Origin of the sequence: Corynebacterium spheniscorum (assembly GCF_900113445.1) — a bacterium.
Classification (GTDB): Bacteria; Actinomycetota; Actinomycetes; order Mycobacteriales; family Mycobacteriaceae; genus Corynebacterium; species Corynebacterium spheniscorum.
In genome coordinates this window covers 1-102,393 of sequence record NZ_FOPJ01000009.1, presented here as the reverse complement: position 1 = coordinate 102,393, position 102,393 = coordinate 1, and the positions used below count along the sequence as shown (strand labels likewise).

Sequence of the window (102,393 nt, the reverse complement as noted above, 5' to 3'; positions counted from 1 at the left end):
TTGTCTTGGGTACGGAAAGCTAAAAACCGGTTGATCATCGCGGTGGTTTCTTCCCCGAAGCCTTTGATGCGGGCTTTTTTATGCTGTTTTATAAACTCCCGTAACTCTGCTAGGGAGGGGAGGAGTTGGTTGGGGTGGGTGGGGGTGAAGAAGTCCACCAGGAGGTGGTCGAAGTCGGGGAGGAGTTCATCGGGAACATCTTGGAGGTTCCTAAAAATCGCCGCCAAATATTCTAGGTCGAGGTGTCCTAGGTGGAGGAGTTGTTTTTCTAGGTTCGGCAGGATCCACATGACGCCTACGCCTTTGAAGGCTTGTTCTACTTTGTAGGTGGTTTTGCCTAGTCGGGCGGCGAGTCGGGTAATGGAGGTTTCGTAGTTGTCGGTGCCTTTGGGGAGGACCTTTTTTAAGGTGGAGTAGATTTCCTTGTTGATCCGCACAGTCATGTGGCACACGGGATCATCCGGGTGGGTGTTAGCCCAAAAAGGTGTGTCAATCACCTTAAGCTGGGTGCAGGTATCTGCCATGATGATCCCCCGAAAAACTACTAGTAAGTGCGATCTTTTTAATCGCATATCTGTCTTGCTGTGTCCTCCATGTTAATAGCACACACCAGGGTTGTCTAGGGGTGTAACCAAACTATTTTCCACCCCACCCCCACAATTACCCCTGCTACGGTAAACCGGCTGGTGAACACTACTTTCCAGGGCGCTACACATGCTCAATTATGGCGCTAATCAAGCGTCCCACAATGCCTTTCATGCTAATCGAACACCATCTTCCACCTACCCCGCTGAATCGCTACTATCAGCGATAACCCATCCGTGCTCGAAAACCCCCTATGCGTCCAACGCAGCCCCCAGTCCGCGCACCCACTGCCCTATCCCCACGCACGCTTGAGTAGGCATCCCAAGCCTCTTGCAGACAACACAACCCCCGGCCCCGCATCAAGAGCCTCCGAAACACATCCTCAGCAGACAGATCAACTACCCTCCCCCAAGCAGCCCAGGCGTCCCCAGCCACCGCACCCAGTCACCGCACCGAGCCACCGCACCCAGCAACCGCCCTACGCCCACCAGCGACCCACCAGACCCCACAAGACCGCACCCCAGGCCCCACAACGCCGAAGCTACGCTAGCTCTACGATCTCCATATAGTCGTCGCTCCACAGATCCTCGGTACCATCCGGCAGCACAATCACGCGCTCCGGCTCCAAGGCACGCACAGCACCCGGATCGTGCGTCACCAGCACCACCGCACCGGTGTAAGTCCGCAGGGCCTCCAGTACCTGCTCACGCGAGATCGGATCAAGGTTATTCGTCGGCTCATCCAGCAACAGCACATTTGCCCGCGAGCTCACCAGCCCAGCCAAAGCCAAGCGGGTCTTCTCACCACCAGACAAGGTGCCGGCCGGCTGCTCTAACTGATCACCACTGAACATGAAGGCACCTAAGAGGCCACGTAGGTCCTGCTCACCAGCATCGGGGCAAGCCTCCAGCGTGTTCTCCCATACCGACTTATCAGGATCAATCGTGTCGTGTTCCTGCGCGAAGTAACCGATCTTCAAGCCATGGCCACTGACAATGCCGCCCTCGCCATCGGTTCGTTCCACACCGGCGAGCAACTTCAATAACGTGGTTTTACCCGCACCGTTAAAACCCAAGACCACCACGCGCGAACCCTTATCAATCGCTAGGTCCACACCTGCAAATACTTCCAAGGAGCCATACATTTTCGTCAGCCCCTTGGCATTCAACGGAGTCTTGCCGCAGGGAGCCGGTTCTGGGAAGGTAATATGCGCCACACGGTCCGATTGACGCACCTCGTCCAAGTTTCCCAGCATGCGTTCGGCACGTGCCGCCATCTGTTTCGCGGCCTTAGCCTTGGTTGCTTTCGCACCCAACTTGTCGGCTTGGGTTTTCAGCGCACTGGCTTTCTTCTCGGCGTTAGCGCGCTCGCGGCGACGCCGAGCCTCATCCGTAGCACGTGCATCCACGTACTTGTCATAGCCCATGTTGTACACATCAGCTTCGGCGCGCACCGCATCCAAGAACCAGATCTTGTTGCACACGGCTTTAAGCAATTCCACGTCGTGTGAGATCATAATGAGCCCGCCATCGTGCTTCGCCAAGAAGCCTCGCAGCCACGTAATTGAGTCCGCATCCAAGTGGTTCGTCGGCTCATCCAGTAGCAGGGTCGTCTTGGACTTCCCGGAACCATTAGTGGCGGCAAAAAGAATCTGGGCCAACTCCACGCGGCGACGCTGACCACCAGACAGAGTCTTTAAGGGCTGATCTAAGATCCGTGCCGGAAGGCCCAGGTTATCGCAGATCTGGGCGCATTCTGCGTCAGCTTCATAGCCACCTAATTGGTGGTAGCGCTCTTCTAAGCGCGAGTATTTCCGAATCGCCGCATCCCTGCGGTTGTCATCGCTTTCCATGATCTCCTGTTGGCGTTCCATGGAGGTGCGAATCTGATCCAACCCGCGAGCAGATAACACACGGTCACGAGCAGTGATGTCGATATTGCCTTCGCGGGAATCCTGCGGCAGGTACCCCATCTCACCGCTGCGGATTACGGTGCCACCATAGGGTTCGGTCTCACCGGACAAAATCCGCATCGTGGTGGTTTTCCCGGCCCCATTTCGGCCGACCAAACCGATGCGGTCACCGGGTTGCACCCTTAGGTGCTGCCCGGGGGCAGTAAGCAGAGTTCGGGCGCCGACGCGGACCTCAAGATCATTGGTGACAATCACGCCGGCAAAGTCTATCAGCGTAACCTCTTATTCCATGAGCCGCTCTCCCCGACGCCACGCTCGCCTGACCAACAAGCAAAGGCCGAAACAAAGCTCGAAGATCATCCATGTCCTCGGGTTGGGCCCTGCCGGTCGACTTTTCGCTTATCGAGCTCAACAGCGCGGCTTCCAGGTCCATGGCTGGGATCCCACGGGAGGTTCCACACCCAGCACCATGGGATGTTGGCGCGAACAATTGCCGGACTGGTTTCCGCCAGAACTGATCAGCTCATGCACCCGTCCATGGCTCATTAATAGTCAAGGCCGCAGGCGCCAACTCAACCGTGAGTACGTGATGCTCTCCCCTAAGCTGCGTAACTTCGGAGCCTTCCCCACTACCCGCACCGCTACCTGCCCCAGCGAACTCTCCGCAGCCGACACCCTCATTATCGATACCCGCCCACCACAGCACCCGCTTCCGGTCCGCCAGGTCGCCAGCGGCATCATCCTCCCCGAGGATGCACTCCCGCCACAGGAACGCTTCGCAGTACTCATGGACTTTCGCCCCATCCCTGGCCCGACTCCCACCTTCCATTACCGTATTCCTCTCGGGGACGGCACCTGGCTACTCGAAGAAACTATCCTCGCCATCCCCGAGCCACTCCCTATAGACCTCCACCAGCAGCTCACCGACATGCTGCACACCCGCCTGCAGCGCCTAGGAATCGACTCCGCCAAAGCTATTGCTACGGACCAAGTGAACTTCCCCCTCGGGCCCACCCACATCCCCACCGATCCCCCCGGCACCCTCAGCTTCGGTGCCCGCGGTGGCTACCTGCACCCAGCCACGGGATACAGCATCGGCATGTCCCTCGCCGCCATCGACCGCACCCTCGACGCCACCCCGCAAAACGTACATCTCAAGCTCCTGCACTTCCTACGCCGCTGCGGGCTTGATGTGCTTCTTTCTCTTAACCCCACCCCTTTCCGGGTATTCTTCGACACCTTCTTCGATCTACCCGAACGCCATATTTTCGGCTATCTGCACGGCAATGTAGCCGCCACAACCGCCAGTATGCTGCGGTTTATCACCAAACTTGCGGCTCAACCCCGCAACCGCATAAAACGTGAAATTCTCTACACCACGCTTTCTTTAGGCGCCTATTCCCCGTGCACATAACCCCTCAGCGCTACCATATTCCGGTCAACATACATACCCCAAACCTCAGCTTTACCTTTCGCGCGCGTCGCATCACCCAGTTCAGCCCAAACTTCCCATGCGCGGCGTCCTCTAGGTGTCCTCAAGCCCGCAGGCCACCCAAGCCCGCAGGCCACCCAAGCCCGCAGCGCACCCGGACTAAAAACACACGCAGAAAGACCCCCGGTGTCTACCCCAAACAACACTCCCCACAACGCCCTAAACAACGCAACAACAACCACAGCAACTAAAGAACAACCCCAACTCCGCCGCAGCCTCCACGCCCGCCACCTCAATATGATCGCCATCGGCGGCGCAATCGGCACCGGCCTCTTCGTGGCCTCCGGCGCCACCATTTCCCAAGCCGGCCCCGGCGGCGCCCTCCTCGCCTACGCCCTCATCGGCATTATGGTCTGGTTGGTCATGCAATCCCTCGGCGAAATGGCCGCCTACCTCCCCGTCGCCGGCTCCTTCCAGGAATACGGCACCCGCTTCGTCTCCCCCTCCTTTGGCTTCGCCATGGGCTGGAATTATTGGTTCAACTGGGCCATCACCGTCGCCGCCGAACTCGTGGCCGCCGCCCTGGTCATGAAGTACTGGCTCCCCGGCGTGCCTTCAATCGTCTGGTCGGCACTCTTCCTCGCCCTCCTCTTTGGTCTCAACGCGCTGAGCTCCCGCGCCTATGGCGAAGGCGAATTCTGGTTCGCCGCCATCAAGGTCACCACCGTGCTGGTCTTCCTGGTCATCGGCATCGCTATGATCTTCGGCATCATGGGCGGCCAGTCCCCCGGCTTCGAGAATTGGACCAAGGGCGACGCCCCCTTCGTCAATGGCACCTCTGGTCTCTTCATGGTCTTCATCGCCGCCTCCTACGCCTTCCAGGGCACCGAGCTCGTCGGTGTCGCCGCCGGCGAAGCCGAGAACCCCGAGAAAACCATCCCCCGCGCCATCCGCACCATCTTCTGGCGCATCATGCTCTTCTACATCGGTGCCATCGCCGTCATCGGCTTCCTCATTTCCTACACCGACCCGAACCTGCTCAACGCCTCGGAAACCAATATCGCCATCTCGCCTTTCACCTTGGTTTTCCACCGCGCCGGCATCGCCTCCGCCGCCGCGATCATGAATGCCGTCATCCTCACCTCGGTGCTCTCCGCCGGCAACTCTGGTCTCTTCGCCTCCACCCGCATGCTCTTCGCGCTCGCCCGCCAAGGCCACGCCCCACGATTCTTCGGCAAGCTATCGAGTCACCACGTCCCCATGCGAGCCCTGGTCGCCACCACCTGCATCGGCATGTTCGGCTTCATCACCTCCCTCGTGGGAGATGGCGCCGCCTATGAATTCCTCCTCACGCTCTCCGCGCTCGCCGGCTTCATCACCTGGATGGGCATCTCTTGGAGCCACTACCGTTTCCGCAAAGCCCTCGCCGCCCAAGGCGTCTCGCTCGATTCCCTGCCCTACCGCTCCAGCTTCTTCCCCGCCGGCGCGGTCATCGCCCTCGTGCTCTGCGTCGTCGTGGTCATCGGTCAAGCCTATGAGCCGGTCACTTCCGGTGAAGGACTCTTCTCCGTCCTCGCCCCCTACCTGGGCATTCCCTGCTTCTTCGCGCTCTGGTTCGGCCACAAACTCAAAACTGGTTCCCGGACTATTGACCCCGCCGAGGCCGATCTGTCCCGCGATATGGCTCGCCTCAAAGATATTTAACTAAAAAAGCACGCCTCCCGAGATCCGGTGCCTGGGGGTTCCAGGCATTGATCACGCGGAGGCGTGCGTGCAGCTTTGCCGCACCTGCTTCGTTTTATACCGAGAATCCGAGAGCTCGAAGCTGCTCGCGCCCATCTTCAGTAATCATGTGCGGCCCCCATGGCGGATTCCACACCCAATTGATGCGTAAGGAACTCGCCGTTCCGCTTCCCACCACAGCCATTTCAGCTTGCTCTTCCAGCACATCGGTCAGTGGGCAAGCCGGAGAAGTCAGGGTCATATTCACAACCGCATCCTTCTCATTTTCAATCCACACGTCGTAGACCAAGCCTAGGTCCACCACATTGATGCCTAGTTCTGGGTCAATCACATCGTGCATATATTCCCGCACATCAAATGCGAGGGATTCTTGCTCAGGGGTTTGTTCGGGACGATCCGGTACTTTGCCGAAGTTCGAGGAGCTATTCTCAGACATCTTGGCCTTTCTTCTCTAGGGCGTCCGCGGTGGCCGCCTGGAATGCTTTCCAGCCTAGAAGAGCACACTTGACTCGTGCCGGGAATTTCGCCACCCCGCTAAAAGCAGCACCATCACCAATGATCTCTTCATCACCTGGTTTGGTGCCGCGCGAGGTAATCATCTCCTCGAAGTTTTCCAACTTCTTCATCGCCTCATCCAGTGGCAGACCAATAATCTCTTCTGCCATCACCGAGGTCGAGGCCTGGGAGATGGAACACCCTTCAGCGTCATAGGAGACATCTTCCACGGTGCGGCCATCTTCAGAAAGGCGGACGCGCAGCGTTAATTCATCCCCGCAGCTGGGGTTAACGTGGTGTACTTCAGCTTCATAGGGGTCACGCAGCCCCGCATAGCGCGGGTTCTTATAGTGATCCAGGATCACTTCCTGGTACATGGACTCCAGGCTCATCAGCTCACCCCAAAAAAGGTTTTAGCCGCTTCAATCGCATCAATCAGTCGATCGACTTCTTCACGGGTGTTGTACAGGTAAAAGGATGCTCGCGCGGTGGATTGCGCAGACATCGAGCGATGCACTGGCCACGCACAGTGGTGGCCAACACGAATACAGACACCATGGGAGTCTAGGACCTGCCCCAAGTCATGCGGGTGAATACCATCCACCACGAAACTAATCGCCGCCCCACGGTTCACCGCTTCCGTGGGCCCCACAATCCGCAGGCCACCCACAGCCTTCATCTTTTCCAAGGCATAGGCGGTCAACTCATGCTCATGTGCCGCAATCGCATCCATCCCAATGGATTCCAAGAACTTCACCGCGGCACCCAAACCAACCACCTGGCTAGTCATCTGAGTGCCGGCCTCAAAGCGCTGCGGCGGTGCGGCGAAGGTGGTGTTTTCCATAGTCACCACTTCAATCATGGAACCACCAGTAATAAACGGTGGCAGCGCGCGCAATAACTCATAGCGTCCGTAGAGGGCGCCAACTCCGGTGGGCCCGCACATCTTATGCGCAGAAAAGGCAGCGAAGTCCACTCCCAGCGCATGGAAATCCACCGGCATATGCGGTACCGATTGGCAGGCATCCAAGACCGTCAAGGCCCCCACCGCACGGGCGCGCTTCGCCATCTCTGCCACATCAGTCACAGCGCCAGTCACATTCGATTGGTGCGTGAACGCCAGGACCTTGACGCTGTCATCCAGCTCCAAGGAATCCATATCCACGCGTCCATCCTCAGTGGCCTTAAACCACTTCAAGGTGGCGCCAGTACGTCGGCACAGCTCCTGCCAAGGCACCAGGTTGGCATGATGTTCCAGCTCGGTGACAACCACAGTGTCACCTTCACCAACCTGCCACTTCCCAGCGCGATCATCACCTAGGACATAAGCAACCAGGTTCAGCGCTTCGGTGGCGTTCTTGGTGAAGCTCAGCTCATCAACATCCGCGCCAACGAATGCGGCAATATCCTCCCGAGCCTGCTCATAAGCATCAGTGGCTTCTTCCGCCAGCTCATAAGCACCGCGATGCACCGGGGCGAAGGTATTCAGAACGAAGTTCTCCTCAGCCCGCCAGACTTTTTCGGGGCGCTGTGAAGTCGCACCGGAGTCCAGGTACACCAGGTCCTGGCCATCGCGCACCTTCCGCGAGAGAATCGGGAACTCTGCGCGGATGGCGGCGACATCGTAGCTGGGAGTAGACATCACAGGAATTGGTCGTAGCCGTCAGCTTCGAGCTTGTCAGCGAGCTCCGGGCCACCGGTGGTGACGATCTTGCCATCAGCGAAGACGTGCACCTTATCGGGGCGGACATAGTTCAAAATGCGCTTGTAGTGCGTAATCATCAGCACACCACCATTGGTCTCAGCCTGGTAGTTGTTGATGCCTTCACTGACAATACGCAGCGCGTCAACGTCCAAACCGGAGTCAGTTTCATCCATGATGGCGAACTTGGGGCGCAGCAGGTCCAGCTGCAGCACCTCATGGCGCTTCTTCTCGCCACCGGAGAAACCTTCATTCACGGAACGCTCGGAGAAGGAAGCATCAATGTGCAGACGTTCGCGGGCTCCGCGGACTTCCTTGACCCATTCGCGCAGCTTCGGGGCTTCCCCGCGCACCGCGGTAGCAGCAGAACGCAGGAAGTTAGACATGGAGACACCCGGGATTTCCGTCGGGTACTGCATGGCCAGGAAGAGACCAGCGCGGGCGCGTTCATCAACTTCCATCTCCAAAATATTTTCGCCATCGAGCAGGACTTCGCCTTCGGTGACTTCATAACGCGGGTGCCCACCCAGGGTGTAGGCCAAGGTGGACTTGCCGGAACCATTGGGTCCCATAATGGCGTGGATTTCCCCGGAATTGAGGGTCAGGTTCACGCCCTTGAGGATCGGCTTGGGTTCGGTGTTGCCATCAGAGGGCACCACCTGGGCGTGCAGGTTCTTGATTTCTAAAGTGCTCATGAGCAGGGTTCTTTCAGTTGGGTGATGAAAACAGTGCTTAGATACCGACGGTTTCTAGCTCGCGGGCCACTCGGGACTCGAGTTCCTCGCGCAGCGATTCCACCGGTAGCTTATTGATGACCTCGGAGAAAAATCCGCGCACAATCAGGCGGCGGGCTTCCTTCTCCGGGATACCGCGGGCCATGAGGTAGAAGAGGTGCTCATCATCGAAACGGCCGACGGTGGCGGCGTGGCCGGCACCAACAATTTCACCGGTTTCGATTTCCAGGTTCGGCACCGCATCAGCGCGGGCACCTTCGGAAAGCACCAGGTTGCGGTTCACCTCATAGGTGTCAGTGCCTTGAGCATTAGCGCGAATCAGCACATCACCCACCCAGGCGGTGCGGGTATCCGGCAGCTTGGAGTCCTTATCGGCCTGCAGGGCACCCTTGTACATGACATTGGAGCGGCAATTCGGTACCGCGTGGTCCACCAACAAGCGCTGCTCGAAGTATTGGCCATCATCAGCAAAGTAGACGCCCAATAGTTCTGCGTCAGCACCTGGAGCGGTAAACACTACCCGGGGAATCAAGCGCACAGTGTTGCCACCGAATACGGCGGCGGTTTGGCGCAGCACCGCATCACGGCCGAGCTCAGCCCACTGGTTAGAAAGATGCACGGCATCGTCGTCCCAGTTGGCATCAGTGATCAGCGTCAGGCGGGCATTATCGCCCACCTTCACCTCAACATTGTCGGCGTGCGTGCCAGAACCGGTGTAGTGCAGCAGCACAGTGGCATCAGCGCCGGCTTCTACGTCGATGTGGATGGCACCAAAGCTGGTCACATCCAAGCCCTTGCCCTTGACCTGCACGACAATGGCCTCTTCGGCCACGCAGTTCTTGGGCACGGTGATCACTGCGGCCTCTTCCATGGAGGTCCAGGCCTGAGCGCCCACGCGGTCCACCGGGGCACCAGCAGATCCTAGGCGCGGATCGCTTGCCGGCACGATCTCAGAGGTCACGCCTTCTGGCACCGTGATCTCAATATCTTGAGTGGTGGCCGGGGCGAAGCTGCCATCATGCAGGCCACGCAGGCGACGCAGCGAAACGAAGCGCCACACTTCATCACGGCCGCGCGGGACATCAAATTCATTGACATCACCGGAGGTAAAGATATCGCCCTTGTTGTTATGCGGCGTGGCGTTTTTAACGAGTTCGGCCATTTAGCCCACCGATCCTTCCATCTGCAATTCGATGAGCCGGTTGAGCTCAAGGGCATATTCCATCGGCAATTCCTTGGCGATCGGCTCAACGAAGCCACGCACAATCATGGCCATAGCTTCATCTTCAGCGATACCGCGGCTCATCAAGTAGAAGAGTTGTTCCTCAGATACCTGCGACACCGTGGCCTCGTGGCCTAAGGACACGTGGTCATTCCGGATGTCGTTATAGGGGTAGGTATCCGAGCGCGAAATATTGTCCACCAGCAGCGCATCGCACTCCACATTGGAGGTGCAGTGGTGCGAGCTAGCGGTGACCTGCACCAGGCCACGATAAGCTGCGCGGCCACCGGAACGAGCCACCGACTTGGAAACAATATTGGAGGAGGTGTGCGGGGCCATGTGCACCATCTTGGCGCCGGTGTCCTGGTATTGGCCTTCACCAGCGAAAGCCACCGAGAGCACCTCGCCACGGGCATAAGGACCGGTCATCCACACGGCCGGATACTTCATGGTCACCTTGGAGCCGATATTGCCATCGACCCATTCCATGGTGGCGCCCTCTTCGCAGCGGGTGCGCTTGGTGACCAGGTTATAAACGTTATTCGACCAGTTTTGGATGGTGGTGTAGCGGCAGCGGCCGCCCTTCTTCACAATAATTTCGACAACTGCGGAGTGCAGCGAGTCAGATTTATAGATCGGCGCAGTGCAACCTTCCACATAGTGAACATAAGCGTCCTCATCCACGATGATGAGGGTGCGCTCAAACTGCCCCATGTTTTCGGTATTAATGCGGAAATAAGCCTGCAGCGGAATATCCACATGCACGCCCTTGGGGACGTACACGAAGGAACCGCCGGACCACACTGCGGAGTTCAGTGCCGAGAACTTATTATCGCCAGCCGGGATAACGGTGCCGAAGTATTCCTTAAAGAGCTCCGGGCATTCCTTCAGCGCGGTATCGGTATCTAAGAAGATCACGCCCTGGCTTTCCAGGTCCTCGCGGATCTGGTGGTACACAACTTCGGACTCATATTGTGCGGCCACACCAGCAACCAGGCGCTGCTTTTCAGCCTCCGGGATGCCTAGCTTGTCGTAGGTATTGCGAATATCTTCGGGCAATTCCTCCCAGCTGGTGGCTTGTTCCTCGGTGGAACGCACGAAGTATTTAATATTGTCGAAATCGATGCCGGAGAGATCAGCACCCCAGGTGGGCAAGGGTTTCTTCTCAAAGATCTCGAGGGCCTTGAGGCGTTGCTCAAGCATCCACTCGGGTTCATCTTTCTTGGCGGAAATATCCCGCACAACATCTGCGTCCAAGCCGCGCCTGGCTGCCGCACCGGCGGCGTCAGAGTCATGCCAGCCATAGTTATAAGGCCCGATTGAGGAGATAATCTCCTCATCACTTTGCGGGTTGGCCGCAGGGGCGGGGGCGGGACTAACTGGGTTGTTCTGCATCGCCTGGGTCAAGATCCGCTCCTTTCTGAAGGAGAGTGGTGAATGGGTGTCAGTGGAATATTGGTTGTGCACACGCCATGGCCTTCCACAATGGTCGCCAGCGCCTGCACATGTCGTCCGAGTGCCTCGGCAATAAATTCGCGTTCGGCTTCGCAAATTTCCGGGAACTCCGCGGCAACATGCGAAATCGGACAGTGGTGTTGGCACAACTGAATGCCGTGGCCAACATGGCTCACCGTGGTGGCATAACCGTGTTGACCGAGTTGTTCCGCTAAGGCCCGGGCTGTGGCCTCCACCGCATCAGGATCCGTGGCATCAATATCTTCAGCGATATCGCCCAAGATTTCCCTAATGCGGCGGCGAGCGAAGGTCCTCACTGCCTCGTCCCCTCCAGCTTCCCGGAGAGAACTCAGCGCCAAGGCGGCGAGGTTGTCGTAGTCGTGACCAAAGCGATTCCGGCCCGCGTCAGTGAGCCGAAAAGCTTTCGCGGGGCGACCACGCGAGCCGCGGTGGCGGTGGGTAACCACTTCCGCTAGCCCGTCGTCGACGAGAATGTCCAGGTGGCGTCTCACGCCGGCGGCGGAAAGCCCCAGCCCGGCACCTAGGTCGGAGGCGGTAAGCGGACCATCGTGAAGCAAACGCAGCATAATTTCCTGCCGCGTATTCCCAAAGGTATCCATACCGCACACCTCCCTTCATGCTTAATGGCCGAAGACATCCACCTTTTGATAGCGAGGACGTCGCCGGCCTTGTGGGCTTTAGACAACAACAGTGTGCTCTAATTCTGTCGCGCTGTCCAACACTACCGCTTTCGCCCCCATTTATTGACACTCGCTAGGCCCAAGAAAAAGGAAATGTGGCAGGCGTCATACTCGCAGGCCATGGCGGCGAAGCAAGCCACGTAGAATAGCGCTCGTGACTCGCCGCCTTCCCCTGCCCCAGATCGGGACCGCAGGTTCTCGCTCCGCTGCACTGCACAGCGAATCACCACTCATTGGTGCCATCTCCGGGCTGCACACCTCCCCCACCATCCGGCTTTCCGCCCAAGAACTCACACGCTTTGCCATCCTGCGTTGGCTCGGCACCCTCGGCTGCCTGCTCTTAAGCTTCGGTGCCCTCGGTGCCGGCGCCCTCCCGGTGGTCGATAACCCCTGGAATAGCTTCCCCGGCGGTTCACTACTCTCCCGAATGCTCCAAACCTCCTCCATGATGGTGCTCATCGGGGTGGGATTAGTGGTCGTCGCCTGGGCACTCATGGGCCCCTTCGTCGCCATTATCCCGCGCGCCCGCGCCAGCGTTGACCTCGGCATGCTGCGGCGCACCTATATCGCCTGGGTGCTCCCCATCATTCTCACCGCCCCGCTTTTCACTCAAGATATTTACTCCTACCTCGCCCAAGGCTCCATCGTCGCCCACGGCTTAGACCCCTATTCCGCCGGCCCCGTCGATCTCCTCGGCCCCGATAATCACCTCGCACGCTCGGTCCCCTTCATCTGGTCACACTCCCCCTCCCCCTATGGTCCCGTCGCCATGTGGCTCGCGGCGCTCATCTCGCGCGTCACCGCCGATTCCATCCTCCTCGGCGTCATCGCCCACCGCATCCTCAGCGTCATCGGCATCGCCGCTGCCGGCTGGGGCGTCGTCGTCCTCGCCCGCCGCTGCCACGTCAACCCCGCCTCCGCACTCTGGCTCGGCATCCTCAATCCGCTCACCATCATGCACCTCATCGGCGGCATCCATAATGAAGCCATTTTATTAGGCCTCATGTTGCCCGGCCTGGAGTTAGGTTTCCGCGCGGTAGATAAATGGTCACTTGCTTCCCCCGAGATCGAGGGCTCCGGCATGCTGCGCCTTCAGGCCGCAGGTTTATGGGTTTGCTGCACCTTCTTAATTGCCGGCGCGGGAATGGTGAAAGTAACCGGGTTCATTGCCCTCGGATTCGTCGGCATGGCCGTCGCCCGGCTCATGGCCCAACGCCTCCCCGGGCCGGCCGCCGTGATTCTCTCTGCCCTTGCCCATGCCCTCATGCTGGTCCTGGCTGTGGTGCTGGTTACCTGGCTCACCGGCATTGGCCTGGGTTGGATCACCGGCCAAGGCGGCGCAGTCAGTGTGCGTTCCTGGTTATCACTGAGTACCGCCACCGGGGTTATCGCCGGCTGGTTCGGCATGATCCTTGGACTTGGAGACCACACCGAAGCCATCCTCTACTTCACCCGCGGAGCCGGGGTTGCTGTTGCCGGGGCCTTCATCATCCGCATGCTGCTAGCCACCTTCCGCGGGGTGATCCACCCCGTTGGTGCCTACGGTGTCGGCACCTTCATCCTCGTCATCCTCTTCCCCGTGGTGCAACCCTGGTACATGCTCTGGGCCATCGTCCCGCTCGCCGCCTGGGCCAACCGAATGTTTTTCCGCACCGCAGTAGTCGCCTACTCCGCGGTCTTCAGCTTCCTCGTTCTCCCCCGTGGCCTGGGCTTACCCCCGCTTACCGTCTTTACTATCTACAGCGGTTTCGTCATCGCCAGCGCCATTATTTTGGCGAGTTTGTGGTGGATGTTGAAACGTCGCGGAATCATTGGCCTACACTGAGTCGCTGTGACTGCTGTTTCTTCGCCCCGCACCCCAGACGCCCCGCCGGCCATCGAGCTGCGCGGCGTCCACAAGCGCTATGGCACAACAACTGCAGTCGATGACCTTAACCTCAGCGTTCCTACCGGTGGCGTCTTCGCACTCCTTGGCCCCAACGGTGCCGGCAAAACCACCACCATTGAAATCTGCGAGGGCTTCATTAAAGCCGATCGCGGTGAGACCCGCGTCCTCGGTTTAAACCCCCGCACCCAAACCGAGGAGCTGCGCCCTCGCATCGGCGTGATGCTCCAAGGCGGCGGCGGCTACTCCGGCATCCAAGTCCGCGAGCTGCTCACCTTAACCGCCGGCTATAACGCGTACCCCCTGGACCCAGAGTGGCTATTGGAGACCCTGGGGCTGAGCAATGTCGCCAAAACCCCTTATCGCCGTCTTTCCGGTGGCCAACAACAACGCCTCTCCTTAGCCTTAGCGCTGGTGGGCCGCCCCGAATTGATCTTCCTGGATGAACCCACCGCCGGCATGGACGCCCAATCACGGCTCATGGTCTGGGACCTCATCCGCGCCCTCAAACGCGATGGCGTCACCGTGGTGCTCACCACGCACCTCATGGATGAGGTCGAAGCCCTCGCGGACCGCGTGGCCATTATCGACCACGGCCAATTAGTTGCCGAAGGCACCCCAGCAGAGGTCACCGCGCTTGCCGGCCAAAGCTCCAGGGAATTATGCATCGAGTTCACCACTCCGATTAATGGGCCACAGTTCAGTGCCGAAGTTAATGAGAAGGTGAGCATCGCTGAGGATGGCTTGAGCTTGCGCATTACTCACGCCACCCCGGAGTTAATTGCGGCAGCCGCCCAAGCTGCTGCCAAGCAAAATGTGCTGATCAGCTCCCTGCATACCGGCAGGCACAATCTAGAAGCCGCTTTCTTGGATATCACCGGCCGAAACCTGCGCAGCTAAAGGAAAAGATATTGAGCACCTTCGCACCTGGAACCTTCAGCCCGCAGCCTTCCCGCGCACCCCGCGGGAAGATGATGGCCGCCCAAGGCCGCATCGAAACCCTGCTTTTCCTCCGTCACGGCGAACAGCAACTCCTCAGTCTGGTCATCCCCGTGGTGATGCTGGTGGTGCTTGGCCGCCTCAATGTCACCGCCATCGATGAAGTCGTACCCGTCATGCTCGCCATTGCGGCCATGAGTTCTGGCTTTACCGGTCAGGCTATCGCGGTGGCCTTTGATCGCCGCTATGGGGCGCTCAAACGCACTGGTGCTTCCGGGGTGCCCGCCGGGGTGATTATCGCCGGCAAGATCATTGCGGTGCTCATGATGGCGCTTATCCAATTGGTGGTCATCACCATCGTGGCCATGCTCTTGGGCTGGCGCCCAGAGATCATGCAGTTGATCGTGGCACTACCGGTGCTGCTCCTTGGGGTGGGTGCTTTTACCTCCATGGGCTTACTCATGGGCGGAAGCCTGAGCGCCGAATTAGTGCTCGGATTAGCCAACCTGATTTGGGTGGTGCTCTCCGCGGTGGTGGGTGTGGTGCTCCTCCAAGGTGATCTTGCTCATGCCACCTGGTCCGCGATTGTGCCCTCTGTGGCGCTAGCAAGTGGCATTGCGGATTCCTTTGAAGGTGGAGTGCCGCTGCTGCAATGCGGGATCCTGGTGCTGTGGTGGGTGGCTGCCGCGCTGGCCGCCAAACGTTGGTTCCGCTTCGCGGGTTAGGTTGAGCTTCCCACCAGTTCGCAGGGCTCATGGTTAAACTGAGCAACGTGAACACCACAACTGTCGATTCCCCCTCCACGCGCTTTACCCTAAGAACCCAACGGGTACTGGCGATGCTGCTGCTCATTGCCCAAGGCGGCATTACCGTCACCGGCTCTATTGTCCGCGTGACCGGTTCCGGCCTGGGCTGTGAAACCTGGCCCAATTGCCACGAAGGATCCCTGGTACCGGTCGCTGGTGCTGCCCCCGCCATGCAACAAGCCATCGAGTTCGGCAACCGCCTGCTCACCTTCGTGTTGGTCGCTGTGGCAGCGGCGGTCTTAGTGGCCATGTACAAGGCACATCGTCGCACTGAGCTCAAGGCCTACGCCTGGGCCTCGGTGGCCGGCATTGTGGTCCAAGCCGTGATCGGTGGTATCTCGGTGCACCTGGACCTGCGCTGGTGGGCGGTGGCTTTGCACTTCCTGCCCTCCATGGTGCTGGTGTGGATCGCTGCCCTGCTCTATATTCGCCTCAGCCAACCCGATGATGCCCCACGAGTACGGATGTTCAGCCCCATTATCCGGGTGCTTACGGTCATCGCTGCGCTGATGCTGACGGTGGTGCTTTCGACAGGCACCATGACTACTGGCGCGGGCGTGCACTCTGGTGACTCCGGGGTGGGCATGGAAGGCCGCTTGGAGGTAGATATTGCGCTGATGGCGCATATCCACGCCTATTGCATGTATGCCTACCTGGCCCTCACGGTGATCATTATGTTGCTGCTCATCCGCAATGAGGGCCCACGTGATGCCCGCCGTTGCGGCTGGGTACTGGTGGCCATGTTGGTGATCCAGGCTGGTATTGGTATTGCGCAATACCGCTTGGGTGTGCCGCGCTGGACGGTGCCGATCCACATTGGCATGTCCTCGGTGGTGGTGGCCTTTAGTGCCTTCCTTTACTCCTATGGGGTAAAGCGAGTGCCCGGCTATGACCCGGAATTGGTGAAGAACTAAAATAATAACGTCCGGTTCCCGTACCCTGGGGTGTATGAAAGCGATCTACATCTCAGAAACCGGTGGACCGGACGTTTTGCACTATCGCGAAGATGTTGAGGCCCCGAGCTCACAGGATCCCGATGACATCCTGGTGCACGTCGAGGTAGCCGGCGTCAACTACATCGATACCTACTATCGCGAAGGTATCTACCACGAAACCCTCCCCTTCATTCCCGGCCAAGAAGGTACCGGGCGGGTCCTTAAGGACCCCAAGGGGGAGATTGCAGAAGGCACCCTGGTGGCCTGGTGCTCGGCACTGGGATCCTATGCGGAGCAAGTGATTGTCCCACGGGATCGCCTGGTGGCAGTACCGGAGGGGGTGCACCCGCATGTGGCGGCCAGCATGCTGCTGCAGGGTATTACTGCGCACTACCTCACCGATGGGGTGGCGGAGCTTAAAGAGGGGGATTCCTGTGTGATCACCGCCGGTGCTGGTGGTGTGGGCCTATTGGCCACCCAGATGGCCGCTGCGCGCGGTGCGCGGGTGTATACGGTAGTTAGCTCCGATGAGAAGGAAGAACTCTCCTACGCTGCTGGAGCTACCGAGGTGTTCCGCTATAGCGAGAACCTGGCGGAAACGATTCGTCGCCGTAATGGGGGGTATGGCGTGGATGTGGTGTACGACGGCGTGGGTAAGGACACCTTCCAAGAATCATTGGAAGTGGTACGTCCCCGCGGCATTGTGTGCCTGTTTGGTGCGGCATCTGGTCCGGTCCCACCGGTGGATCCCCAAGTGTTAAATACGCATGGCTCCATCTTCCTCACGCGGCCCTCGATTGGGGCTTATACGGCTGGGGAAGGTGAATTCCGCATGCGGGCGCAGGCGGTGACGCAGATGCTGGTGGACGGCAAGCTGAATATTCGGATTGGTGGGGTGTATCCCTTGGCTGATGCGGCGCAGGCGCACCGTGATCTGCAGGAGCGCAAGACCACCGGATCTTTGGTGCTGGAGGTTTAGAAGAAGGTCGTGGTCCAGCCGAGCATGCGGCCAATGGTTTCCCAACCGATAATGGCATCGACGCTTAAGGCCACGAACACCAGCGCAAGGTAGTTATTCGAGAGAATAAAGAGCTTCAGCGGCTTCACATTCCCGCCGGCGGCAACGCCGCGGTGCAGGAGAATCGCCATGATGAGGAACCAGATGCCACCAATGATGGCGCCTGCGGCATAGATCCAACCGGCGGCGGGAATCAGCAGCACGGTAGTAATCACGGTGGCCACGGTGTACCACACGATTTGGCGGGTCACCTGGACTGGTTTGCGGACCACCGGGAGCATGGGCACACCGGCGCGTTCATAATCCTCGCGGTACTTCATGGCCAGCGCCCAGGTATGTGGCGGGGTCCAGAAGAAAATGATGAGGAAAAGAACAATGGCTTGCCACCATTGAGCGGGGGTACCGGGCGGGGCGTTATCGACCATGACGGCCCAGCCCACCATCACCGGCATACAGCCAGCGGCACCGCCCCACACGATATTCATGTGGGTGCGGCGTTTGAGCCACTTCGTGTAGACGAAGATATAAAACGCGATGGTGATCATCACGAAGATGGCGGCGGTCAAAGAATGACACAGCAGCCATAGCCACAGGAAACTAAGAATGGTCATCGCCCACGCGAAGATCGTGGCATCGCGATTGGAGACGGTGTGGCGGACCAGCGGGCGGGCACGGGTGCGGCCCATGCGCTGGTCAATATCGGAATCGGCCACCATGTTGAAGGTATTGGCGGCAGCGGCGCCCATCCAGCCGCCGATCAGGGTGGACAAGATGAGCAGGATGTTATTGGATCCACGGTCAGCCTGGAGCATCGCCGGAATGGTAGCGACGAGGAGGAGCTCGATGACCCGCGGCTTCGTGAGCGCGATATAGGCCTTGATCTTCTCCAACAGAAATGTCCTCCAGATTTGGGTTGTGGTACGAATGCCCATTAGTCGGAAAGGCGGTCGGAATAGTTCCCGCCACCTTAATCCTTCGGGGGTAGGCGACTGAATCATGTTAAACCCCCAGCACTATTTGGGTGTGCATTGGGGGTCTATTCATACTACTCGCGTTGACCAGAAATACGTGAGGCATGCCGCACCCCGCGGGGCTAAATTTTCGGGGCACGGGAGGATGCTCTCGGATAAAGCAGCCCTGAGCAAAAGACACTAAGGTTGAAACCTGGAAGAAAACTTATCCATCAATCCTTTTTAGGGAGCACCACTGTGGCATTGTCACCTGAACTTTCGTCCCTCACCGAGCGCCGCTACCCCACTGACGGCTGGTCTGAGCTGGACACCAAGGCCATCGACACCACCCGTCTGCTAGCGGCAGATGCGGTGCAAAAGTGTGGTTCCGGACACCCCGGCACCGCGATGAGCCTGGCTCCCCTGGCGTACACCTTGTACCAAAAGGTGCTGCGTCATGATCCCAAGGACACCGAGTGGGCTGGTCGTGACCGATTTGTGCTGTCCTGTGGGCACTCCTCGCTGACCCAATATATTCAGCTTTACCTGGGTGGTTTTGGCCTGGAGATGGAAGACCTCAAGGCGCTGCGCACCTGGGGGTCGTTGACTCCGGGGCACCCGGAATATCGCCACACCAAGGGCGTGGAGATCACCACCGGTCCGCTGGGCCAGGGTCTGGCGTCTTCGGTGGGTATGGCGATGGCGGCGCGTCGTGAGCGTGGACTTTTTGACCCGGAGGCTCCGGCTGGTGAGTCGCCATTTGATCACTATATTTATGTGATCGCTTCGGATGGTGACCTGCAAGAAGGCGTGACCGCGGAGGCGTGTTCGCTGGCGGGTACCCAGAAGCTGGGCAATTTGATTGTGTTCTGGGATGACAACCGCATCTCGATTGAAGATGACACTGAAATTGCCTTCAACGAAGACGTAGTTAAGCGCTATGAGGCCTATGGGTGGCAAACCCTGGAGGTCGAAGGTGGTGAAGACGTTGCCGCCATTTTGGATGCTGTGGAAAAGGCCAAGGCTGAGACTGAGCGTCCCACCTTCATTCGTGTGCGTACCGTGATTGCTTATCCGGCACCGAACCTGATGAACACCGGTGCTTCGCACGGTGCGGCTCTGGGTGAAGATGAAGTGGCTGCCACCAAGCAGGCCTTGGGCTTTGATCCAGAGAAGCACTTCTATATCGCCGATGAGGTGATTGAGCACACCCGCAAGCTGCAGGAACGCGGTGCGCAGGCGCATGCGCAGTGGCAGGAGTCCTTCGATGCGTGGGCGGTGAATAACCCGGAGCGTAAAGCCCTGTTTGATCGCGTTTCTATGCGTGAGCTGCCGAAGGACTTCGCCGATGAGCTGCCCACCTGGGAAGCTGGGGATTCCGTTGCAACCCGTAAGGCCTCCGAAGCTACTCTGCAGGTATTGGGGGCAGCTCTGCCGGAGCTTTGGGGTGGCTCCGCTGACCTGGCGGGATCCAATAACACCACCATTAAGGGCTCGCCTTCCTTCGGTCCGGAATCGATTTCTACGTCCACCTGGACCGCTGAGCCTTATGGCCGCACCCTGCACTTCGGTATTCGTGAGCACGCCATGGGATCCATCATGAACGGTATTGCTCTGCACGGTAATACCCGCGTGTATGGCGGTACCTTCCTGATTTTCTCTGACTACATGCGCCCGGCGGTTCGGCTGGCGGCCTTGATGGGCACCGACGCTTATTATGTGTGGACCCACGATTCCATCGGCTTGGGTGAAGATGGTCCTACCCACCAGCCGGTTGAGCAGCTCGCTTCTTTGCGGGCGATCCCGAATATGTCGGTGCTGCGGCCGGCGGATGCCAATGAAACCGCATACGCCTGGAAGCATGCGCTGCTGGCTCCGGAAGGCCCGAAGGGTCTGGCATTGACCCGCCAGAATGTGCCGGTGCTAGAAGGCACGAAGGAAAAGGGCGACGAGGGTGTTCGCCGTGGCGGCTACATTCTCGTGGACTGCGAGGGCACCCCGGATGTGATCCTGATGGGCTCCGGTTCTGAGGTCCACCTGGCGGTTGAGGCTGCCAAGCGTCTGGGAGAAGAAGGCATTGCGGCTCGCGTTGTTTCGGTTCCCTGCATGGATTGGTTCGAACAGCAGGATGCCGAGTACATCGAGTCGGTGCTGCCTTCCTCGGTGAAAGCCCGCGTATCTGTGGAAGCCGGTGTGGCTATGCCTTGGCACAAGTGGGTCGGCCAGAATGGTCGCGCGGTGTCCTTGGAGCACTTCGGTGCTTCCGCCCCGTACCAGAAGCTTTTCGAAGAGTTTCGTATTACTGCCGATGCGGTAGTTGGCGCTGCTAAGTGCTCGCTGGACGCCCAATAAAGAAGGATGATTCTATGAACGCTATTAAAGAACTCGCCGAGCTGGGCACCTCCACTTGGTTGGATGACCTTTCCCGCGATCGCATTGATTCCGGGAACCTGAAGGAAGTCATCGAGAACAAAGCTGTTGTTGGTGTGACCACCAATCCGGCCATCTTTGCTGCTGCGATGAGCAAGGGCACCGCCTACGATGCTCAGATTGCTGAGCTGAAGGCGCAAGGCGAACCAGCTGACCGCGCGGTGTATGCCATGAGCATCAAGGACGTTCAGGCTGCCTGCGATATTTTCGCAGACATTTTTGAGGCCTCCGGTGGTGCTGATGGCCGCGTATCGATCGAGGTTGATCCGCGGATTTCCGCTGACCGTGATGCCACCTTGGAGCAGGCCCGTGAGCTGTGGTCGAAGGTTGATCGCCCCAATGTGATGATCAAGATCCCGGCCACCCCGGAATCTTTGCCGGCTATCTCGGATGCTTTGGCTGAAGGCATCAGCGTGAACGTCACCCTGATTTTCTCGGTGGCCCGCTACCGGGAAGTCGTCGCTGCTTACCTGGACGGCATCCGCCGTGCCGAGGATCCAAGCAAGATTCACTCCGTGGCTAGCTTCTTCGTGTCCCGTTTGGATACCGAAGTGGATAAGCGCCTCGAAGAGATCGGCACTGAGGAAGCCTTGGCACTGCGCGGTAAGGCTGGGGTGGCGAATGCTCGCCGCGCCTATGCCGTGTTCAAGGAACTTTTTGAGGACCTTCCGGAAGGCGCGCATGTGCAGCGTCCGCTGTGGGCTTCTACCGGTGTGAAGAACCCCGAGTACCCAGCCACCTTGTATGTCACTGAGCTGGCTGGCCCGGACACGGTGAACACCATGCCGGAAGCCACCATCGATGCGGTGCTGGAGCAGGGGGGCCTGCACGGCGACACGCTGAACGGTACTGCCGAAGAATCCGAGAAGATTTTCCAGCAGCTCGATGCGGTGGGCATCGACCTGGAGGATGTCTTCGCGGTGTTGGAACGCGAAGGCGTGGAGAAATTCGTAGACGCATGGACTGAGCTCCTAGATTCTATGGATGAGCGCTTAAGCTAAGCTCCTTGGCCCCCGGGATGAGATTCCCGGGGGTTTTCTTTCTTTTCTGGGCTTCAGATTTAAAAGCTTTTTCGCCTTGTGTGCAGGTCTGGGGGCGAGCACGACGACTTCCCCACTTCTGGCCCCAATTAGCTCGGGATACTTCGGCCAGCGGGCCGTCCGGGCGGGTGGTGGTGCACCCAAGGTTCCGCCAGATCCAGGTGCACACTGCGTTGTGGTCCATGAAGACCCTAAGCCGGCCACCGGTTTTGAGGTTGTGGTGGTACTTGCAGAGGCATTGCAGGTTCGTGACGATGGTTTGGCCGCCCTTATCCCACTCAAAGACATGGTCGATCTGGCAGTTCGCGGCTTCTACGGTGCAGCCGGGGAAACGGCAGTGCCCATCGCGTAGGCGCACCGCGGTTTTTTGGTCTCGGGTAGGCGAGTAATCCGGGTTTAGATACGCCACTGCGTCAGCGAGGTTGCGGGTTTGTACCTCAACTTGGTTGAACACGGCGGTATTCATGTTGCTGAGATACCCAGCGCCATCGAGGTAGGTGGGTTTTTCTTCGGGGCTGGGCGCAAAATAATTCAAGGTGATGGTGCCGGGCTTGAAGTCCCCGGTCACCAGGCCCATGAGCGCACCGATGCGGTCAGTGTTGTGCTGCTTGGCGGTTTTATCCAGCGCCGTTTTTAAGATGGTGCCTTCTTCTTCGGTTATGACGCCTTCGATGGTGTGGAGGCCATCCTTCGTGCTGTGGAAATCGAGGTGGCGTTCCTCATAGGCGGCGTCGACATACTCGGCGTAACCAGGCACGTGCTCTAATTTGTGGCGCTCAAGAAATTTTTGGAGAGCTTTCACGGTGGGCAGCGTTTCGGCGACTTCTTGTGGGGTGAAGTACTCGAGAAGGAGATCATCGAACTGCGGAAGTAGGTCTTCGGCCACGCCCTCGAGGCAATCATCTATGGCGGCGAGATAGCGTAGGTCTAGGTGTCCAAGCTCTTGGACCTGCTGGTGAAGCTTGGGAAGCTTCAGGATCATATCTGCGCCTTTGAACCCACGTTCGATCATGTACTTGCTGCGGCCATCAGCGCTGGCATAGGCAGCGATGTGGGTATCGGCGTCATCATCTTCGCGCGGAAGGTGTGTGATGAAGAGCGCTAGGTCATCGCGTCTGTACTGGCACTGGCGTTTACTGATGGGATCGGTGACGTCAGTGTGGGACCAATAAGGTTGCGTAGCGTTCATAATAACCCCCCTTAGGTACACGCTACCTGGTGTTTTCGATTATGTGTTCTTGACTATGTCCCATCTTAATAGTACGGTCATGAGTTGTCTAGTTATTTTGTCGAAAAACGTTCCTGATCGAACAAGTATCAAGTACAGGTTGAAGATACTGGTCAAGGACGGTATTGGGGGGAGGGGGAAGATCAATGAGGGGCCGAGCGTTAATCGAACAGTGGCCGTTGCTAGCTTCCGCTGGGGTGAAGCGCGTAACCTATGGAGGAATAGAAATAACCCCTGCTATCCGGAGCGTGAACCTAGTGACCCCAGCAGCACAGAACCTCAGCAATCCTTTACGCGACCCGGAAGATAAACGCTTACCGCGGATTGCTGGGCCCTCTGGCATGGTGATCTTTGGCGTTACCGGTGACCTGGCCTATAAGAAGCTCCTGCCGGCCATTTATGATCTCGCACATCGAGGCCTGCTGCCTGCGGGCTTTAACCTCATTGGTTATGGGCGCCGCGATTGGTCCAAGCAGGACTTTGAGGACTATGTCGAGAAGGCTGTGAAAGCTGGTGCGCGCACTACTTTCCGGCGTAATGTGTGGCGGCGCTTGGCAAGCGGCATGCATTTTGTGGGTGGAAACTTTGATGAAGAAGGCTTTGACAAGCTCAGCGATAAGCTCAAGGAATTAGAGACCAACCACGGCAGTGCGGGAGCGAACTGGGCGTTTTATTTGTCGGTACCGCCGGATTACTTCAGTGATGTGTGTGCGCAGCTCAAGCGCTCGGGCTTGGCGGAGGCCCCGGAGGGGTCCTGGCGCCGTGTGGTGATTGAAAAGCCCTTCGGCCATGACCAGGAATCTGCCCGTGAGCTCAATAATGTGGTCAATGCGGTGTTCCCGGAACAAAGTGTGTTCCGTATTGATCACTACCTGGGTAAAGAGACGGTCCAAAATATTTTGGCCTTGCGTTTTGCTAACCAGCTCTTTGAGCCGATGTGGAATGCGCACTATATCGACCATGTGCAGATCACCATGGCGGAGGATATTGGGTTGGGGGGTCGTGCGGGGTATTACGACGGCATTGGTGCGGCCCGCGATGTGATCCAAAATCACCTCATCCAGCTCTTGGCTTTGATTGCTATGGAAGAGCCTCTGAGCTTCGGGCCGCGAGAGCTGCAGACAGAGAAGGTGAAAATTTTACGTGCCACCAGCGCGGTGCAGCCGCTGGCCATGACCACGGCGCGGGGGCAATACGCCGCCGGGTGGCAGGGCTCGGAAAAGGTGCGCGGGCTGCGGGAAGAAGAAGGCTTTGATCCGGAATCAACCACGGAAACTTTTGCGGCCTGTACCTTGGAGATTGCTTCGAGGCGGTGGAAGGGTGTGCCCTTCTATTTGCGTACCGGCAAGCGTCTGGGGCGTCGGGTCACGGAAATTGCGTTGATCTTTAAGGAGCCGCCGCACCATCCCTTTGGGGAAGGCACGACCACGGCATTGGGGAATAATGCGGTGGTGATTCGCATCCAACCAGATGAAGGTGTGTTGATGCGCTTTGGTTCGAAGGTTCCGGGCTCCACCATGGAGGTTCGTGATGTGAATATGGACTTCTCTTATGCGGAGTCCTTCACGGAGGAATCGCCGGAAGCCTATGAGCGCTTGATTTTGGATGTGCTCTTGGATGAGCCCAGCCTCTTCCCTACTAATGAAGAGGTGGAGTTGTCCTGGGAGATTTTGGATCCGATTTTGGATTATTGGGCAACGCATGGTCGACCAGAAGACTATGAGGCCGGTACCTGGGGTCCGGCTTCGGCTGATCGGATGCTGGAAAGAAGTGGACGAAGCTGGCGTCGGCCCTAAAAGGCGCGGCAAAGCTCAGCCGCCCTCCGAGAGCCAAGGAAGATGCCTCCCCCAGCCATAGGATCTCGGGCAAAGCAAAATTTAACCCAAGAAGGACAGCAGCGTGATTATTGATTTGCCAAACACCACCACCAGCGAAATAACGCGGGCGTTGATTGAGTCCCGGGATGCGGCCGCAGCTGCGTCTGGGCGGGTACTGACGCTGCTGGTAGTGGCGGGGCCACAGGATGATTTAGAGGATATTATTGCCACCACGGCGACGGTGTCGCATGAGCATCCGGCGCGGGTGTTGGTGATGGTGGAGGATCCGGACTGTGGGAATGCGGATCGTTGTGACCCCATTTTGAATGCCACTGTGCGGGTTGGTGAGGACGCGGGGGCGTCGGAGATGGTGATTATGACGATTCAGGGGGAGATTGCTCGGCATTTGGAGCATGTGGTGACGCCATTGCTGTTGCCGGATACTCCGATTGTGACGTGGTGGCCATCAACGGCGCCGCAGAATCCGGCGGAACATCCGTTGGGGAAAATTGCGCAGCGGCGGATCACGGATTCTTTGCATGATGGTCCGATGGATGCGCTTTATGTGCGCAGACATCATTACACCCCGGGGGATTCGGATTTGGCGTGGTCGCGGATTACTCCTTGGCGTGGGATTGTGGCTTCTGCTTTTGATCAATTTAAGGCGGAAGATTTGCAGTCGGTGATTGTGTATGGCGCGACGATTGATCCCAGTGTGGATATTGCGGCGGGCTGGTTGGCGGCGCGTTTGCCGCAGGTCAGGGTCACGCGGGTGATTGATAGCCCTGCGGAAGGCGATGGATTTATGGTCGCGAATGTGGAGTTTTCTACCACCGAGGACACCCTGCGGGTGCGGGTGGAAGATGCGCACACCATTAGCGTGGAGGTGCCGGGACGTCCGGCGGCACTGGTGGCGCTTTCGCGGCGACCGGATGCGGATTGTTTGGCGGAAGAATTAAGGCACTTGGATCCGGATGGCGCCTATGAGGCGGCGTTGACCGGGCTTAACGAGGTTCATTTCCCGGAGGGATAGCACGTGGGATTTTCACTGAAAAAATTTACGGACCAGGCTTCGCTGATTACCGCTGCGGCGGCGGATACCGTGGCGCTGATTAATCAGGCGATCAGGGAAAATGGCAGCGCGCATGTGGTGCTGACTGGGGGCTCCAATGGGATTGGGCTCTTGGCGGCGCTAAAGGACGCGGAGATCGCGGATTGGTCGAAGGTGCATGTGTACTTCGGGGATGAGCGCAATGTGCCAGTAACTGATCCGGAATCCAACGAGGGGCAAGCACGCGAGGCGCTCTTGGGGCAGGTAGAAATCCCGGAGGAAAATATTCACGGCATGAAGCTTGGGGGTGTGGACCTGGCCCGCGCTGCGCAAAATTATGAGGAGCTGATTGGGCAGGTCAAGGAGTTTGATCTGCATCTGCTTGGTATGGGCGGAGAGGGCCATATTAATTCGCTTTTCCCGCATACCGAGGCGGTGGCGGAAACCCAGCGGCTAGTGGTGGCGGTGAAGAACTCCCCGAAGCCACCGGCGGAGCGGGTGAGTTTGACGCTGCCAGCGATTGCCAGGGCGAAGAAGGTGTGGCTGCTGGTTTCGGGTGCTGAAAAGGCGGAGGCTGCGCAGCAGGTGATTGATAGGGCGGATCCTGCCGAGTGGCCAGCAGCGGGTGCGGAAGGGAAAGAAGAAACGGTGCTCTATCTCGCTCCCTAACGAGGGTTACGGTTTGGGCACGATTCACAATAAGAACACAGGGAAGCCTAAGTCTCTGGCATGCTTGTGGGCAGTAAGAGTTAGTGAACTGTCGAGGAGTCTTCCGCCATGACCCCTACCCTGCCCCGTCGGCTTATTACGTTTCCGGCTGCTCTGATGACTTTCATCCTGGTGGTGTTGGGAGTACAGCTAGGCGCAAGCGAGGAGAAGATCGGCTGGAATATGTACCCCAGCTTCGTGGCGGAAGAAACCGCCTTATCGCTGCTGCCCAATGCAGACCCCCAAGCCACCGAGACGCAGCTGAACTTTGACCTTAAAGCGCCTGCCGATGGCAAAGATAAAACCCAAGCGGATCTGCTGAAGCTCCTAGAAGAAAAACAGGTTGCGGCGGGACTCTTTACCGAAACGAGTAACTATCGCAGCCACGCCTACGCAATCTATGATCCCAGCAGGCAGCTCCCCTGGCTCAAAAATTTCGATCTCACACCAGGTACGGAACGTAAAGCCATCCTGGTCTCTGGTTCCGCCTGCGACATGCTCTGGCAGGAAAGCAATAAAGCCTGCGACGTGATCCCGGAGCACACAGAGATCCTCGGTAGCGTGGATGCACCCCAGGATAACTGGGGTAACACCCAATACCTCCTGATCCCGGCCACAAGTGACCCGGTATTCCAAGGCACGCTGATTTTTAATGAGAAGTCCAAGGAGGTGGTCTCCGAAGCCACCGATCTGCTAGAAAACTCCGGCTACTCGGTCACCAAAGTCGGCACATTCTTCTACCAAGAAGTCGCCGTCTTTCTCCAGTTCTCCCTCATCCTGCTCATCGGGCTTTTGGTTGCGCTATTTTTCTATTGGCGCAAAACCACCACCCAGCTAGGAACCCGCTTAGCGCGCAGCAAAATTACTTCCGGCGCGCTGATTGGCTGGGTAGTTGGCGGCATCATCACCTACCTGCACTACTCCGAATCGGCGGGCGAAAAAATATTCCTCGCCGCGGTGTCCTTCATCCTGATGGTGGTTATTCTCCAGCTGATCTACCCCAAGACGGAGTCTCAAAAACCCATGGTCAGCGCCCTGAGCTGGGTCTCCTTAGGCGTCGCCGGCTTGGTGTTTATCGGCGCCGCTGCTTCGCTGGCGAGCTTTGCTGATGGCCCGCGGACTTACTACCACAAGGGCAGCATCCACGAGGTCTTAAGCGAAAAGAATCCTGCGTATTTCGACGACGTCGTGGGGCCACGGGAAAGCGAATCGCGCCCCACCGAGGCCCTGGAAACGCTCGCCGCGCTGATTGAGCAAGATAAGGCCTACGCGGTGGGCTCTGAGGACATTAAACCCGAGCAAAGCAACGATCCAGGCGCTGAGATCCGGGACGATTATATGTCCCGTCCGCACACGCAGTTCTACCTCTTGGGCGATAAAATCCGCGAAGTACAAGCAGATACCCAACTCTGCGACCCCGCCCCCTGCGCTATGTCCGGTGATGAAGTCCGCATTATGCCGAACTACTTGGAGATCGCCGGCCATAATTTCGACTTAACGGCGGCCCCCAATAACGCCAAGGGCAGTATCTTCGCCGCGGACCGCAGCTATCAGAGTATTGACCATGCCCTGCTGGTGCGTCTACCCGCGGAAGATATCGCCGCATTACATGATGAAGCCGCCCGCGCGGTCCTCCTTGGCACAGTGTTCACCGGCGCAAGCAACGCAGAAATCAATGAAATTATTCAGCAAGCTGCCACCGCCGGCGTGATTCTCTCGCAGGAGCATTACCAGGATGTCAACCACAGGATCTACACGCCCACTAAAATTCTGAGCCACCCCTCGCTCTGGTTGCGCATCGCCGCAATGGCGCTACTGGGCATGATGTTCTTTACTATCGCCCGCGGGTTGATCGCCAGGGAGAATATTCATCCCATGCTCAGCGTGGTTGGGGTGATCATCGTGGGCATTATTATTCCCACCATTATCGCCCCCTGGAGCAGCCTCTTCATGAATGGCGAAGACTGGGCAGTACTGGTGTACCCCTGCGCCATTGTGGGTGCGTTAGTACTGATGGGAATACTCCTCGGAGCAGCGAGGGGGATGCCCCTAAAGTCTTCCCGCTAATACCTGGCACAATATCCGAAAGTCCCGCCATGATGCGCCCCCTCGTAGTTATTCCTTCCATGCTGATCGCCGCGATCATTGGCATCACCATGTTCTTCTTCCCCACCTTGGGAGAATACTTCTGGGAGCTACACGCCACGGGCCGCATGAATCATCCCGCCAGCACCACCTTTGCGCTTCTCCCTATCCTCGCGGCGCTCTACGCGGCCTGGGTGTATTGGTGGACCAGCTCGCGGGATGGCCGCCGCCTGGACTATCGCCTCAAGGTGCTCTTTACTACCACCGGCACCCTCGCCGGGGCGGTTTTCACCGCCGCGTTTATTGGCCTGCGCTACTACCTGCTCCACAACGTAGAAGAACTCCACCGCGGACTTACCTGGGCACTAGTCTCCCCCTTCATCGCCGGCACCTTAAGCTTCTTGATCCTCTACCGCGCCTCCACCATCGGCACCCACAAAGAAGCCCTCAACCTCCGCGACCCCGCCCTGATCGAACAACTCCGCCTCCCCAAAGGCACTCCGCTTCGCTGGCTCAAACCCGGGATCAGCGCCATCCTCTTTGCGCTTTCCATCACCAATTTCGGCTGGAGCTTGGCCATGTTCCACCAACACCAACTCCCCTTCGCCCCCAACCCCACCATGCTCATGCCGCTGCTGGCACTGCTTTTGGGCGGTGCGTTTTATGCCAGCTGCCGTCGCGCCTGGCGCGCCCCCATCCAAGAAACCAGCAGGGCCCTCGGCTTATCCATCCTGCTCAGTATCCTGGTTCCTGCCGCCTGCGGCATCCCACTGGCCCTCTTCTTAGGCCTAAAAACCGGCCCACTCATCCCACTTATTGCCCTCGCTCTCAGCCTCATCTTCCTCATGGTGATGTTGCTTTATGCTCGCGGCTATGAAATTGCCCTAGCTCAGCGGATCCAACTGCACACATCTCATCCGAAGGGATCGATCCCAAGATGAAAGCACACCTCCCCCTTCCGACCCTCGCGCTTGGTGCCCTAAGCACCCTCCTGGCCGCCACCTACGCCCACACCTCACCGGAAACATACCAACCCGCCAGCCTGCTCGGCGAAGAGAACTACACCTCGCTTGGCCTCTGGCTGGATTATTCCCCAGACACCGTCGAACCCGTCACCCCGCAGACCACCCCCGAAGACCTCGCAGAACTCACCCACATCCTCAGCGAGCATCACGCCGCCATCGAATTAGACCTCAATAACATCCCGGATGCGCTCCCAGCACTGGGCCTTATTGATCCCACCGGCGCGGTGGCCTCGCTCAAAGATTATTCCCTCACACCTTCCGCCACCCCGCAGGCGATCCTTTTCGAGGGCAGTTATTGCGCCGATCGCTGGACCAAGAACATCCGCTGCCCCTACCTCGATGAGCAGACCGAGATCCTCGGTACCGTGCCGCTGGAGAACCGCGATCACCTCTATGAGTTCCTGCTCATCCCCGCCGCCGATGCGCTGATCCCCGAAGGCACCTATAAAATCAGCGCCCCCAGCACCGCCGAAGCAGAAGCCACTGCACAAGACATCGCCACCGCCTCCCAGCAATGGAGTTTCGCCCCGGAGCTTGACCTCCAAGGCACCCCCATGAGCGCCCAGGCCTTCGCCATGGATGTCCCCAGCATCCATCTCTTCTGGCTTGCACTGCTCGCCACCGCCATCATCGGTGCACGCACCCGGCGTTCCGGCGGACTCCTCGCGCTTGCCATTGGCGCACTTATCGGCATCGCGCTCGCTTGGCCCACCCTCACACTCAGTGGCCTCTATTTCGCACGCGCCGCGGCTTTGCTCGTTATTTCCGCTGCACTGATTATCGGTTTAAGTGTTGCTTTCCCCGAGAGCGTGCCTCGCCCGCCACAGCTCGGTGCTGGCTCCAAGAAACAGGGTTACCGCGCCTGGTCAGTAGTGGGCCTGAGTTCGTTGATGCTAAGCCTCAGTCTGCTGCTACTTAGCACCGTTGGGCCAGGACAGATAATCACTTATCTGCGCACCCTTAATCAACCCACTGCCGCCACCCCAATCAAGGATGCGGAATTAACCCGCATGTGGTTGCAGTACTATGGTGCCCCACCGGAAGAAGATAATGAGGCCCTCGATCTCGCGCTTGAGGCGCTGCAATCCGCCATGGACTCGGGGGTAGCCTATGCGGAATACCGCGACCCTTATAGCTCGGTCGGTGCCCAACCCATGGATATCAGCTATTTCCCAAGCCTCTTCGGCGATTCATACGCCACTGTTGACAAGCGTCCACTGGTGCTCATCGGTGGCGAGGTGATTGCCGAGCTTAATAGTGGTCAGGATTTCTGCGAGCCTCTGCCCTGCGCGGCGTTTGGCCCTAAAGTCAACCACGCCGAGGATATCTCGCCTTCCCTAGAGGCCCACCGCATTTCCGACACCAGCGAACTAGCGCCCGGCACAACCTGGCTTGCCGCCGGAAATGAGCTGGTCTCCCTCGATGACATCCCAGTGCTCCGTCAAACCCCAGAGTTTTTAACTGATCTCAACCCCATGCTTCGCGAGACCGCACTCCAAGGCGCCATCTTCGTTGATGCTCCCGATGAAGCAATCGATGAGTTCATCACAACTAGCCGCAACGCCGGCATGAACTTCCTGCCGCTTCCGGCGGACTACTCCACGGAACCGGATTTCGTAGGGGAGATTCTGCCCACTAACTATCTGCACTCGCTGGTGGCCAGTATTTATACGCTGCTTGCGCTTGGCGCTTTAGTTAGTGCGGTCCGCCGCGTGCTCAAACCGCGGGCAGTTCGTGATGTTGGGGATTTGGTGAAGCTCCTCGGGGTGGGCGCGCTATGCATCCTTGCGTTAGTACCGGCCTTCCTCCTGGCCCAAAGCTTGGTGTTCTTCACGCCCTTCCTTGATGCACTCTTCATGCCCTTCTACACCTCAGGAGTAACGATCGCGGTTGCTCTGATGGCCCCACTGGGGGTGATTAGCCTGGTGTGGGCGTTGCGGAGGCGCTAAAGCAAACAAAAGACCGCATCCTCGGCTCTCCATCGAATAGAGAGCTAAGGATGCGGTCTTAAAATCTTTAACCCAAGCCCCGAAGCTAAGGGCGAAAAACTTAGCTGCCGTAGGTACCGAGCAGGTTCAGAGCGACGATGCAGGCCACCCAGATCACGGCGGTGACGATGGTATAGCGGTCGAGGTTCTTCTCAACCACCGTGGAACCGGAGAGGTTCGACTGAACACCGCCACCGAAGAGGCTCGACAAGCCGCCGCCCTTGCCCTTGTGCAGCAGCACGAAGACGGTCATGATGACAGAGGCGAGGACCAAAATGATCTGCAGAGCCAGAACCATGAATTTCCTTAGAGATTGTCGCTAGATTAACTCGTCTAACTTTACACCACCTGGGTGGCCGATGCTGCGTAGGCACACGCAGCTAAGCCACTAACCGGAGTTACGCAGCGCGGTGGCCAACCCATTCATGGTCAGCCGGATACCCGAAGGCACCAACGAACGGGAATCGCCGGCACGATAACGGCGCAGCATTTCCAACTGGATGATGTTCAGCGGCAGCAGGTAGGGGAACCGCGCGCGCACCGAACGAGCCAACTCCGGGTTATCCGCCAGCAGCTGGTCGCTGCCGGTGACTTCCTTGAACATCTCCAGGGTCAACTCGAATTCTTCGGCAATCTGCGCATGAATCCGCTGTCCCACTTCCGGATCGCTCACCAAGGTGGAGTACTGGCCAGCCAGGTTCATCTCCGCCTTACTCATCACCTGCGCCATATTCGACATCACCGAGGCGAAGAAGGGCCATTCTTGGTAGAGGTGACGCAGCTCAGCGCGGTGCTTCTCAGGATCCTGCTCGATGAAAGACTTCAAGGCAGTACCCACACCGAACCAACCCGGCAGCATTACGCGGGATTGCGACCATGCCAGCACCCACGGGATAGCCCGCAGATCCGAAATGCTCTCCGTCTGCTTGCGGGAAGAAGGCCGCGAACCAATATTCAAAGAACCAATCTCCGCCAGCGGGGTGGATTCGGTGAAGTATTGGATAAACCCGGGATCATCATGGGTGAGCTTGGTGTAGCGCTCCTGCGAAAGCCGCGAGATTTCCCGCATAATGTCCTGGGCGCGGGCCGGATCTTCAAGACCTTCAACATCCAGCAGGCTGGCCTCCAAAGTGGCGGACACCAAAGCCTCCAGGTTGCGTCGCGCGGATTCCGGGGTGCCGTACTTTGCGGAAATAATTTCGCCCTGCTCGGTGATACGTACCGAACCATTCACCGCACCCTTAGGCTGCGCCAGGATCGCTTCATAAGAAGGTCCACCGCCACGGCCAACGGTGCCGCCGCGGCCATGGAAGAGACGCAGATTCACGCCGGCTTCCTTGCACAGCTCCGAGAGCTTAATTTCGGCATCATAAAGCGCCCAATTGGCGGCAAAATAACCGCCATCCTTATTGGAGTCCGAATAGCCCAGCATGATCTCTTGGGTGTCCCCGCGCTGGCTAAGGTACGCGCGGTAGATGGGCAGCTCCCAGAGCTCACGTATAATCCCAGCGCCGGCGGCCAAGTCATCAATGGTTTCAAAGAGCGGGATGATATCCACCGTGCCGGTCGGGTTATCCCCGTTAGCATTAATCAGGCCATGTTCCTTCAGCAGAATCATTGGTTCCAGAATGTCGGAGACACTGGAGGCCATCGAGATAATGCAATGCGGGACGGTTCGTGGCCCGAAGTTCTTCACCGCTTTGGCTGCGGCACGCAGAATCCCGAGCTCACGCACGGTGGCTTCAGAAAAACCATCGCGGGCATATTCGGGGATCAACGGCCGTGGGGAACGCAGCTCTCCAACCAAAAGCTCCACCTTCTCCGCTTCGCTTAAACCGCGGTAGTTCTCTACTACCCCGGCGGCAGCAAAAACTTCGGTCAGGCAATCTTCGAAGCTTTCCGAATTCTGGCGAAGATCCAAAGAATAGAGGTTGAAGCCGAAGCTAGCTACCGCGAAGCGCAGTGCGGCCAGGCGGTGGTCAGCGATAATGTCATCGTGAGATTTCCGCAGGCTGGCATCAACGATGTCCAGGTCAGCGGCAAACTCATCCGGGTTGCTATAAGGCTCGTGCTCCTCATACCAATCGCCTTCCACCTCATCGGGATCAATCCGCGAAGCAATGGTGGCCAGGATGCGGCCGCGCACACCATGGATAGCGCGTCGATAAGGCTCATCAACACGCCCCGGAATATCGTTATGTCCCTTGGCCGCTAGCTTCACCAGATCCACTGTCACATCGGTCATGCGATCCGATAGCGAAAGTTCACGCTCTAAGGCATGCAGCTGGGTGGCATAGTGCTTGAGCACTGTATGCGCGGCCTTCTTGGTGGCATAGTGCAAGGTGGCACCAGTGACATAGGGGTTACCATCATGGTCGCCACCAATCCAGGAACCGGGACGCACCACCACATTCCCGGGGATCTCATCGCCATAGCGTTTGCGCAGTTGATCCAAGACATCGCGGTTAAGAGCCGGGATTTGCCGCAATAAGCTCAGCTTGTAGTAGCGCAGCCCCACATCCACCTCATCTTCAATCCGCGGGCGATTCACGCGGATCAAAGCGGTTTGCCACAGCACCGTCATGCGGCGGCGAATATCGGTATCAATCGCATCCAAACGCGCTTGGGTGCGGATATTCGGTTCGGCTTCCAACAGCGTATGGCGCTGATCCATCAGCTGCGAAATATGCTTCTGCGCATCAAAAACAGTGCGGCGGCGCGTCTCGGTGGGGTGTGCGGTCAACACTGGGGAAACCAGGGCCCGCGAGATCACCTGGGCGACATCTTCGCTGCGCACATGCGCTTCTTCTAGCTTGCGCCAGGTTGCTTCCAGGGTGGAATCCGGGGCGTGCCCTTCTTCCTCCCAGGCGCGCATGCGGGCTTCCTCATCGTGGAGGTCTTCGGCGAGGTTCGCCATCAGGGCGAAGTGGCTAAAGGCGCGGATCACCGAGATGGCGGTTTCGGGATCAATATCGCGGAACATATTCACCAGGTCGGACATTTGGGCTTCGCCACGGGCGATGCGGAAAGCCTCCCGCCGAGCGTTTTCTACCAGGTCAAAAATTTCCTGGCCTTCTTGTTCGCGAATAATGTCGCCGAGGATGCGGCCGAGGTGGCGGATATCCTCCTGCACCCTGGATTCTGGCTGCGTCGCCGCTTGAGGCTGAGACATAAGTCCGTCCTTGTTCTTAAAAATGTGCTGTGGTTGGTGGTGGTGCGCTATGTGGATACATCATAAAACCCCCGACGTTTAATGACGTGTTCGGAGTTACCTCTCATCTACACGCGCGAAAACGTGGGGGTCTATCAGGCTGGGCGCGGGGTTGGCGTTCTCATTTTTGCTTTACTCGAGATCGTCGTTCCCCGCGGCGGCAGTCCGGACTGCGGGCGTGCAGGTGGTACTAGAAAGGCCCGCCAGCAGCGTTGGCAACCAACTTGGCGAAGTCTTCACCGTCGAGGGAAGCACCGCCGACCAGGCCGCCGTCAATGTCTTCCTGGGCAACAATCTCTGCCACCGAGTCGGTCTTCACGGAACCGCCGTAGAGGATGCGCATCTCTTCTGCCTTCTCCCCCACCATGTCCTTCAGCAGGGTGCGGATAGCACCGCATACTTCTTGGGCATCAGCAGCGGAGGCAACCTTGCCGGTACCAATCGCCCAGATCGGCTCATAGGCGATTACGCAGCGCGCAACTTCTTCTTCGGAAAGCCCAGCAAGCGAAGCGCGGGTTTGTTCCACCACGGTTTCCACATGCTTGCCGGCTTCGCGAATATCCAGGGCTTCGCCGACGCACACAATGGGGGTCATGCCATTGTCGAGGGCGATCTTGGCTTTCGCGGCGACTAGCTCATCGGATTCATTGTGGTACTCGCGGCGCTCGGAGTGGCCCACCACAATCCACGAGCAGCCCAGGCGGGCCAGCATCTTGGCGGAAACTTCACCGGTGTAGGCGCCGGATTCATGGGCGGAAACATCCTGGGCACCGTAGGTGATCTGCAGCTTGTCGCCTTCTACCAGGGTTTGGACGGTGCGCAGATCGGTGAAGGGCACGGCGAGGGCAACATCGACCTTCTCGTAGTACTCCTCCGGCAGTGCGAAGGCGAGCTTTTGCACGGTGTGGAGAGCCTCGAGGTGATCGAGGTTCATCTTCCAGTTACCGGCAATCAAGGGGGTACGTGCCATGAGGGTGGTTCTCCTTAAGCGAGAAAATAAATCTGGGAAAAGCTAATGCAGGGTGTGGGTTGTCGACTTAGGCGTTGAGGACGTCGACGCCGGGCAGGGTCTTGCCTTCGAGGAACTCCAAGGAAGCGCCGCCGCCGGTGGAGATATGGGAGAAACCATCCTCATCCAGGCCGAGGGTGCGCACGGAGGCTGCGGAGTCGCCGCCACCGACCACCGAGAAGGCACCATTGTTTTGGGTGGCGTCGATGATGGCTTGGGCAACACCGCGGGTGCCATCAGCAAAGCGCTCGAATTCGAAGACGCCCATGGGGCCATTCCAGAAGATAGTCTTGGCGCTGGCCAGCACCTTGGCGAACTCTTCGACGCTCTTCGGTCCGATATCCAGGCTCATCCAGCCTTCGGGGATGCCATCAAGTTCCACGGTCTTCTTCTCAGCATCGCGGTCGAACTTCTCGGCAGCGATCAGGTCCACCGGCAGCACAATGCGGTCGCCGTGGTCTTCCAGCAGCTTCTTGCAGGTGTCGATCATTTCTTCCTGCAGCAGGGATTCCTGAACGTTGATGCCCTTGGCAGCCAGGAAGGTGTAGCACATGCCGCCACCGATGATCAGCTTGTCGGCCTTTGTGGCCAGCGCTTCGATCACGCCGAGCTTATCGGAGACCTTGGAACCACCGAGCACCACAACATAGGGGTGCTCCGGGTTGTTGGCGGCCTTATCCAGTACGGAAACTTCCTTGTTCACCAGGTAGCCGGCGTAGGCAGGGAGGCGCTTGGCTACGTCATAAACAGAAGTTTGGGCGCGGTGGACCACACCGAAGCCATCGGAAACGAAGGCGCCATCATCGGCAGCCAGGGCAGCTAGTTCATCAGCGAACTCGCCACGCTTAGCATCATCCTTGCTGGTTTCGCGGGGATCGAAGCGCACGTTTTCTAGCAGCAGCACATCGCCTTCGGTCAGGCCATTGGCGCGCTCGTGGGCATCTTCACCGGATACATCGCCGGCGAGGGCAACGTATTGGCCGAGCTTCTCGGAGAGAGCTTCAGCAACCGGTTGGAGCGAGAACTTCGGGTTGACCTCTCCCTTGGGGCGACCCAGGTGGGCCATGACGATAACCTTGGCGCCTGCTTCGGTTAGGGCCTTCAGGGTGGGCAAGGAGGCGTCGATGCGGCCTGCGTCGGTGATGGTGCCGTTGTCGTCTAGCGGCACGTTGAAGTCGGAGCGGACGAGGATATGACGTCCGGAGACGCCTTCCTTGAGCAGGTCATCGATGGTCTTAACGGTCATGTTTGGGTTACTCCTTGGGGAGAAAATGGTGCGTGTTTCAGGCTTAAGTTGCCCCGGTGGCCGATGCTACCGGAGAAACTCGCTGGATATCTGCGTATCTCAGGCGAGCGGGGTTATGTCGGCATAAGAAAATCCGGCTCTGCGGGGAGAGTGGGTGGGAATCGTCGTCTGCCTCTTCAGGGAGTCTGAGGCTTCTGTGACGAGATCATCCCCCCTCCACGAGGCCGGATATCTTTGGTGCGTTAGGAGCTTAGAGCTTAGAAGCAACCAGCTCGGTCAGACGCAGCAGCTGGCAGGTGTAACCCCACTCGTTGTCGTACCAGGCAACAACCTTGACCTGGTCGCCAATGACCTTGGTCAGGCCAGCGTCGAAGATGGAGCCGTGCGGGTCGGTCACGATGTCGTGGGAGACCAGCGGCTCTTCGGTGTAGGCCAGGGTGTCAGCGAATTCGCCCTGAGCGGCTTCCTTGATGGCAGCGTTGACAGATTCAACGGTGACTTCCTTGGAAGCGGTGAAGGTCAGGTCGGTGGCGGAGCCGGTGATCACCGGGACGCGCAGTGCGTAGCCATCGAGCTTGCCCTTGAGCTGCGGGAGGACCAGGGCCACGGCGCGAGCAGCACCGGTGGAGGTCGGGACGATGTTCACGGCAGCGGCGCGGGCGCGACGCAGGTCGCGGTGCGGGGCGTCGTGCAGACGCTGGTCACCGGTGTAGGCGTGGATGGTGGTCATCAGACCGCGTTCGATGCCGAACTTCTCATCCAGGACCTTGGCCATCGGGGCGAGGCAGTTGGTGGTGCAGGATGCACCGGAGATGATGTTGTGCTTCTCCGGGTCATAGTCCTGGTGGTTCACGCCGTAGACGAAGGTGGCGTCTTCGTTCTTCGCCGGAGCGGAGATGAGGACCTTCTTGGCGCCACCCTGCTCGATATGAGCCTTGGCGGCAGTGGCGTCGGTGAAGAAGCCGGTGGACTCGATGACGATATCAACGTCGTGGGAAGCCCAGTCGAGGTTCTTAGGATCGCGCTCAGCGGTGACGGTAACGCGCTTGCCACCAACGGTGATGGACTCGTCGTCGTATTCGACGTCCTTGTCTAGTACACCGAGGATGGAGTCGTACTTGAGCAGCGTGGCGAGGGTCTTGTTGTCGGTGAGGTCGTTAACCGCCACGATTTCTAGATCATCGCTGCGCTGCAGAACGGCGCGGAAAAAGTTACGGCCAATGCGGCCGAAGCCGTTAATGCCAACGCGAATGGTCACGGTGTTCTCCTTAAGAGATCGAGTATGTGTCCTGGACATCAGGTTCCGTGAAAGGATTTGACTCTTTGACTGTTCAGACTCGCTCGTCTTAGGAACCTCGGTGTCCGTCAAGTAGAAGCTTAGCCGGGTTTGTGTGGCTTTGCAGGAGCACCCGGGTGTGACAACTCTCCCGATCATGTCCGATCGGGCGATAATTGCCCGCGCTTGGGGGTGTGAAGCTGGTGAGTTAATGCAGCTTATCTACGTTGCACTAGGGATTTCTCCTCCCCGCCCGGGGGACGTCCCCCATCAATACACCCCCGCAGGCTTCACCTCACGGGGGCGGAAAGTAGCCGCTATGTGTTCTTGCTCACTATTTAGGCAAGTTGGGGTGTCGGACCAAGAAAAGGGTCGCCGCTTATTCCACGGACTCCAGAACTTCATCGGTCACCGCACTGGTGGTATCCGGAACGCCCAGCTCTTCGGCGCGGCGATCAGCCATGGACAGCAACCGGCGGATCCGCCCGGCTACTGCGTCTTTGGTCATCGGAGGATCAGCCAGGCGGCCGAGTTCTTCTAGAGAGGCTTGGCGGTGGTGTACCCGCAACTCCCCTGCCTCAGCCAAATGGTCGGGAACATCTTCGCCAAGGATCTCCATGGCGCGTTCGACTCGGGCGGCGGCAGCTACCGCGGCGCGGGCGGAGCGCCGCAGGTTCGCATCATCGAAGTTGGCGAGGCGATTAGCTGGTGTGCGCACCTCGCGGCGGGTGCGCTTATCTTCCCACTCCAGGCGCGTCTGTTGGGCACCCATGCGGGTAAGTAGTGCTCCGATGGCTTCATCTTCGCGGATGACTACCCTTTCCGCCCCGCGGGTTTCCCGGGTTTTCGCGGCGATACCGAGGCGACGGCATAGCCCCACTACTGCTAGGGCGGCTTCTTCGCAGGGGCAGATGAATTCTAGGGAGCTGCTGCGCCCAGGTTCGCTCAGTGTTCCTACCGCGAGGAAGGCACCGCGCAGCGCGGCTTCCACATCAGCGATGGAACCAGCCACTACATGCGGCGGCAGACCGCGTACCGGGGCGCCGGCGCGGGTCACCAACCCGGTGCGGCGAACTAGTTGGCGGGCGCCTTCGCGCACGTGGATGTGATAGCGATTATCGGTGCCGGTGGCTGAGCGGGTTTTCAGCGGTAGTTCATAGAGCTCATCAATGGCGGTGGTGATGCGGTTGGCTAATAAGGAGTCGCCGAGTTCAATATCTACTGCCAGTTCCGAGGTGCCGAGGACTTTGAGTTCAGAGCAAAAACGCAGCACGGTGGCCAATTCGGCGGCGCGGGAGGAAGGCCGGGTGACTTTGACCCGGAGGAGTTCCTGGTTGACCTTGTCGGTTAAGCCCACTGTGCTGAGGTTGCCTTTCTACTGCGGGGTAATTATTGGCGCGCGAGAATCTGATCCTAATAGGCCATGATCTCGCGCAGGGCATCGGCTAGCTTTCGGGGGTCATGGATGGGCACGGGCCGGCCATGTTCATCGACCTGCGAGATATCACGGAAGGTCACCCTCGCACCAAGTCCCCCGGCGGCGCGTTCAATAAAGTCGCGTTCGCTTACTGAAGGCAGACTGCTGGCATCCACCAGGATGTGATCGATCACCAAGCTGGGGGCGTGTTGGCGGATCATGTGGATATGCCGTTCGGAGGAAAAGCCTTGGGTTTCCCCGGGTTCTGCGGAGAGGTTCAGTACAAGGACTTTGCGGGCATGGGTGCGGCGTAGGCCATCAACGACCTCGGGCACCAAAAGGTGCGGGATCACACTGGAGAACCAGGACCCCGGCCCGAGGGTAATCAGGTCGGCATCGCGCAGCGCCTGCAATACCTCGGGGTTCGCGGCGGGTTTTTCCGGCACTACGCGCACGCGGCGGACTTGCCCGGGTGTGGTGGCTACCGCAACTTGGCCGCGCACCAGGCGCATGAGCCGGGGGTCGTGTTCTAGTCCGGCAACATCGGCTTCAATATCTAAAGGTTCGGTGCATACCGGCATCACTCGCCCATAGCTGCGGGTGAGTTTGGCGACCATATCTAAGGCGGCTTGAGGGCTGCCGAGGACATCGCAAAGCCCTGCGATCAGCAGGTTACCTACCGCGTGGCCGGCAAGTGCGCCGTGCCCGCCGAAGCGGTGTTGGAGGGTGCGTGCCCAGAGGCTGCCTTCTTCATCATCGGCGGCTAGGGCGCTTAATGCCATGCGGAGGTCACCGGGTGGGAGTTGGCCGAGTTCGCGGCGCAGCCGCCCGGAGGAACCACCATCATCGGCGACGGTCACCACTGCGGTAACGCCGCGGGGTTCGCAACAATAGCGGGCGGCTAACAGGGTTTGGTAGAGGCCATGGCCACCACCAAGGGAGGTCATGCGATGAACACAAGGTGTGAGGGGTTCATCTTGGTTCATAATGAAGGTTCCTCCTTCAGGAGTGCTCTATGTACTCGCATACTCCGGTGCGGGCTGAAAGTGGTGTGGCTAAGCCCCGCCCCGCGCCTGCTAAGCCACGGCTCGTGCGGTGCGGGAGGCGGGACTCGAGGTAAAGCAAAAACCTAGCGGCGGATATCGCGGTGCAAGACGGAGACATCCAAACCTTCGGCTTCACGCAGGCGGCGGCCGAGTTCCTCGGCGACGGCAACGCTGCGGTGATGCCCGCCGGTGCACCCCACCGAAATGGTGATGAAGTTCTTGCCCTCGTGGCGGTAGCCGGCGCGCATGGTGGTGAACATGTCGACGAAGTTGTCGATGAAGGGTTTGGCGCCTTCTTGGGAGAGCACGAAATCGGAGACCGGCTTATCGATGCCGCGGTATTCGCGCAGCTCAGGTACCCAATAGGGGTTGGGGAGGAAGCGAACATCCACCACCAGGTCCGAGTCGCGGGGGGCACCGTGTTTGAAACCGAAGGATTGCACGGTGACGTGTTGGCGATCATTGGCCATGGTGTCGAAGCTGGACTCAATGGAGCGGCGTAGGTCATGCACACTCATTTCGGAGGTGTCGATGACAATATCGGCGTCTTCTTTGATCCAGGAGAGTACCCGGCGTTCGCGCTCGATGCCTTGTTGGAGGGTGTCTTTGCCCTGCAGGGGGTGCGTGCGGCGAACATTATCGAAGCGTTTGATCAGCACATCATCGCGGGCTTCCATAAAGAGCACCGTGGGCTCAATGCCGCGGGATTTCAATTCGCTAATCACCTGCGTCATGGTGCCTTCGAACATGCGGGAACGCACATCGGTGACTACCGCCACCTTCTGCACGGGGGAGGCTTCCTCTGCGCATAAAAGAATGAGATCCACAATGAGGCGTGGTGGGAGGTTGTGGGCCACGTACCAGCCTTTATCCTCCAGCACGCGGGCGGCGGTAGAAAGCCCCGCCCCGGACATGCCCGTCAACAGCACCGGGGAAGCGCCGATGAGGCCATGGTGTTCGCCGGTGCTGGTGGTTGTTGTGTGTGCTTGGGCTGCGTGTCCCTCAGTCATGGCCACCATCCTACCTGGGCGGGCAAGGTTTCTTGGCGAGATCTTTTAGGACTTGTGCAGGGATTGGAAAATTTGCTCCGCCAGCTTTGGGCCGAAGCCGCGGACCTGCGCAATCTCCTCCACCGAGGCTTCTTTGAGCTTCTTGACGGACCCGAAGTGCTTCACCAACTCCGTGCGCCGCACCTGCCCTAACCCGGGGATGGAATCCAGCTCGCTCATGCGCATGCGCTTAGAACGCTGCTGGCGGTGATAGCTAATGGCGAAGCGGTGCGCCTCATCGCGGATCTGTTGGAGCAGGTAGAGCGCCTCGGAGTTACGCGGCAGGATCAGCGGATCCTCCTCCCCTGGCACCCAGATTTCCTCCAGGCGTTTGGCCAGCCCCACCAACATCACATCGTTAACACCGAGTTCATCAAGAACTTCTTGGGCGGCATTGGCTTGGGGTGCGCCACCATCAACAATGAAAAGCTGCGGCGGGTAGGCAAAACGCCGGGTGGGGTCCGTGGACATTTCCTCGACAACTTCCGCGCTGGGTCGTTCATCGCTGAAGGTGGAGCCATCGAACTCCTCGGCTTCCGGAACGGCGCGTTTATCCTGGTTATGGCGTAGGAAGCGGCGGCGGGTGACCTCCTTAATGGAGCCGACATCATCGGAGCGGCCATCCCCGGCGGCTTCTTTAATGCGGTAGCGCCGATAATCCGATTTCCGCGGCAGCCCATCTTCAAACACCACCAGGGAAGCCACCACATCAGTGCCCTGGATATGGGAAATATCCGTGCACTCAATGCGCAGTGGGGCTTGCTCCATGCCGAGGGCCTCTTGGATATCCTGTAGCGCCGCCGAGCGTGCGGTGAGATCCCCTACGCGCTTGAGTTTGTGCTGGCGCAAAGCCTCTTGGGCATTGCGGTGCACCGTTTCAATCAGCGCACGTTTATCACCACGCTGCGGCACCCGCAGATCCACCTTCGTGCCGCCACGCAGCTTCTCCAAAAGCGTTTGGGTATCCGCGGGGTCCGCGGGCATAAGCTCCACCAGAATCTGTGCGGGGATCACCTGCCCGCGCTTCGGTTGCACCTCCCAGCTGGCATCATGGGATTCCTTATCCACCCCGCGGCGGCGAATCTCCTGGTCTTCCTGGGCTTCTAACGCGGCGCGCTCGGCAGCATCGGAATAGAACTGCACCAGGAAATCCTGCAAGAGGCGGGCAAGGGAGTCTTGGTCCTCCTCACCATCTTGGGCGTTATCGCCGGCGCGGGGCACCACCCAACCGCGTTGGCCATGCACGCGGCCTGCGCGCACATGGAAAATCTGGATAGAGGCTTCTAATTCATCCGCGGCGAGGGCAACAATATCGGCATCGGTGCCATCACCTAATACCACCGTTTGTTGCTCCATAATTTTCTTTAGCGCCCCTAAATCATCGCGCAGGCGCGCCGCCTTTTCGAAGTCAAGATCCTCCGCGGCCTCATTCATGGCCTTTTCAATACTGCGAGTAACGCGATCGGTATGGCCGGTCATAAACCCAATGAAGCCATCGACAATCTCGCGATAGTCAGCTTCGCTAATTCTTCCCACGCAGGGGGCCGCGCACTTATCGATATATCCCAATAAACAAGGCCGACCTAACGCCTCTTGGCGGTTAAAAACACCCTTGGTGCAGGTGCGCAGAGGAAAGACGCGGGTGAGAAGATCCAGGGTTTCGCGTACCGCCCAGGCATGGGAATAAGGCCCGAAATAGCGCACGCCTTTGCGTCGCGGCCCGCGATAAAAGAAGGCCCGCGGGAAATGCTCCCCCACGCTTAAGGCCAGTACAGGGTAGGTTTTATCATCGCGGTATTTGACGTTATATCGCGGATCAAAACGCTTAATCCAGGTATATTCCAGCTGTAAGGCTTCCACCTCGCTGGCCACCACAGTCCACTCCACCGAGCTGGCATTAAACACCATTTGGCGGGTACGTGGATGTAATTGCGTCACATCCTGGAAATAATTAGATAACCGCGCACGCAGATTCTTGGCTTTGCCCACATAAATGACGCGGCGGTCAGCATCCCGAAACTTATACACCCCTGGCTCAGTCGGAATGCTGCCAGAGGCGGGGCGATAGCTTGTCGGATCAGCCACGGTGAAGAACTACAATGTGCCTTTCTACGAATAATCTAGGGCAATAATCGAGATCCCAGGGCCCACGGTAGGGCACTGATTGTGCAGGGTGTGCGGGGGCCTTGGGTATGCCGCGCCTTAATCTTGGGGCATGTATTGGGCTTCTAATTCCCGGAACTTCGACACATTATCCACAATGCTGCCGTGATCGGCGGATTGGAAAGCCCATAGCGGTACGAACTCAAAGTCCGGGAGCTCCAGGCGGGCCATCCGCGAACCCTCGGGGAAGCTCAGCCCGTAGATCACCGCCCAGGGGTAAAAACGCGAACCAATAATATTGCGCACATCTACCCCATCAGCGTTGACCCGCACGCGGGGGCGGGAGAATGCGAGGTAGCCCAGCACCGCAATGATGATGCCCACCCCGAAGAAGGCCCATTGATCAATGGGGGTGACTGCCGCACCGGTGTAGCCAATGCCCACCACCACGGCCATGAAAATGTGGATGATGATCACGAAGATGGCCACCGCGATGGCCAATTGCTTGAGCTTCTTGGAGGTGACCACTAACTCCCAGGGTTTATCGGTGGTTAGTGCGGCATCCGCGGCAGTGTATTCCTGCAATTGCCGGGTATTAACAGCAGGCTTGGCACTGTCCTGCTGTGCGGGGGATTCTGGCTGTGTGGGCTGGTTGCTGGTGGCCATAACCTTCTACTGCGTCCTTTCCCCCCTTTTTGCGAGGTTCTGCGCGGCTGTGCTGTGCGGGGGGTGCTTATTGCCCCGGGTATGCCGGGGCGTTGGGTCTTAAAGCTGAATATACATTCCTTCAAAAACTTCGCTAGAGCAAGTCTAGGGCTCACTGCGGCGGATTTTATCCAATAACACCGCCGTGTGCAGCGCCGCGATCATCGCCTCGGCACCTTTATCTTCACTAGCGCCCGCTGCCCCACTGCGATCAATGGCTTGTTGCTCAGTATCGGTGGTGAGCACCCCATTGCCGATCGGGGTGGCGCTATCTAAAGCGATGCGGGTCAGCCCTTGGGTGACGGAGTCGCAGACATAATCAAAGTGCGGGGTGCCGCCGCGAATCACGCAGCCTAAAGCCACCACCGCATCATTATGCTTGGCAACCTCCTGCACCACCACGGGAAGTTCCAAGGCACCAATCACGCGATATTCCTTCACCTTCGCGCCACAGGCCTTCGCGGTCTCAATGGCGCGCTGATGCAGGCGGTCACAAATTTTTTCATTCCAACTGCTGGTAACCACAGCCACGCTGAGGCCTTCGGCCTTCACCTGTGCGACCTCGGGTAAACCTTCCTTGCTCACGCGATACTCCCCTTTCACTTAATGCTGATGCGCCGCGGTGTTCATAGCTTCGCTATCTTCACCATGCTCACGGTCATACTCATTCAAAGCTGGCAGATCATGGCCCATGCGATCACGCTTGGTGCGCAGGTAGCGCACATTATCATCATGTACTACTACCGGCAGGCTCATACGGTGATTCACCGCCACCCCGCCGTCGCGCAGCGCCTCGGCCTTTTCTGGGTTATTGCTGAGCAGATCCACTGAATGGATGCCCAGGTCGCGCAGCATATCCACCGCGCAGGTGTATTCGCGGGCATCCGCGGGTAAACCGAGGCTCAGGTTCGCATCCACAGTATCCATGCCCTCATCTTGGAGGCGATAAGCCTTCAACTTGGAAATCAACCCAATGCCGCGGCCTTCTTGTCCACGCAAATAAAGCAACACCCCGCGGCCCTCGTTTTGAAGCAGCTCCAAGGAGGCATGGAGTTGCTGCCCGCAATCACAGCGCCTGGAAGAAAACACATCGCCGGTTAGGCATTCGGAGTGCACTCGCACCGGAACATTCTCCCCGCCATCCTGGTCGGGTTCCCCAACAACTAGGGCCACGTGTTCTACCCCATCGACCACATTGGTGAAACCGATGGCGCGGAATACGCCGTGGTCTGTTGGGAGGATGGTTTCTACTTCGCGGGTGACCATGGCGTCATGTTCCAGGCGCCACTCGATGAGCTGCTCAATGGAGATCATCTTCAGCCCGTGGGTGGTGGCAAAAGCGCGGAGCTCCTCGGAGCGTGCCATATCGGTGGGGTCTTCTTCGGAGACAATCTCACACAGCACCCCAGCTGGGCGTAGTCCGGCCAGGCGGGCGAGATCCACTGCCGCTTCAGTGTGGCCGGCACGTACCAGCACACCACCGCTGCGGGCGCGCAGCGGGTTGATATGGCCTGGGCGAGTGAAATCAGCGGGCCCGCATTCTGGGTCAGCGAGCCGGCGCAGGGTTTCAGCCCGCGAGCTAGCGGAAATACCGGTGGTGCCGGTAGCGGCATCCACCGTGACCGTATAGGCGGTGCCGCGGGCATCTTCATTGTGCTGCACCATGGCTGGTAGGTTCAGGCGCTCGCATTCTGGTCCGGTGAGGGAGGCGCAAATATAGCCACTGGAGTAGCGCACCATAAAGGCCACCAGTTCAGGGGTGGCTTTCTCGGCGGCGAAGATGAGGTCGCCTTCGTTTTCGCGATCTTCATCATCGACCACAACCACGGCCTTACCAGCCGCAATGTCGGCGATGGCCTCTTCTACGCTATCCAGCGAGATACCGGTTTCGGCCCGCTGCTCGATTCCCTCAGTCACGTTCGACAACCTTAGTCCGACTCCCCTACTAATGAGCCACTGGGGTCAGTATCTTCTGAATACTCCGGGGTGACCAACCCAAGGTTTAAGGCCCTCAAAATATATTTGCCAACCACATCGAATTCGAGGTTGACCCGATCACCCGGAGTTAACCCACCCAAGGTGGTCTCTTTTAAGGTGGTGGGGATTAAGGAAACCTCGAAGAAATCTTCCCCGAGAGCACTAATGGTTAAAGAGGTGCCATCAATGGCGATGGAACCTTTTTCCACCACATAGGGCAGATAATCCTCGGGAAGCTCGAAGCGGAAGACTTCCCAACGCTCCCCAGGGGTGCGAGAAATAAGGATGCTGGTGCAATCCACATGGCCTTGGACATTGTGGCCACCGAGGCGATCCCCCACGGCAAGCGCGCGTTCCAGGTTCACCGGGGATCCCACCTTAAGGGCCCCGAGGCTGCTGCGCTCAAGGGATTCTTTCATCACATCGGCACTAAAACCGTGCTCATCATAATCAACGATCGTGAGGCACACCCCGGATACCGCAATGGAGTCCCCGCGGTTGGCGCCTTCGATGACGCGCTGGCAATTAAGGGAAATAACGATGGAGTCGGCGCATTCGCGCAGCGAACGCACCTGCCCTATTTCTTCGACAATGCCGGTAAACACCTTGGTGGATGATCCTTTGCTTGAAAAACAATTCTATGAGGGGTTACGCCGCTGATAGAGCGCTAAGATATCTTCGCCTAAAACGGTGGTGGAGCGTAGTTCAAACTCGTGCGCCTCGATGAGGGTGTTGACCCCGGCGCCGAGGGTGCTGGGGGTACCAGACCCGAGGAGTTTGGGGGCAATGTAGACGCGTAAGGCGTCGACTACTCGCGCTTGGAGGAAGCTGCCCGCCAAACGGGGGCCGCCTTCGACCAGCACATCGCGCAGACCTAGGGACTCGATCTCGGAAAGCATGCTCGGGATATCTGGGAATTGGAGAAATCCCAGTTCAGCGAGGTTTCCTTGGGGCATGAGTTCGTTGATGGGGCGCGAGCCGATGACGATGCGCAGCGGTTGTTCGGGGTAGAGCTCGCCGCTGGGGGTGCGCGCGGTGAGTGAAGGATTATCGGCGAGTGCGGTGCCAGTGCCGATGATGATGGCGTCGCGGGTGCAGCGGTCCTGGTGCACATTTTCACGTGCCGCGGGGCCGGTGATCCATTGGCTGGTGCCGTCGGCGGCACTGGTGAAACCATCCAAGGTTTGGGCGATTTTAAGGGTGATGTGCGGGCGGCCGAGGCGGACGCTGCTGAGCCACGGTTGAAGTTCCGGAACCTCGAGTTGGAGTTGGGCGACCTTAATGCCCTGGGCTTGGAGTTCCTGGGCGCCACCGGCGGCTTCGCGCATGGGGTCGGCGTGGATGAAGATGACTTTGGCGATGCCGGCTTTGTGGAGCGCCTGGGTACACGGCCCGGTGCGCCCGGTGTGTCGGCAGGGTTCCAAGGTGACGATGGCGGTGCCGCCGCGGGACATGCTGCCGGCTTGGGCGAGTGCGATGATTTCGGCGTGCGGGCCACCGGTGGGTTGGGTGCCGCCAACGCCACAGAGTTCACCTTCGGCGCTTAAGATTGCAGCGCCGACCGGGGGGTTGGGGCTGGTTGTGCCCTTGACCAGTGCGCCCGCCTGGAGAGCCTGCTCGAGGGCGTGGGCTTCGGCGGGGCTGAGGTCACCCGGGGTGATGAGCGCGGTGGGTTGTGGCACGTAGCTCCTTGGGGTTGCGTGTATGGGTTTTGTGGGGATGTTTTAGCGTACGGCGGCGGCGGTGTTGCGGAGCTCCTGGATCATCTGGTTGGGATCCTCGGCCTTGTACACCGCAGAACCTGCGACGAAGGCATCGCAGCCAGCCTCAGCGGCCGCAGCAATGGTGTCGAGGCTAATACCGCCATCAATTTCGATGGTGATATCCAGGCCTTTTTCATCAATGATCCGGCGCAAGGTGCGGACCTTCTCCAGCTGATCAGGCATGAAGGATTGACCGCCGAAGCCCGGTTCCACGGACATAATGAGCACCTCATCGAAGTGCTCGAGGATATCGAGGTAGTCCTCAATCGGGGTGCCGGGGCGAAGCGAGAAGGCACTGCGGGCGCCGAGTTCGCGGATGCGATCGGCCAGGGCGGCGGGGTTGTTGGTGGCTTCGACGTGGAAGATGACGGTATCGGCGCCGGCCTCGATATAGCGCTCCACCCACTTTTCGGGGTTTTCGATCATGAGGTGGACGTCGAGAGTTTTATCGGTGAGCTTATTGACCGTGGCGGTGACATCCGGGCCGAAGGAGAGGTTGGGGACGAAGTGGCCGTCCATAATGTCGACGTGGATCCAGTCGGCATTGCTGATGGCTTCGATTTCGCGGTCCAGATGTGCGAAGTTCGCGGCGAGGATGGAAGGCGCGATAATCGGGGCGTTGGAGGCGTTGGGGGTGCCGGGAGTAGCTGTGGGATTGTTTGTGGGAGTGGTCATATTCCGTGATCCTACCCTTGGTCAGAGCTTGTAGCTGGGAGCCTTAAGGCGGCGAAGAACATGGCATCAGTGCCGTGGCGATGCGGCCACATTTGTACCGATGGGTAGCTGCCGACGGACTCCATATTGGGGACAAGGATGTGGGCATTGAGTTCTTCAACGCCGAGATTGCTGATGGCCCAATCCACCACCCCGCGGGTTTCACGAAGATCCGGGGAGCAAGTGGAGTAAATAATCAGGCCGCCGGGGCGGGTGAGCTTCACTGCGCTTTCGAGGAGTTCTCTTTGGAGGCTGGTGAGCTCGGCGATATCGGATTCGCGTTTGCGCCAGCGGGCTTCTGGGCGGCGGCGAAGCGAACCCAAGCCGGAGCAGGGGGCGTCTACGAGCACGCGGTCATAGCCGGGGTTAAGGCCGGGGTTGCGGCCATCGGCAATATGGACATCGCAGACATCTTGGACATTGGTAGTGGCCTGGCGCACGAGTTTGGCGCGGTGCTCGGAGATCTCTACGGCATCCACGTGGGCCTGGTCGATGCGTGCCAGGGAGGCGATCAGTGCGGTTTTACCGCCTGGGCCGGCGCAGAGGTCAAGCCAACGACCCTGATCTTCGCCTTCAACTGCGCCTTCTACGAGGGCGCGGGCGATGAGTTGGCTGCCTTCATCTTGGACTCCGGCAAGTCCTTCGCGGATAACGTCCAGATCCTTCGGGGCGCCTTCGCTGAGCCGCACCGCATAGGGCGAATACTGTCCTACCTCACCACCGGTAATTAGGGCGAGTTCTTCGGCGGTGATTTCGCCGGGGCGGGCAACGAGATGCACCTGGGGGCGTTCGGAGTCAGCCTTGAGGGCTTCGGCGAGTTCCCCGATGCCTAGTGCTTTGGCGAAGCTTTCGGCGATCCAGGTGGGGTGCGATTCTTTAAAGGCAATGGCGGCGATTTCGCCTTGGGGTTGGAGGCGATCAAGCCACCATTCCAACGGGTGCTTGGAGACTGCGCGCATCACCGCATTGGCGAAGCCCTTGCCGCGTGGGGAGCATTGCTCTTCTACCAGGGTGACGGTGGTATCTACTGCGGCGTGCGGGCTTACGCGGGTATAAAGCAGCTGGTAGACGCCGAGGCGAAGGGCATCGAGGACACCATCATCAAGGCGGAAGATATCGCGGGTGGAGCAGTCTTGGATGATTTCATCCAATACTCCCAGATGCCGCAGGGTGCCATAGGTGACTTCGGTGGCGAAGGCGGCGTCGCGGCCGCGGACACCTTCTTCTTTGAGGAGGCCTGGTAGCACCAGGTTGGCGTAGGCATCGTCTTCGCTGACTCGGCGGAGGACCTCGAGGGCGACCACGCGGGCGGGGTCGACTGAGGAGCGGCGCGGGCGGTGGTGGGTGTTGTTGTTGCGTTCGGGTTTGGTGCGTTGGGGGTTATTGCGGGTGTTGTTGTGGGGAGGGCGGTGGCCTTCGCGGTGGCCTTCGCGGCGTTGTCCGCTCTCACGCTTGGGTGTGCCGTCCTGTTTATCTGCGGCTGCACCGCGCTTGGTGCGCGAACGGAAACCACCAGAGGAATTTAAAGAGCTCATCGCAGCACCATCTCCTGGGCATCTTGATTACCAGCTAGGCCGCGGGCCCAATCAGCGGCATTCATCATCTTCTTCCCCATCGGCTGAACCTTCACTAACTCCACCGGCTTGGTGGCGGTACCTGCGAACACGTGGCGGCGGGTAAAGAGCAATGCGCCGGGGGCAAGCCCTGCTTCTAGCTTGGCGGCCTCCTCATCGCTGAGTTTTAGCTGGCTGCTCAAGGGCTTGGCCACCCCGATCTTGAAGCGTTGCTCATCCAGAGTGGTCCAGGCACCTGGGGCTGGTGTGTAGGCGCGGATATGGCGATCAATCGCGAAATCCGGGGTATCCCAGTTGATGCGGGCTTCTTCGGTGCTGAGCTTCGGGGCGTAGCTGGCTTCGCCTTCTTGGGGTTGGGGGCGAAGCGTACCTTCAGCAAGCCCATCCATGGTGGCGACCAAGAGTTCCGCGCCGCGATAAGCCAAGCGTTCCAGCAGGTTATCGGCGTTATCCTCGGGTAAAATATTTTCCGTGATGGTACCAAATACCGGGCCGGTGTCTAAACCTTCTTCAATCCGGAAGGTGCTTGCGCCGCTAATGTCATCGCCATGCAAAATCGCTGCCTGCACCGGGGCGGCTCCGCGCCACTGCGGGAGTAAGGAAAAGTGCAGGTTCACCCAACCATGTGGGGCGACATCCAGTAGGTCTTTGGTGATGAGGTTGCCGTAGGCGACCACCGGTAAGCATTCCGGTGCTAATTCTTTTAGGCGGGTGCGCAGCATCTCACCATCTTCGGTACCGGGTTTTAAGGTGCTGGGGGTGAGCACTTCGATGCCGTGGGCGAGGGCGGTTTCCTTCACCGGGCAGGGGTGCAGACTACGGCCGCGGCCTTTGCGGGCATCGGGGCGGCAGATCACTGCTACTACCTCGTGGTTGGAGGCAATGAGGGCTTCTAGGGCGGGTACAGCCGGTTCCGGGGTTCCGGCGAAAACAAGGCGCATAAAAATTTAGGTCCTCAGATTAAAGGTGCTTCGGGCGGGTGCGGGGCGGGGTGGAAAAATTTTTCGGGTCGCGGGGCGCGGCCGATGATTGGCGCGGTTAGAACCAATCGGATTCGCGGATTTCGCGCATTGCTTCTTTTCTTTTCTCCGGGGTTAAGCGCTTCAAGAAGAGCACCCCATCTAAATGGTCACTTTCATGCTGAATGCAGCGAGCCATCAAACCGGAAGCCACCATGGAGATCGGTTTTCCTTCCTTGTCCTGGCCACTGACCTTCACCTGTAGGTAGCGTTCAGTTTCCTTGGAGATACCGGGGATGGATAGGCATCCTTCGCGGCCGGTTTGGGTTTCTTCCCCGATGGCTTCCCACACGGGGTTAATGATGTGCCCGCGTAGCCCACCATCGGTATGGGAACAGTCGAAGACGAACACCCGCTTAAGAATGCCAATTTGGTTGGCGGCAAGCCCAACACCACCAGCGTCATCCATGGTGTCGAGCATGTCCTGCACCAGCTGGGCTAAGGAATCATCGAAGGTCGTGACTTCTTCGGCTCGGCTTAGAAGAACGGGGTCACCGAAAATTCGGATAGGTCGAATGCTCATGCTTTTAGGCGGGGTATCTTTCTCTCAGCTGCGAAATAACTTCCGGGGGTTTCTAGGTGGGAAGTTTAGCCCACGCGCACCGGATCAACCTGGATACGTAGTGGGAGGTCCCCACCAGCACCCTGGGTGCGGCCACGGCGACCAAACCGTGCCACCTGTGCTTGGCCTAAAGCCTCACCCAATTCATTACGTGGGCCCAAGGGTGTGCGGATCAGTAGGCGTTGTGGTGGGCCATAACGCTTCTCGTCATATTCCCCAGGCAAGGTGGTACCCGGTGGTAGATCCACCGGCCCTAAAACCTCAGCATCCTTCGGTAGCTCCACGACCTCAAGCAGGGTATCTAGTGCCGCAGTGGCACCATCAATGGCCGCCATATGCACCGTGGGGGGAAGCTGCACTTCTGCGCGTTGGCTTAACTCACGCGCCGCGGCACCACGCATATCCCAGGTAATTAGCGCCTGCACCACCGCAAGGGAAGCTTCTGCAACTACCACTACTTCCCCATCGTGTCGCACCATGGTGGCGGCGCTCGCCCATTTACCTAAGGTGTCTTCGGTGGCCCGTAAATCCTGGCGACCTAAGGTGGCCCAGGTATCCACCATCACTGCGGCACCATAGTGCCCGCCGTCTTGGATAATGGGTTCCGCCCCTGGAGTGGCTACCACGATCTGTGGGGCTTGCTCTAGGTAATCAATAATGCGGTTGCCACCAGACATGTGCACCGGTACCTGCGGGAATGCCCGCCCAATTTCTTCAGCAGTTCTTTCAGCCCCCAACACCACTGCGCGAAGCTTAAAGGAACCACACGCATGGCAGCGGTACTGAGTATCCGGGCGCCCACACCAACGACAGGTGGGGAGATGAGCTTCTTGAGGATGCTGTTCTACGGTACTCGGTAAGCCCATCGGACCATTGCAATGCCGGCAGCGCGCCGGTGTGCGGCATACCCCGCACGCCAAGGTCGGCACATAGCCCTTACGCGGCACCTGGATAAGCACCGGTAGTTCTTTTTCCAACCCACCGCGCAAGGCCTCAAACGCAATCAAGGGTAAGCGTGCAGAACGTGCCCGTGGGTCGCGTTCTAACTCAAAGTCACTATCCGCCACCGCACGAATCCAGGGGCTACGCGCGCGAATCACCTCCCGTGGGGCAATAAGGTCATGCGCCCAACCAGATTCCACCAACAACTGGGTTTCCGCAGTGCGATGATGCCCACCAAGAATCAGCGCACAATGCTCCTGAGCACTGCGGGTGGTCAGCACTTCCCGAGCATGCGGATAAGGCGCTCGCGGATCAACCAGGTTGTCATCACCATCATGTAGCAGCACGCAGAGTTTGAGGTTCTTCACCGGCGCAAAAGCGGCACTACGGGTACCTACCACCAGGCGGCCTTGGCCATGCAGGATATTGAGGTAACGCCGGTAACGTGCCTGCGGGCCTAACCCGGCATGCAAGATGGTCAATTGTTTGGCTGAGACATGTTCGCGGAAGGCTTGTTCTAGTACTTCCACATCGCGTTGGTCCGGCACTACCACTAAGGCGCCGCCACCATCGAGTACTACTTTGGTGGCCAGGGCCGCAATGGCGCCGGCCCAATGTTCACCGGGGGCAATCTGCCAGGCTGCGCGTGCCGGGGAGCCAGCAAGTACAGCATCAACAAAGGATTGACCATGGGTATAAGCCGCCCAGGGCGAAAGATCAGGTTCAGCGACCTCCCCTAGTTCCTCCCAGCTAAGCGCTTCAGAAGCGGGAGTATTCTCCGCGCGGGCATGGCGGCTGGGGATAGCGGAGCGAATAATATCCGAGCGCACCCCGGCATAGCGTTTCGCCAGTGAGTCCACCAGCTTTTGCAGTTGCGGTGGATACACCTGTTCTGGGGAGATGACGCGCTCTAAAAATTTCAGTTCGCCATCATGTTCTGGGGTATCCACGCGCTCAATAAGCAGCGCATCCACCAAACGTCCAGCAAAACGTACCCGCACCCGTACCCCGGGTTGGGCGTCGGCATCTTGTTTGGTGGAGATGCGGTAGTCAAAGAGTCGGTCGAGGTGCGCGAGCCCTAAAAGTGGGAGTACCCGCGCCACCGATAGCTCTGGTGCTGGGGTGCGCGGGGAGGTACTCATAGTGAGCTTAGAGTTTACCTACTTAAGGGCACTGCGGTTCAGCGCCCTCAGGTCAGCAGCAAGCGGCCTAAGCCACCCCTGGCTAGGCAACCCCAGCGGCGCGGCGGAGTTCCTCCACGCGGTTGGTGGCTTCCCAGGGCAGGTCAATATCGGTGCGCCCAAAGTGCCCATAGGCAGCAGTCGGGCGATAAATCGGCCGCAGTAGATCTAGCTCGCGGATAATTGCGGCGGGGCGCAGATCAAACACCTTCGCCACAGCCTGCTGGATCAGCTCATCATTGAGGCCTTCCCGGGCGGTACCGAAGGTTTCTACATAAAGACCCACCGGTGCGGCACGCCCAATGGCATAAGCCACCTGCACTTCCGCACGATCAGCCAACCCAGCGGCCACAATATTCTTCGCAACCCAACGCATGGCATAAGCCGCAGAGCGATCCACCTTGCTGGGATCCTTGCCGCTAAAAGCACCACCACCGTGGCGCGCCATACCGCCATAGGTGTCCACAATGATCTTGCGGCCAGTTAAACCAGCATCACCCATCGGCCCACCAAGTACGAAGGAACCCGAAGGGTTCACCAACAAGGTGAGGTCATCGGTGACGAGGTGTTCCAGCTTGGATTCTTTAATCACCCAGTCCAAGACATGCTCGCGCAGCTGTTCTTCCAACCACGCTTGGGTGACTTCTGGATCATGCTGCGTGGAGATCACCACGGTGTCCAAGTACACCGGCCGCTGGTCCTGGTCATAAGCGAAAGTCACCTGGGTTTTACCATCAGGGCGTAGATGCGGGACGATCCCCTGCTTACGCACTTCGCTTAGTCGACGTGCCAGGCGGTGCGCTAAAGCAATCGGCAGCGGCATTAATTCCGGGGTGTCACTGGCGGCGTAACCAAACATCAGGCCCTGGTCGCCGGCACCGGTATGGGAATCATCCTCCACTTGGGAGCCACTGCGGGCCTCGTGGGAGGTGCTCACGCCCTCACCGATCTCAGAGGACTGCTCACCAATGGCTACATTCACCCCGCAGGTGCGGCCATCAAAGCCCACATCCGAGGAAGTAAAACCAATATCGGTCAGGGTTTTACGCACTAAGGCTGGAATCTCTACATAGCCAGTGGTGCTTACTTCACCCACCACATGCACTTGGCCGGTGGTCACCAAGGTTTCTACGGCCACGCGAGCATGCGGGTCTTCGCGCAGCAGCGCATCCAAGATGGTGTCGGAAATGGCGTCGCAGATTTTATCCGGGTGGCCTTCGGTCACGGACTCAGAGCTAAAGAGCCGCAGGTTGCCGCGCTCGGAAGCGTTTGTCTCCTGAGCGTTCTTTGCCTGAGAGGTATTCGTGGGGTTGCTCACTGTATTTCTTTTCTTCTTCGAGGTGTCTTCGCAGCACATATCGCCAACAAGTGGCGCGACGTGTTCTGGGGGAAAATTTTCTTTGAGTCTTATCAGGGTCAATGTTCGGCAGCTTAAGACGGGCAGGCGGTACTCATACGCCTGCTTTAAGTGCCGCGTTCAAACATAGACTAAGCGGTCTATTAGCGCAATAGGCGCGCCGAAGCTTCTCGGGAAACTCCTCCAGGATCCTCTCCAGAAACCCCACCTAGGTCCGCCCACCACCGCTTTCCCGCAGCTCCGCAATCGCCGCCAGCATCTGCGCCGCCACATAGTGCTTACTCCCCAACTCAATGGTGCGCTCACTGCCATCGGCACCCAACAACCAGCCCTGGTTCGTGGCCTGGCCAAACACCTTGCCTTCCCCCACCTCATTACACATCAAGAGGTCACAGCCCTTGCGCCGCAACTTCGCCCGCCCATGCTCTACTGCACTGGTCTGCGCATCCCCAGTTTCTGCCGCGAAACCAACAATGCTCACCCCATCTTTGAGCTCCCCATCGGCACGCCGCTTCACCAACCCTGCGAGAATATCGGGGTTTTCCACCAACTCCAGATGATCCAGGCCCGCATCATCACGGCCCTTCTTCATCTTCGATTCCGCCACCGTCGCCGGTCGATAATCCGCCACCGCGGCAGCCATAATAATGATGTCCGCCTCCCCCGCACGCTCATCAATGGCATCCTTCATCTCCCGGGCACTACGCACCCGCACCATCTCCGCCCCACAGGGGGTCGGCAAATCATCAGTTGCCGCGGCCACCACGGTCACCTGCGCACCCTTATGCGCCGCAATCTCCGCAAGCGCAAAACCTTGGCGCCCACTCGAGGCATTGCCAATAAAGCGCACCGGATCCAGATTCTCCCGGGTTCCCCCAGCACTAATCAGCACCCGCTGCCCCACCAAATTCCGCTCAAAATCCCCGCCGTCTAAGAGCGCTTTAAACACCGCCGCAATCTGCTGCGGCTCCGGCAACCTGCCGGGCCCTGTATCCTTCCCGGTCAAACGACCATGCGCCGGCTCCATCACCACAATCCCGCGGCGCCGCAGAGTCGCCACGTTGTCTTGGGTCGCCGGATTCAACCACATTTCGGTATGCATCGCCGGCACCACCAGCACCGGACAGGTCGCCACCAAACACGTCGCGGTCAGCAGATCATTCGCACGCCCCGCCGCCAGCCGCGCAATCACATCCGCGGTCGCCGGTGCGATCACAATGCCCTGCGCCTCCTGCCCAATGCGCACATGCTGCACCTCATCCACCGCATCAAACACGGTGGTGCTCACCGCATGCCCGCTCAGCGCCTCAAAAGTCGCCGCCCCCACAAATCTCAGCGCGTCGGGCGTGGGCACCACCCGCACATCCGCTCCCGCTTCCTTCAGCTCACGTACCAGGTGGCAGGCCTTATATGCCGCAATTCCGCCGGCCACACCTACGACTAGGTGCTTTGATTCATTTCGATTCTGCTGGCTCACTTAGCTCTTTGTCCTTGTTATTTCGCTTCTCGAGATCATTCGGCTGCGCTGGGTAGATAGGTGTGGCCCTAGGCGCGGGGTTGCTGCATGCCAAGCGTAGTCGCTATGGGGTGCGAGTGCGCGAGAAAAACACCCCGCACTCACCTTGGTTGAAGGTAAGTCGGGGTGTTCTCTTGGGGGTGAAGCTTAAATCTGTGCAGGCGCGCTGCTCATAAGGAGCTTTAGCGGCCTTCTTCGTGCTCCAGCAGACCCTGATCGATCTCGCGCAGGGCGATGGACAGGGGCTTTTCGCCGGGCTCTGGGGTGACCAGCGGGCCGACGAACTCGAAGACCCCTTCATCAGCCTGCTGATAGAAGCTGTTGATTTGGCGGGCACGCTTGGCAGCGAAAATCACCAAGGCGTATTTCGAGGAGACCTTGTCCAGGAGTTCATCGATCGGCGGGGAGGTAATCCCGATGGGCGGATCGAAGACAGCTTCGGTCTTGGTCTCGTTGCTCACGTTGGTCACTTGCACCTTTACTTGAGGAAAGTTCGTGTGGAAAAACTAGGTAGGACGGTTAAGGATACTACCCCACCAAGATGGCCTTAATAGCGGCTACTGCTCGGTCGACATCATCATTGACTACCACATGGTCAAACTCATCCTTGGCGGCGAGTTCTTCTTTAGCGGTGTTCAGGCGGCGTGCGATAACTTCTTCATCTTCAGTACCGCGGCCGGTGAGACGATCGACGAGCTCCTCCCAGGAGGGCGGGGCTAAAAAGACACTGGTTGCTTCGGGCATCATCTGCGCGACATTGCGTGCACCTTCAAGGTCGACCTCGACGAGCACCGGGCGCCCAGCTGATAGTGCATCACGCACTGGTTTAGCCGGAGTTCCGGAGCGCTGCAGGCCACCATGAATTTCTGCCCATTCCAGCATGTCACCATTGTCGATGTGCTGTTGGAATTGGTCATCGGTGACATAGAAGTAGTCCACCCCTTCAACCTCGCCGGGGCGTGGCTGCCGCGTGGTCATGGAGACGCTGAAGTACAGGTCTTCAATTTCATCGCGGAGCCGGTTGACCACGGTGGACTTGCCCACTGCAGACGGGCCGGCCAGCACCACGAGAGTGCCCTTGTTGCTGGCCATGGTGATTAGTCCTCGCTAAAGCCGAAGCGCTCGAGGAGGGCACGGCGCTGACGCTCACCGAGGCCACGCAGACGACGGGTCTGGGCGATCTCGAGTTCCTCCATGATTTCCTTCGCCTTGACTTTGCCAACCTTCGGCAGAGCCTCCAGGAGGGAAGAGACCTTGGTCTTGCCAATGATCTCATCGCTCTGGGCCTTATCCAGGACTTCCTTCAGGTTGGTGCCACCGCGCTTGAGCTTTTCCTTCAGCTCTGCACGGGCCTTGCGGGCCTCAGCGGCTTTGGCGAGTGCTTCTTTGCGCTGCTCGTCCGTCAACTTGGGAAGGGCCACGGGGTTCCTCCGATTCATATAAAGGGAATTTGTCTTGCGGTACCAGGAGGGTACCTATGTATCGAGCAGCAGACACACTAAATTGCATGCGTGTCAGCCGCTGATTTTTGCCTAGTCTAGCACCACCACGGACAATGCCCGCCAGCGCGACACGAAACTAGGCGTTTACGCAGGATAGCTTAACAAAACCGCAGGTCGCACATCAACCCACCCGAAAACGGCTGACCTGCGATTATATTCCGGCCTTCAGGAGGATTCAGTTGAGCTTTGAGGCGTAGGTTCATCCTTGAGGTACCTGAGAAAACTGGGATCAGCACATAAAAATAAACGCCCTAGTTCTCCTAGGGCGCTTAAATCATGATGGCTTCGGCTTAGCTTATGGGGTAATCCTGCGCGAAGTTTCGGGCCGCATCATAAAGCTTTCGCGGATCCGGGCCGGCCGCCAAAATTGCGCGCGAGACATTGGGGAAGCAATAGTTCTCCACCCCACGCCCAATCCGGGCAATATCTTCCGCACCTGCGCCTTGGGCACCCACTCCCGGCATTAATACCGGGCCATTGAGTTTCGCGAGCTTAGGAGGATTCTTTAGGGTCGCACCAACCACCACGCCCAAGTTGCCAGCACTAGGTGCATGCTGGGCGTTATGGCGTGCTACCTCATCTACTACCTGCTGGGCGATGCTGCCCTTATCGCCTTGGCTTTGTAGCTCAATGGCTTCCGGGTTGCTGGTGGCCGCCAGGATGAACACTCCCCTATTCTTCTCCTCAGCAAGCTTGAGCACAGGATCTAAAGCACCCACACCCAAATAAGGGGAGACAGTTAGTGCATCGCAGCACAGCGGGGATTCATCAGCCAACCAGGCGCTGGCATAACCTGCCATGGTCGAGCCAATATCACCGCGTTTAGCATCAGCCACCACCAGCGCCCCGCCTTCTTTAAGCTGCGCAATGGTGCTTTCTAGCACCGCAAAACCAGCGGAACCAAAGCGCTCATAAAAAGCCACCTGTGGTTTCACCAAAGCCACCGCATCGGCGAAGGCAGTTGCGCAACGCTCCGAGAATTCCTTGAGGCCATCAACATCATCCTTAACGCCCCAATCACGCAGCAGCTGCGGGTGTGGGTCAATGCCTACGCAGAGGCGCCCACCGCGGTGCTCAGCTAGTTGGGATAGCTGAGCACCGAAGGTGAGATGCGGTGTTGAGCTTGGGGCGCTCATTAGCGGCACCCACCGTGATCAAGTTCCTGCAGCGGGCAGACACTCAAGTCGCCCTTCAGCTTCGCTTCGATGCCCTGCACCGCGGCGGTCACACCCTGCACGGTGGTCATCAGTGGCACACCCACATTCACAGCAGCTGCGCGGATGTCATAGCCATCATGGCGAGCCCCTGCCGAACCAGCCGGGGTGTTGAGGATCAGATCCACTTCACCAGCAGCAATTTGGTCAACAATGGAGCGTCCTTCACCAGCATCACGCACCTCGCTGGCCTTGCGCGCTACTTCGCACTCAATGCCATTGCGGCGCAGCATACCGGCGGTACCAGCGGTTGCCAGGATGGTAAAGCCCAAGCTGGCGAGGCGCTGGATAGGCAGGATCAAGGTGCGCTTATCGCGGTTCGCCACCGAGACGAAGACGCGGCCTTCGGTGGGAAGTTCACCAAAGGCTCCGGCTTCCGCCTTGGCGTAGGCGGCACCGAAGTTAGCGGCCAGGCCCATCACTTCACCGGTGGACTTCATCTCCGGGGAAAGCAAGGTGTCCAGCATGGTGCCATCCGGGCGGCGGAATCGGTTGAAGGGCAGCACAGCTTCCTTCACCGCAATCGGTGCATCCATGGGCAGCGAGCCACCGTCGTAGCTGGTGGGGATTAAGCCCTCTTCCTTGAGTTCCTTCAAGGAGGAGCCCATCATAATGCGGGCTGCGGCCTTCGCCAGGTGCACTCCGGTGGCCTTGGAGACAAAGGGCACCGTGCGGGAGGCACGCGGGTTCGCCTCAATGACGTAGAGGATGTCGTCCTTCAAGGCGAACTGCACGTTCATTAGGCCCTTAACACCAATGCCATTGGCCAGAGCTTCAGTCGAGCGGCGAACCTTGTCGATATCTTCCTTACCCAAGGTCATCGGCGGCAGTGCGCACGCAGAGTCACCGGAGTGAATACCGGCTTCCTCAATGTGCTCCATCACGCCGGCAAGATATACCTCTTCACCATCGCAGAGCGCATCCACGTCAATCTCAATGGCGGAATCTAGGAAGCGGTCCACCAGCACCGGGTGATCAGTATTCAGCTCGGTGGCGCGCTCAATATAGTCCTTCAGGGAGCTCTCGTCATAGACGATCTCCATGCCGCGGCCACCCAGCACATAGCTGGGGCGAACCAGCACGGGGTAACCAATGCTGGCGGCCACCTCACGGGCCTGATCGAAGCTGGTAGCGGTACCAAAAGCAGGTGCCGGGAGCTGAGCTTCCTTCAACACCTCACCGAATTCGCCGCGGTCTTCAGCCAGGTTGATGGCCTCCGGGGTGGTACCCACCACGGGCACACCAGCATCAGCAAGTTTTTGAGCCAAGCCCAGCGGGGTCTGGCCACCGAGCTGCACAATCACACCAGCAACGGTGCCGGACTGGCATTCCGCCAGGTACACCTCCATCACATCTTCGAAGGTCAAGGGCTCGAAGTAGAGACGATCCGCGGTGTCATAGTCAGTGGAGACAGTCTCCGGGTTGCAGTTGACCATCACGGTCTCATAGCCAACTCGGGAAAGCTCCAGGGCTGCGTGCACGCAAGAGTAGTCGAATTCAATACCCTGGCCAATGCGGTTCGGCCCGGAGCCTAGGATGATGACCTTCTCGCGCTCGGTTTGGGGCGCTACTTCGCTGGTGGCAGCGGGGTCTAGCTCATAGGCCGAGTAGTGATAAGGGGTCTTGGCTTCGAACTCCGCAGCACAGGTATCCACGGTCTTAAATACCGGGTGGATTCCCAGGGACCAGCGCAGACGGCGCACACCATCTTCGCCGGCGAACTCCGGTCGCAAAGCAGCAATCTGAGCATCAGAGAAGCCAAGGTACTTAGCGTGCCGCATCATTTCCGCATCCAGCACCGGTGCATTAACCAGGGCTTCGCGGAAGTCCACCAGGGTCTTTAGCTCCGCGAGAAACCAGGGGTCAATGCCGGAAGCTTCATATACTTCCTCGATGCTGGCGCCTAGGCGCAGTGCCAATTCGGCGTCATACATGCGGCCCTGGGTGGGGCGCTTGAGGTCTTCGAGTACGGCCTTCACATCGGTGGCGCGCTCGCCGGCGAAGGATTCATCGCTTTGGGTCCAAAAGCCAGCCTGCTTCTGTTCCAAAGAGCGCATGACCTTACCAAGAGCAGCCACATAGTTGCGGCCCAGTGCCATGGCTTCGCCCACGGACTTCATGGTGGTGGTCAGCGTGTCATCAGCGCCCGGAAACTTCTCAAAAGCAAAGCGCGGGGCCTTGACTACCACATAGTCCAGGGTGGGTTCGAAGGCCGCGGGAGTTTCCCCGGTGATGTCGTTGGTGATCTCATCCAGGGTGTAGCCAATAGCCAGCTTCGCGGCGATCTTCGCAATCGGGAAGCCAGTGGCCTTGGAGGCCAGCGCGGAAGAGCGTGATACACGCGGGTTCATTTCGATGGTGATAATGCGACCATCTTTAGGGTTGATGGCGAATTGGATATTGCATCCGCCGGTATCCACACCCACTTCGCGAATAATGGCGATACCTTGATCGCGCATTTTCTGGAACTCGCGGTCCGTGAGCGTCATCGCCGGGGCCACGGTCACCGAGTCACCGGTGTGCACGCCCAAGGCATCCACATTTTCAATGGAGCAGACGACAACCACATTGTCATCGCCATCGCGCATGAGCTCGAGCTCATATTCTTTCCATCCCAGGATGGATTCTTCGATCAGCACATTGGCTTCCGGGGAGGCCGCTAAGCCGCCACCGGCAATGCGCTCAAGGTCGTCATTATTAAAGGCCAGACCAGAACCTAGCCCACCCATCGTGAAGGAGGGGCGAACCACCACGGGTAGGCCCAGTTCAGCGACGGTTTCGTGGACTTCGTCCATGTTGTGGCAGACCCGTGATCGAGCGGATTCGCCACCAATGGTGGCGACAATATCCTTGAACTTTTGGCGATCCTCGCCACGTTCAATGGCGTCAATATCGGCGCCGATTAGTTCCACCCCATACTTCTTCAAGGAGCCGCGGCGGTCGAGCTGGATTGCAGCATTCAGCGCGGTTTGGCCACCGAGGGTTGCCAGCACCGCATCAATGGGGTGGCCTTCGGCGATCTCCTTTTCAAAGATCTTCTCGATGTATTCGGGTTGGATGGGTTCGACATAGGTGTGGTCAGCGAACTCCGGGTCGGTCATGATGGTGGCCGGGTTGGAGTTGATCAGGGTGACGCGCAGTCCTTCTTCTTTCAGGACGCGGCAGGCCTGGGTGCCGGAGTAGTCGAATTCGCAGGCTTGGCCAATCACAATGGGGCCAGAGCCAATGACCAGGACGTGGTTGATATCGGTGCGCTTAGGCATAAGTCTTCTTCTTAACCTTCCTGATCCTGCTTGTTGCTAGCCATGAGCTCATAAAAGCGCATGAAAAGTGGGTTCGCGTCGTGCGGCCCGGCGGCTGCTTCGGGGTGATATTGCACCGAAAACGCCATCCCATTTTTTAATGCCACGCCCTCTACTACCCCATCGTTGAGGCAGGTGTGCGTTACTTCGGCGGGGCCAAAGTCGGTGTCAAAGTCCTTACCCGGCTCACCTTTGAGGGCAAAGCCATGGTTCTGGGCGGTGATATCGATCTTGCCGTCGCGGTGGTCAATCACCGGCACATTAATGCCGCGGTGCCCGAACTTCAGCTTGTAGGTTTCCATGCCCAAGGCGCGGCCGAGGATCTGGTTGCCAAAGCAGATTCCGAAGAAGGGAATCTTCGCGGCCAGCACGTCGCGCACAGCTTCCACCATTTTGTCGGCGGTGGCGGGGTCACCGGGGCCATTGGAGACGAACACACCATCTGGGTTGTACTGCTTAATCTCCTCGAAGGGAGTATTCGCCGGCACCACCACGGTGCGCACCCCAAGTAGCGAGAAATTCCTAGGCGTATTGGTCTTAATGCCCATGTCATAGGCCACCACGGTCAAACCGGTGGGGTCCACATCCGGTTCCACCACATAGGGTTCATCGCAGCTCACGTCCCCGGCAAGGTCAGCGCCTTCCATGGGTTCTTGGTTGCGCACCAGCTCGAGTAATTCCTCTAAGGGCTTTTCCGCATCCGCACCGGTGAAGATGCCGGCTGCTACCGAGCCTTGGTCGCGCAGGTGGCGTACCAGTGCGCGGGTATCTACTCCGCGGATACCAATCACGCCTTGGTTTTCCATCTCTTCGGGCAAGGAGCGCTTGGCGCGCCAATTCGAGACGGTGGCGCTGAGGTCGCGGATCACCAGGCCGGCTACCCAGATCCGGTTATCGCGGGATTCATTATCCTCATCGTTCCAACCGGTATTGCCGATCTGCGGGGCGGCCATTACTACCAGCTGGCGGTGATAGGAGGGGTCCGTCATGGTTTCTTGATAACCGGTCATGCAGGTGGTGAACACTGCTTCACCCAAGGTGGTGCCGCGGGCACCAAAGGGAAGACCGTGATAAACGCTGCCATCGGCGAGCACCAGCAGCGCTTTATTGCCGGGGTGCGGGTTGGGGTTATGTTCTTGGCCGCGGGTCGGCGAAGAACTCGACATGGGGCAAGAATTGTGGTTTTCAGTCACTGTGCTTGTCAGTGCCTTTCACATTGTGCTGAGGGGCGAGAAAAGAATGTTCGAGAAAAGAATGTTGTCGAAGTGTGCAGGTGCAAAAATTTTATTGGGGCAAACGGCGCGGTCTCTCACCACACCAACCACCTATTTTATGCACCCGCATGAAAGTTATTCACATCACGGGTGCGGGGGTGTCATGAAAGCTCCGCTTCATAGGTCACCTTTCCTCGCAGGATGGTGGCAGCTACCTGGGTGCTAAAGCTCATCCCCTCATAGGGGGTGTTCTCAGACTTAGAGCGCATCTCGGCGCCACGTGCCGTCCAGGTGGCATCAGGGTTCACGATCGTCAGGTTCGCCGGCTCCCCCACTGCAATGGGGCGGCCATGGCCGGGCAGCTTGGTCAGCTGAGCGGGGCGTTCACTCATCACCTTGGCCACAAAGCGCCAATCTGCCAACCCACTGTGCACGAAGATCTCGGCAATAATCGCCAAGGAGGTTTCTAAGCCCAACATTCCGGGCTTGGCATGCTCAAATTCGCAGCACTTTTCTTCCGAACCATGCGGTGCATGGTCGGTGGCAACACAATCAATGGTGCCGTCCAGCAAAGCATCGCGTAGCGCTTCATTATCGCGCACCTCCCGCAGCGGCGGGTTCACGCGGTTCACACCGTCATAGGTGTGCAGGCGATCATCATTGAGCAGCAAGTGGTGTGGGGTGACTTCCGCCGATAGCGGAATGTCCTGGGACTTCGCCCAGCGCAAAAGCTCCACCGTGCCTTCGGTCGAGGCGTGGCAAATATGCATGCGGTTGCCATAGTCGCGGCACAGCAAAGCATCGCGGGCAACAATGGATTCCTCGGCTACTCGCGGCCAACCCCGAAGCCCAAGCTTCGCAGCGGTTTCACCTTCATGGGCCACCGCACCTTCGGTAAGGCGCGGTTCCTCGCAGTGTTGCGCTAAGAGCACATCAAGGCCACGGGCATATTCAATGGCGCGGCGCATCAGCAGCGGGTCCGCAACGCACTTGCCATCATCAGAGAACATGCGCACCTTGGCTTCGCTACACGCCATCATGCCGAACTCAGTAAGTTCCTTGCCTACTAAGCCCTTGGTGATTGACCCAACCGGGTGGACATCGCAAAGCCCCAGCTCCTGGGACTTTAGCCACACACCTTCAGCGATCACCGGCTGGTCAGTTACCGGCTGTGTATTCGCCATGGTGAACACCGCAGTGAAGCCACCCTTGGCGGCAGCAGCGGAACCAGTAGCAATGGTTTCGGTATCTTCGCGGCCGGGTTCACGCAGGTGCACGTGCATATCCACCAAGCCGGGCAGCAAAATATTGCCGCCGCCATCAATCACGCGATCAGCTTCAGCGTCCGCATCGCAGCCGATTTCCTTGATAAACCCATCTTCAACCAGCACGCTGGTTTCTTCTTCACCATAGGGGCGAACATGGGTGATCAGCAGTCGGCCGGGTTCCGCCGCCGCTAGTGGCCCTACTGCGGGATAAGAGTCTTCAGCACAATCATGCTGCAAGTCAGGGGACGTCTGGGAAGTCTGGGAGGTCATAATCTAGCGCCCTTCCTTAAGTGCAGAATCAGCAGCGATCAAGGTGAAAAGCACGGCCATGCGCACATGCACACCATTGTTTACCTGCTGCAAAATAGCGGTGGAGTCATAGTCAGCAACGGCATCATTAATTTCCATGCCGCGCAGCATCGGCCCGGGGTGCATAATGATCGCGGAGTCCTTCATCTTCGCCGCGCGATCCTTGCTCAACCCATACAAAGTGGCGTATTCGCGGTGCGAGGGGAAGAACCCACCATGCATGCGTTCTTGTTGCACCCGCAGCATCATCACCACATCAGCATCCGCAATTTCGGCATCGAAGTCGCAGGTATGCCGCACGCCTTCCCAATTCTCTACGCCCTGAGGCAACAGCGTGGGCGGTGCCACCAGCACCACTTCAGCACCGAGCTTGCGCAGCAAATCCACATTGGATCGCACCACGCGTGAGTGCAGGCAATCGCCCACAATCAACACTTTGCGGCCCTCAATGCCACCTAAGCGTTGGCGCATCGTCACCGCATCCAGCAGCGCTTGAGTGGGATGTTGGTGCGCCCCATCGCCAGCATTAATCACACTCGGGCCCTGCACCCCATCCGGGCATACCCAATCAGCTAGGCGTTTCGCCGCACCAGAGGAAGGATGCCGAATAATAATCGCATCCGCCCCAATCGAGGACAGCGTTAAACCGGTGTCCTTTAAAGACTCCCCCTTCTTCACCGAGGAGCTCGAGGCGGAAAGATTAATCACGTCCGCGCTCATCCACTTACCGGCGGTCTCAAAAGAAGAGCGCGTGCGGGTGGAGTTCTCATAAAAAAGCGTGAAGATGGTGCGACCGCGCAGCGTCGGAAGTTTCTTTACTTCCCTACCCAGCAGGGTTTCGCGGAAGCGATCCGCCTCATCCATAATCCCGAGGATTTCATCGCGGCTAAGCTCAGCGATGTCCAAAAGGTGTTTCATTTTATTCCCCATCCTGGACGCGCTCGGCGGCATCGTCGCCCGGGGTTCGGGTCAACACCACCCCATCGCGGCCGTCAATTTCGCTGAGTAATACATCCACAATTTCGGTGCGCGAAGTCGGCAAATTCTTACCCACATAATCCGCCCGAATAGGCAATTGTCGATGGCCACGATCCACCAAAACCGCTAATTGGATCTGCTCTGGTCGCCCTTCATCGCGCAAGGCATCCAAGGCTGCGCGGATGGTGCGGCCCGAGAAGAGCACATCATCCACCAACACAACAATGGCGCCGTCGATACCGCAGTCCGGAATATGCGTGGGCCTTAATGCTCGGTGCGGGCCCTTGCGCAGATCATCTCGATAAAGCGTGATATCTAAGGCGCCATGGGGAACAGCCACCCCCGTAAACTCTTCAATCTTGGTGGCTAAACGCGAAGCCAGCGGCACACCCCCCGAAGGAATGCCTAATAGTAGGACAGTCGGTGCATCCTTGGCATCCAACGCTGTCTTTTCAATAATTTGGTGCGCGATGCGCGCAACAATGCGACCCACATCATCGCTGCTCAACAGTTCTACCTGCGCAGCACTGACCTGATCGGCAGTGTTCTTTTCGCTCATCGTGACCTCCTTCCCCGCCTCTCTGTGCGGTCCCTTAAAGGATGTCTGATAATGAATACTCTTCACGCCACTCCCGTACGCCTCCTTCAGGACACGCGCGCGTGCAGCTGTGTTGCTGTGAAATCATAGCCTATCGAGATCGGCTTGTGCGCGTGCATGGGAGCCTGGCAACCCCAAATTAGGTATGTAGACAACGCAGCTTCCCCGCAGCGCGAGTGCGCGGACAATAAACCTCGCACTATCTGGCAGCGAAACTCAAGCAAAACAAGGATAATGGGGCAAAACAAAGCCTTAATAGTACTAACCTCGCCCCACACCACCCGCCCTCTTAATCTTCTCGGAGAATCACACCGCCTATGAGTTTCAAAGCCTCCCACGTAGTTCCGGTGGATCGCCGCACCGCCTGGACCTGGCACACCCGCCCAGGTGCCCTCACCCGCCTCACCCCACCTTTTTGGCCCATGACCCCCATCAAACAGGCCACCCACCTCGCCAATGGCACCACCGTGTTGGGCCTCCCAGCAGGTCTTAAGTGGATTGCCCGACATGACCTCTCTGGCTATGTGCGCGGCTATCAATTCACCGATGTCTGCGTTAATGCCCCGCTTAAATCTCTCGCCAATTGGCGCCACACCCATGAGTTCTTCGACCACCCCGATGGGTGCCTCATTAAAGATACGGTGCATACCCGCCTACCGAAGATGGCGTTAACCTCAGCTTTCGCCTACCGGCAGCACCAGCTCATCCAGGATCTTTCCGCCCTTCATCGCTTCGCCGCGCTGCGCAAAGAAACTTCCGAGAACCCCGATGAACCGCTCTGCATTGCGCTAAGTGGTTCCCATGGTTTGGTGGGCCGCGCCCTTAAAGCCCAGCTAGAAACCCTCGGCCATAAGGTCATAGCGCTGGTGCGCTCCAACCCGGAAGAAGATCAGCGCACCTGGGATCCCGAACACCCAGCCGCCAATCTGTTGGAAGGCTGTGATGCCCTCATCCACCTCGCCGGGGAACCCATCTTCGGGCGTTTTAATGATTCCCATAAACAAGCCCTGCGGGATTCCCGCGTCGGCCCCACCAAAGAATTAGCCACCCTGGTGGCACACACCCCCGGCTGCGACACCATGATCTGCGCTTCCGCCGTGGGCTTTTATGGCTCCTCCCGTGGGGAAGAAAAACTCAGCGAAACCTCCGAACCCGGGGAAGGTTTCCTCGCCCAGCTCTGCCAAGACTGGGAAGATGCTTGCCAACCCGCCCGCGATGCCGGCAAACGCGTTGTTAACGTGCGCACCGGTGTGGTCATGTCCGGTGCCGGTGGCATGCTGCCGGTGCTCAAAGCACTCTTCTCCACTGGTCTTGGTGGTGCTTTCGCCGGCCAGAACCCGTGGATGAGCTGGATTAGCCACGATGATCTCGGCGATATCTACATTCGTGCGCTGCTTGACCCGCGCATTGAAGGCCCCGTCAACGCCGCTGCCCCGAACCCGGTCACCAATGCGGATATGACGGCGGATCTCGGGCGCCTCTTGCACCGCCCCACCTGGTTCCCCATCCCCACCATTGGGCCGAAGCTGCTCTTGGGTAAAGAAGGCGCCCAGGAATTAGCGCTAGCTGATCAGCGCGTTCTACCCACGGTGTTGCAAGAAGCCGGCCACACCTTCCGCTACCCCATTATCGGTAGCTGCCTGGCCCATGAGTTAGGTAATGAGTCCCTATGGTCCCCGGGCGAGGTCGCTACCCTAGGTGGCTAGTACGCTCTAAAGAAACCTGCATTCCGCCGTAGCGCCAAGCGCCGTAGCGCTAATGCACCACAAACGTGAAAGGACACCGTGGATACAGATACCCCGGATACCGCACCCAACCCCACCCCCACACCCGTCACCATTGAGCGGGTAGCGGAACTCCTTAAAGGCCAGGGCCTGAATTACTTCCTCGACCAACCGGTCAAAGATAAGCCCACCGTGCTGCGCACCGGTTTTATCGACACCGAAATTTTCATGGTCGTCGATGGTCCCTACCTGGTTTTCGACGCCCGCTGGCGTGGCCAACCGGATAAAAAGGATGCGCCCAAGCTTCTGGCCATGTGCAATGAGTGGAACCTCAAGCAAATCACCCCGGTGATGCGCTTCCAAGAGCTCGCCCAGGAAGATTCCCTGGTGCTCATGGCCTCCCGCATTATTAGCGTCGAGGCTGGGCTTAATGATCAGCAGCTCATTGGCTTCCTGCTCACCAGCATCCAATCTTTGGGTTTGGCCTGGCAATTCGCCACTGAATTGCTCCCGGATTATGTCACCTGGGGTGAGGAGCTCGAGAAGCTCCAGGCCGATGCGGAAGAAAAGCTTTCCGCCGCCGAAGCCGCCCACGAAGCCCAGAAGGAGAACTAATGACGTCGCCTACCCCGCTGCCCGCGGTCACCATGGATCGCATCGCCGAGGTCATGCGCGAATACGATGTGGAATTGTGGCGCGACCCCGATGATGATCGCTTCGCCCGCGCCATCCTCAATGACCTGCAGGTTCTCTGGGCGCTGCTGGATTCGGTACTCATCGTCCGCGCCGATGCCCCCACCGGGGTGCCCTCCAAGCAGTCCGATCCCACCTTGCACCTGGCCGCCATGTTCCAAAATTGCTCCGCCGTGGGCACCAAGGCGCTTGTGGTCGATACCGAGGACAACCTCATTGTCCGCACCGAAGCTGAGGTCCAGATCTTCTCCGGCGCCACCGATGAGCAGCTCAAAGTTTCCCTCAAGGACGCCGTCGATAAGGTCATGAGCGCGCACCCCAGCATCGTTCAGGCCGCCGACCAGATCCTCAAGGAACGTCGCGGTGAGGAAAACTCCGCCCAGGAGTCCCCCGAGAATTAACCCGCGCACAAAAAATAATGCCCCAGGGACTGCATATGGTCCGTGGGGCATTGCTTTATTCGAGATCGGGGGCTTCGCGCTCGCTAGGTTTAGGCTTCGGGTTCTTCCGGGCCGGGGTTTGCCGAAGCATCGTCCTCTTCAGGCGCGGGTTCGCTAGCTTCCAGCGTGGGCGCTTCCTCTGCCTCTGGTAGCTCGGTTGGTTCCGCTACCTCAGCATGCTCCGGTGCAGCTGGCGGTACCGGAACCTCAGCGGTCTCGGCCGCCGGAGTTTCCGAAGCTTCCTCCGGTTCCGCATCGCCTTCATCGGTGCCAGCAGCATAGGCGGCTTTAAGCTCGTCTTTATTCTGAGCCATCGCATCTAATACGGCATGCACATAGGGTGCGGCCTTATCGTGCGAATACTCCGAAGCCAGCTCCACGCCTTCCACTACTGCAGTGACGCTAGGAACATCATCATTAAAAAGGATCTCCCAGGTAGACATACGCAAAATGGCGCGGTCTACTGCCGGTAGGCGATCCAGTTCCCAATCATCGGAGAGGTAGCGGACAATCAGGTCGTCGACGTAGTCGAGTTCCTCGGCTACCCCGGCAACCAGGGTGCGGGTGTAGTCGGCTACCGGGGCGATCTGATAGTCCGGGTTGCGGGAAAGTTCCACGCGATCTTCAACGATCGCTACTGGGTCCACATCGCGGGCTTCCGCTTCAAAGAGGATATCCACGGCGCGGCGACGTGCCTTGTAGCGTTTACCGTGGCGACGCCAATTGGGGGTGTTCTTATCGCTCACGGTGATTAGTTGGACACGCGGGAGAGGTAGGAACCATCGCGGGTATCTACCTTGACCACATTGCCGGTTTCAATGAACAGCGGCACCTGGATTTCAGCGCCGGTTTCCAAGGTGGCGGGCTTGGTACCACCGGTAGAGCGGTCACCCTGCAGGCCCGGGTCGGTGTGCTCAACCTTGAGGTCCACCGAGACCGGCAGTTCAGCAAACAGCGGTTCGCCTTCGTGGAAGGACACCTGAACGCGGCTATTTTCCAGCAGGAACTTAGCGCCTTCACCCATCAGGTGCGGGGCGAGTTCCAATTGCTCATAGTTCTTATCGTCCATGACCACATAGGAAGAACCGTCGTTGTACAGGTAGGTCATATCGCGGCGGTCGACGGTGGCGGTTTCCACCTTCACGCCGGCGTTGAAGGTCTTATCGGTGACCTTGCCGGTGACGACATCCTTGAGCTTGGTGCGCACGAAAGCGGGGCCCTTGCCCGGCTTGACGTGCTGGAATTCGACAATTTGCTGCAGCTTATTGTCGATCTTTAAGACCAGGCCGTTTTTAAAATCAGCAGTGGTTGCCACTGGTGGTTACTCCTTGAAGCGTCAGTTGTGAAAATCCCTCTTGGCGTATGCGCATGGCCCACAAGCCGCGCGCAAAGTAGAAAAAGGGGTGAATTTCGAGCGGCCTACAGCTTACAACACTGTGAGGTCCTTGCTGCCCTTGGTGATGATCTCCGGTGCGCCGCTGCGGATAATCAGCGTATCTTCAATGCGCACCCCACCCTTGCCGGGCACATAAATACCGGGCTCAATGGTTAGCGTCATATTCTCTTCCAGCACCCCGGTGGAGCGCTGCGCGGCAGCAGGTGCCTCATGTACATCCAAGCCCACACCATGGCCGGTGGAGTGCACAAAATACTTGCCATAACCAGCGGATTCAATAATGTCGCGGCAGGCAGCATCCACATCAACCAGGTTGGTTCCCGGGGTGGCAGCCTCAACGCCGGCTAGCTGCGCGCGCAACACCACCTCGTAAATCTCCTTGGTGAAATCAGTGGTGTGATCCATCACCAGGGTGCGGGTCATATCGGAATTAAAGCCGGCGAGGTGCGCACCAAAATCAATGGTGACCAAATCCCCTGCTTCAATAATGCGATCAGATGCCCCATGGTGCGGTTTCGCTGAGTTCGGTCCGGAGGCCACGATGGTATCGAAGCTGGGGCGTTCCGCGCCGAGCTTCCGCATCCGGTATTCCAGGTCCGCGGCCACCACAATTTCGCTGCGGCCCACCGCCAGCTCCCCGGCATCCAACATGTCCTGGAAAGCCTGGGAAGCTAGTTCAGCAACCTCCCGGAGTTTCCTCAACTCAATGGGGTCCTTCTTGATGCGAATAGCTTCAATCTCTCCGCTAACCGGAACCAGCTCCACATCCTCATCGCAAACCTTGCGGAATTTTTCCAGCTGCGACACCGACACAAAATCAGCCTCAAAGCCAATCCGGCGCGGCCCCTTAATCCGGCGCAGCAAAGCTTCCCCGCTGGGGCGATCAATCAGTGCCTCAATATCTGGCACTTCTTCAGCGATCTGGGTGGTATAGCGCCCATCGGTGCAGATCTCCGCGCTTAAGTCCTTATTGAGCAATAAGGCGGCATTAGAGCCAGAGAAGCCAGAAAGATAACGAACGTGGGTGAGGTGGGTGACCAGCATTGAATCAATGCGTTGCCCTGCTAGCGCAGCAGCAAGTGCACGTCGGCGGGTCAAAAAACGAGTATCGGCTAGGGCCATGCGAGAAACTACCTTTCTCCGCAAAATGGAGTACTAAAAAGAGCTGCTCTTTACTGTAGTACTCCATTAGCGAAGAAGGCGCCCGGAACCCCACTTAGGCGTGCTCAAAAACCTTCGCGAAGTGCTCCAAAGCCAAAACGTAGCCGTGCACCCCAAGCCCAGCAATCACGCCGCGAGCAATGGGGGAAAGATAGCTATGGTGCCTAAACGGCTCACGGGCATGCACATTAGAAATATGCACCTCAATAAAGCCCCAACCATCGGTTACTTCCACCAAGGCATCACGCAGCGCCACCGAGGTATGGGTGAAGCCACCGGGGTTAATGATGATCCCCCACCCTTGATCGGCTGCCTCATGGGCGGCATCAATGAGCTCATGTTCAGCATTGGATTGGCGACATTCCACCTCAATGCCAAGTTCTTCGGCGCGCTGGTGGATCATCTTTTCCACATCAGCCAAGGTGGTGGAACCATAGACCTCTGGTTGGCGTTTGCCGAGGCGGTTCAGGTTCGGGCCATTAAGCACCAAGATTTTTTGAGCCATGTGTATTAGGCCTCCTTGGAGATGCGGTTATACACCTGCAACAAGGTCGCCTTATCCGGGCCCTCAATGCGCAGGGTCTCCCCTACTCCTTCTAGAGCCACGAAGCGCAGCATGCCGGCACGATTCTTCTTATCGCGGGTCATCGCGGCATAAAGCTCATCGAAGCGATCCGGCTGATAGCTAGTCGGAAGCCCAATGGATTCCAAAATGCGGCGGTGGCGTTCCACAAACTCCTCATCCACCAAGCCTTCTACGCGGGAAAGCTCCGCGATGAACATCATGCCCACCGCCACTGCGCGGCCATGGCGCCAACGGAAATTCTCTACCTGCTCAATCGCATGGCCGAAGGTGTGGCCATAGTTGAGGATCTCGCGCAGCCCAGATTCTTTAAGGTCCTGGCCCACCACGCGGGATTTCACTGCCACCGAGCGGGCAATGAGTTCCGGCAGGAAGCTTAAGAAGCCGGTTGGTTGCAGGCAGGCTTCGGGGTCTTCTTCGTAGCGATCCAAAATCGCGGGGTCAGCAATAAACCCGGTTTTAATGATCTCCGCGCTACCAGCAATAATCTCCGCCTTCGGCAGGGTTGCCAGGCGGTCGAGGTCAATGAATACCGCATGCGGTTCATGGAAGGCACCGACGAGGTTCTTACCAGCGGCGGTATTAATGCCGGTTTTGCCACCCACGGCGGCATCCACCATCGCCAGCAAGGTGGTGGGCACCTGGATTACTCGCACACCACGCATCCAGCTGGCGGCCACAAAGCCGGCGAGGTCGGTTACCGCACCGCCACCTAAGCCGATCACAATATCGCGGCGGGTCATGCCAATCTCAGCGCATTTATCCCACAGCATCCCGCACACTTCGAGGGTTTTACCGTCCTCAGCATCCGGGATTTCCACGCAGTTGGCGTCAATATCCTCAAGGGACTGTGCCAGGGTGTTCGCGGTTTCCGCGAGTACCGGTTGGTGGATGATCAGCACGCGCTGCGCATCGGTGTTCGCCACACAGGCAGCAATATCGGCATTAAGCCCATGGGCGATGGTCACGTCATAGGGGTTGGGCCCTTCGACGCGTTCTACATAGCGGTCCACCGCCCCGGAGGCGAAGTCCTCGATGGCGGGGCCGGTGGCACAAAGGTCAGGTTGGGGGACTTCACTCACGGCTTTGGGGTTTCCTTTCAGATGGCGCCCAATAATTTAGGCTTTAGTCGAAGGCTGCTTCCACATAACTGAGGATATCGCCCACACACTGTTGGGGGGTTTTCTTATCCGTGCGCACCCTAAAGCAGGCCACCTCGGAATACAGCGGTGCGCGCACTTCCATGAGGTTGCGGTAGTGCTCCGCGGGATCTTCAGCTTGAAGAACCGGGCGGCTGTTATCACGGCAGGTTCGACGCACGCCTTCTTCTACCGAAACATCCACCCACACCACCTCATAGCTTTCTAGCAGCTCACGGGTGGATTCCGTCAGCACAGCACCGCCGCCTAAGCTAATTACCCCACATTGAGGCAAGGCTTCAGCGATCACGCGGGCTTCCACTTCGCGGAACTTCGGTTCCCCAAGTTCGCTAAACACTTCACCGCAGGGTTTGCCGAATTCCTCTTCAATCAGGTGGTCAGTATCCACCATCGGCATATTCAGCGCGCGGGAAAGGCGGCGCGCAATGGTGGTTTTCCCGGCCCCAGGTGGACCAACCAGCACCACGGTGCAGGGCCCATCATCATTGCGGGTGTTCTCACCACGGTCATGCGCCGTTGTGGCGCCCATTTCCTCAAGGTCTTCTTGTTCCAACAAGGCCGAGGAAGGATGCAGGGGTTCCGGACGGTGGAACCTTTTCATCTTTTATTCCTCCCCTCCCATAAAGCTCAGGCGTTCTTCTAGCTGCTTGAGATAGCCAGCAATATTGCGCTTGGTTTCATCCAGGGAGTCACCACCGAACTTCGCCATCACCGCGCGTGCCAACACCAAAGCCACCATAGCTTCAGCCACCACACCCGCGGCAGGCACAGCACACACATCCGAACGCTGGTGGATCCCCGTCGCCGGCGAACCATCCTTCATATCCACGGTTTTTAAAGCCCGCGGCACAGTCGAAATGGGCTTCATCGCGGCACGTACCCGTAGGGTTTCCCCATTAGTCATGCCACCTTCAATACCACCGGCACGGTTACTCAGGCGCTTAATCTGCCCATTGTCATCGCGCACCATCTCATCATGGGCTTCGGTACCGCGGCGGCGGGCTTCTTCAAAGCCATCACCGATCTCCACGCCCTTAATCGCCTGAATCGACATTAAAGCAGCAGCTAGTTGGGCATCCAGACGGTCATCCCCAGAAATATGCGAACCCAACCCAATCGGTAGGCCCTGCACAATTACTTCTACAATGCCGCCGAGGGTATCGCCGGATTTCTTCGCCGCTTCGATCTCCGCGATCATGGACTCTTCGGCGTCTTTACCGGCAGCGCGCACCGGCGAAGCATCAATGGCCTCCAGGTCCGCAAAGGATGGTTCCGGGCCCTCATAGGGTTCGGAACGCCCAATAGAGACCACATGCGAAAACACTTCCACCCCAAGGGTTTCCCGCAACAGTGCTCGCGCAAAGGTCCCGCACGCCACCCGCGCCGCGGTTTCCCGCGCCGAAGCGCGCTCCAAGATCGGGCGGGCTTCCGGCATGTCGTATTTGAGCATGCCCGCAAAATCAGCATGTCCCGGACGCGGGCGGGTCAGTTGCGCCCCACGCCCAGAGCTCATGGCCTTGGCAACCTCTTCATCATCCATATCCACCGGATCGGCGGACATGATGGTGGTCCACTTCGGCCATTCACTATTGCCGATCTGCACCGCCACCGGGCTTCCCAGGGTCACACCGTGGCGCATGCCGGTGAGCATGGTGAGTTCATCGGCTTCAAATTTCATCCGGGCCCCACGGCCATAGCCGAGGCGTCGGCGGGCCAGTTGGTGACCAATATCTTCTCGGGTGACATGCAACCCGGCAGGAAGGTGCTCAATGAGGGCAATGAGGGCCTGGCCATGGGATTCGCCAGCAGTCGTCCAACGCAGCATGTAGGGAAGTATCCCACATCGCACCCACAATGCTCGCCATCACCAGCCCCCAAACACCATCACCGCGGTACTTGCCAGCAGCATCGCCGGGCCATGCGGCAGATTTGGTTTGCGAAGCATCAGCATAATCATGGTGCTGAGCAGCGAGGATGCCCCCATCGCGGCCAATACTCCCATCAATCCCGCGGCCCACCAACACAACACCCCCAAACTTAAGCTTAGTTTTATATCCCCTCCGCCTAGGGGGTAGCGCACACCCACGCCCGCCACCAGCCACACACTAAAAAGCTGCACCCCCACCCACATCACTGCACCCCACAACGCCACCGGCTGCCACACAAACGCCGCGGCACACACCATCAGAGCCGACGGAATCGTCAACACATCCGGCAAACGTCGGCTACGCACATCGCATACCCCCAGTGCCCCTGCCCACAGCAGGTAAATCCCCCACATTGTGCCTCTCCCCCCGATAAAAAATTTTGCTGTCCCCGAGACCCGCCTCCCGCAGATCCCCTGCGCCATACCCGCGCTTGGAAAAGATGCGGGCATGCCACACCTTTTTAGCCTAAAACATGGGCTTCCAAGGCTTCCCGCATCTGCCGCCTGGGGGCAACCTTCCCAGTAAATTGCTCGAATTGTGAATAAGACTGCCCAGCCAGCATCACATGCCCACCTACCGTGCGGTACCCATTTGCTGCTGCCGATACCGTCAGCGGGGTGGGCCACGGATCATAGATCACATCCAAAACCTCAGCATGCGCCAGTTCCGTTTCCTTGCCCGCCAACGCGGCACTGGGCACCGTAGAAACAATCACATCCACCTTCGTGGTGCACTGCGCAGCATCACTTAGTGGGCGGTACTCCAAACTTAAGCCCAGGTGCTCAACTAGCTCTTGGAGCTCATCGCGGCGGTCACTGCGATTCAGCAGGGTCACTTCCTTTACCCCACGTTGCGCCAGTGCCCACAGTGCTGGGCGGGCTGTTCCTCCGGCACCAATGAGCACCGCGGAATACATGGTCTCGGAGAGCTCATCTAAGGCGATGGCCAAGCCCTCGCAATCGGTATTATCTGCCCGCCACCCGCTGTCGGTGCGTACCAAAGTATTTGCTGAGCCAATCAGTTGCGCGCGTTCACTTACCTCATCGGCGAACTCTAATGCCGCGAATTTCGCGGGCATCGTCACGGAGAATCCGCGGTAGCTTTCATCTGCTTCCCCCACAATGCGCGGCAAGTCCTCAGCCGTACATTGAATGCGCTCATAGTCCCAATCCCGCATGCCTAAGGCAATATAACCTGCCTTATGCAGGATGGGGCTAAGCGAATGTTCCACCGGGTCGCCTAGTACCGCGGCACGGTTGTTAATCTCCTGGTCCTCAAAAAGGCTCATGCCGACCATCTTAAACAGATGGCGAACATGAGCCTGAGGCAGTCCTGCGCGCTATTTAGCGCTGGGAATCCAGCACCCCGTTTTCCTCAGCGATCTTCGTATCGCGCAGGTGCGCTTCGAAGTCACGGTTAAAGACGGTGCGGCCTTCCTTATCGATGGTCACAAAGTACAGCCAATCACCTTCCGCGGGCTTTTCCATCGCGCGGATCGCTTCTTCTGAAGGCGCTGCGATCGGAGTGGAGGGCAACCCATCCATGGCGTAGGTATTCCAGGGGGTTACTCGCTGGCGGTCTTCATCAGTAGTGGCCACTTCTTGTTCTGCCAGGTCATAGTTCACCGTGGAGTCGAACTCCAGGCGCTGCGGCTCATTGAGGCGGTTGAGGATCACCCGTGCCACCTTGTCGAAATCCCCTGCGGGTGCTTCGCGTTCCACCAAGGATGCTGCCACCAGAAGTTCATAGGGGCTTAGGCCCAGTGCATTGGCGCGATCAACAATCCCGGAATCCTGGTACACCTTCGCCGAGCGGGTAATCAGGTCCTTGAGTACACCTTCGGCATCAAGTCCGGGGTTCACCACATATTGGCCAGGCACAATCAGGCCTTCTAGGCGGCGGGGGTCTTCACCGCGGGCATTAACCTCATTGACAGCCCAATCCGGTACCCCCAAAACCGCAGGGTCCACGGTGGCAGCAACATGGCTAAGATCTTCGACTTTCAGACAGTTATCACTACCAGCCGAGCAGCTCACGCGAGCAATATCGGAGTAGATCCCCAGGCGGGTTTTACCGCCCACCACCTTCACATCGGTCAGCGTGGCACCACCGGGGATATCCAGCATCTCTACCTTGTTGGCTGGATCAAGCAGGGCTTTGACTGCCGCCACGGAGTTCATTTGCTCTTGGAGACGGTAGAACCCTGGGGTCACATTCGAGGCATCCGGGTTGGCACCGGCAGCAGCCTGGAAAGCCGCATTGGTTTTCACAATGCCGCGTTCCTCAAGCTCTGGGCCCAGTGCAGAAACCGAGGAGCCTTCGGGGATTTCTACTAGCTGCACTACCCCATTGCCATTGCCTTCGAAGTCCTTGGCGTTGGCGCGGTTCGAGCCGCCCCCACCGGTGGATACCTGCACGCCGATGTAGACGATGGAACCGATGATGAGCACTAAGGAGGCGATGAGCACCGCGAGGCCGCGTTGGCGGCGTCGCACATATTTTGGCTCCATGCGCATCCGAGTGGAAGCGCGGGTTGGGTTCTTGCTCATGGGGGGAATCCTCACCTATTCTTCATCCGCTGGCGCAGAATTATTATCGGACTCCAAGGAGTTCGATGTTTCAGCAACAAGGGCATTACTGCGGCCATCGAGCCAGCTCTGCAGGATTTCAACGGCGGCGGCTTGGTCAATGACCTTACGTCCGGCCTTTTCCGAAACACCAGAGGCATGGAGCGCCTGCTGGGCAACTACGGTGCTTAAGCGTTCATCAGCCATGCGCACAGGGAGTTTGCTCCGCCGGCGGACCCGGAAAGCAATATCTTTAGCGTGGGCGATGGAGCGCGAACCCGTACCTTTAAGGTTGCGGGGCAAGCCAACAACTACTTCAACAACCTGGTATTCCTCAATGATGTCCAAGATTCTTTTAATGTCCTGGCCATCAGGTCCACGGCGTTTAGTGCTGCGCGCCACGGTTTCTAAAGGCATGGCCATGCGGGCATCACGGTCGCTGACTGCCACCCCAATGCGCACTGTGCCTACATCAATCCCTAGGCGTCGGCCTGCCCCGGGATCATCCACCCCAGGGGTATCGGGAGTAATTTTCATAATGCGGGCTCAGTTTCCTTAAAGGTTCATAAGATGGCCGAACAGCTTGCGTGGTCACGCGGCGCAGCACATACCGTGGTGGCGGGCACTGCAACGTACACCGCCTCTAAGATAACGGCTCGGTCACAAGCAGCCTCGCCACCTGCCTCTAAATCGGCGTGTCGTATGCCCCGATTGAGTAGCTGCGCTCTTAGCCGACGAGCTGTTGGAGGGCATCCTTCACGGCATTAAAGCCCGCATCCAAACCTTCGGCCTGAGAACCAGAGCCCTGCGCCATATCCGGCTTACCGCCACCGCGGCCGCCGATATATTCGCCGAGCACATTAATCAGATCCCCAGCCTTTACACCCTTATCCACCGCAGCCTTGGTGGCGGCCACAATGAAGGGAACCTTCGCGCCATCTTCGGTGGCCAGCACCAGCACAGCCGGGTCTTGGCCGAAGCGGCCGCGCAGATCAGTTGCGACCTTGCGCAGGTCCCCACCCTTGGTGCCCTCAGGTAGGCGGCTGCACAGCACCTTCACACCATTAATATCCACAGCTTGGTTCACCAGCCCAGCGGTTTGGGCGGCTAGTTGCTGTTGGTGCAATTGCGCGATCTGCTTTTCCGCAGCCTTGAGCTTCTCAGTGAGTGCAGCAATGCGGTCCGGGAGTTGCTCGGTGGGGGTCTTCATGCTGGCGGCCAACCCGGAAGCTAAGGCGGCTTCCTTAGAGAGGTATTGGAAAGAATCCATACCGGAGTAAGCCTCAATGCGGCGCACACCGGAACCAACGGAGGCTTCACCAAGGACAGCCACCGGCCCAATCTGGGAGGAGTGCTTCACATGTGTGCCACCGCAGAGTTCCATGGAGAAAGGCCCACCGATTTCCACCACGCGTACGCGTTCACCATAGTTTTCACCAAAGAGCGCCATCGCGCCCATGGCTTTGGCTTCATCCAAGGTGGTTTCGATGGTGTTGACATCCCAGTCGATGTCCACGGCTTGGTTGGTGATGCGTTCAATATCCGCCAGCTGTTCGGGGGTCAGCTGATCGGTGTAGTTGAAGTCGAAGCGCAGGTACCCGGGGCGGTTCATCGAACCCGCCTGCACTGCGGTGGGCCCAAGCACCTCACGCAAGGCAGCGTGGATCAGGTGCGTGGCGGAGTGTGCCTGGCGGGCACCGTGGCGCCACTTGTGGTCAACCTCAGCGGTGACGGTGGATCCCACATCTACCCCACCATTGGTGACGGTGGCTTTGTGGACCCACAGTTTCTTGCCGATCTTTTGCACGTCATTGACCTGCAACAGGGTTTCGCCGGCGCGAATCACACCGCGGTCACCTAGCTGGCCACCAGCTTCGGCGTACATGGGGGTGGCTTCGAGGATCACTTCCACCTCTTCGCCTTCGTGGGCTTGGTTGATGCTCTCGCCATCTTTCACCAAGCCGATGATGGAGGAGGTGGTTTCTAGTTCATCAAAGCCAGTGAACTCCGTGGGGTGGTTATCCACGAAGTCGCGGTATACCGAAAGGTCGGTGTGACCGTGCTTCTTGGCCTTGGAGTCAGCCTTAGCGCGGGCGCGCTGCTCCCCCATCAGCTTTTCAAAGCCTTCGGTATCCACCTCCAGGCCAGCCTCAGCGGCCATTTCTAAGGTCAGGTCAATGGGGAAACCATAGGTGTCGTGCAAGGTGAAGGCCTGGGAGCCAGAAAGGGTCTTGCGGCCAGCATCCTGGGCTTCGGCAGCAGCGTTTTCAAAAAGGTGCGTGCCAGATTCCAGGGTCTTTAAGAAGGCGCGTTCTTCCGCTACTGCCACGCGAACAATGCGTTCGCGGTTCGCGGCGATCTCCGGGAAGGAGGGAGTCATGGTGTCCATGATGGAGTTCATGAAGGCTTCCATGGTTTTACCCTGTGCGCCCAACAGGCGTGCCGAGCGGATAATGCGGCGCAGTAGGCGGCGCAGAATATAGCCGCGGCCTTCATTACCGGGGGTCACACCATCGAGGATCAGCATCATGCCGGTGCGCGAGTGGTCAGCGATCACGCGGAAGCGGATATCGACTTGGTGCTCGGAACCATACGTGGTGCCGGTGAGCTCCTCAGCAACATTAATCACGGGGCGAAGAAGATCAGTTTCATAAACATTGTCTACGCCCTGCAGGATGCAAGCCACGCGCTCTACACCCATGCCGGTATCAATATTCTTCTTCGGCAGCGGGCCGAGGATCTCAAAGGAGTCTTTGCCGGTTCCTTCGCCCCGTTCATTTTGCATGAACACTAGGTTCCAGATCTCCATATAGCGGTTATCATCCGCAATGGGGCCGCCTTCTCGGCCATACTCGGGACCGCGATCATAGTAGATCTCCGAGCACGGCCCACAGGGCCCTGGAATACCCATGGACCAGTAGTTATCCGCCATCCCCAGACGCTGGATGCGTTCCTTCGGGATCCCGATCTTTTCATGCCAAATATCGGCGGCCTCATCATCGTCGAGGTACACCGTCACCCACAGGCGCTCCGGGTCCAGCCCATAGCCGCCTTCTTCTACCTTCCCGGTCAGCAGCGTCCAGGCATGCGTAATGGCGCCTTCTTTGAAGTATTGGCCGAAGGAGAAATTGCCGGCCATCTGGAAGAAGGTGTTGTGCCGGGTGGTAATGCCTACTTCTTCAATATCTAAGGTGCGTACGCACTTTTGGATACTGGTGGCGGTGCCATTGGGGAAAGGTGGGTTTTGTTGGCCCAGGAAATAAGGCTTGAAGGGGACCATGCCGGCGTTCACGAAAAGCAGGGTGGGGTCGTCGAGGATCAGTGAGGCGCTGGGCACCTCGGTATGACCAGCGTTGACGAAGTGCTGGGTAAAGCGCTCCCTAATCTCATGGGTTTGCACGGTGTGGGGTCCTCCCTCTAGTGGGACTCACTAATTGGCCTCATTTAACGTCGATCCACCTTACCCCTTGCCCTAGCGTCCGCGCACAATCTGCCTCAAGGTGCGCCACAAGGCTGCCACTCGCTTCTCCGCACCATGCTCGGTTGGCTGATAATAATGCCGATCCCGCAGCCCTTCCGGGGCATAATCCTGGCGCAGTACCCCACGTTCATCATCATGCGGGTACTTATATCCCACCGCATTACCCAGCTTCTTCGCCCCGGCGTAGTGCCCATCACGTAGGTGCGGGGGTACTACCCCAGCATTGCCTTTACGAATATCCGCAAGTGCTGCATCAATGCCCACAATCACCGCATTAGATTTCGGGGCGGTCGCTAAATGAATGGTTGCTTGGGCCAAAGGCAAACGCCCTTCTGGCATGCCAATCATGTTGACGGCTTCTGCAGCTGCCACGGCTACTTGCAGCGCACTGGGGTCTGCTAGCCCAATATCCTCACTGGCCAGGATCACTAACCTCCGGGCAATAAAGCGTGGGTCTTCCCCGGCTTCTACCATGCGCGCTAAATAATGCAGTGCGGCATCCGCATCGGAGCCGCGCACAGATTTAATGAAGGCACTGGTGATGTCATAGTGCTGGTCGCCATCACGGTCATAGCGCACCACCGCGCGGTTGACATTCGCTTCAATTATCTCCGGGGTCAGTTCCTCCCCATCCGGTACTGCCTCCGCGGCGGCCTCTAAATAGGTCAAGGCACGGCGCGCATCGCCGCCGGCGAGCAGGACAAGCTGCTCAATGGCTTCGGGTGCAGCTTTAATGCGCTTATCGAGACCCCGTGGATCGCTGAGTGCGCGCGTTAAAAGCTTGCGGATATCAGCTTCGCCAAGGCTTTCTAGATTCATGAGGAGGGATCGTGAAAGCAAAGGTGCGACGACACTAAAGGAGGGATTCTCGGTAGTCGCTGCGACTAATAACACCGTGCGGTTTTCTACCGCGGCCAGCAGCGCATCCTGTTGGGTTTTGGAAAAGCGATGCACCTCATCAATAAAAAGCACCGTGCGTTTGCCGTGGATCAGGTCGCGGCGGGCCTGGTCGATGACCGCGCGGACTTCTTTCACCCCGGAATTCAGGGCAGATAAGCCCACGAAGTGTCGGCCGGTGGCGGCACTAATTAGTGATGCGATGGTGGTTTTGCCAGTACCTGGTGGCCCATAGAGGATCACCGAGGCATCACCTAAGCCTTCAATCAGGCGGCGTAGTGGGCGACCTTCGCCAAGGAGATGTTCTTGGCCAAGCACCTCATCGAGGTTGCGTGGGCGCATCCGCGCAGCCAGAGGCGCGCCCGGGCCGGCGTGGAAGAATTCTTCGGCGTTGGTGCTACTCGACTGTGAAGCTGTGGGGAATAAGGCGTCTTGCGACATAATCCCCCACCTTATCTACCGTGGTTCTTCAGCTAAACGATCGGCGACACTTCGGGCGAAGTAGGCGACCTCCGGCATGCGGTTATCGGTACCGCGGGCAGCAAAACGGCTCAGCGCTTCGAAGGTTTCATAGAGGTCGCGGCGCATGATCTCTTCTTCTGCACTGAAGGGTCCTTCACTGGGGGCGCGCAATAGGTGGATGACGTGGTCTTCTTCATGTTCTAAGGCCACGGCATTGCTTAAGGAACCAAAGCACATCAGCGATACCCCAGCCATGGCCCACCCAATCAGTGCGGCCACGATGCGGTTATGCAGGCGCTCTTCATTGGTCACATTCGGCCAAAGGCTGCGGACTTCTTGCATCCAGGCTTCGATGAAGAGGTCGGCTTCATCATCACTAATGGGTAGCGAGCCCACATATTGCGGGAAGCCAGCGACAACGCAGGCCACATCGAAGGTGGCGTCTCTAAATCCGGCCCACTCATAGTCGAGGAAGTGTGTGCGTTCAGCGACGATGATGTTATCGGGGGAAAGATCAAAGGGAGTAAAGGCGCGGTGCTGGCCAGAATCCAGGCGGTGCTGGGCTTGTTCGGAAAGCTCTGTCACAGTAGCCGGTACCTTCAGCCCCACGTGGTGCAGCAATTCCGCGCCAATGCGGATGGATTCCACCAGCGAGTGATCGCGCAGTTCCTGCAGTTCCGAGGTATCCGGATGCGCTCGCAGCATCCGGGTTAAAAGAATATGGAAGTCCTTTTCCCGCCCCGCGGTCCCGGCATGCATCTTGCCTAGTGCTCGGCCGAGGTTGCGCAGGATATGTGCGCGCAGTTCCACTTCCTTGGTGGCCAGCAGCGAGTCGAAGGTATCGCCATCACCAGAGTCGGTGATCACCAAGATGCGGCGTTTAATATCGTGGGCTAAAAGCACTGGCCCAGGGCGGATATCTTCGGCGAGGGAGTTGGTGAATTGGTAGGCCACTACCTCGCGGATCAGTGAGGCGTCATCGAGGAAGTCATCAGATTCGGGGATGTACTTCAAGATGACGGAGCGGTGCTGGAGCAGTGGGGAGCTAGCGACTTTCGCGCGGATTACTTTGGCATGCCCGGATCCAGATAATTCCTGGTGTTCCAGGAGTTTTTGGGCACCGCCGAAGCGCTCGGATAGCAGCGTCTCGGCGATGCTCAGGATCTCTGGGGTGCTGAACACGGTGCGCGGGGTCCTAACTTGTGGCGGTTGAAGAGTGGTTGTACGGGGGTTGCCTCTCGCGACAATAGTTGTTTTCTGGACAAAGGTCAGGAGCACACTCCATGAATGTGACGGGGTTCACTAGGGGTGTTGACGTTAAAGGAATTGCCATCATTTTTATTCGGGTGCCCGTAACTCACCCCCATTGGTTAACTATCTGACTGTACTTAGCTATAGAATCCCCACCTGTGACTAGCTCAAATGCAGCGCCTCCCGCCCCCACGCCCACGATGGAAGAATCAGTCCATCCCGTTGATGAATACCCCGGAATCGCACGCCTTTTGATTCTGGGGTTCCAACATGTCTTGGCCGCCTACGCCGGCGCAGTTGCCGTCCCACTGTTTGTGGGTTGGGCGCTTGTCGACGCCGGCCGCATGAACCCCAGTGATATTCCGCACCTGATTGCTGCGGATCTTTTTGTTGCCGGCATCGCCACCATTGTGCAATCAGTCGGTATTTGGCGCTTTGGTGTGCGCCTGCCGCTGATTCAAGGCTGTACTTTCTCTGCAGCCATCCCGATGGTGACCATCGGCAGCACCTATGGGGTGCCCGCCATTTATGGTTCGGTGATTGCCTCTGGCATCTTCATGATTATTTTCGCCCCGCTGTTCGCTTCCCTGCTGCGACTCTTCCCGCCCTTGGTGACGGGCACGGTGTTGTTGATTATTGGCACCACCTTGATGCCGGTTGCCGCTGACTGGGTTGGTGGCGGTGCTGCTGTGCGCGGCACCGAGGAATATGGTCGCCCCCAAAACCTAGCGGTGGGCGCTGCGGTGCTCATCTTGATTTTGGTGATTGAACGCTGGGGCCCGGCAGCGCTCTCCCGCATTGCGGTGTTGCTTGGCATGCTCACCGGTTTGGCTATCTGCATTCCCTTGGACATGGTGGATTGGTCCACCACCAAGGATTCCCCGCTGATTGGGTTAACCACGCCCTTCTACTTTGGGCTTCCGGAGTTCATTCCGGCAGCAGTGTTGGCCATGTGCATTGTGTCGTTGGTGACCATGGTGGAAGCCACCGGTGATGTGTTGGCCATTGGTGAGATCACCGAATCGAAGGTGGATGATCGCCGTATTGCCGATACCTTGCGCGCTGATGGTGCGGCCACGGTATTAGGCGGTATTTTTAATACCTTCCAATACACGGCCTTTGCTCAAAATATTGGTGTGCTCTCCATTACCGGTGTGCGCTCGCGCTGGGTCACTGCCGCTGCTGGCGGCATGCTCATGGTCTTAGGGTTGATCCCTAAAACCGCTGCCCTGGTGGCGGCAATTCCAGCACCAGTGCTAGGTGGTGCGGGTATTGCACTTTTTGGCATGGTGGCAGCTAGTGGTGTGCGTACCTTGAGCACCGTGAAGTTCACGGAGTCCAATATCATCGTGGTGGCTGTGCCCTTGGCTTTGGGTTTGCTGCCGGCGGTGGCGCCGGATCTATTCTCCGCACTTCCGGCTTCGGCTCAAACCATTTTGGCTTCCGGTATTTGCGTGGGTTCGGTTTCGGCCATTGTGTTGAACCTGGTGTTTAATACTGGTTCGCGGGCCCCGAAGATCGCCGAACCGACTGCGCATGATTCCTTCCGTGGGAAGTTGAACCTGCGCGATGATGACCATGATGGTTTTGGTGATACCCCGGTCTACGAAAAAGACTAAATAGGTGCGGCATAGCTGCGGGAGGGCACCTCGGGTGCCCTGACCTGCAGACCGTGGCCCCCCGATCTCGAATAAAGCAAAAAGAAAACGCGCGAGCACCCCTTCGCGCGTTTTTCTTTTACTTGGCGGGCTTGGCGTCGATGCCGGCTTCCTTACGCTGCTGCGGCGTAATGGGGGCAGGCGCGTCGGTCAGCGGGTCCACGCCGCCACCGGACTTGGGGAAGGCGATGACGTCGCGGATGGATTCGTGGCCGCCGAGCAGCGAGACCACGCGATCCCAGCCGAAGGCGATGCCGCCGTGGGGCGGGGCGCCGAAAGCGAAAGCGTCGAGCAGGAAGCCGAATTTCTCGCGGGCTTCTTCCTCCGTGATGCCCATGACCTTGAAGACGCGCTCCTGGACATCGCGCTGGTGGATACGGATGGAACCGCCGCCGATCTCATTGCCATTGCAGACAATGTCATAGGCGTAGGACAGGGCCTCGCCGGGGTTCTCGTCGAAGGTGTCGAGGCATTCCGGCTTCGGGGAGGTAAAGGCGTGGTGCACCGCGGTCCATGCGGAGTGACCAAGAGCGACATCGCCGCTGGCGGTGGCATCAGCGGAAGGCTCGAACATGGGAGCATCCACGATCCACACAAAGGCCCAGTCGCCGTCCTTGATGAGGTCCAGCTTGCGGGCGATTTCGCCGCGGGCGGCACCCAACAGCGCGCGGGAGGACTTGGTGTCACCGGCGGCGAAGAAGATGCAGTCACCGGGTTTGGCGCCAACGTGGGCGGCAATGCCGGCGCGTTCTTCTTCGGTGATGTTCTTAGCCACGGGGCCGGCGAGTTCGCCGTCTTCGCCGACCAGGATGTAGGCCAGGCCTTTGGCGCCGCGCTGGCGGGCCCAGTCCTGCCAAGCATCAAGCTGGCGGCGCGGCTGGGAGGCACCACCTTCCATCACCACGGCGCCGACGTATTCATTTTGGAACACGCGGAAGGTGGTGTTGGCGAAGAACTCGGTGCACTCGGTGATCTCAATATCAAAACGCAGGTCCGGCTTATCGGAGCCATAACGCTTCATGGCTTCGGCATAGGTCATGCGCGGGATCGGCAGCGGAATCTCATAGCCGATGAGCTTCCATAGCTCGGCGACGATCTCTTCGCCAAGTGCGATGATGTCTTCTTGGTCGATAAAAGACATCTCAATATCGAGCTGGGTGAATTCCGGTTGGCGATCAGCACGGAAATCTTCATCGCGGTAGCAGCGAGCGATCTGGTAGTAGCGTTCCATGCCGGCAACCATGAGCAGCTGCTTGAAAAGCTGCGGAGATTGCGGGAGCGCATAGAAGCTCCCGGGCTTTAAACGCGCGGGCACCAGGAAGTCGCGGGCACCTTCGGGAGTGGAGCGGGTCAAGGTGGGGGTTTCGATTTCCACGAAGTCGTGGGCTTCGAGCACCTTGCGGGCCGCGGCATTGGCCTGCGAGCGCAGCTTTAAGGCCTCTGCTTGGGCGGGGCGGCGAAGGTCCAGGTAGCGGTAGCGCAGGCGGGTTTCTTCGCCGACCTCGCCGGAGGAGGAGGCGTCTTCGATTTGGAAAGGCAGGGCGGCGGCAGCGTTGAGGACCTCGAGTTCCTTGACGTTGACCTCAATATCGCCGGAGGCGAGGTTGGGGTTCTCGGAACCCTCGGGGCGGTTTTCCACGACACCGGTGACCTTGATGCAATATTCGCTGCGCAGAGCGTGCGCGGCTTCGGCGACATTGGCATCACGGAAAACGACCTGGGCGATGCCGGAGCGATCGCGCAGATCAATGAAAATGACGCCGCCATGGTCGCGGCGGCGGGAGACCCAACCGGTGAGGGTGACGGTCTGTCCAGCTGTTTCTTTGCGGAGTTCCCCCGCAAGATGGGTGCGCAGCACTGTGGTGGCCCCTGTCCTTTCAAATTGTGGAGAGTGATCTGCCGGGTGATTTTACGCCACCGCGGGTGTAGTTGGGGTGCTGGGGTGTGCGAGGGCGCGTGGGTTAGGGTGTGTGCGGTGTCGGGGGTACGCCTCCGGCGGGGGTACGCCTCCGGCGGGGGTATGTGTCCCATGCATGCGCGCGCATATGAGAAACTTGGGCTTATGACTTTTAGAGGTGATGTTCATAAAGAGGGCAATTATGCCCGCCGCGGCGGTGGTGGCCGCGGCCCCATGGTTGCTGCCGGCGGTGGCATCGGCACCCTTTTAATTGTGGGGTTATTCCTGCTCATGGGCGGAAACCCTGGTGATCTGGGCGGGATTTTAGGTGAGCAAGGCCAGCTCCCGCCCGGGCAGAACGCGCAATCTGGTGAAGAAGGTGGCGGTTTGGATCATTGCCAAACCGGCGAGGACGCTAATAAATATGCGGATTGCCGCGTGGAATTCACCGGCATTTCGGTGAATAACTTATGGGAAGAATTACTGCCCGCACAGGCTGGCATTGATTACACCCCGCCCGGGTTGGTGGTTTTTGATGGCGCCACTAATACCGGGTGCGGCATGGCACAATCCGCCACCGGTCCTTTCTATTGCCCCGCGGATTCCACCGCCTATTTCGATACCTCTTTCTTCCAGCAATTACGCCAATTAGGTGGCGTTGATGCGCCACTGGCGGAATCTTATATCGTGGCCCATGAATTCGGGCACCATGTGCAAAACCTCGAAGGCACCCTGGGGTTATCCAACTACAATGATCCCGGCGCTGATTCTAATGCGGTGAAGATCGAAACTCAGGCGGATTGTTATGCCGGGGTGTGGGCACACCACGCCGATAACGGCCCCGACGCCATGCTCGAACCGATCACCGAAGACCAGGTGCGTACCGCGCTCGCCACCGTGCGTTCCGTGGGCGATGACAATATCCAGGAGCGTTCCTCTGGCCATGTTCGCCCTGATCAGTGGACCCATGGTTCCTCTGATATGCGCGAGCAGGCATTCTTAGCTGGCTATAATTCCGGCAAAATGTCTTCCTGCGACTTCCTCGAGCGCGGACAATACCGCGACTAATTCGCCGCTGAATATCACCCACAGCCTTTTAAAACGCGTCGCCCAACGCTGGCGGCGCGTTTTTTCCTGCTGAGCTTTATTCGAGATCCTCGCTCGCGGTGGGCAGAGGGTCGAAGGCCGTTTCAGAACCTTCGGGCGCCGCGCCTTCTTCTTTCATGCCGGAGTTCGTATACCCCAAACGCTGACGTTCCTTGGCAATTACTTCCGCGGCAAGGGAAAGCTCAGAAATATCTACTGCGTCATCAGCGCTTGCCATAATGCTGTCTTGAGCATAATCGGCAAAAATTTGGCGCTTGGTGTTCAGGATCTCGATAATGCGCTCATCCACCGTATTTTCCGCCACCAGGTAGTGCACATCCACGGTATGCAGCTGACCCATCCGCCGGGAGCGAGCAATGGCCTGGGATTCTTTACTGGGGGTAAGTTGCGGTTCCATGATCACCACCACGCTGGCGGCCTGGATATTAAGCCCCACTCCCCCGGCGGTGATTTGAGAAAGCAGCACCGCCCCAGCAGGTGCACTGCCTAATTCATCCACCATTTTTTGGCGATCCTTTGGGCTTACCTTGCCGCTAATCGTGCCCACCAATAGTTCATCTGGAACCGCATAGGCCGCTAACTCCAAGGCGCCTAGGAAGTAGCTAAACACCACCACCTTGCGGTCTTCAGATCGTGCTGAATCCACGATCTCTACCAGGCGCGTCATCTTAGAAGAGGTACCGCTAGCCCCAATGCCCAGGCAGGCTTGGCGCATCCCCATCCAATTGCCTTCTTCTACCGTGTGGCGATAGATGCGCTCTTCTTCTTCAGAAAGCTCAATAAAGTCCTGGCTAAATTGCATGGCAGGTAGTTCATCCAGCACATCTTGTTGGGTGCGGCGCAAATACACTGGTGCAATCAACCTGCGGTATTGATCGCTAGTAATGGACTCGGGGTTCTGCGGCACCACCTCAGGGTTTAGGTACCCCAGGAGGGTGTTGAATTCTTCCAGGCGGTTTTCTAAGGGAGTACCCGTCATCAGTACCGCATATTGCGCGGTCTTAATAAACCCAGCGGCAGCTTGGGAGCGCTTGGCCTCCGGGTTTTTGATGTAGTGCGCCTCATCCACAATCACTAAGTCCGGCTCCCCCAGCTCCAAAACCCGGGAGCCTTCAAAAGTACAGATGCACACCCCGCCCTGTTTGCGCCACCTTTTTAGCGCAGCGTCCTTTTCCGGGCCATGGGCGCGGTGCACCTTCAGGTAACTAAAGTTCTCGATCTCTCGGGCCCAGTTGATCAGCACACTGGCCGGGCAAATCACCAAGCTGCGGAAATCTTGAGACCTCGTGGCATGCAAGTGAGCGGCAATGGCGATAGCTTCAATGGTTTTACCTAAGCCCATCTCATCGCCGATTAAGACTTTGCGCTGCACAATCCCATAGCGGGCACCAAAGGACTGGTAGCCGCGCAGGCTTAAATCATGCAGCAGGCTGCGATCCAGCGGAGTATTGCGGATCGCTTCGAGGATCTCTTCGCTTAGGTGCGCTTCAGAGCCGCGGGTGTTCTCATGGCTTAAAAGCTTGGCTAATAGGCCCTGGTAGTAGGCGGGGCGCTCAAGATAGTCCTCCCACTTACCCAGCTGATAATTCAGGGTGATGCTTCCCTGGTTACGCCCAAAACCTTCGGTGGCGGTGGGATCTAAAAGCTGCGGGTTGGCGATAGCCCAGCGCATATCGTCTTCAAGTTGCGCGCAATATTTTTTGGCATGGGGCCCCACAATGGCGCATTCCGGGGTGTGGAAGGGATTATCCCCACCTTGGGTGCCTAGTTGAGGTAGCTGGCGGATAAGTGGGATGAGGGCATCCATCAGCCGGGTGCGGCGCTCGCGGTAGGGTTCATCTTCTTCCTCATAGGGGGCGTAACGCCCCAACACCCCGACCAAGGTAGTGGCGGCTTTGGTGGGGTCGGAACCAATGGCGATCTGGCTAGTCGATTGCGTGCGCGCGGCTTCTAAAGCACGCTGCATTTCTTTACTCGGGCCATCTGGGGCCTCGGGCCCTCCTGGGTAAGAGTCCTCTGCCTCTTTGTGGGCTTGGTTCTGTGCCTCACTCAGCAAAGTATGCGCGCGGGTACCACCGCCAAGCGCTTCATTACGCATGGTGTAGGCAGCTGCCCTTAAGCGCCTTGCGGTTTTCTCCCCAATGCCATTGACATGCGCAAGCTGCTGCGCATCAGTGTCCAACACATCTTGGGCTGAAAACACCCCAATGGTTTCAAGCCCTTGGGTTCGTAGCCGATCTGCCGTGACTTCTTTGAGCATCTCTACCGGGAGTTGGCGCAAAATAATTTCCGCCCGCTCACCGCGCAGTGCATTAAGAGCAGTTTGGGCTTCAGCGCGCAGGTTCGGCAGAGAATCCGGATGATTTTCTACCCGCCGCAGCACCGGCATCAGCTGCCAAAGTTTTTCTACATCAAGAAAGGCAAGTTCTTGGTCCTCAGGTGCTGCAATGGCTTTAGGTTCTTCGAGGTCTGGGTCCTCGGCTGCTTCCTCGGCCAAGTGCTTGCCGAGGGTGCGGATAATAATGCCTTCCCCAATATCGCGGTAGGGGTACCCCAGGCGAAGCGGGTTGAAGCCATCGAAGCGATTTTCTTCAGCTAAAGCTGATTCCAGCTCCGGCAGGCGATCCGCGACCCGCTGGTAGAGCACATACCTATCGGGGTCGCTGGCAAACTCCCACAGCAGCTGTTGGGCATAAGCAGCGCGCTGTTCTTTTTGGGGATCAACCAGGCGTTTCACCAATCCCCAGATGCCACGTTCAGGTTGCACATTGGCCTCGCGCATAAGCTGCGGTAGCTCAATTGAAAGCGTGTGGGCATGATCTAACTCGGCGATTGCCCAGCGCGGCAACTGCGCGATACGGCTAAGCAACAACCACCCATGCGGGTAATGCCACATGGGTGCGGCAATGAGGTGATGATCCGCTGCCAGCTCCACGGTGTTATCCACGCTGCCGTGTAGGTGGTCGAGCAGCTGCGGCATCGGCTCATCATCGGGCTGCTCTATGGCCTGGGTGATGAACTCTCGGGGAATGAAACGAGTAATGGCCGCCACGCGGCACCCTATGTCGTAGTGGTGCTTGGCGGCGACCAAGAGTCCCTGGAGTTCAGCTGCGTCCATGCCCTCTGATTCTGCCATGCGGCTTCTCGCCGCTACCCCCGCATGGCGGCGGTTTTTAGAGAGCGAGTTCTGGGTGCAGATCCTTCGCCTTCACAATGCGATCCCGCCAGGCCGAGTAGGTGCTCACGCACAGCGCAATAGCCCACACAAACGCCAGCACAATAATGGCTTGAATCAAGCGGTGATCAGGCCCCGGCATGGAGCCCACGATCATTTCGCGCAAGAGATTCACGCTAAAGGTCATGGGATCCCAGGTGTGTACCCACCTTAAGAAAGCCGGTTGGGTTTCCGGTGGATAAAGACCACCGGAGGAGACCAATTGCAAGGCCATGAAGATCAAACACACCACACGGCCAGCGGCAGCACCCACCAAAGCGTTAATCCCGTGGGTAACGGCCACAAAGGTCGCGGAAATCCCCAGCATGGAGAACCACAGTCCCAACTTATGATCCGGTGCTAAGCCAATCAGGTAGGTCAGCACCAACCACATGACGGTGGCTTGCGCGAAACCAACCAGCAGTGCCGGGATATAGGTGGCTAGGGCCACGCGCAGTGGGTTCAACCCGGAATCCACAGCACGGCGTTGGATGGCATGCAACAACATGAACATCACAGTGCCGCCCATAAAGAGCCCTAGTGAGATAAAGAAGGGAGCCAGGCCCACACCGAACTTGGTCATCTCCTGGGCAACCAGGCGTTCCTCAACCGGGCTGGAGGCAGAGCGTGCAGCTGCATCGCGAATGTTTTCTGGGAAGCGCGGTACTTGTTGGGCGCCTTCAGAGATCTTTAAGTTCAATTCCCCGGAGCCGGCATCCAGTTGGACTAGCCCATCACGTAGCTGCGTGGCACCAACGGAAAGCTGTTGGGAGCCATCCACAAGTTTAGAGCTGCCATCAGCAAGTGTTTGGGCACCCACTACCAGCTTCCCGGAGCCATCCTTCAAGGTGGAAAGGCCCTGTTCGAGTTTTTGGGAGGCCGCTGCGGCACGGTCCACCCCGGAGCGGTACTCCGCTGTGGGGTCGCTGAGTTGACGGTGGATCTCTGCGGCACCAGCAGAAAGCTGCGCGAGCTTGCTGAGAATATCTTGTTGCGGGTTCGCCTGTAGTTGGGCGATCACCTGATCTGCTTGGTTAGCCAGATCAATGGTTTGGGGAAGGTTAATGGCGCGTAGTTGCGCAGAAATATTCACCAGCGGGGCCACCACTTGGTCACGCGCTGCGGTGACTTGGTTATTGAGTTGGTTGGCGCCACCTACCAGGGTGTCTACCCCACCGGATACTTGGCCAGCGCCTTCACCGAGGCGATCCGTGGCGGCATCTAGGGCGGCTAAACCTTGGGCTAATTGCGCGGCACCATTATGTGCGGTGCCTAAACCATCATCGAGTTTGGCGGCACCATCTGCTAGCTTTGCGGCACCTTCGTGGGCACTTTGGGCACCACCATGAAGCTTATTCGCGCCATCAGCTAATTTCGCGGCACCATCGTGGGCGCTACTAGCGCCTTCATGGAGTTTCCCGGAGCCTTCGGCGGCGGCATCCATGCCTTCACCGATAGTGCTAAAGCCCACCAATAATTGGCCAGTAACCTTTGCCCCGAGTTCGCGGTCGACAGTATCGACGACCTCACGGGTGACATTGGTGCCCAACATGGTGGCAATAAAACCATTGGTGTTATTGAAGGCAGTATTAATGGTCGCACTACGCGGGTTATCACTATTCACGCTGGTAGCGGCTTCAGTGAAGTCTTCAGGAAGCTCAATGGCGAAGTAGTAAGTGCCATCAGCCACACCGTCTTTGGCTTCTTCGGCCGTAGCTTCAATGAAGTTGACGCGCTCATTCTTCATTAAAGATGCGGTGACTTCATCACCGGCTTTTTGGAAACCATCTGGGGTATCCGCGCCCTCATCGGAGTTCACCACTGCTACGGGGAGCCGCGAGAGCCCACCAATCGGGTCGAAATAACTCCACACGAAAAGCCCGCCGAAGATCAGGGGGAGGAGCACGATCATCACCAGGGCAACCGGTGGGAGTTTGCCGGCAAAAAATCGCTTGAGTTCAGCACCAATATGCAGTCCAGCAATCATTAGTTACGTCCTCCTTCCACCTGGTCATTAACTACATCTTCAACTGCTACTTCCGGAGATGTTGCTTCCTTATCTTCGCGGCGGATAAGCCGCACGCGGTGGCACGCATCAAAGGGGTCATCCTCGAAGTGATTCACACTCATAATCACCGTGGGGATCTTTTCGGCCAGTCGCGCGAGCGCAACCAGTGCCTCATGCCGGGCGTCGATATCCCTGATCTGGTCAATGTCATCAACTAAAAGAAGCTGTGCATTCGGGCGGGCAATCCCTGCGAGCACTACGCGCACTAGCAGGCGATCCACCACATCGAGATCCCCGATCCTATTTGTTGGATCCAGCATCAACCCAAGGGGTTCTGCCCAGCTAGTCCATACCTCGGTGGCCATAATGTCTTCGGCTCGCGGGACCCTACGCCACCAGGGGCTACCCCAGGCGTATTGTTCGCGGATTACCTGACCTAATTTCACGAGGCGTTCCAGGCCATCAAGTTCGGTTGCGCCGGCTAGCGCCACATGCTTGGCGATCCCGCGTGGGGTGTTCTCCCCACCAATAGCCACATGCCCGGCTTGGGGTTTCATTCGGCCGGCCAGGGTCAGTGCCAAGGTAGTGGCATGCGATTCGCGGCCGGTGAGGATCTGGTTTAAGCCGCGGCCGATGTGGAGATCCTCAATCACCCCAGCGCCAGCGTCGAGGCCATGGGTCTCTAGCACGAGCGGTTGATCTTCTTCGCGCGGTGTCGTTTCGGGTGTGTGATCCTCGTCAAGCTGCATGTGGGCAGGACCCTTCGTGTCGGGCTTGGTATCAGGTTGGGCATGTGGAGCTCTAACTCCATTCAACCCTGTTCCTGCTGTGGAGGTGGGAGACAAGGTATCGGATACGTCTGGTGAGTTCATTGCTTCTTAATTTATGGGCGAGTTATTGGGAACAGCTTCGTGTTGGGCGCTCCGCATGCGCTTGCTTTAGCGAGCTACTCAACCAAAGCAAACGGAGAGGTAACTATCACTTACGATAAGAGAACATCATCTACCCGTTTGACAGCAATGTCAACATGGTGGACAGTTTGCATTAGAGACCTAGTGCGCGGGATCACCATGAGCGATATCAATCCCGCATCCCACAGCACTTCCCCACATCCCAACCCCCGCTCGTCAAGTAACCCATGAGGCTCTGCTTGAGGAAGCCAGCTTGAAGGACATTGAAGAACCGTGCGTAGAGACGCGCTAGAAAGACGCGAAAGGATTATCAAGACCGCTTGCGAGGTGTATCGGACGTATCCGCACGCGACTGTTCCTCTCGATGAGATTGCTAAAAGCGCCGGTGTCGGGATCGCCACTTTGTACCGGAACTTCCCGGATCGCGATAGCCTCATCGAAGCCTGCGCCAAGGACATGTTCCAGATCGTCCTGAATGACCAAAAAACTACGCTTGCGGAGTTGAAAGAAGCCGCTGATTCCGCGGCGGCCGAAGAGATCTGGAATCGCCACATTAACTCCCTATTGGAGTTAGGCCTAGGCACGCTGATCCCCGCTTTCGCCCCTGAGGATCTCAGTGAACTCACTGAGGATCTCGCGCAGCTTCGTGATCTCACCGCTGAACGAACCGCCGAGATTTTGGCTGCGCTGCGCCCACACGGTCTTATCGCCGCAGAAATTCAACCGCTTACCTTCATCATTGGGTTGATCACGGTGTCGCGTCCGCCGGTACCGGGTCTTCAAAAACTAGACCCCGGTGCCACCCGCGAGCTTGTCGATATTTTCCTGGCTGGCTGCGCGCATGGCAGCAACACCTTAAAAGAGCGGATCGCGAAACAGTCCGACTCCGATTCATTAGGCTAGGGCCCATGGATAAAAGCGAGCAGGCTAGCGACACAAAGGCCAAAGCCACTGAGGCTAAGAACAAGCGCACCAGCACCGAGAACCGCGCAGTGCCCTTCTTAGCGGCCTTTAATGATATTGAACAGCACTTCCGCGCTCATTTCCAGGCCAAGCATTCTGAAGGTTTCGGCAACCTGGTGCGCCGCGCCGAAGATAAACACCTCATCTCGGAAGGCCAAGCGCGCTTACTCCATGAATTCGCCGACCTGCGCAATTGCATCTCCCATGGCAGCTATGGCGAAGATCTTCGCCCCATCGCCGAGCCCCTGCCAGAAGCAGTCCGCGAGATCTCTCATCTTCGCGACCTGATTACGCACCCACCCTTGGCTTTAAGTGTGTTGGGCAATCATGAGGTCATCACCCTCTACCCGGACTCACCCATTGCAGATGCTTTTAACCTGATCCGCGATAAAGGCATTTCCCAATTCCCGGTGTATGACCAAGGCAAATTCCTGGCCTTATTATCCACCAACACCATTGCCCGCTGGGTGGCTAAGGATTACACCCGCGGCCTTGATGGCGCCACCGTAGGCGAGGTACTGGAATGCGCAGAAACTTCTGAAACAGTGGGCTTTTTAAACCGCCACTCCACGGTGCGCGAGGTACTGGAATACTTCACCACCCCCACCAAAGCCAAAGGCGGCGGCATCCCCACCGCCATTATCCTCACTGAGCATGGCAAACGCACCCAAAAGCCCTTCCGGATTATTACCCGCGGGGATCTACCAACCCTGGTGGAAGCAGTAGAGATTAACGCCGCAGAAGGCTAAGACCTGTAGATAGCTAACTGCCCCTTCTGTGGCCCCCGCCTCTTCCCGATTCAGGAAAGCTCGACTAATCTGCGTACAGCGCAGTTCAGCGCGGATTACCCCTAGCACACTCCCCACATAGGGCTAAGACACATAGGATTTCAGAAAGCATCGACCCGTTACCGTGACCGAAACGAAGAACGACACCATTTCCGATTCCCACCACCACCCCATTGAACTTGCCGTCCTCAGCGCCGGCGTGACCTCCCCTTCCATGACCGGCCGGCTCGCCGAGAACCTCGCCCAAGCCACCGCCCGGCATCTCGCGGAGTACGGGTTCATCGCGGAATTAAAAATTGTCGAACTTCGCCACCTTGCCGTCGATCTCGCCCGCACCCTCACCGAACCTGGTTTTTGCAGCCCCAAGGTCAAAGAAACCCAAGCGCTCCTTGGCCGCTGCGATGGGCTCATCGCCTGCACCCCGGTCTATTCCGCCGGCTGCTCCGGGCTTTTCAAGCTCTTCTTCGATCTCCTCGACCAACGCTGCCTTAGCAACCGCCCCACCGTCATCGGCGCCACCGCCGGCAGCATGCGCCACATGTTGGTCCTCGAGCACTCGGTACGCCCCCTGCTCACCTTCCTCCACGCACCAGTCATGCCCACCGGTGTCTTCGCCACCCGCACTGACTGCATGGATGAGAACCTCCCCCGCCTCGATGCCCGCATCGACCGCGCCGGCCAAGAACTCGCCCTCGCCATCGCCGCAAAACAAGCATAACCGCAGCTCAAACACCCCCTCCCCACTGCGGCGAAAAATTTATCTCCCTTAATACCGCACTCTCCGCGCTCAACCGATATGATCGGGAAAGTGACCTGAACCACCACCTAAAAGTGACGGCACTCACGCCTCATTTTTCCTGCACACCACCTACCCCTTACACGCGGAAAGGCGCACTTTCTTGACGATCAGCGTCGTCGATCTCTTCAGCATCGGCATCGGCCCCAGCTCCTCACACACCGTGGGCCCCATGCGAGCCGCCAAAGAATTCACACTCACCCTCCCCACCTCGACCACCCTCATCGAAGTGGAACTCCGCGGCTCCCTCTCGGCAACCGGACGCGGCCACGGCACCGACCGCGCCGTCGTCCTCGGCCTCGCCGGCTACGAACCTGACTCTCTCCCCGATGGTGTGGAACCCCACCCTGGCGCCGAGATCCCCGCCAGCGGACCCATCCCCACCACCAACTGGACCTACCGCATCATCTTCGAAAACCAGCCGCTTTCCGAGCACCCCAATGGCATGATCTGCCGCGCCTTCAATCACCAAGGCGAACTCATCGCCGGGCCCCAAGACTATTTCTCCGTCGGCGGTGGCTTCATCCTCAGCGGCGAAGATCTACGCACCCAACTCGCCTCCGAAGGCTTAGGTGCCGGCCCCACCGCAACCGGCCGCGAAGGTGATCTCCCCTACCCCTTCACCACCTCCAAAGAGCTCCTCGAGCACTGCCGCGATACTGGCCTATCCTTCGCCGGCATTATGCGCGCCAATGAGGTCGCTCTACACGGCAACCCCAGCATCATCGACACCCACCTCGACCGCGTCTGGTCCACCATGCGGCGCTGCGTCACCCAAGGCATCGCCACCGAAGGCATCTTGCCCGGTGGGCTCAATGTCACCCGCCGCGCCCCCGATCTTTATCATCGCCTGCGTGACCGCGACCCCTCCGATCATGGCGGCGGGCTTGGTGCCATGGAATGGGTCAACCTCTACGCACTCGCTGTCAATGAAGAAAACGCCGCTGGCGGCCGCGTGGTCACCGCCCCCACTAATGGTGCAGCCGGCATTATCCCCGCAGTCATGCACTACGCCCGCGATTTCCGTCCCGACTTCGGCGCTACCGACGCCCGCCGCTTCCTGCTTGCCGCCGGAGCAGTTGGCGTCATCATCAAAGAAAACGCCTCCATCTCCGGAGCAGAGGTCGGCTGCCAAGGCGAGGTTGGATCCGCTGCATCTATGGCCGCCGCCGGGCTCTGCGAGGTCCTCGGTGGCACCCCCGCCCAGGTCGAAAACGCCGCGGAAATCGCGCTGGAACACAACCTCGGCCTCACCTGCGACCCCGTCGGCGGACTTGTCCAAATCCCCTGCATCGAACGCAACGCCATCGGTGCCGTCAAAGCCATCAACGCCGCGCGCCTCGCCATCCTCGGCCAAGGCACCAACCGCGTCACCCTCGACGATGTCGTGCACACCATGGCCGAAACTGGGCGCGACATGCTCACCAAATACAAAGAAACCGCCATGGGCGGACTTGCCACCCAACTCGGTTTACCCGTCAGCTTTACCGAGTGCTGATTCCCTCAGCTTTATAAAAATTCCGTCGCTGGGCACAGCTTCTCTCTGCCGACGGTGACATGAAAAAGACCCCGAGTTTGTGGACTCGGGGTCTTCTTCTTTGCGCTTCCTAGCGCCAGCTAGAGCTCTTAGGCTTCGTCTTCCTCAGGACGACGACGCTTCGAGACAGCCAGCATAAAGGCGCCAAGCATAGCCAGGATGGAGGCAATAATGCCGGTCTTGGCAACATCCGCACCGGTGACCGCGAGAGGTCCGTGGCGCTTCGGCTGCTGAGCCGGATCAATGCCCTTGCTCGGGATGTGCTGGCCCTGACCCTGATTTGCACCAGCGTTGGCATTCGGATCAGTCACAGTTCCCTCACCAGTGCCCTGACCGGTACCAGTACCAGGCTGCGGAGCCGGAGCAACGTGGCCGCCGGAGCTACCGGCGCCCGGGATCGGCAGGACGGGCAGGATCGGCAGGATGCCACCGGAGCTACCCGTTCCCGGAGTGGGCTTCGGGGTGGGCACCGGCAGGGTGCTATCCGAGCTGCCATCACCCGGGGTCGGAGTCGGGCTCGGGGACGGGATCACCGGCTTGGCCTTGACAGTCACCGGGATGGTGAATTCCTCGGTGGTGCCATCAGCACCAGTGACCGTGATGGTCACAGTGAATTCGCCAGCAGCCTTCGGAGTGCCGCTGATGATCAGTTCACCGGTGGTCGGATCGTACTCGACGACGGTGCCGTCGGGCAGAGTGCTCGAATCGATGCTGACATCAGTCGGATCCAGCGGGTTGCCTTCCGGATCCAGGACCGTACCAATGGAGGTGTCCGCCGGGATCTTTTCACCTTCAGTGAGGTTCAGATCGCCATTCGGGGTAACCACAGCATTGTCACCGGTATCCGGGGTGTCATCACCCTTCGGCGCAACCTTGACCGGGATTTCAACCACGTGAGTGGTGCCGTCCGGATCAGTGATGGTGACCTTCACATTGAAATCACCCGAGGTCTCCGGAGTACCGGAGATGGTGATCTCACCGGTGGTCGGGTCATAGGTGACCACGGTGCCAGTCGGGACAGTGGTGTCATCCACGACGACCTTGTCGGCCGGGTAGAGGTTGCCCTCCGGATCCGTGATCTTGCCGATGTTGGAATCAGTCGGGATCTCGGTGCCTTCAACTAGGTTGTTGGCGTTGCCGGGGGTCACAATCGGGGTGTTGTCCGCGGCGGGGGTGACCGTCACCGGAATTTCGGTGACAACATCGGTGCCATCAGCACCGGGGACCGTGACCTTGACGTTGAAGTCACCCGGGGTGGTCGGAGTGCCAGAGATTTCCAGCCCGCCGGTCTCCGGGTTGTAGGTAACGGTGGTGCCATCCGGGACGGTGGTCGGGTCGATGGTGACCTTGTCTGCCGCAACCGGCTTACCCTCAGGATCAGTCACGCCACCAATATTGGAATCGGCGGGGATTTCCTTGCCCTCTTCCAGGGTGATGTTCTCACCCGGGGTAACAGTGATGGTCTCATCCACCTGATTCGGCTTAACCGTCACCGGAACAGTGTGCTCAGTCTGAGAACCATCCGGATTAGTGACAGTGACCTTAACTTCCTTATCACCCGGAGTAGTCGGGGTACCAGTGATCTCCAACTCACCGGTCTCCGGGTTATAGGTCACCTCAGTGCCCTCCGGAACAGTCGTCGAATCAACAACAACCTTATCCTCGGCGACCGGCTGATCATCCTTATCGGTGACCTTACCGATCGAAGTATCCGCAGGGATCTCCTTACCCTCAGTCAAATCAACCGAAGGAGCCGGAGTCACAGTGGAATCCGTATTCGGCTTAACCGTCACCGGAACAGTGTGCTCAGTCTGAGAACCATCCGGATTAGTG

General features: G+C 58.5%; 83 protein-coding genes and 1 pseudogene. 24 read left to right on the top strand and 60 right to left on the bottom strand.

Going from position 1 to position 102,393, the window contains the following annotated elements:
- Together BMZ01_RS07845 and BMZ01_RS07840 are read right to left on the bottom strand one after the other, a co-directional pair.
- Nucleotides 1–524, bottom strand: a 524-nt coding sequence (locus tag BMZ01_RS07845; protein WP_143067474.1) for a hypothetical protein, incomplete at its 3' end; no start/stop codon positions are given.
- 602 nt (nucleotides 525–1,126) lie between these two features.
- Nucleotides 1,127–2,752: an ABC-F family ATP-binding cassette domain-containing protein gene (locus BMZ01_RS07840; RefSeq protein ID WP_092286181.1), complete on the bottom strand. Its 1,626-nt coding sequence runs from the start codon at nucleotides 2,750–2,752 to the stop codon at nucleotides 1,127–1,129.
- Between the two features lie 34 nt (nucleotides 2,753–2,786).
- Between BMZ01_RS07840 and BMZ01_RS07835 the strand changes: the two genes are divergently transcribed.
- Both BMZ01_RS07835 and BMZ01_RS07830 read left to right on the top strand, forming a co-directional pair.
- Complete coding sequence (locus tag BMZ01_RS07835; protein WP_092286179.1) at nucleotides 2,787–3,911, top strand: lycopene cyclase family protein; 1,125 nt, start codon at nucleotides 2,787–2,789, stop codon at nucleotides 3,909–3,911.
- Nucleotides 3,912–4,226: 315 nt separating this feature from the next.
- A complete protein-coding gene (locus BMZ01_RS07830; protein WP_092286205.1) occupies nucleotides 4,227–5,633 on the top strand; it encodes an amino acid permease in 1,407 nt (468 codons plus the stop codon).
- A 94-nt stretch (nucleotides 5,634–5,727) separates the two neighbouring features.
- On the opposite strand, the gene BMZ01_RS07825 is transcribed toward BMZ01_RS07830, so the two are convergent.
- The 7 genes from BMZ01_RS07825 to BMZ01_RS07795 are packed head-to-tail and all read right to left on the bottom strand — an operon-like array spanning nucleotide 5,728 to nucleotide 11,900.
- Nucleotides 5,728–6,108 (bottom strand): metal-sulfur cluster assembly factor, encoded by a 381-nt coding sequence (locus BMZ01_RS07825; protein ID WP_092286177.1) that lies wholly within the window; start codon nucleotides 6,106–6,108, stop codon nucleotides 5,728–5,730.
- On the bottom strand, nucleotides 6,101–6,559 hold the full coding sequence (gene sufU / locus BMZ01_RS07820) for a Fe-S cluster assembly sulfur transfer protein SufU (RefSeq protein ID WP_092286175.1): 459 nt from the start codon (nucleotides 6,557–6,559) through the stop codon (nucleotides 6,101–6,103). The genes BMZ01_RS07825 and sufU overlap by 8 nt, the downstream gene beginning before the upstream one ends.
- Nucleotides 6,559–7,809: a cysteine desulfurase gene (locus BMZ01_RS07815; RefSeq protein WP_092286173.1), complete on the bottom strand. Its 1,251-nt coding sequence runs from the start codon at nucleotides 7,807–7,809 to the stop codon at nucleotides 6,559–6,561. The genes sufU and BMZ01_RS07815 overlap by 1 nt, the downstream gene beginning before the upstream one ends.
- Nucleotides 7,809–8,564 (bottom strand): Fe-S cluster assembly ATPase SufC, encoded by a 756-nt coding sequence (gene sufC, locus BMZ01_RS07810; RefSeq protein WP_092286171.1) that lies wholly within the window; start codon nucleotides 8,562–8,564, stop codon nucleotides 7,809–7,811. The genes BMZ01_RS07815 and sufC overlap by 1 nt, the downstream gene beginning before the upstream one ends.
- Before the next feature lie 37 nt (nucleotides 8,565–8,601).
- Entirely contained in the window at nucleotides 8,602–9,765 is a 1,164-nt protein-coding gene (sufD, locus tag BMZ01_RS07805; protein WP_092286169.1) for a Fe-S cluster assembly protein SufD, read from the bottom strand.
- Nucleotides 9,766–11,220 (bottom strand): Fe-S cluster assembly protein SufB, encoded by a 1,455-nt coding sequence (sufB, locus tag BMZ01_RS07800; protein ID WP_092286167.1) that lies wholly within the window; start codon nucleotides 11,218–11,220, stop codon nucleotides 9,766–9,768.
- A gap of 8 nt (nucleotides 11,221–11,228) precedes the next feature.
- Nucleotides 11,229–11,900 (bottom strand): helix-turn-helix transcriptional regulator, encoded by a 672-nt coding sequence (locus BMZ01_RS07795; protein WP_092286165.1) that lies wholly within the window; start codon nucleotides 11,898–11,900, stop codon nucleotides 11,229–11,231.
- Between the two features lie 235 nt (nucleotides 11,901–12,135).
- Here BMZ01_RS07795 and mptB point away from each other — a divergent pair, with 235 nt between their 5' ends.
- The 5 genes from mptB (at nucleotide 12,136) to BMZ01_RS07770 (ending at nucleotide 17,525) form a co-directional block, all read left to right on the top strand.
- Complete coding sequence (mptB, locus tag BMZ01_RS07790; RefSeq protein WP_223845804.1) at nucleotides 12,136–13,806, top strand: polyprenol phosphomannose-dependent alpha 1,6 mannosyltransferase MptB; 1,671 nt, start codon at nucleotides 12,136–12,138, stop codon at nucleotides 13,804–13,806.
- Between the two features lie 6 nt (nucleotides 13,807–13,812).
- Nucleotides 13,813–14,766, top strand: a complete 954-nt coding sequence (locus BMZ01_RS07785; protein WP_092286164.1) for an ABC transporter ATP-binding protein — start codon at nucleotides 13,813–13,815, stop codon at nucleotides 14,764–14,766.
- 71 nt (nucleotides 14,767–14,837) lie between these two features.
- Entirely contained in the window at nucleotides 14,838–15,530 is a 693-nt protein-coding gene (locus BMZ01_RS07780) for an ABC transporter permease (protein WP_395890471.1), read from the top strand.
- 29 nt (nucleotides 15,531–15,559) lie between these two features.
- Nucleotides 15,560–16,525: a COX15/CtaA family protein gene (locus BMZ01_RS07775; protein ID WP_177180116.1), complete on the top strand. Its 966-nt coding sequence runs from the start codon at nucleotides 15,560–15,562 to the stop codon at nucleotides 16,523–16,525.
- A 34-nt stretch (nucleotides 16,526–16,559) separates the two neighbouring features.
- Nucleotides 16,560–17,525 (top strand): quinone oxidoreductase family protein, encoded by a 966-nt coding sequence (locus BMZ01_RS07770; protein ID WP_092286158.1) that lies wholly within the window; start codon nucleotides 16,560–16,562, stop codon nucleotides 17,523–17,525.
- Here BMZ01_RS07770 and BMZ01_RS07765 read toward each other — a convergent pair.
- Nucleotides 17,522–18,496, bottom strand: a complete 975-nt coding sequence (locus tag BMZ01_RS07765; RefSeq protein ID WP_092286156.1) for a heme o synthase — start codon at nucleotides 18,494–18,496, stop codon at nucleotides 17,522–17,524. The genes BMZ01_RS07770 and BMZ01_RS07765 overlap by 4 nt on opposite strands.
- 276 nt (nucleotides 18,497–18,772) lie before the next feature.
- Between BMZ01_RS07765 and tkt the strand changes: the two genes are divergently transcribed.
- Entirely contained in the window at nucleotides 18,773–20,866 is a 2,094-nt protein-coding gene (tkt, locus tag BMZ01_RS07760; RefSeq protein ID WP_092286154.1) for a transketolase, read from the top strand.
- Between the two features lie 14 nt (nucleotides 20,867–20,880).
- Nucleotides 20,881–21,945, top strand: coding sequence for a transaldolase (gene tal, locus BMZ01_RS07755; RefSeq protein WP_092286152.1), 1,065 nt, complete (start codon nucleotides 20,881–20,883; stop codon nucleotides 21,943–21,945).
- Here the strand turns inward: tal and BMZ01_RS07750 are convergent.
- Nucleotides 21,923–23,173 carry an HNH endonuclease signature motif containing protein gene (locus tag BMZ01_RS07750; RefSeq protein ID WP_092286150.1) on the bottom strand — a complete coding sequence of 417 codons (1,251 nt, stop codon included), beginning with the start codon at nucleotides 23,171–23,173 and terminating at the stop codon, nucleotides 21,923–21,925. The genes tal and BMZ01_RS07750 overlap by 23 nt on opposite strands.
- Nucleotides 23,174–23,460: 287 nt before the next feature.
- Between BMZ01_RS07750 and zwf the strand changes: the two genes are divergently transcribed.
- The 6 genes from zwf (at nucleotide 23,461) to BMZ01_RS07720 (ending at nucleotide 31,847) form a co-directional block, all read left to right on the top strand.
- Nucleotides 23,461–25,008: a glucose-6-phosphate dehydrogenase gene (zwf, locus tag BMZ01_RS07745; RefSeq protein WP_223845805.1), complete on the top strand. Its 1,548-nt coding sequence runs from the start codon at nucleotides 23,461–23,463 to the stop codon at nucleotides 25,006–25,008.
- Between the two features lie 103 nt (nucleotides 25,009–25,111).
- A complete protein-coding gene (locus BMZ01_RS07740; RefSeq protein ID WP_092286146.1) occupies nucleotides 25,112–26,062 on the top strand; it encodes a glucose-6-phosphate dehydrogenase assembly protein OpcA in 951 nt (316 codons plus the stop codon).
- Between the two features lie 3 nt (nucleotides 26,063–26,065).
- The gene (gene pgl, locus BMZ01_RS07735; protein ID WP_223845806.1) at nucleotides 26,066–26,749 is read left to right on the top strand and encodes a 6-phosphogluconolactonase; all 684 of its coding nucleotides are present in this window, start codon (nucleotides 26,066–26,068) and stop codon (nucleotides 26,747–26,749) included.
- A 108-nt stretch (nucleotides 26,750–26,857) separates the two neighbouring features.
- The gene (locus BMZ01_RS07730) at nucleotides 26,858–28,855 is read left to right on the top strand and encodes a hypothetical protein (protein ID WP_092286144.1); all 1,998 of its coding nucleotides are present in this window, start codon (nucleotides 26,858–26,860) and stop codon (nucleotides 28,853–28,855) included.
- A gap of 29 nt (nucleotides 28,856–28,884) precedes the next feature.
- A complete protein-coding gene (locus BMZ01_RS07725) occupies nucleotides 28,885–29,814 on the top strand; it encodes a hypothetical protein (protein WP_092286142.1) in 930 nt (309 codons plus the stop codon).
- A complete protein-coding gene (locus tag BMZ01_RS07720; RefSeq protein WP_092286140.1) occupies nucleotides 29,811–31,847 on the top strand; it encodes a hypothetical protein in 2,037 nt (678 codons plus the stop codon). The genes BMZ01_RS07725 and BMZ01_RS07720 overlap by 4 nt, the downstream gene beginning before the upstream one ends.
- 100 nt (nucleotides 31,848–31,947) lie before the next feature.
- Here BMZ01_RS07720 and secG read toward each other — a convergent pair whose 3' ends face one another.
- The 30 genes from secG to pyrR form a co-directional block, all read right to left on the bottom strand.
- On the bottom strand, nucleotides 31,948–32,184 hold the full coding sequence (gene secG / locus BMZ01_RS07715) for a preprotein translocase subunit SecG (protein WP_092286138.1): 237 nt from the start codon (nucleotides 32,182–32,184) through the stop codon (nucleotides 31,948–31,950).
- Nucleotides 32,185–32,274: 90 nt separating this feature from the next.
- A complete protein-coding gene (gene ppc / locus BMZ01_RS07710) occupies nucleotides 32,275–35,058 on the bottom strand; it encodes a phosphoenolpyruvate carboxylase (protein ID WP_092286136.1) in 2,784 nt (927 codons plus the stop codon).
- A gap of 229 nt (nucleotides 35,059–35,287) precedes the next feature.
- Complete coding sequence (tpiA, locus tag BMZ01_RS07705) at nucleotides 35,288–36,067, bottom strand: triose-phosphate isomerase (protein ID WP_092286134.1); 780 nt, start codon at nucleotides 36,065–36,067, stop codon at nucleotides 35,288–35,290.
- A gap of 67 nt (nucleotides 36,068–36,134) precedes the next feature.
- The gene (locus BMZ01_RS07700) at nucleotides 36,135–37,352 is read right to left on the bottom strand and encodes a phosphoglycerate kinase (RefSeq protein ID WP_092286132.1); all 1,218 of its coding nucleotides are present in this window, start codon (nucleotides 37,350–37,352) and stop codon (nucleotides 36,135–36,137) included.
- Nucleotides 37,353–37,602: 250 nt separating this feature from the next.
- Entirely contained in the window at nucleotides 37,603–38,610 is a 1,008-nt protein-coding gene (gene gap, locus BMZ01_RS07695; RefSeq protein WP_092286130.1) for a type I glyceraldehyde-3-phosphate dehydrogenase, read from the bottom strand.
- Nucleotides 38,611–39,007: 397 nt separating this feature from the next.
- Nucleotides 39,008–39,985 (bottom strand): DNA-binding protein WhiA, encoded by a 978-nt coding sequence (gene whiA, locus BMZ01_RS07690; RefSeq protein ID WP_092286128.1) that lies wholly within the window; start codon nucleotides 39,983–39,985, stop codon nucleotides 39,008–39,010.
- A gap of 56 nt (nucleotides 39,986–40,041) precedes the next feature.
- The gene (locus tag BMZ01_RS07685; protein ID WP_280513521.1) at nucleotides 40,042–41,031 is read right to left on the bottom strand and encodes a gluconeogenesis factor YvcK family protein; all 990 of its coding nucleotides are present in this window, start codon (nucleotides 41,029–41,031) and stop codon (nucleotides 40,042–40,044) included.
- Nucleotides 41,032–41,174: 143 nt separating this feature from the next.
- Nucleotides 41,175–42,101 carry an RNase adapter RapZ gene (gene rapZ, locus BMZ01_RS07680; protein WP_092286197.1) on the bottom strand — a complete coding sequence of 309 codons (927 nt, stop codon included), beginning with the start codon at nucleotides 42,099–42,101 and terminating at the stop codon, nucleotides 41,175–41,177.
- 45 nt (nucleotides 42,102–42,146) lie between these two features.
- Nucleotides 42,147–44,225 (bottom strand): excinuclease ABC subunit UvrC, encoded by a 2,079-nt coding sequence (uvrC, locus tag BMZ01_RS07675; RefSeq protein WP_092286126.1) that lies wholly within the window; start codon nucleotides 44,223–44,225, stop codon nucleotides 42,147–42,149.
- Between the two features lie 117 nt (nucleotides 44,226–44,342).
- The gene (locus tag BMZ01_RS07670; protein ID WP_092286124.1) at nucleotides 44,343–44,909 is read right to left on the bottom strand and encodes a PH domain-containing protein; all 567 of its coding nucleotides are present in this window, start codon (nucleotides 44,907–44,909) and stop codon (nucleotides 44,343–44,345) included.
- A gap of 144 nt (nucleotides 44,910–45,053) precedes the next feature.
- Complete coding sequence (gene ribH, locus BMZ01_RS07665; protein WP_092286122.1) at nucleotides 45,054–45,533, bottom strand: 6,7-dimethyl-8-ribityllumazine synthase; 480 nt, start codon at nucleotides 45,531–45,533, stop codon at nucleotides 45,054–45,056.
- Nucleotides 45,534–45,551: 18 nt separating this feature from the next.
- Nucleotides 45,552–46,853, bottom strand: coding sequence for a bifunctional 3,4-dihydroxy-2-butanone-4-phosphate synthase/GTP cyclohydrolase II (locus BMZ01_RS07660; RefSeq protein WP_092286195.1), 1,302 nt, complete (start codon nucleotides 46,851–46,853; stop codon nucleotides 45,552–45,554).
- 23 nt (nucleotides 46,854–46,876) lie between these two features.
- Nucleotides 46,877–47,530: a riboflavin synthase gene (locus BMZ01_RS07655; protein WP_092286120.1), complete on the bottom strand. Its 654-nt coding sequence runs from the start codon at nucleotides 47,528–47,530 to the stop codon at nucleotides 46,877–46,879.
- A gap of 33 nt (nucleotides 47,531–47,563) precedes the next feature.
- Nucleotides 47,564–48,607 (bottom strand): bifunctional diaminohydroxyphosphoribosylaminopyrimidine deaminase/5-amino-6-(5-phosphoribosylamino)uracil reductase RibD, encoded by a 1,044-nt coding sequence (ribD, locus tag BMZ01_RS07650; protein WP_223845807.1) that lies wholly within the window; start codon nucleotides 48,605–48,607, stop codon nucleotides 47,564–47,566.
- Nucleotides 48,608–48,649: 42 nt separating this feature from the next.
- Nucleotides 48,650–49,363: a ribulose-phosphate 3-epimerase gene (rpe, locus tag BMZ01_RS07645; protein WP_092286119.1), complete on the bottom strand. Its 714-nt coding sequence runs from the start codon at nucleotides 49,361–49,363 to the stop codon at nucleotides 48,650–48,652.
- Between the two features lie 11 nt (nucleotides 49,364–49,374).
- The gene (locus BMZ01_RS07640) at nucleotides 49,375–50,937 is read right to left on the bottom strand and encodes an RsmB/NOP family class I SAM-dependent RNA methyltransferase (protein ID WP_092286117.1); all 1,563 of its coding nucleotides are present in this window, start codon (nucleotides 50,935–50,937) and stop codon (nucleotides 49,375–49,377) included.
- The gene (gene fmt, locus BMZ01_RS07635) at nucleotides 50,934–51,917 is read right to left on the bottom strand and encodes a methionyl-tRNA formyltransferase (RefSeq protein ID WP_092286115.1); all 984 of its coding nucleotides are present in this window, start codon (nucleotides 51,915–51,917) and stop codon (nucleotides 50,934–50,936) included. Before fmt ends, BMZ01_RS07640 begins: the two co-directional genes overlap by 4 nt.
- 97 nt (nucleotides 51,918–52,014) lie before the next feature.
- Entirely contained in the window at nucleotides 52,015–52,518 is a 504-nt protein-coding gene (def, locus tag BMZ01_RS07630) for a peptide deformylase (RefSeq protein WP_092286113.1), read from the bottom strand.
- A gap of 65 nt (nucleotides 52,519–52,583) precedes the next feature.
- Nucleotides 52,584–54,641: a primosomal protein N' gene (locus BMZ01_RS07625; RefSeq protein WP_092286111.1), complete on the bottom strand. Its 2,058-nt coding sequence runs from the start codon at nucleotides 54,639–54,641 to the stop codon at nucleotides 52,584–52,586.
- Nucleotides 54,642–54,723: 82 nt separating this feature from the next.
- Entirely contained in the window at nucleotides 54,724–56,100 is a 1,377-nt protein-coding gene (gene metK / locus BMZ01_RS07620; protein ID WP_223845808.1) for a methionine adenosyltransferase, read from the bottom strand.
- 145 nt (nucleotides 56,101–56,245) lie between these two features.
- On the bottom strand, nucleotides 56,246–57,514 hold the full coding sequence (coaBC, locus tag BMZ01_RS07615; RefSeq protein ID WP_092286107.1) for a bifunctional phosphopantothenoylcysteine decarboxylase/phosphopantothenate--cysteine ligase CoaBC: 1,269 nt from the start codon (nucleotides 57,512–57,514) through the stop codon (nucleotides 56,246–56,248).
- A 221-nt stretch (nucleotides 57,515–57,735) separates the two neighbouring features.
- The gene (gene rpoZ / locus BMZ01_RS07610; protein WP_092286105.1) at nucleotides 57,736–58,023 is read right to left on the bottom strand and encodes a DNA-directed RNA polymerase subunit omega; all 288 of its coding nucleotides are present in this window, start codon (nucleotides 58,021–58,023) and stop codon (nucleotides 57,736–57,738) included.
- 58 nt (nucleotides 58,024–58,081) lie between these two features.
- Complete coding sequence (gene gmk, locus BMZ01_RS07605; RefSeq protein ID WP_395890449.1) at nucleotides 58,082–58,645, bottom strand: guanylate kinase; 564 nt, start codon at nucleotides 58,643–58,645, stop codon at nucleotides 58,082–58,084.
- Nucleotides 58,646–58,650: 5 nt separating this feature from the next.
- Nucleotides 58,651–58,974, bottom strand: a complete 324-nt coding sequence (mihF, locus tag BMZ01_RS07600; protein ID WP_092286101.1) for an integration host factor, actinobacterial type — start codon at nucleotides 58,972–58,974, stop codon at nucleotides 58,651–58,653.
- 371 nt (nucleotides 58,975–59,345) lie between these two features.
- Complete coding sequence (gene pyrF, locus BMZ01_RS07595; protein ID WP_092286099.1) at nucleotides 59,346–60,191, bottom strand: orotidine-5'-phosphate decarboxylase; 846 nt, start codon at nucleotides 60,189–60,191, stop codon at nucleotides 59,346–59,348.
- A complete protein-coding gene (carB, locus tag BMZ01_RS07590) occupies nucleotides 60,191–63,532 on the bottom strand; it encodes a carbamoyl-phosphate synthase large subunit (protein WP_092286097.1) in 3,342 nt (1,113 codons plus the stop codon). The genes pyrF and carB overlap by 1 nt, the downstream gene beginning before the upstream one ends.
- Nucleotides 63,533–63,543: 11 nt before the next feature.
- Nucleotides 63,544–64,737 carry a glutamine-hydrolyzing carbamoyl-phosphate synthase small subunit gene (gene carA / locus BMZ01_RS07585; RefSeq protein WP_092286191.1) on the bottom strand — a complete coding sequence of 398 codons (1,194 nt, stop codon included), beginning with the start codon at nucleotides 64,735–64,737 and terminating at the stop codon, nucleotides 63,544–63,546.
- Between the two features lie 209 nt (nucleotides 64,738–64,946).
- Nucleotides 64,947–66,323: a dihydroorotase gene (locus tag BMZ01_RS07580; RefSeq protein WP_092286095.1), complete on the bottom strand. Its 1,377-nt coding sequence runs from the start codon at nucleotides 66,321–66,323 to the stop codon at nucleotides 64,947–64,949.
- Between the two features lie 3 nt (nucleotides 66,324–66,326).
- Nucleotides 66,327–67,280 carry an aspartate carbamoyltransferase catalytic subunit gene (locus BMZ01_RS07575; protein ID WP_092286093.1) on the bottom strand — a complete coding sequence of 318 codons (954 nt, stop codon included), beginning with the start codon at nucleotides 67,278–67,280 and terminating at the stop codon, nucleotides 66,327–66,329.
- 1 nt (nucleotide 67,281) lies between these two features.
- A complete protein-coding gene (pyrR, locus tag BMZ01_RS07570) occupies nucleotides 67,282–67,899 on the bottom strand; it encodes a bifunctional pyr operon transcriptional regulator/uracil phosphoribosyltransferase PyrR (RefSeq protein WP_092286091.1) in 618 nt (205 codons plus the stop codon).
- 356 nt (nucleotides 67,900–68,255) lie between these two features.
- Between pyrR and BMZ01_RS07565 the strand changes: the two genes are divergently transcribed.
- The 3 genes from BMZ01_RS07565 to BMZ01_RS07555 all read left to right on the top strand — a co-directional run bounded on the left by BMZ01_RS07565 (nucleotide 68,256) and on the right by BMZ01_RS07555 (nucleotide 70,756).
- Nucleotides 68,256–69,644, top strand: coding sequence for a TIGR01777 family oxidoreductase (locus tag BMZ01_RS07565; RefSeq protein ID WP_092286089.1), 1,389 nt, complete (start codon nucleotides 68,256–68,258; stop codon nucleotides 69,642–69,644).
- A 78-nt stretch (nucleotides 69,645–69,722) separates the two neighbouring features.
- The gene (locus BMZ01_RS07560; RefSeq protein ID WP_092286087.1) at nucleotides 69,723–70,277 is read left to right on the top strand and encodes a YbjN domain-containing protein; all 555 of its coding nucleotides are present in this window, start codon (nucleotides 69,723–69,725) and stop codon (nucleotides 70,275–70,277) included.
- Nucleotides 70,277–70,756, top strand: coding sequence for a hypothetical protein (locus BMZ01_RS07555; protein WP_092286085.1), 480 nt, complete (start codon nucleotides 70,277–70,279; stop codon nucleotides 70,754–70,756). Before BMZ01_RS07560 ends, BMZ01_RS07555 begins: the two co-directional genes overlap by 1 nt.
- 266 nt (nucleotides 70,757–71,022) lie before the next feature.
- Here BMZ01_RS07555 and nusB read toward each other — a convergent pair.
- The 14 genes and pseudogenes from nusB to BMZ01_RS07485 all read right to left on the bottom strand — a co-directional run.
- Nucleotides 71,023–71,541: pseudogene (nusB, locus tag BMZ01_RS07550) on the bottom strand (transcription antitermination factor NusB); the annotation flags it as partial.
- 5 nt (nucleotides 71,542–71,546) lie between these two features.
- Nucleotides 71,547–72,110 carry an elongation factor P gene (gene efp, locus BMZ01_RS07545; protein WP_092286081.1) on the bottom strand — a complete coding sequence of 188 codons (564 nt, stop codon included), beginning with the start codon at nucleotides 72,108–72,110 and terminating at the stop codon, nucleotides 71,547–71,549.
- Nucleotides 72,111–72,221: 111 nt separating this feature from the next.
- Complete coding sequence (locus BMZ01_RS07540) at nucleotides 72,222–73,313, bottom strand: aminopeptidase P family protein (protein WP_092286079.1); 1,092 nt, start codon at nucleotides 73,311–73,313, stop codon at nucleotides 72,222–72,224.
- Nucleotides 73,314–73,407: 94 nt separating this feature from the next.
- Nucleotides 73,408–73,857, bottom strand: coding sequence for a type II 3-dehydroquinate dehydratase (gene aroQ, locus BMZ01_RS07535; protein WP_092286077.1), 450 nt, complete (start codon nucleotides 73,855–73,857; stop codon nucleotides 73,408–73,410).
- 5 nt (nucleotides 73,858–73,862) lie between these two features.
- Nucleotides 73,863–74,948: a 3-dehydroquinate synthase gene (gene aroB, locus BMZ01_RS07530; RefSeq protein WP_092286189.1), complete on the bottom strand. Its 1,086-nt coding sequence runs from the start codon at nucleotides 74,946–74,948 to the stop codon at nucleotides 73,863–73,865.
- Nucleotides 74,949–75,060: 112 nt separating this feature from the next.
- On the bottom strand, nucleotides 75,061–75,696 hold the full coding sequence (locus tag BMZ01_RS07525; RefSeq protein ID WP_223845809.1) for a shikimate kinase: 636 nt from the start codon (nucleotides 75,694–75,696) through the stop codon (nucleotides 75,061–75,063).
- Nucleotides 75,697–75,699: 3 nt separating this feature from the next.
- Nucleotides 75,700–76,920 (bottom strand): chorismate synthase, encoded by a 1,221-nt coding sequence (gene aroC, locus BMZ01_RS07520; RefSeq protein WP_092286075.1) that lies wholly within the window; start codon nucleotides 76,918–76,920, stop codon nucleotides 75,700–75,702.
- 39 nt (nucleotides 76,921–76,959) lie between these two features.
- A complete protein-coding gene (locus BMZ01_RS07515; protein ID WP_177180115.1) occupies nucleotides 76,960–77,376 on the bottom strand; it encodes a prepilin peptidase in 417 nt (138 codons plus the stop codon).
- 107 nt (nucleotides 77,377–77,483) lie between these two features.
- Complete coding sequence (locus tag BMZ01_RS07510) at nucleotides 77,484–78,311, bottom strand: shikimate dehydrogenase (RefSeq protein WP_092286071.1); 828 nt, start codon at nucleotides 78,309–78,311, stop codon at nucleotides 77,484–77,486.
- 55 nt (nucleotides 78,312–78,366) lie between these two features.
- Complete coding sequence (gene mltG / locus BMZ01_RS07505) at nucleotides 78,367–79,539, bottom strand: endolytic transglycosylase MltG (RefSeq protein ID WP_177180117.1); 1,173 nt, start codon at nucleotides 79,537–79,539, stop codon at nucleotides 78,367–78,369.
- Nucleotides 79,540–79,587: 48 nt separating this feature from the next.
- Complete coding sequence (ruvX, locus tag BMZ01_RS07500; RefSeq protein ID WP_092286069.1) at nucleotides 79,588–80,127, bottom strand: Holliday junction resolvase RuvX; 540 nt, start codon at nucleotides 80,125–80,127, stop codon at nucleotides 79,588–79,590.
- 190 nt (nucleotides 80,128–80,317) lie between these two features.
- Complete coding sequence (alaS, locus tag BMZ01_RS07495) at nucleotides 80,318–82,990, bottom strand: alanine--tRNA ligase (protein WP_092286067.1); 2,673 nt, start codon at nucleotides 82,988–82,990, stop codon at nucleotides 80,318–80,320.
- 72 nt (nucleotides 82,991–83,062) lie between these two features.
- The gene (locus BMZ01_RS07490) at nucleotides 83,063–84,409 is read right to left on the bottom strand and encodes a replication-associated recombination protein A (protein ID WP_092286065.1); all 1,347 of its coding nucleotides are present in this window, start codon (nucleotides 84,407–84,409) and stop codon (nucleotides 83,063–83,065) included.
- Nucleotides 84,410–84,424: 15 nt separating this feature from the next.
- Nucleotides 84,425–85,612: a phosphotransferase gene (locus BMZ01_RS07485; RefSeq protein ID WP_092286063.1), complete on the bottom strand. Its 1,188-nt coding sequence runs from the start codon at nucleotides 85,610–85,612 to the stop codon at nucleotides 84,425–84,427.
- A 227-nt stretch (nucleotides 85,613–85,839) separates the two neighbouring features.
- Between BMZ01_RS07485 and BMZ01_RS07480 the strand changes: the two genes are divergently transcribed.
- Nucleotides 85,840–87,300 (top strand): nucleobase:cation symporter-2 family protein, encoded by a 1,461-nt coding sequence (locus BMZ01_RS07480; RefSeq protein WP_223845810.1) that lies wholly within the window; start codon nucleotides 85,840–85,842, stop codon nucleotides 87,298–87,300.
- A 118-nt stretch (nucleotides 87,301–87,418) separates the two neighbouring features.
- On the opposite strand, the gene aspS is transcribed toward BMZ01_RS07480, so the two are convergent.
- Nucleotides 87,419–89,197 (bottom strand): aspartate--tRNA ligase, encoded by a 1,779-nt coding sequence (aspS, locus tag BMZ01_RS07475; protein ID WP_092286059.1) that lies wholly within the window; start codon nucleotides 89,195–89,197, stop codon nucleotides 87,419–87,421.
- 204 nt (nucleotides 89,198–89,401) lie between these two features.
- On the opposite strand from aspS, the gene ypfJ reads away from it, so the two are divergent.
- Nucleotides 89,402–90,304 (top strand): KPN_02809 family neutral zinc metallopeptidase, encoded by a 903-nt coding sequence (gene ypfJ / locus BMZ01_RS07470; RefSeq protein WP_092286057.1) that lies wholly within the window; start codon nucleotides 89,402–89,404, stop codon nucleotides 90,302–90,304.
- Nucleotides 90,305–90,380: 76 nt separating this feature from the next.
- On the opposite strand, the gene BMZ01_RS07465 is transcribed toward ypfJ, so the two are convergent.
- From BMZ01_RS07465 to BMZ01_RS07455, 3 genes are read right to left on the bottom strand one after another with little or no spacing between them, the layout of a single operon-like run.
- Nucleotides 90,381–93,479 (bottom strand): SNF2-related protein, encoded by a 3,099-nt coding sequence (locus BMZ01_RS07465; protein ID WP_092286055.1) that lies wholly within the window; start codon nucleotides 93,477–93,479, stop codon nucleotides 90,381–90,383.
- A 37-nt stretch (nucleotides 93,480–93,516) separates the two neighbouring features.
- Nucleotides 93,517–95,544 (bottom strand): YhgE/Pip domain-containing protein, encoded by a 2,028-nt coding sequence (locus BMZ01_RS07460; RefSeq protein ID WP_395890461.1) that lies wholly within the window; start codon nucleotides 95,542–95,544, stop codon nucleotides 93,517–93,519.
- Nucleotides 95,544–96,314, bottom strand: a complete 771-nt coding sequence (locus BMZ01_RS07455; RefSeq protein WP_092286053.1) for a hypothetical protein — start codon at nucleotides 96,312–96,314, stop codon at nucleotides 95,544–95,546. The genes BMZ01_RS07460 and BMZ01_RS07455 overlap by 1 nt, the downstream gene beginning before the upstream one ends.
- A gap of 435 nt (nucleotides 96,315–96,749) precedes the next feature.
- Here BMZ01_RS07455 and BMZ01_RS07450 point away from each other — a divergent pair, with 435 nt between their 5' ends.
- From BMZ01_RS07450 to BMZ01_RS07435, 4 genes are all read left to right on the top strand, one after another.
- Nucleotides 96,750–97,379: a TetR/AcrR family transcriptional regulator gene (locus BMZ01_RS07450; protein ID WP_092286051.1), complete on the top strand. Its 630-nt coding sequence runs from the start codon at nucleotides 96,750–96,752 to the stop codon at nucleotides 97,377–97,379.
- A 5-nt stretch (nucleotides 97,380–97,384) separates the two neighbouring features.
- Nucleotides 97,385–98,188 carry a CBS domain-containing protein gene (locus tag BMZ01_RS07445; protein ID WP_092286049.1) on the top strand — a complete coding sequence of 268 codons (804 nt, stop codon included), beginning with the start codon at nucleotides 97,385–97,387 and terminating at the stop codon, nucleotides 98,186–98,188.
- Nucleotides 98,189–98,351: 163 nt separating this feature from the next.
- A complete protein-coding gene (locus BMZ01_RS07440) occupies nucleotides 98,352–98,945 on the top strand; it encodes a CE1759 family FMN reductase (protein ID WP_092286047.1) in 594 nt (197 codons plus the stop codon).
- Nucleotides 98,946–99,126: 181 nt separating this feature from the next.
- Nucleotides 99,127–100,521, top strand: coding sequence for an L-serine ammonia-lyase (locus BMZ01_RS07435; protein WP_092286045.1), 1,395 nt, complete (start codon nucleotides 99,127–99,129; stop codon nucleotides 100,519–100,521).
- A 128-nt stretch (nucleotides 100,522–100,649) separates the two neighbouring features.
- On the opposite strand, the gene BMZ01_RS11200 is transcribed toward BMZ01_RS07435, so the two are convergent.
- The coding region (locus tag BMZ01_RS11200) for a Rib/alpha-like domain-containing protein (RefSeq protein ID WP_244887598.1) at nucleotides 100,650–102,393 on the bottom strand (1,744 nt) is incomplete at its 5' end.

What these genes read in the sequence shown, in the direction of transcription:
- BMZ01_RS07835 (WP_092286179.1), top strand. Translation starts at nt 2,787, where the DNA reads ATGAGCCGCTCTCCCCGACGCCACGCTCGCCTGACCAACAAGCAAAGG.
- BMZ01_RS07830 (WP_092286205.1), top strand. Translation starts at nt 4,227, where the DNA reads ATGATCGCCATCGGCGGCGCAATCGGCACCGGCCTCTTCGTGGCCTCC.
- BMZ01_RS07825 (WP_092286177.1), bottom strand. Translation starts at nt 6,108, where the DNA reads ATGTCTGAGAATAGCTCCTCGAACTTCGGCAAAGTACCGGATCGTCCC.
- sufU (WP_092286175.1), bottom strand. Translation starts at nt 6,559, where the DNA reads ATGAGCCTGGAGTCCATGTACCAGGAAGTGATCCTGGATCACTATAAG.
- BMZ01_RS07815 (WP_092286173.1), bottom strand. Translation starts at nt 7,809, where the DNA reads ATGTCTACTCCCAGCTACGATGTCGCCGCCATCCGCGCAGAGTTCCCG.
- sufC (WP_092286171.1), bottom strand. Translation starts at nt 8,564, where the DNA reads ATGAGCACTTTAGAAATCAAGAACCTGCACGCCCAGGTGGTGCCCTCT.
- sufD (WP_092286169.1), bottom strand. Translation starts at nt 9,765, where the DNA reads ATGGCCGAACTCGTTAAAAACGCCACGCCGCATAACAACAAGGGCGAT.
- sufB (WP_092286167.1), bottom strand. Translation starts at nt 11,220, where the DNA reads ATGCAGAACAACCCAGTTAGTCCCGCCCCCGCCCCTGCGGCCAACCCG.
- BMZ01_RS07795 (WP_092286165.1), bottom strand. Translation starts at nt 11,900, where the DNA reads ATGGATACCTTTGGGAATACGCGGCAGGAAATTATGCTGCGTTTGCTT.
- BMZ01_RS07780 (WP_395890471.1), top strand. Translation starts at nt 14,838, where the DNA reads ATGATGGCCGCCCAAGGCCGCATCGAAACCCTGCTTTTCCTCCGTCAC.
- BMZ01_RS07775 (WP_177180116.1), top strand. Translation starts at nt 15,560, where the DNA reads ATGGTTAAACTGAGCAACGTGAACACCACAACTGTCGATTCCCCCTCC.
- BMZ01_RS07770 (WP_092286158.1), top strand. Translation starts at nt 16,560, where the DNA reads ATGAAAGCGATCTACATCTCAGAAACCGGTGGACCGGACGTTTTGCAC.
- BMZ01_RS07765 (WP_092286156.1), bottom strand. Translation starts at nt 18,496, where the DNA reads ATGGGCATTCGTACCACAACCCAAATCTGGAGGACATTTCTGTTGGAG.
- tal (WP_092286152.1), top strand. Translation starts at nt 20,881, where the DNA reads ATGAACGCTATTAAAGAACTCGCCGAGCTGGGCACCTCCACTTGGTTG.
- BMZ01_RS07750 (WP_092286150.1), bottom strand. Translation starts at nt 23,173, where the DNA reads ATGAACGCTACGCAACCTTATTGGTCCCACACTGACGTCACCGATCCC.
- BMZ01_RS07730 (WP_092286144.1), top strand. Translation starts at nt 26,858, where the DNA reads ATGACCCCTACCCTGCCCCGTCGGCTTATTACGTTTCCGGCTGCTCTG.
- BMZ01_RS07725 (WP_092286142.1), top strand. Translation starts at nt 28,885, where the DNA reads ATGATGCGCCCCCTCGTAGTTATTCCTTCCATGCTGATCGCCGCGATC.
- BMZ01_RS07720 (WP_092286140.1), top strand. Translation starts at nt 29,811, where the DNA reads ATGAAAGCACACCTCCCCCTTCCGACCCTCGCGCTTGGTGCCCTAAGC.
- secG (WP_092286138.1), bottom strand. Translation starts at nt 32,184, where the DNA reads ATGGTTCTGGCTCTGCAGATCATTTTGGTCCTCGCCTCTGTCATCATG.
- ppc (WP_092286136.1), bottom strand. Translation starts at nt 35,058, where the DNA reads ATGTCTCAGCCTCAAGCGGCGACGCAGCCAGAATCCAGGGTGCAGGAG.
- tpiA (WP_092286134.1), bottom strand. Translation starts at nt 36,067, where the DNA reads ATGGCACGTACCCCCTTGATTGCCGGTAACTGGAAGATGAACCTCGAT.
- BMZ01_RS07700 (WP_092286132.1), bottom strand. Translation starts at nt 37,352, where the DNA reads ATGACCGTTAAGACCATCGATGACCTGCTCAAGGAAGGCGTCTCCGGA.
- BMZ01_RS07685 (WP_280513521.1), bottom strand. Translation starts at nt 41,031, where the DNA reads ATGAACCAAGATGAACCCCTCACACCTTGTGTTCATCGCATGACCTCC.
- rapZ (WP_092286197.1), bottom strand. Translation starts at nt 42,101, where the DNA reads ATGACTGAGGGACACGCAGCCCAAGCACACACAACAACCACCAGCACC.
- BMZ01_RS07670 (WP_092286124.1), bottom strand. Translation starts at nt 44,909, where the DNA reads ATGGCCACCAGCAACCAGCCCACACAGCCAGAATCCCCCGCACAGCAG.
- rpe (WP_092286119.1), bottom strand. Translation starts at nt 49,363, where the DNA reads ATGACCACTCCCACAAACAATCCCACAGCTACTCCCGGCACCCCCAAC.
- BMZ01_RS07640 (WP_092286117.1), bottom strand. Translation starts at nt 50,937, where the DNA reads ATGAGCTCTTTAAATTCCTCTGGTGGTTTCCGTTCGCGCACCAAGCGC.
- fmt (WP_092286115.1), bottom strand. Translation starts at nt 51,917, where the DNA reads ATGCGCCTTGTTTTCGCCGGAACCCCGGAACCGGCTGTACCCGCCCTA.
- def (WP_092286113.1), bottom strand. Translation starts at nt 52,518, where the DNA reads ATGAGCATTCGACCTATCCGAATTTTCGGTGACCCCGTTCTTCTAAGC.
- BMZ01_RS07625 (WP_092286111.1), bottom strand. Translation starts at nt 54,641, where the DNA reads ATGAGTACCTCCCCGCGCACCCCAGCACCAGAGCTATCGGTGGCGCGG.
- gmk (WP_395890449.1), bottom strand. Translation starts at nt 58,645, where the DNA reads ATGGCCAGCAACAAGGGCACTCTCGTGGTGCTGGCCGGCCCGTCTGCA.
- pyrF (WP_092286099.1), bottom strand. Translation starts at nt 60,191, where the DNA reads ATGAGCGCCCCAAGCTCAACACCGCATCTCACCTTCGGTGCTCAGCTA.
- carB (WP_092286097.1), bottom strand. Translation starts at nt 63,532, where the DNA reads ATGCCTAAGCGCACCGATATCAACCACGTCCTGGTCATTGGCTCTGGC.
- carA (WP_092286191.1), bottom strand. Translation starts at nt 64,737, where the DNA reads ATGTCGAGTTCTTCGCCGACCCGCGGCCAAGAACATAACCCCAACCCG.
- BMZ01_RS07580 (WP_092286095.1), bottom strand. Translation starts at nt 66,323, where the DNA reads ATGACCTCCCAGACTTCCCAGACGTCCCCTGACTTGCAGCATGATTGT.
- BMZ01_RS07575 (WP_092286093.1), bottom strand. Translation starts at nt 67,280, where the DNA reads ATGAAACACCTTTTGGACATCGCTGAGCTTAGCCGCGATGAAATCCTC.
- pyrR (WP_092286091.1), bottom strand. Translation starts at nt 67,899, where the DNA reads ATGAGCGAAAAGAACACTGCCGATCAGGTCAGTGCTGCGCAGGTAGAA.
- BMZ01_RS07565 (WP_092286089.1), top strand. Translation starts at nt 68,256, where the DNA reads ATGAGTTTCAAAGCCTCCCACGTAGTTCCGGTGGATCGCCGCACCGCC.
- BMZ01_RS07555 (WP_092286085.1), top strand. Translation starts at nt 70,277, where the DNA reads ATGACGTCGCCTACCCCGCTGCCCGCGGTCACCATGGATCGCATCGCC.
- BMZ01_RS07540 (WP_092286079.1), bottom strand. Translation starts at nt 73,313, where the DNA reads ATGGCCCTAGCCGATACTCGTTTTTTGACCCGCCGACGTGCACTTGCT.
- aroQ (WP_092286077.1), bottom strand. Translation starts at nt 73,857, where the DNA reads ATGGCTCAAAAAATCTTGGTGCTTAATGGCCCGAACCTGAACCGCCTC.
- BMZ01_RS07525 (WP_223845809.1), bottom strand. Translation starts at nt 75,696, where the DNA reads ATGAAAAGGTTCCACCGTCCGGAACCCCTGCATCCTTCCTCGGCCTTG.
- aroC (WP_092286075.1), bottom strand. Translation starts at nt 76,920, where the DNA reads ATGCTGCGTTGGACGACTGCTGGCGAATCCCATGGCCAGGCCCTCATT.
- BMZ01_RS07515 (WP_177180115.1), bottom strand. Translation starts at nt 77,376, where the DNA reads ATGTGGGGGATTTACCTGCTGTGGGCAGGGGCACTGGGGGTATGCGAT.
- BMZ01_RS07510 (WP_092286071.1), bottom strand. Translation starts at nt 78,311, where the DNA reads ATGAGCCTTTTTGAGGACCAGGAGATTAACAACCGTGCCGCGGTACTA.
- mltG (WP_177180117.1), bottom strand. Translation starts at nt 79,539, where the DNA reads ATGCGCATGGAGCCAAAATATGTGCGACGCCGCCAACGCGGCCTCGCG.
- ruvX (WP_092286069.1), bottom strand. Translation starts at nt 80,127, where the DNA reads ATGAAAATTACTCCCGATACCCCTGGGGTGGATGATCCCGGGGCAGGC.
- BMZ01_RS07490 (WP_092286065.1), bottom strand. Translation starts at nt 84,409, where the DNA reads ATGTCGCAAGACGCCTTATTCCCCACAGCTTCACAGTCGAGTAGCACC.
- ypfJ (WP_092286057.1), top strand. Translation starts at nt 89,402, where the DNA reads ATGACTTTTAGAGGTGATGTTCATAAAGAGGGCAATTATGCCCGCCGC.
- BMZ01_RS07465 (WP_092286055.1), bottom strand. Translation starts at nt 93,479, where the DNA reads ATGGCAGAATCAGAGGGCATGGACGCAGCTGAACTCCAGGGACTCTTG.
- BMZ01_RS07460 (WP_395890461.1), bottom strand. Translation starts at nt 95,544, where the DNA reads ATGATTGCTGGACTGCATATTGGTGCTGAACTCAAGCGATTTTTTGCC.
- BMZ01_RS07455 (WP_092286053.1), bottom strand. Translation starts at nt 96,314, where the DNA reads ATGCAGCTTGACGAGGATCACACACCCGAAACGACACCGCGCGAAGAA.
- BMZ01_RS07445 (WP_092286049.1), top strand. Translation starts at nt 97,385, where the DNA reads ATGGATAAAAGCGAGCAGGCTAGCGACACAAAGGCCAAAGCCACTGAG.